General features: G+C 45.6%; 85 protein-coding genes, 1 tRNA gene and 1 pseudogene (1 of these 87 running past the window's edge). 44 read left to right on the top strand and 43 right to left on the bottom strand.

Translation table 11 applies throughout. The features are described 5' to 3' along the window. On the top strand, positions 1-3,682 hold the 3' portion of the coding sequence (locus K4039_RS06035) for a CHAT domain-containing protein (RefSeq protein WP_265234235.1). It extends 1,445 nt beyond the left edge of the window; the window shows 3,682 of its 5,127 coding nt (coding positions 1,446-5,127); the start codon falls outside the window, past its left edge; it ends in the stop codon at positions 3,680-3,682. Between the two features lie 202 nt (positions 3,683-3,884). On the opposite strand, the gene K4039_RS06030 is transcribed toward K4039_RS06035, so the two are convergent. From K4039_RS06030 to cobA, 6 genes and pseudogenes are all read right to left on the bottom strand, one after another. After that, positions 3,885-4,517, bottom strand: coding sequence for a restriction endonuclease subunit R (locus K4039_RS06030; RefSeq protein ID WP_265234234.1), 633 nt, complete (start codon positions 4,515-4,517; stop codon positions 3,885-3,887). After that, positions 4,481-4,684: pseudogene (locus tag K4039_RS06025) on the bottom strand (Uma2 family endonuclease); the annotation flags it as partial. The gene K4039_RS06030 and the pseudogene K4039_RS06025, both read right to left, overlap by 37 nt. A gap of 297 nt (positions 4,685-4,981) precedes the next feature. Then, entirely contained in the window at positions 4,982-6,172 is a 1,191-nt protein-coding gene (locus K4039_RS06020; protein ID WP_265234233.1) for a tetratricopeptide repeat-containing serine protease family protein, read from the bottom strand. Positions 6,173-6,338: 166 nt separating this feature from the next. Beyond that, on the bottom strand, positions 6,339-6,731 hold the full coding sequence (locus tag K4039_RS06015; protein ID WP_265234232.1) for a type II toxin-antitoxin system death-on-curing family toxin: 393 nt from the start codon (positions 6,729-6,731) through the stop codon (positions 6,339-6,341). After that, the gene (locus K4039_RS06010; protein WP_265234231.1) at positions 6,718-6,909 is read right to left on the bottom strand and encodes a DUF2281 domain-containing protein; all 192 of its coding nucleotides are present in this window, start codon (positions 6,907-6,909) and stop codon (positions 6,718-6,720) included. The genes K4039_RS06015 and K4039_RS06010 overlap by 14 nt, the downstream gene beginning before the upstream one ends. A gap of 248 nt (positions 6,910-7,157) precedes the next feature. Further along, positions 7,158-8,726 (bottom strand): uroporphyrinogen-III C-methyltransferase, encoded by a 1,569-nt coding sequence (cobA, locus tag K4039_RS06005; RefSeq protein ID WP_265234230.1) that lies wholly within the window; start codon positions 8,724-8,726, stop codon positions 7,158-7,160. A gap of 85 nt (positions 8,727-8,811) precedes the next feature. Between cobA and K4039_RS06000 the strand changes: the two genes are divergently transcribed. Together K4039_RS06000 and K4039_RS05995 are read left to right on the top strand one after the other, a co-directional pair. Then, positions 8,812-12,144 carry a CmcI family methyltransferase gene (locus K4039_RS06000; protein WP_265234229.1) on the top strand — a complete coding sequence of 1,111 codons (3,333 nt, stop codon included), beginning with the start codon at positions 8,812-8,814 and terminating at the stop codon, positions 12,142-12,144. A gap of 299 nt (positions 12,145-12,443) precedes the next feature. Then, positions 12,444-13,811 (top strand): transposase, encoded by a 1,368-nt coding sequence (locus K4039_RS05995; protein ID WP_265234228.1) that lies wholly within the window; start codon positions 12,444-12,446, stop codon positions 13,809-13,811. A 77-nt stretch (positions 13,812-13,888) separates the two neighbouring features. Here the strand turns inward: K4039_RS05995 and K4039_RS05990 are convergent, their stop codons facing one another. From K4039_RS05990 to K4039_RS05980, 3 genes are all read right to left on the bottom strand, one after another. Beyond that, the gene (locus K4039_RS05990) at positions 13,889-23,641 is read right to left on the bottom strand and encodes a tetratricopeptide repeat protein (protein ID WP_265234227.1); all 9,753 of its coding nucleotides are present in this window, start codon (positions 23,639-23,641) and stop codon (positions 13,889-13,891) included. Between the two features lie 194 nt (positions 23,642-23,835). Then, positions 23,836-24,837 carry a homogentisate phytyltransferase gene (locus K4039_RS05985; RefSeq protein WP_265234226.1) on the bottom strand — a complete coding sequence of 334 codons (1,002 nt, stop codon included), beginning with the start codon at positions 24,835-24,837 and terminating at the stop codon, positions 23,836-23,838. 140 nt (positions 24,838-24,977) lie between these two features. Beyond that, the gene (locus K4039_RS05980; RefSeq protein ID WP_265234225.1) at positions 24,978-25,889 is read right to left on the bottom strand and encodes a methyltransferase domain-containing protein; all 912 of its coding nucleotides are present in this window, start codon (positions 25,887-25,889) and stop codon (positions 24,978-24,980) included. A gap of 217 nt (positions 25,890-26,106) precedes the next feature. Here K4039_RS05980 and K4039_RS05975 point away from each other — a divergent pair, with 217 nt between their 5' ends. Continuing rightward, complete coding sequence (locus K4039_RS05975; protein ID WP_265234223.1) at positions 26,107-27,441, top strand: TrkH family potassium uptake protein; 1,335 nt, start codon at positions 26,107-26,109, stop codon at positions 27,439-27,441. Positions 27,442-27,579: 138 nt separating this feature from the next. Next, complete coding sequence (locus tag K4039_RS05970; protein ID WP_265234222.1) at positions 27,580-28,275, top strand: TrkA family potassium uptake protein; 696 nt, start codon at positions 27,580-27,582, stop codon at positions 28,273-28,275. A 380-nt stretch (positions 28,276-28,655) separates the two neighbouring features. Here K4039_RS05970 and K4039_RS05965 read toward each other — a convergent pair whose 3' ends face one another. Together K4039_RS05965 and K4039_RS05960 are read right to left on the bottom strand one after the other, a co-directional pair. Then, a complete protein-coding gene (locus K4039_RS05965) occupies positions 28,656-28,925 on the bottom strand; it encodes a hypothetical protein (RefSeq protein ID WP_265234221.1) in 270 nt (89 codons plus the stop codon). A gap of 98 nt (positions 28,926-29,023) precedes the next feature. After that, on the bottom strand, positions 29,024-29,326 hold the full coding sequence (locus tag K4039_RS05960; RefSeq protein ID WP_265234220.1) for a hypothetical protein: 303 nt from the start codon (positions 29,324-29,326) through the stop codon (positions 29,024-29,026). A gap of 375 nt (positions 29,327-29,701) precedes the next feature. Here K4039_RS05960 and K4039_RS05955 point away from each other — a divergent pair, with 375 nt between their 5' ends. After that, a complete protein-coding gene (locus K4039_RS05955) occupies positions 29,702-31,651 on the top strand; it encodes a hypothetical protein (RefSeq protein ID WP_265234219.1) in 1,950 nt (649 codons plus the stop codon). Between the two features lie 253 nt (positions 31,652-31,904). On the opposite strand, the gene K4039_RS05950 is transcribed toward K4039_RS05955, so the two are convergent. Together K4039_RS05950 and K4039_RS05945 are read right to left on the bottom strand one after the other, a co-directional pair. Beyond that, positions 31,905-32,585, bottom strand: coding sequence for a class I SAM-dependent methyltransferase (locus K4039_RS05950; RefSeq protein WP_265234218.1), 681 nt, complete (start codon positions 32,583-32,585; stop codon positions 31,905-31,907). Positions 32,586-32,714: 129 nt separating this feature from the next. Continuing rightward, positions 32,715-33,893, bottom strand: a complete 1,179-nt coding sequence (locus K4039_RS05945) for a glycosyltransferase family 2 protein (protein WP_265234217.1) — start codon at positions 33,891-33,893, stop codon at positions 32,715-32,717. Positions 33,894-34,052: 159 nt separating this feature from the next. On the opposite strand from K4039_RS05945, the gene K4039_RS05940 reads away from it, so the two are divergent. From K4039_RS05940 to glcD, 3 genes are all read left to right on the top strand, one after another. Further along, positions 34,053-34,445: a transporter gene (locus tag K4039_RS05940; RefSeq protein WP_265234216.1), complete on the top strand. Its 393-nt coding sequence runs from the start codon at positions 34,053-34,055 to the stop codon at positions 34,443-34,445. 66 nt (positions 34,446-34,511) lie between these two features. Further along, positions 34,512-35,396, top strand: coding sequence for a DUF6671 family protein (locus K4039_RS05935; protein WP_265234215.1), 885 nt, complete (start codon positions 34,512-34,514; stop codon positions 35,394-35,396). 13 nt (positions 35,397-35,409) lie between these two features. Continuing rightward, on the top strand, positions 35,410-36,885 hold the full coding sequence (glcD, locus tag K4039_RS05930; RefSeq protein WP_265234214.1) for a glycolate oxidase subunit GlcD: 1,476 nt from the start codon (positions 35,410-35,412) through the stop codon (positions 36,883-36,885). A 59-nt stretch (positions 36,886-36,944) separates the two neighbouring features. Here glcD and K4039_RS05925 read toward each other — a convergent pair whose 3' ends face one another. Further along, positions 36,945-38,855, bottom strand: coding sequence for a PAS domain S-box protein (locus K4039_RS05925; RefSeq protein WP_265234213.1), 1,911 nt, complete (start codon positions 38,853-38,855; stop codon positions 36,945-36,947). A 451-nt stretch (positions 38,856-39,306) separates the two neighbouring features. On the opposite strand from K4039_RS05925, the gene purH reads away from it, so the two are divergent. Both purH and K4039_RS05915 read left to right on the top strand, forming a co-directional pair. Then, entirely contained in the window at positions 39,307-40,848 is a 1,542-nt protein-coding gene (purH, locus tag K4039_RS05920; protein ID WP_265234212.1) for a bifunctional phosphoribosylaminoimidazolecarboxamide formyltransferase/IMP cyclohydrolase, read from the top strand. Positions 40,849-40,926: 78 nt separating this feature from the next. Further along, positions 40,927-41,877: a 2OG-Fe(II) oxygenase gene (locus tag K4039_RS05915; RefSeq protein WP_265234211.1), complete on the top strand. Its 951-nt coding sequence runs from the start codon at positions 40,927-40,929 to the stop codon at positions 41,875-41,877. Between the two features lie 237 nt (positions 41,878-42,114). Here the strand turns inward: K4039_RS05915 and K4039_RS05910 are convergent, their stop codons facing one another. After that, positions 42,115-43,596, bottom strand: coding sequence for an ankyrin repeat domain-containing protein (locus tag K4039_RS05910; protein ID WP_265234210.1), 1,482 nt, complete (start codon positions 43,594-43,596; stop codon positions 42,115-42,117). A 96-nt stretch (positions 43,597-43,692) separates the two neighbouring features. On the opposite strand from K4039_RS05910, the gene K4039_RS05905 reads away from it, so the two are divergent. The 3 genes from K4039_RS05905 (at position 43,693) to K4039_RS05895 (ending at position 45,573) form a co-directional block, all read left to right on the top strand. Beyond that, positions 43,693-44,163, top strand: coding sequence for a DUF4079 domain-containing protein (locus K4039_RS05905; RefSeq protein ID WP_265234209.1), 471 nt, complete (start codon positions 43,693-43,695; stop codon positions 44,161-44,163). 308 nt (positions 44,164-44,471) lie between these two features. Next, on the top strand, positions 44,472-44,954 hold the full coding sequence (locus K4039_RS05900) for a Panacea domain-containing protein (RefSeq protein ID WP_265234208.1): 483 nt from the start codon (positions 44,472-44,474) through the stop codon (positions 44,952-44,954). A 4-nt stretch (positions 44,955-44,958) separates the two neighbouring features. Beyond that, positions 44,959-45,573 (top strand): type II toxin-antitoxin system PemK/MazF family toxin, encoded by a 615-nt coding sequence (locus tag K4039_RS05895; RefSeq protein WP_265234207.1) that lies wholly within the window; start codon positions 44,959-44,961, stop codon positions 45,571-45,573. A 99-nt stretch (positions 45,574-45,672) separates the two neighbouring features. Here K4039_RS05895 and K4039_RS05890 read toward each other — a convergent pair whose 3' ends face one another. The 4 genes from K4039_RS05890 to K4039_RS05875 all read right to left on the bottom strand — a co-directional run bounded on the left by K4039_RS05890 (position 45,673) and on the right by K4039_RS05875 (position 47,475). Continuing rightward, on the bottom strand, positions 45,673-46,281 hold the full coding sequence (locus K4039_RS05890) for a Uma2 family endonuclease (RefSeq protein ID WP_265234205.1): 609 nt from the start codon (positions 46,279-46,281) through the stop codon (positions 45,673-45,675). Positions 46,282-46,325: 44 nt separating this feature from the next. Beyond that, on the bottom strand, positions 46,326-46,700 hold the full coding sequence (locus tag K4039_RS05885) for a DUF5615 family PIN-like protein (protein WP_265234204.1): 375 nt from the start codon (positions 46,698-46,700) through the stop codon (positions 46,326-46,328). Further along, entirely contained in the window at positions 46,678-47,016 is a 339-nt protein-coding gene (locus tag K4039_RS05880) for a DUF433 domain-containing protein (protein ID WP_265234203.1), read from the bottom strand. The genes K4039_RS05885 and K4039_RS05880 overlap by 23 nt, the downstream gene beginning before the upstream one ends. A 388-nt stretch (positions 47,017-47,404) precedes the next feature. Next, a tRNA-Cys gene (locus K4039_RS05875) sits at positions 47,405-47,475 on the bottom strand. Between the two features lie 14 nt (positions 47,476-47,489). On the opposite strand from K4039_RS05875, the gene cpdA reads away from it, so the two are divergent. From cpdA to K4039_RS05860, 3 genes are all read left to right on the top strand, one after another. Next, positions 47,490-48,440: a 3',5'-cyclic-AMP phosphodiesterase gene (gene cpdA, locus K4039_RS05870; protein WP_265234202.1), complete on the top strand. Its 951-nt coding sequence runs from the start codon at positions 47,490-47,492 to the stop codon at positions 48,438-48,440. Between the two features lie 433 nt (positions 48,441-48,873). Beyond that, positions 48,874-50,352, top strand: a complete 1,479-nt coding sequence (locus K4039_RS05865) for an alpha-amylase (protein WP_265234201.1) — start codon at positions 48,874-48,876, stop codon at positions 50,350-50,352. A 199-nt stretch (positions 50,353-50,551) separates the two neighbouring features. Continuing rightward, a complete protein-coding gene (locus K4039_RS05860) occupies positions 50,552-51,328 on the top strand; it encodes an SDR family NAD(P)-dependent oxidoreductase (protein ID WP_265234200.1) in 777 nt (258 codons plus the stop codon). A gap of 54 nt (positions 51,329-51,382) precedes the next feature. Here the strand turns inward: K4039_RS05860 and cofG are convergent, their stop codons facing one another. Beyond that, entirely contained in the window at positions 51,383-52,348 is a 966-nt protein-coding gene (gene cofG / locus K4039_RS05855; protein ID WP_265234199.1) for a 7,8-didemethyl-8-hydroxy-5-deazariboflavin synthase subunit CofG, read from the bottom strand. A 364-nt stretch (positions 52,349-52,712) separates the two neighbouring features. On the opposite strand from cofG, the gene psbA reads away from it, so the two are divergent. Both psbA and K4039_RS05845 read left to right on the top strand, forming a co-directional pair. Next, on the top strand, positions 52,713-53,795 hold the full coding sequence (psbA, locus tag K4039_RS05850) for a photosystem II q(b) protein (RefSeq protein WP_265234198.1): 1,083 nt from the start codon (positions 52,713-52,715) through the stop codon (positions 53,793-53,795). Between the two features lie 481 nt (positions 53,796-54,276). Beyond that, positions 54,277-55,035: a GerMN domain-containing protein gene (locus K4039_RS05845; RefSeq protein WP_265234197.1), complete on the top strand. Its 759-nt coding sequence runs from the start codon at positions 54,277-54,279 to the stop codon at positions 55,033-55,035. 457 nt (positions 55,036-55,492) lie between these two features. On the opposite strand, the gene K4039_RS05840 is transcribed toward K4039_RS05845, so the two are convergent. The 3 genes from K4039_RS05840 to efp all read right to left on the bottom strand — a co-directional run bounded on the left by K4039_RS05840 (position 55,493) and on the right by efp (position 57,220). Continuing rightward, complete coding sequence (locus K4039_RS05840) at positions 55,493-55,888, bottom strand: helix-turn-helix transcriptional regulator (protein ID WP_265234196.1); 396 nt, start codon at positions 55,886-55,888, stop codon at positions 55,493-55,495. A 30-nt stretch (positions 55,889-55,918) separates the two neighbouring features. After that, positions 55,919-56,476 (bottom strand): acetyl-CoA carboxylase biotin carboxyl carrier protein, encoded by a 558-nt coding sequence (gene accB / locus K4039_RS05835; RefSeq protein WP_265234195.1) that lies wholly within the window; start codon positions 56,474-56,476, stop codon positions 55,919-55,921. A gap of 186 nt (positions 56,477-56,662) precedes the next feature. Next, entirely contained in the window at positions 56,663-57,220 is a 558-nt protein-coding gene (gene efp, locus K4039_RS05830; RefSeq protein WP_265234194.1) for an elongation factor P, read from the bottom strand. Positions 57,221-57,596: 376 nt separating this feature from the next. Between efp and K4039_RS05825 the strand changes: the two genes are divergently transcribed. The 4 genes from K4039_RS05825 to thiL all read left to right on the top strand — a co-directional run bounded on the left by K4039_RS05825 (position 57,597) and on the right by thiL (position 62,627). Next, positions 57,597-58,721, top strand: coding sequence for a peptidylprolyl isomerase (locus K4039_RS05825; protein ID WP_265234193.1), 1,125 nt, complete (start codon positions 57,597-57,599; stop codon positions 58,719-58,721). A 325-nt stretch (positions 58,722-59,046) separates the two neighbouring features. Further along, complete coding sequence (locus tag K4039_RS05820) at positions 59,047-59,361, top strand: hypothetical protein (RefSeq protein WP_265234192.1); 315 nt, start codon at positions 59,047-59,049, stop codon at positions 59,359-59,361. 271 nt (positions 59,362-59,632) lie between these two features. After that, the gene (locus K4039_RS05815; RefSeq protein ID WP_265234191.1) at positions 59,633-61,252 is read left to right on the top strand and encodes a PEP-CTERM sorting domain-containing protein; all 1,620 of its coding nucleotides are present in this window, start codon (positions 59,633-59,635) and stop codon (positions 61,250-61,252) included. 220 nt (positions 61,253-61,472) lie between these two features. After that, on the top strand, positions 61,473-62,627 hold the full coding sequence (gene thiL / locus K4039_RS05810; protein WP_265234190.1) for a thiamine-phosphate kinase: 1,155 nt from the start codon (positions 61,473-61,475) through the stop codon (positions 62,625-62,627). Positions 62,628-62,689: 62 nt separating this feature from the next. Here thiL and K4039_RS05805 read toward each other — a convergent pair whose 3' ends face one another. From K4039_RS05805 to K4039_RS05785, 5 genes are all read right to left on the bottom strand, one after another. Continuing rightward, positions 62,690-64,159, bottom strand: a complete 1,470-nt coding sequence (locus K4039_RS05805) for a hypothetical protein (RefSeq protein WP_265234189.1) — start codon at positions 64,157-64,159, stop codon at positions 62,690-62,692. Then, complete coding sequence (locus tag K4039_RS05800) at positions 64,146-64,499, bottom strand: hypothetical protein (RefSeq protein ID WP_265234188.1); 354 nt, start codon at positions 64,497-64,499, stop codon at positions 64,146-64,148. Before K4039_RS05800 ends, K4039_RS05805 begins: the two co-directional genes overlap by 14 nt. Before the next feature lie 48 nt (positions 64,500-64,547). Further along, the gene (locus tag K4039_RS05795; protein WP_265234187.1) at positions 64,548-64,922 is read right to left on the bottom strand and encodes a hypothetical protein; all 375 of its coding nucleotides are present in this window, start codon (positions 64,920-64,922) and stop codon (positions 64,548-64,550) included. A gap of 133 nt (positions 64,923-65,055) precedes the next feature. After that, the gene (locus tag K4039_RS05790; protein ID WP_265234186.1) at positions 65,056-65,880 is read right to left on the bottom strand and encodes an Rpn family recombination-promoting nuclease/putative transposase; all 825 of its coding nucleotides are present in this window, start codon (positions 65,878-65,880) and stop codon (positions 65,056-65,058) included. Between the two features lie 60 nt (positions 65,881-65,940). Further along, on the bottom strand, positions 65,941-67,536 hold the full coding sequence (locus K4039_RS05785; RefSeq protein WP_265234185.1) for a CHAT domain-containing protein: 1,596 nt from the start codon (positions 67,534-67,536) through the stop codon (positions 65,941-65,943). Positions 67,537-67,979: 443 nt separating this feature from the next. On the opposite strand from K4039_RS05785, the gene K4039_RS05780 reads away from it, so the two are divergent. Then, on the top strand, positions 67,980-68,210 hold the full coding sequence (locus K4039_RS05780; RefSeq protein WP_265234184.1) for a hypothetical protein: 231 nt from the start codon (positions 67,980-67,982) through the stop codon (positions 68,208-68,210). On the opposite strand, the gene K4039_RS05775 is transcribed toward K4039_RS05780, so the two are convergent. From K4039_RS05775 to K4039_RS05755, 5 genes are all read right to left on the bottom strand, one after another. Further along, positions 68,207-68,494, bottom strand: a complete 288-nt coding sequence (locus K4039_RS05775; protein WP_265234183.1) for a tetratricopeptide repeat protein — start codon at positions 68,492-68,494, stop codon at positions 68,207-68,209. The genes K4039_RS05780 and K4039_RS05775 overlap by 4 nt on opposite strands. 458 nt (positions 68,495-68,952) lie before the next feature. Then, entirely contained in the window at positions 68,953-69,975 is a 1,023-nt protein-coding gene (locus K4039_RS05770; protein WP_265234182.1) for a tetratricopeptide repeat protein, read from the bottom strand. A gap of 304 nt (positions 69,976-70,279) precedes the next feature. Then, positions 70,280-70,840, bottom strand: coding sequence for a Uma2 family endonuclease (locus tag K4039_RS05765; RefSeq protein ID WP_265234181.1), 561 nt, complete (start codon positions 70,838-70,840; stop codon positions 70,280-70,282). Between the two features lie 187 nt (positions 70,841-71,027). Next, positions 71,028-72,218, bottom strand: coding sequence for a cysteine desulfurase family protein (locus tag K4039_RS05760; RefSeq protein ID WP_265234180.1), 1,191 nt, complete (start codon positions 72,216-72,218; stop codon positions 71,028-71,030). 233 nt (positions 72,219-72,451) lie between these two features. Beyond that, positions 72,452-72,856 carry a hypothetical protein gene (locus tag K4039_RS05755; protein WP_265234179.1) on the bottom strand — a complete coding sequence of 135 codons (405 nt, stop codon included), beginning with the start codon at positions 72,854-72,856 and terminating at the stop codon, positions 72,452-72,454. Positions 72,857-73,047: 191 nt separating this feature from the next. Here K4039_RS05755 and K4039_RS05750 point away from each other — a divergent pair, with 191 nt between their 5' ends. Further along, on the top strand, positions 73,048-74,709 hold the full coding sequence (locus K4039_RS05750; RefSeq protein ID WP_265234178.1) for a DUF655 domain-containing protein: 1,662 nt from the start codon (positions 73,048-73,050) through the stop codon (positions 74,707-74,709). 186 nt (positions 74,710-74,895) lie between these two features. On the opposite strand, the gene cax is transcribed toward K4039_RS05750, so the two are convergent. Next, positions 74,896-75,990 carry a calcium/proton exchanger gene (gene cax / locus K4039_RS05745; protein ID WP_265234177.1) on the bottom strand — a complete coding sequence of 365 codons (1,095 nt, stop codon included), beginning with the start codon at positions 75,988-75,990 and terminating at the stop codon, positions 74,896-74,898. 194 nt (positions 75,991-76,184) lie between these two features. On the opposite strand from cax, the gene K4039_RS05740 reads away from it, so the two are divergent. Next, positions 76,185-76,913, top strand: a complete 729-nt coding sequence (locus K4039_RS05740; protein ID WP_265234175.1) for a Uma2 family endonuclease — start codon at positions 76,185-76,187, stop codon at positions 76,911-76,913. A gap of 108 nt (positions 76,914-77,021) precedes the next feature. On the opposite strand, the gene K4039_RS05735 is transcribed toward K4039_RS05740, so the two are convergent. The 3 genes from K4039_RS05735 to K4039_RS05725 form a co-directional block, all read right to left on the bottom strand. Continuing rightward, the gene (locus K4039_RS05735; protein WP_265234174.1) at positions 77,022-77,738 is read right to left on the bottom strand and encodes an MORN repeat-containing protein; all 717 of its coding nucleotides are present in this window, start codon (positions 77,736-77,738) and stop codon (positions 77,022-77,024) included. A gap of 102 nt (positions 77,739-77,840) precedes the next feature. Then, a complete protein-coding gene (locus tag K4039_RS05730; protein WP_265234173.1) occupies positions 77,841-78,593 on the bottom strand; it encodes an MORN repeat-containing protein in 753 nt (250 codons plus the stop codon). 217 nt (positions 78,594-78,810) lie between these two features. Continuing rightward, positions 78,811-80,706 carry a hypothetical protein gene (locus K4039_RS05725; RefSeq protein WP_265234172.1) on the bottom strand — a complete coding sequence of 632 codons (1,896 nt, stop codon included), beginning with the start codon at positions 80,704-80,706 and terminating at the stop codon, positions 78,811-78,813. A 769-nt stretch (positions 80,707-81,475) separates the two neighbouring features. Between K4039_RS05725 and gpmI the strand changes: the two genes are divergently transcribed. From gpmI to K4039_RS05705, 4 genes are all read left to right on the top strand, one after another. Next, positions 81,476-83,077: a 2,3-bisphosphoglycerate-independent phosphoglycerate mutase gene (gpmI, locus tag K4039_RS05720; RefSeq protein WP_265234171.1), complete on the top strand. Its 1,602-nt coding sequence runs from the start codon at positions 81,476-81,478 to the stop codon at positions 83,075-83,077. A 787-nt stretch (positions 83,078-83,864) separates the two neighbouring features. Further along, complete coding sequence (secG, locus tag K4039_RS05715) at positions 83,865-84,104, top strand: preprotein translocase subunit SecG (RefSeq protein WP_265234170.1); 240 nt, start codon at positions 83,865-83,867, stop codon at positions 84,102-84,104. A 111-nt stretch (positions 84,105-84,215) separates the two neighbouring features. Then, positions 84,216-84,944 (top strand): peptidase, encoded by a 729-nt coding sequence (locus K4039_RS05710; protein WP_265234169.1) that lies wholly within the window; start codon positions 84,216-84,218, stop codon positions 84,942-84,944. Positions 84,945-85,036: 92 nt separating this feature from the next. Next, on the top strand, positions 85,037-85,504 hold the full coding sequence (locus tag K4039_RS05705; protein ID WP_265234168.1) for a bis(5'-nucleosyl)-tetraphosphatase: 468 nt from the start codon (positions 85,037-85,039) through the stop codon (positions 85,502-85,504). A 251-nt stretch (positions 85,505-85,755) separates the two neighbouring features. On the opposite strand, the gene K4039_RS29760 is transcribed toward K4039_RS05705, so the two are convergent. After that, positions 85,756-86,523 carry a rhodanese-like domain-containing protein gene (locus K4039_RS29760; RefSeq protein WP_321161554.1) on the bottom strand — a complete coding sequence of 256 codons (768 nt, stop codon included), beginning with the start codon at positions 86,521-86,523 and terminating at the stop codon, positions 85,756-85,758. A 135-nt stretch (positions 86,524-86,658) separates the two neighbouring features. Between K4039_RS29760 and K4039_RS05695 the strand changes: the two genes are divergently transcribed. From K4039_RS05695 to K4039_RS05685, 3 genes are read left to right on the top strand one after another with little or no spacing between them, the layout of a single operon-like run. Further along, a complete protein-coding gene (locus K4039_RS05695) occupies positions 86,659-87,381 on the top strand; it encodes a hypothetical protein (RefSeq protein WP_265234167.1) in 723 nt (240 codons plus the stop codon). Positions 87,382-87,428: 47 nt separating this feature from the next. Continuing rightward, entirely contained in the window at positions 87,429-89,408 is a 1,980-nt protein-coding gene (locus K4039_RS05690; RefSeq protein WP_265234166.1) for an ATP-binding protein, read from the top strand. Between the two features lie 2 nt (positions 89,409-89,410). Then, entirely contained in the window at positions 89,411-90,877 is a 1,467-nt protein-coding gene (locus K4039_RS05685) for a DUF1802 family protein (RefSeq protein WP_265234165.1), read from the top strand. A gap of 59 nt (positions 90,878-90,936) precedes the next feature. Here the strand turns inward: K4039_RS05685 and K4039_RS05680 are convergent, their stop codons facing one another. The 3 genes from K4039_RS05680 to K4039_RS05670 form a co-directional block, all read right to left on the bottom strand. Next, positions 90,937-91,653, bottom strand: a complete 717-nt coding sequence (locus K4039_RS05680) for a Uma2 family endonuclease (RefSeq protein WP_265234164.1) — start codon at positions 91,651-91,653, stop codon at positions 90,937-90,939. A gap of 163 nt (positions 91,654-91,816) precedes the next feature. Continuing rightward, on the bottom strand, positions 91,817-94,825 hold the full coding sequence (locus K4039_RS05675) for an EAL domain-containing protein (protein ID WP_265234163.1): 3,009 nt from the start codon (positions 94,823-94,825) through the stop codon (positions 91,817-91,819). 270 nt (positions 94,826-95,095) lie between these two features. Then, positions 95,096-95,929 (bottom strand): prohibitin family protein, encoded by an 834-nt coding sequence (locus K4039_RS05670; protein ID WP_265234162.1) that lies wholly within the window; start codon positions 95,927-95,929, stop codon positions 95,096-95,098. 652 nt (positions 95,930-96,581) lie between these two features. Between K4039_RS05670 and nfi the strand changes: the two genes are divergently transcribed. From nfi to K4039_RS05615, 11 genes are all read left to right on the top strand, one after another. Then, a complete protein-coding gene (gene nfi / locus K4039_RS05665) occupies positions 96,582-97,235 on the top strand; it encodes a deoxyribonuclease V (protein ID WP_265234161.1) in 654 nt (217 codons plus the stop codon). A 319-nt stretch (positions 97,236-97,554) separates the two neighbouring features. Further along, positions 97,555-97,788: a KGG domain-containing protein gene (locus K4039_RS05660; protein ID WP_265234159.1), complete on the top strand. Its 234-nt coding sequence runs from the start codon at positions 97,555-97,557 to the stop codon at positions 97,786-97,788. Between the two features lie 381 nt (positions 97,789-98,169). Continuing rightward, positions 98,170-98,700 carry an FHA domain-containing protein gene (locus K4039_RS05655; RefSeq protein ID WP_265234158.1) on the top strand — a complete coding sequence of 177 codons (531 nt, stop codon included), beginning with the start codon at positions 98,170-98,172 and terminating at the stop codon, positions 98,698-98,700. Positions 98,701-98,993: 293 nt separating this feature from the next. Then, the gene (locus K4039_RS05650) at positions 98,994-101,003 is read left to right on the top strand and encodes an FHA domain-containing protein (protein WP_265234157.1); all 2,010 of its coding nucleotides are present in this window, start codon (positions 98,994-98,996) and stop codon (positions 101,001-101,003) included. 107 nt (positions 101,004-101,110) lie between these two features. After that, a complete protein-coding gene (locus tag K4039_RS05645; RefSeq protein ID WP_265234156.1) occupies positions 101,111-101,539 on the top strand; it encodes a hypothetical protein in 429 nt (142 codons plus the stop codon). 120 nt (positions 101,540-101,659) lie between these two features. Further along, a complete protein-coding gene (locus K4039_RS05640) occupies positions 101,660-102,835 on the top strand; it encodes a DNA cytosine methyltransferase (protein ID WP_265234155.1) in 1,176 nt (391 codons plus the stop codon). Positions 102,836-103,083: 248 nt separating this feature from the next. Next, positions 103,084-104,424, top strand: coding sequence for a tRNA (N6-isopentenyl adenosine(37)-C2)-methylthiotransferase MiaB (gene miaB / locus K4039_RS05635; RefSeq protein WP_265234154.1), 1,341 nt, complete (start codon positions 103,084-103,086; stop codon positions 104,422-104,424). A gap of 196 nt (positions 104,425-104,620) precedes the next feature. After that, positions 104,621-105,685, top strand: coding sequence for a D-alanine--D-alanine ligase family protein (locus tag K4039_RS05630; protein ID WP_265234153.1), 1,065 nt, complete (start codon positions 104,621-104,623; stop codon positions 105,683-105,685). Between the two features lie 503 nt (positions 105,686-106,188). Further along, the gene (locus tag K4039_RS05625) at positions 106,189-107,271 is read left to right on the top strand and encodes an AI-2E family transporter (protein ID WP_265234152.1); all 1,083 of its coding nucleotides are present in this window, start codon (positions 106,189-106,191) and stop codon (positions 107,269-107,271) included. A gap of 553 nt (positions 107,272-107,824) precedes the next feature. Next, on the top strand, positions 107,825-109,117 hold the full coding sequence (locus tag K4039_RS05620) for an HhoA/HhoB/HtrA family serine endopeptidase (RefSeq protein WP_375339786.1): 1,293 nt from the start codon (positions 107,825-107,827) through the stop codon (positions 109,115-109,117). A 188-nt stretch (positions 109,118-109,305) separates the two neighbouring features. Beyond that, a complete protein-coding gene (locus tag K4039_RS05615; protein ID WP_265234150.1) occupies positions 109,306-110,178 on the top strand; it encodes an MBL fold metallo-hydrolase in 873 nt (290 codons plus the stop codon). Between the two features lie 91 nt (positions 110,179-110,269). On the opposite strand, the gene K4039_RS05610 is transcribed toward K4039_RS05615, so the two are convergent. Next, positions 110,270-111,946 (bottom strand): glycoside hydrolase family 44 protein, encoded by a 1,677-nt coding sequence (locus K4039_RS05610; protein WP_265234149.1) that lies wholly within the window; start codon positions 111,944-111,946, stop codon positions 110,270-110,272. Positions 111,947-112,199: 253 nt separating this feature from the next. Then, entirely contained in the window at positions 112,200-115,133 is a 2,934-nt protein-coding gene (gene gcvP, locus K4039_RS05605; RefSeq protein ID WP_265234148.1) for an aminomethyl-transferring glycine dehydrogenase, read from the bottom strand. Between the last annotated feature and the right edge of the window lie 210 nt (positions 115,134-115,343).

Genomic DNA, 115,343 nt, shown 5'->3' with positions numbered 1-115,343 from the left:
CAGTAATATTTTGGCAACCGGAACGCCATCAGGACAGCAGCAAGACAATTCTGATCCTTCGCTGACAATTTCCAGAAGAGCTTTGGAAAGTATCTCGGCGACGACAAATCTGGTTCTGGAAGCGCTGAATGATATTAAAATTGCTGATTTGGCGGACAATCAGTTGAGCTTTTCGGCAACTACTGGATCGGTGACATTGAGAGCAGATGCCGATCGCAATGGTGCGGGTGTTTTTTCGATGAATGCTCAAGATACAATTAGCACTCAAGGTGGCGCGATCACCATTTCGGGAAGTCAAATTACTGCGGGCAATTTGTCAAGCAACGGCGGAAATATTAGTTTGATTAGTCCGGGAACGACGGTTGCAAACAATATTTCTGCATCGAATCCTAGCAGCGGTAGCAGTGGCAATATTCTGCTCGAAGGCCTGAATGTCACGGCCCAAAAACTTGATGCTAGCGGTTCTCAATCGTCGGCAAATGTAACTTTGACGGCTGGGAATGTTCTGGGAGTTAGTTCGATCGCAGCGGGTTCGGGAAATATTACTTTGACTGGTAATGAAATTAATTTGACAGGCGACAAAAATTCGGTCAGTGGCACGGGCTTGTTGGTACTCCAACCTTGGAGCCCTGGTCAAAATATTGTAATCGCTGGTTCAGGAGATGTCGGGACTACTACTTATCTGAATCTGACGGCAAGCGATCTCGGAAGTTTGCAAAATGGGTTTGCTGGAATTACGATCGGCCTCCGCAACGGTACTGGTTCGATTCTGATTGCTAATGATTTCACATTTTATGACCCGCTAATGATTCAATCGCCGGCGGGTTTGGGAACAATCACGAGCACAAGTTCCCTGACAGGGGCGGACAATGCCTCAATTACTCTGAAAGCTGAGGGCAATATCCGCACGGGAAATATCACTACCAACAATCAGGAAATTCGGATCACGAGCACGGCGGGTAATGTCACTACGGCTAAGCTACGCACGGGAAATCCGCCCAGCATCAGCACTTCTGTCAATTCTGCCAAAGTGCCACGCACGTCGGGGGGTGATGTAAGCGTTACCGCAGAGGGTACGGTAACAGTGGCTGCGATCGACACGAGGGGCGATCGCGCGGGAAATGTGACGCTAACAGGGCGCAACGGAGTGACTGCTGAGGCGATCCAAGCTGGCGGCTCGGAAACAGGGGGAAATATTACTCTGACAGGCAATGAAATTGATTTGACTGGTGGCAATAATTCGATCGGCAGCAACGGCAATCTGGTGCTGCAACCGTCCGATCCGGCTCAAAATGTGACGATTGCCGGTGCTGCTGAGACTGAGGCTTTGGATTTGACTGCTGCGGAATTGAACTCGCTGCGGAATGGCTTTGCTTCCGTAGCAATCGGGCGTGCTGACGGTAGCGGCCAAATTGTGATTACTCCGGCAACCACAGCCTCAGATTCAACGCCGGCGGTGACATTTCAAGATCCGACGACGATTCGCTCGCCCTTGGGAATGGGTGCGATCATGGGAACGGGTGCGATCGTGGGAATTGATAACGCTAGCATCGCTCTGATGGGCGGTACTGTGACAGTCGGAGACGTTACCTCGAATGCGGGGATTAACATCACTAGCAGTCAAGGTAATGTGACTGCTGGTGTTGTGTCATCTCGATCGGCAAACGGGACGGCGGGCGATATCAACATCCGCAGCGCGGGTGCGGTAGAATCTGGCAATGTCAATGCTTTCGGTGCAAAAAGTGGCGGAGATATCTCGATCGTGGCGCCGGGCCGGATCGTGACAGGAGTGATCAATTCGAGTTCGCAGTCGGGAAGTGCCGGTTCGAGCAAGATTAATGGGCAGAAAGATGTGGAAGTTGTTTCGATCAAAGCTAATGGCAATACGGGCGGCGATGTGGCAATCGATGCTGGGGGAACGTTTCGGGCTGCAGGAACGGGAACGACTGCCGATCGCGCCAGCGTTAGCATTTCTACAGATGGGCAGGTGCGATCGGGTTCGCTGACTCTGCTACAAAGCTCTTGCCCGTTAGGAGCCTGCACGGTGGCAACTGTTGGCACGGGAAACTCGAAGTCGAACTCTGCCACCTCAAGTGTTACCAGCCCAGTGCTCAGTCTGCCGAGTCCAGCAACAACTACCACCACCGTGGCACTAAAAACTACAGGCAATTCTCCACAAATTGTCACTCAGACTCCCGCAGTGTCTGAGTCAAAGAGCGGTATCGTAAATGTCTCGCCAGGAGGGACTGCTGTACCTGTTGAGGGGGGATCGAATGAGACTGCAACCGGGTCGGTACTGCTATCGCCGTTTGTGTTAAAAGACAATCTGGGCACACCTGTGGCGACAGAAAACGGTGGCACTGTGGCAACGGCACAGAAGCCCGCGAGTGGTGGAAATTCAGAAAATGTCGGGAATTTGAGGTTTCCTGAGATTTCTCGATCGAGTGCGATGCAAATAAGTCCGATCGACGCAGTGCAGCAAAGGGATAGAGCTCAGGGCCGGGAATTTGAACGTTATTTTGGTGGCAATCTCGATCAAAAGTCAGTCACACCACAAAGTATCCGAGATACTCTCAGCAGTGTCAATCGATTGACTGGGGTTAAACCCGCGATCGTTTATGTGTGGGCGAAAGAGCAACATTTAGAACTTGTGTTGTTATTGCCAGACGGCAAAAATATTTTTAAAACTGTGTCTGCAAGCCGCGAAACTGTTCTGCAAGTTGCTAAAGAATTCACTAATGCTGTGAGATCTCCTAAGAGATTGAATGCTACTGATTACAAGGAACCTGGCCAGGAACTTTATCAGTGGTTAATTGCACCGATGCAAGCGGAATTGGAGGCTAACAAAATTGACACCTTGGTGTTTTCAATGGATGCCGGTTTGCGAACTTTGCCTTTAGCTGCTCTTTTTGATGGCAAACAGTTCTTGGTAGAAAAGTATAGTTTGGGGTTGATTCCCAGTTTGAGTTTGACTGATACTCGCTATGCCGATGTTAAAGGTTCTGAAGTTTTGGCGATGGGTGCGTCGAAGTTTCCCGAAAAATACGATCAAAATCCTTTGCCTGCTGTGCCCCTGGAAATATCAACAATTGTGGGCAAGATTTGGCCTGGTGCGTCTTTTCTCAATGAAGCTTTTACCTTGGCAAATTTGAAGAATAAGCGCAATCAACCGCAATACAAAATTATTCACTTGGCTACTCACGGCGATTTTCAGCCAGGGGGATCGGAAAATTCTTACATTCAGTTTTGGGATACTAAGTTGCGGTTAAATCAGTTGGGTGAGTTGAAGTTATCTAACCCGCAGGTGGAGTTGTTGGTTTTGAGTGCGTGTACTACGGCGGTGGGTGACGAACAAGCTGAGTTGGGGTTTGCGGGGTTGGCGGTGCACGCTGGGGTAAAATCGGCTTTGGCGAGTTTGTGGTATGTCAGCGATGCTGGAACTTTGGGGCTGATGACTGAGTTTTACCAGCAGTTGCGCACGGCGCCGATTAAGGCTGAGGCTTTGCGGCAAGCGCAGTTGGCGATGCTGCGCGGGGAAGTGCGGTTGCAGGATGGTTATTTGGTGCGATCGGGTAATAATCAAGCTCTGCCTTTGCCTGCGGAATTGGCCGCCAGGGGCGATAAAAATTTGTCGCATCCTTATTATTGGGCTGCTTTTACGATGATTGGTTCGCCTTGGTAATTGCGAAGGAAGAAGGAAGAGGGAAGAAGGAAGAATGGTGCGATCGTGCAAACTGATACCATTTTTCTAAAGATATGCTATTGATGAATTCTGAGCCACCCCGAACTCGCGGGGGGGTTGGGGGGGTAATATCTAGCGCTACTTTATGAAATTGGTATGACTAATGACTGATGACTAATGACTGATGACTACTGACTAATGACTAATTGCTAGCTGCTATTTGACTCAAGCGTTTGAGGATGCGGAGGACATCATAAAGTTCGTTACCGGGGTTGCGAGTGAGATACCCTTTAGATGTGGTATATCGCGGTGATTCTCCATTGACTAATTTAACAAATATGAAACTGCCGCCTGTAGCAATCATGCCGTAACTGGGTTTGTCGGGATTCGGATTGGCCAGCATATAAGCTAAGATTTGCGCCAATCCCGCTTCGATGGAAAACGAAACTCGTTTCGACTCAATTACCATCAGCCAAAACTGGTCTTTCAAAACTAAAGTGTCTATGCTACCTTTGATGATTACCCCTTCGTCTTCTTCGGAAATTTCGACAGATTTTTCTGGTTTAATGTAGAAAGGATGCAGGTAAAACTCGCCAGCAAATAACAGCGGAGAGACGATCGACAAACTGATGGTTTTTTCCAGCATCGGCGGATACTCCAGCAAATTGAAGTAACCCGCTTTGATCTGATCTAGCTGTCGTTGTTGAAATTCAGTGATTTCTGGCAACTCGTCTTGCCATTCTCGAAAAAATTGGTCGTCTGTGACAAGTTGCAGGTCAAAAAGTGTTTTTAATTCTGCTAATGTGACATTTTTAGCTTGGATTGTTTGAACCATAATTTTAAACTAATTCCAAATCTTTTGTAAGAGGAATCAAAGGCTTCACCGAGTTCGGCTTGTTCGTTCCAAAGTCCAATTTGTAAGTTAAATCTTGAGTTGCTTTTTCCTGTTTTTCCTCCGGTTGGTGGCATGACGATCAATTGTCCATTGGCGTTGCGTTCTAATTGTAGATCGCGGTGTTATTCGCACAGTTGGTAGAACTGTTCGGAAGTTATTTTGATAATGGAATTGAGGTTTAATGTGATAGCAGTCATTCTTATTTACCTGCTGTTTGTATGAACTAGATTAAAAATTAAAAATGAATTATCCCATTTTTAATTCTTAATTCTTAATCCTTAACTTCTAATTTTACTGCACAGGGGATTTAAGCTCCCACCTTTAGGTGGATTGTTTTTAGGCTGGGGCTTAAATCCCCTGCCTAAAAACTTCGCTGTCAACTGTCAACTGTCAACTGTCAACTGTTACTGCACTTGTTTGATTCTGTTCAGCGCGTCTTGATATGCACTGGTTCTGCCGCCTTGGTTGTAAAGTTCTGCTGCTTTTTGAAAGTCGGCAATTGCTTTCGGTTTGTCTTCTGTTGCTAGGTAAGCTAAAGCTCGGTTGTAATAGGCATCAGCAAAACCGGGATTGGCTGCGATCGCCTGCGTGTATGCTTGAATAGCAGTGGAACCGCGGGTGGGTTCGGTTTGGGGCAAGCCGGAAGTGATGAAAGTGCGGGCATTACCGATATTAAAATACAATTCTGGGGTATATTTGGGCTTGAAAGCGAGTGCTCTGTTGAAATCGGCGATCGCCTCCCAAGCATCTCCTTGATCTAAGCGCGAAAGTCCTCGAAAATAATAGGCTTGGGCATCTTGCGGATTGGCGGTGGATACGGGGCCGCTAGTTGAGGGAGTATTGTCTACTTTCAACTCGGATTTGTTCATTCCCGCCGCTACCAGTTTTCCGATAAAAGTATTAATTGGAACTGCTGCATTAAATCCAGTTTTAATCGGCGCGACTTCGCCGGAACTGGTTTGGGCAAAACCGAATTCGCCTTGTCCGTGTAAACCGATGACTCGGCCTTCGGAGTCAAAAACTGGCCCGCCACTCATGCCACTCCAAGTTACTGCCTGATACCGCAGAGTGTAACCTTCCGATCGGCTGCGTGGGCGGCTGGTAACGAGTCCGGGAGACAGTTCGGGTTCTCGTTCGGCGCCGAAAAGTCCGCCGGTAGCGGGATAGCCGTAAACGAAGATTTGAGTGCCGATGACGGCTTGATCGGAATCTGCAAGCGTCGCGACTGGATATTCTTCGGGACTTTCAAATTTGACTATGGCTAAATCCGGGTCTGTTGGGGTTGTTTGTAAGCGAGTGACTGCGGTTGCTTGGTAGTTTTTGCCGATCGATGTGCGAACGGTATACTTCACTTCTGCCTTTTCTACAACGTGATTGACGGTTAAAACTGTGTAAGTTTTGCCATTTTTGGCAATAATTACGCCAGAACCGTCTCCTAGGGAACTATTAATTTGTACTGTCAGCGGCCCGGCGATGCTGGCGACTTGTTGCGGTGTTTTGGCGATCGCAGGTTGGCTAATGACTATGGTTAAGGCTGCGGTGGTTCCTGCTAGCAAGGTGCTTAAGGTGTTGTAACGAGAAAAATTTATATTCATGGTATTAGTGATTTGACGTAAAGGCGATCGGCTTTGTTATTTACTGATCATTTTACTCGCTTTTTTGTTCCGCGATCCCCTGCTTGCCTACGCCGGACACGGCATTGCCTCAAAGTAGGGTGTGCACTGCGCACCTTCTTAATTTCAAAGTAGATTTACCAACTTATTAAAACTCAACAATACATGACTCAAACTCAGTGCTTAGTTCTTCTTTCGTCATCGTTCCCCGTGCGACTTGCATGACTAAATCATAAGCTCGATCGTCCGTTAAATTCAGAGTCCAGCCATTTAAACGCAAAAAGGTATCTGCCACCGCAAAAGCGGTTCTTTTGTTGCCATCAATAAATGGATGATTCATCGCTATGTGGTAGAGATAGGCGGCAGCTTGTTCGCTAATTGTTGGATGCAAAAATTGACCGCCAAAAGTTGCTTGAGGTTGAGCCAAAGCTGACTCTAACAAGCCTTCATCTCTAACACCGGAAGTACCGCCAAAACTAGAAATTTGGTCTTCATGAAGTTCTAGCACTTCATCTATGGATATAAATCTAGGAGTTTGCAAGGCGACGATAAACCTCCTCTCGTTCTTTTTTAGATGCTAGATAAGCATTCCAAACATCACTTTTCTCTGATTTTACAGGATGTTTTGCTTTGAGGGCTAGTACAAACTCAAGCACTTCTTTCAACAGAGGTTCTGGTACTTGGTCAATTTCTTGGAGAAGTTGGTCTTTTGCGGTCATTTTTCCTCCTAGTTATTTTACAACCATTTTACAACTTACAGAGCAGATAATCAAGGGCTACCCTTCATTCAGTTGACAGTTGACAGTTGACAGTTGACAGTTGACAGTTGACAGTTGACAGTTGACAGTTGACAGTTGACGGTTGACAGTAAAACTCGGCTCTTGAAACCGCGTCTACACAAACGTAGGCGTTAGCCTTCCCGAAGGGTAGTCGGCCTCCGCCGACTGAAGAGTAGAGTAAAGTTAGATTACAAAGTTTGATATTTTGTTGCCCATTGGACGATCGCCTCAGTCAACCCATCTAAGGTGTATTCTGTGGCTTCTACGTCTAACTTGCCCAATAAATTTTGGCAGCTTTTGGAAGTTTCCGGGCCGATGGATGCGATGCAAACGCTTTCTAGCCAATCCTTAGACAAGGAAAATTCTGGGGCTTTTTCGATCAGGTGGCAAAAGTTATGTACAGTTTTGGAACTGGCAAAGGTTATGATATCTATGGCTTGATTTTGGAGTGCGCGTCGGGCGATCGGATCGATAGTTTCGGGACAGCAAGATTGATAGGCTGGCACTTCGATTACTTGCGCTCCTTTGGCGGTAAATTCTTTAACTAAAACTTCTCTCCCGCCACTTTCTACTCTGGGAAATAGAATTTTGCAGTTTTGCAAGTTGTCTGGGAAGTTTTCGACGAGGGAATCGGCGACAAAGTTGGGGGGAATAAAGTCTGGTTGTAGAGAGTGCGAGCGCAAACTTTCTGCTGTTTTTTTGCCGACAACTGCGATTTTAATGCCAAATAAGCTGCGCGCGTCTTTGCCTTTTGCTTGTAAGCGTTGAAAAAAGCAATCTACAGCGTTGTGGGAAGTGAGAATTAACCAGTGAAAGCTTGACATTTGGGCGATCGCCCTGTCTAATGGTTCCCAAGTGGACGGCGCACCAATTACCAAGGCGGGCATTTCGATCGCGCGGGCTCCTAGTTGCTGGAGTCGATCGCTAAATTGACCGGACTGGGAAGCTGCGCGGGTGACTAAAATCGTTTTTCCTGCTAGCGGCTGGCTGTTGTTAGAAATGACTGGTGTATCGCTCATGTTTGTACTTTCCGATCCGATTAAATATTCGCGCAATCTGACTACTTCTCCAATGACGATCGCGCAAGGCGATAGAGATTGACCTGCTGTTTGCTGTACGATGTTGAAGAGAGTGCCGAGCCAAATTTTCTGTTCGGGGCGGCTGCAATCTCGGATAATTGCGATCGGAGTTTCGGGCGATCGTCCGTGTTTTTGCAATTGCCAAATTATCTCGCTTAAATTGCGCCCTCCCATCAAGATTACCAAAGTTTCAATCCGCACTAATGCTTCCCATTCCAAAGCATCCGGTTCGTGGGCACTCATCACTGCAAAACAGCGGCTCATCACCGGATCTGTGAGGGGAATTCCTGCTAGTATTGGGGCGGCTAATGCTGATGAAATTCCGGGGATTACTTCAAACTCGCACCCTGCTGTGATCAACGCTTGAATTTCGGAACTGGAGCGACCAAAAATAAACGGATCACCGCTTTTTAAGCGCACTACTTGTTTGCCTAGTTTGCACTGTTCTACCAGCAAACGGTTAATTTCTTGCTGCTGTGTAGAAGGTTTGCCGCCGCGTTTTCCGACTTCGATTTTCCGACAAGTTACTGGGATTAAGTCGAGTTGCGGGATGTCGATGAGAGCGTCGTAGATTAAGACTTCGGCTTGGGAGAGCAGTTTTTGCGATCGCACTGTCATCAAGTTACAATCTCCGGGCCCCGCACCGACTAGATAAACTTTCCCTTTTTGGCTTTTCATAAGTCATCCTCAGTAGTATACTTTATGCTGTATAAACATTTTTCCTTCTTCCTTCTTCCTTCTTCCTTCTTCCTTCTTCCTTCTTATGCAGATTATCATCATCACGGCCGCCGATGCAAATTACTTTAAACTGGTGCGAGGTACTATTTTATCGGTGCGGGAAAAACCAGAGGGTGCAAAGGTGGCGATCGGCTTTTTCGATCTCGGCTGCACTCCCGAACAATTACAGTGGCTGGAAACACAAGTTAATTTTATTCAAAAACCTGATTGGGACTTTGACTTTCCCGGTAAAAACGAAGCTCCTCACTATCTCAAAGGACTTTTAGCACGTCCATTTTTGCGCCGCTACTTCCCTAATTTTGACATCTACCTGTGGATAGATGCCGATGCTTGGGTGCAGGATTGGCAAGCTGTTGAACTGTTAGTTAAAGGCGCGGCAAAACGCGGTTTAGCAGTTGTTCCAGAATTAGACAGAGGCTATTATTTAGCTTACGGCAAACTGCCTTGGTATTGGGAATTTGTTTACCGCGATTATCAAGCAGCTTTCGGCGAAGAAATTGCCCAACAGTTGCACACTTATCCAACTATAAATGCAGGTGTTTTCGCACTGCAAAAAGATGCCCCGCACTGGGAATTATGGTCGGAATATCTGGCAGAGGGATTGCAGCGGCACGTTTCTTTGATGACCGACCAAATAGCTTTAAATCGGTTGGTTTACGGCACTGAAATGTTCGATCGCACAGAGATGCTGCAGGCTCTGTGTAACTGGAGCTGCAACTTCGGTTTGCCCGTCTGGGACAAGCAACGGGCCTGTTTTGTGGAGCCGTATTTGCCGCATGGGGCGATCGGCATTCTGCACATCACCGGTCACAAGCACGACTTGGTAAAATTAGCAACAACCGACGGAAATCAAATAGAAATTAGTCTCCGCTATCAACCGATACAACACCCAGTATTTCAACAGTTAAAACCAAAGCAAATGACATTAAAACCACAATCTGAAATCCCCCACAATACTTTGTTACCCGGAGATTACGTCTCGCCCGGATTGAAAATCATCCTTCCAGATGCGTACTTTCCCAACATGGTTGTTGGGGATACTAATACTTGTCCGTGGCCCTACCTGCGCCGGGAAATCAAGCACAACTGGTATGTCGATCGCCGTGCTAGTTCAGTCGGATTCCTCAGTCGCGACGAAGCACACATTCTTTACAATACAGCCCTGCAATTTGCCGGGAAAAAAGCATTAGAAATAGGCTGCTGGCTGGGATGGTCTGCTTGTCACTTAGCCCTCGCAGGAGTTGAATTAGATGTGATCGATCCGCTGCTAGAAAGAGAAGACATTCGACAAAGCGTCATCGATTCAATTCAAGGCGCTCTCAATGCCTCTGGCATGCAAACTTCCGTGAAGCTCGTACCCGGTTACAGCCCACCAAGAGTTGAACAATTAGCAAAGGAATTTAACCGCAAATGGTCGTTAATTTTTATTGACGGAGAACACGAAGGTGATGGGCCGTTAAATGATGCCATTGCGTGCGAAAACTTGGCAGAAGAAGATGCCATAATTTTATTTCACGATTTAGCTGCTCCCGCTGTTGCTAAGGGTTTAGATTACTTGAAAGAAAGAGGTTGGCATACTATAGTATATCAAACAATGCAAATTATGGGGGCAGCTTGGCGTGGCAATGTTACGCCCGTCCAACATCAACCAGACCCCAATATTTCCTGGGATTTGCCAGCCCATTTGCAGGGTTATTCAATTAGCGGTATTTCAAACAATCAATCTGTAGATCGAGAAGTCACTGTACGACAAGTGCATGAAATGATGCAGCAAGCTGTTACATTCCTCCATAGCAATAATCCCGTAGAAGCTATGCGAATAGCTGAACAAGTCGCTTTACTAAATATCAATGTACCAGGAATGTACTACCTGCGTTCAGTTTGTTTGAGCAATTTAGGGCGGCATCAGGAAGCACTTGCAGCGGCTAAAGTAGAACTGGCGATCGATCCAACCCACCGCCAAGCACAAGCGCAAGTTGAAAAATTAACTAGGGCTTTATTGCGTCCGCAACTAAAAATACCCACACAGCAACGTTCGTGGAATACAACTCTTCCGCGCGAACATCTGCTGTCAATTCAAAACGCCACTTTGAACTATTCATATCGAGGCGTACAGATGCTCAAAAATCCCTTCGATTTTACGCTGTACCCTCTATTATTTTGGAACTTAAAACCGCTCACAATTATTGAAATTGGATCTAAATATGGTGGGAGTGCTTTGTGGTTTGCAGATATGCTAAATAATTTTGGCATTGACGGTCACATTTATTCTATTGATATTTTCAAAGTGACTTCAGTCCAACATCCTCGCGTCACTTACATGGAAGGAAACGGACGAGCTTTACCAGAAATATTAACATCAGAGTTTATCAACTCATTGCCGCGTCCCTTACTGGTAATAGAAGATGCTGACCATACCTACGAAACCAGCAAGCACGTCTTGGAGTTCTTCCATCCGTATCTTAAGCAGGAAGAATATATTGTTATTGAAGACGGAATTATTTCAGATTTAGAGCAAGATGCTTCATATAACAATGGCCCTCACAAAGCATTGAAACAGTTCCTCTCCGCACACGAAGCCGAATATGAAATTGATAGCAATTATTGCGATTACTTTGGCTATAACATTACTTGGTGTACCAATGGTTTTTTAAAGAAAATAAAAGCCCCGCCATCCCTCGGTGCATCAGTTGTAAATAAGCCGTTTGATGACAATTTTCAAGCAATACTTTTAGCGATCGAACCTTACACATTATTAAGCGAAGCTCGATTGTTTTCGCTATACTCCCTAGCAAAGCAAATATGTGTGGAAGATTTGCCGGGAAATTTTGTAGAATGCGGAACTTGCAAAGGCGGTTCAGCGGCGTTAATCGCATTTGTAATTAAACATTACAGCCGCCGTCCGAGAGTGCTGTATGCTTTTGATACGTTTGAAGGAATGCCGGCACCTACCGAGATTGATAAACATCAGGGAATACCTGCCAATCTCACAGATTTTGGCGAAGGAACTCTCAAAGCTGCAATTAGTGAAAATTTGGATAAAATTTGTGAATTACTGCAAGTTAGAAATATTGTGGTACCGGTTAAGGGATTATTCGCCGAGACTTTACCCAAATACAAGTCAGCAATAGGAAGTATTGCGTTTCTGCACGCTGATGGAGATTGGTATGAGTCAACAATGGATATATTTAATACGCTTTATGACAGTGTGATTGCTAATGGTTTGATTCAGGTGGATGATTACGGACATTGGGAGGGCTGCAAGCAAGCATTACAGGATTTTGAGAAGATGAAAGGTGAGTCATTTTCTCTGCATAGGATTGATGAAACAGGAGTATGGTTTCAAAAATTGAAATGATATTAATTCCCGTAGGGTGCGCATTGCGCACCGGTTTCAAAAATTGAAATGATATTAATTCCCGTAGGGTGCGCATTGCTAGCCCTGTCAAGGTGTTCTTTATTCAGGCATTCTTGGTGAATCTTGAACGGCAACGGTCGCTGGCGACAAGCTTGGCAACCTTACGAATAAACTTAGATCAGCGACTGTTGCCGTTCTCTTCGATTTGCGGGTATCGGTATAATGGTTGAAACCTTGTATGACTAGCATACAAGCTATTGGCTCACCCCATTTTGCAGTATTTAGGAGGACGCTCGTAAATGTTAGATGCCATCTTTGAGAGATTTGTCAAGCTCAGTCCTGTCAGTGTCATGGTCCGAGGCTTAATGGAACGAGTATTGAACACAGAACAACTCGACTCCATCTTTGAGAATCATGCCAAGAGCCAGTACACGCGAGAACTCCTATTCTCCAGCATCGTAGATTTAATGAGCCTGGTAGTTTGTGGCATCTATCCTTCCGTGAATGCTGCATACCGAGCCAAAGCATCGGAGCTTAATGTCAGTCGAACAGCGGTCTATGACAAACTTAATGGCATCGAACTAGATGTGAGTGCTGCACTGTTAAGAGAAACTGCTGCCTCTATGACTGATGTGATGGAATTTCTGGGAGATAGTCCACCAAAGTTACTAGCTCCTTATCAAATCAGAATCATTGATGGCAACTGTTTAGCTGCTACAGATCATCGTTTAGAAGCCTTGAAGCCCTATGCAGCGAAAGCTTTACCTGGTAAGTCTTTGGTTGTACTTGACCCAGACTTGAAAATGGCGATTGATGTGTTTCCTTGTGAGGATGGTCACGCTCAGGAACGTTCTTTATTTGAGTCGGTATTACAACGGGTAAAACCTGGTGAATTATGGATTGCCGATCGCAATATGTGTACTCAAGGGTTTCTCTTTGGTATCTGTAACGCCTCTGCTGATTTTTTAGTCCGAGAACATAAAACTCTGCCACAGGAAGCAATCAGTGAATTGGAATTTCAAGGTGATATAGAAACAGGCTCTGTTTTTGAACAGACAGTTGCTCTCACTTATGAGGGTAGCTGTTTGAAAGTACGACGGGTGGTATTGCGTTTGAAAAAAGTTACTCGTGATGGCGATTGGGAAATTGCCATACTTACTAGCCTACCTAAAACTGTTGCCAGTGCTACCGATATTACTCAGTTATATCGAGAACGTTGGAGTGTTGAAACTCTCTTTCAAATCGTAACTAAGAACTTTGAGGGCGAAATTCAAACCTTGGGGTATCCGAAAGCTGCTTTATTTTCTTTTTGTCTAGCTCTGGTTTCTTACAATATTTTAGCTGTAGTCCGAAGAGCGTTGGGCAGTGTACATGGTGTCGGTAAAATTGAGTCTAGTCTTTCAGAATTCTACTTGGTTGATGAAATTCAAGGGACTTATCGGGGTATGACTATAGCCTGTGAACCTGATAATTGGTCACATTTGAAGGCTTTATCCCTATCTCAATTAGCCGATTTTCTGTTGGATTTGGCCGGGCGAGTGAATTTGAAGTCTTTCCTCAAGCAGCCGCGCTCCCCCAAGAAGAAGAAACCACCTTTGATTGTAGACTCACGTCATCGTCATCTTTCTACAGCAAGGCTTCTAGACCAAGCTCGGCAGTCACCTTGACAGGGCTAGGTGCGCATTGCGCACCGGTTTCAAAAATTGAAATGATATTAATTCCCGTAGGGTGCGCATTGCGCACCCTACAAAAGAGTAATAACATCAAGAAATCGATTAACCTGTTTTTTCCAAGTCCAATCCAGCATAAAATTTGCCGCAGCTAAACCGCGATTTTTGGCAACTTCGCGATTATTATAAACTTGCTCCAAAGCATCAACAACTTCTGCAACATCAGACTCTCCCCAACCTTCGACACCAGCAAAATGAGCAGTAGGTTTAACTTGTCCCTGATGCGATAAAGGATAGCAAATGTTGCTGTAAATCAAGTCTAAATGACCAGTATTTGCTGATAAAATAGTCGGAATTCCGCAGGCCATACTTTCCATTGCGACTAAATTAGTGCCACCTTCGCAGCGGTTGGTAAAAACGGCGCAGTCGGCTTCTCGCAAAATTTGTCCCGCGAGGTGATTGGGTATTAAGCCGATGTCGATAAAAGAGTCAATCGGTAAACCGTTGGCTGCCAACCATTGGGATATTCCTAAACTTCCATCGCGGTTAATATTGGGAAGTCCGGTAACGTTTCCGGTTTGTTCCATTCCCAGCATATATTGAGGCCAAAAGTTGTGCCACGCTGTTAGTAATAATGCCTCTGGATGGCGGGCGCGAAATTGTTTGAAAGCGGCAATTACTATGTCTTGGCCTTTGCGATATTCTAGTTTACCACCGGAGAATATCACGAAGCGATCGCCAAATAGATTAGATTTGGGTGCAGGATGGAAAATTGTCGGGTCAATTCCTTGATTTACCATCGCCACATTCGTTAAGCCACAGCTTCGCAAAACATCCGCATTCCAGTTAGAACCGGCGACAATTACGCTATATTTTTTCGCTTTTTCTACGGCTTCTGCTGTGATGCGCGTGTCTTCAAAAAATATGACTCCTACTTGACAAGCGCTGGTAAGTTGATTCTCTACTCCTGACGTTACTAAATTATTCCCCAAACCGTAAAGTACGGGAAAGTTAAAAGCGATTTGTTTGTCATAATTCGCGGTTACTAATTCTTGAAAATGTTTCTGCTTTTCTATTAGGGGTAATAACAGCGATTTGTGCAGCGGATTGAGCGATTCTGAGGTGATGGATGGCGGGACTAAAAGTGCCACTTCCCAGGCGGGATTTCGCAGCAGTTGCAGTGTTAAATTCATGCCGTAAATTCCCCAGCCGCTGGTGAGGCTGAGCGGCCAACTGATGCCGATTCCTGTTATTTTTGGCGGGGTTTCTGGGGGAATTTGTAGGGGCGGTGCCCCCGTGCCCGCCCCGGCCAGGGTTTGTAGGGGCGTTGTCGCTTCTGCCTTTTTAGAATTAGAAATTAGGTTTTGCAGTGCTGCTTTTATCCGATCGCCCACGGCATCCCAATCACCGGGTTTTGACTGCCTAAACAACCGCGCAGTGGGATACCAAGGGCTATCTTCCCGTTCCAACATCCACCGCCAATCGGCAATGAAAGACAGCAAAATCCACACCGGTTTCCCCAACGCACCGGCTAAATGCGCCACAGAAGTATCTACGCAAATTACTAAATCCAGTTGGGAAATAATCGCTGCGGTGTCGGCAAAATCAACGCAATGTTGACTCAAATCTTGAACTTGCTGTTGATTTAATAAAGCGTAATCCCTCGCTGGTAAATCTTTTTGCAGGCTGTAAAAACTCACTCCCGGAACATCTAAAAACTTCACAAAATCGCTTAACTTACACGATCGATCATTGTTCTTGCGGTGCAGCGGCCCACCAGCCCACACAATACCTACTTTTAGCTGATTGTTTGATTCTAGGGAAAATTTACAATCCTCTGGCACTTTTAAATAAGGAATATTTACAGGCATATTTTCCAAAGTCGTTCCCAAAATTCGGGGCAAACTCATCAGCGGCGCTTGTACTTGAAAATCCGGCAAATCTTGCGGCTTTGTTGCTACAATATCTATCCCTGCAACTTTTTCAAACAAACGCTTCAACGATTGATGACAAGCAACAACAACTTTGCCACCTTTTTGCTTAACTAAAGATGCGTAGCGGATAAAATGAATCGTGTCGCCCAAACCTTGTTCTGGGTGCAATAATATTGTTTTCCCCTGCAAATCGGAACCGTCCCAAAGCGGTTGATCGAAATATCGGGGCTCCAATTCTTGAGTTTGCCAGCGCGATTCGTACTCCGCAAAGCCGCGCTCAAAATTTCCCGTTAAGAGCAAAGCTAAGGCTAGTCTCAAACGCCAATTTGGTGATTCTGGACGTAGTTGAATTGCTTTATTGTAGAATTCGATCGCCTCTGCGAATTTTCCCTCTTCTTCGAGGGCGGCACCCAAATATAAGTTAGTTTCGCTGAGATTTGGATTAGTTTTTAGGGCTTGGTTGTAGTGGAAAATCGCCTCGGTTATTTGCCCGTTTTCCTGTTTAAAATAACCTAAATAACTGTGGGCTTCTGCGTGGTTTGGTGAGGCGAGAATTACTTGTTCGTAGCGACTGGCTGCTTCGGCTTGTTTCCCTTGTTTTCGTAAGGCATTTGCTATCTGAAAATCCACATCAACTGCTGTTAGTTTTTTGGCAGAGACAAGACTGGGCGATGGCGATGTTTCACTCGCAATCAAGGATTTTGTTAACTCTTGTAAAGCTATTTTTACCCGATCGCCCACGCCATCCCAATCACCCGCTGTTTCCTGCCGAAACAACCGCGCAGTGGGATACCAAGGGCTATCTTCGCGCTGCAACATCCACCGCCAATCGGGCACGAAAGAGAGCATAATCCAGACAGGTTTACCCAAGGCACCGGCTAAATGCGCCACAGCAGTATCCACGCAAATGACTAAATCTAGTTGCGATATCACCGTCGCAGTATCAGCGAAATCGTTCAAATTGTCGCTCAAATCGATCGCAGAAGTTTGATTTAACAAAATGCGATCAGCAACCGACACTTCTTTCTGAAGACTGTAAAAACTGACACCGGGAATATCTAACAATTTCAGGAAATAGCTTAAATAACTCGATCGCTGAAAATCCTTCAAATGTTCCGAACTTCCCGCCCAGACAATCCCAACTTTGAAATTGCCATCGGCATTTAGGGAAAATTGCCAATGCGGCGGCGCTGCTAAATAAGGAACATTTGCTGGTATATTTTCTAAATTTGTTTCCAGAATGTGCGGCAAACTCATCAGCGGTACTTGCACTTGAAAATCGGACAATTCGTCCATCCGCACCGCCACTTGTTCGATGCCAGGAATCTGCTTGAATAAACGCTTGAGTTCTTGATAGCAAGAAAGGATTACTTTGCCGCCTTTTTGCTGCACAATTGCCGCGTAGCGCACAAATTGAATTGCGTCACCCAAACCTTGTTCGCAGCGAATCAAAATAGTTTTTCCGTGCAAATCTGAACCGTCCCAAATCGGGCGATCGAAATTCAACCACTGTATTTTCTTTGCTTGATCGGTTTGCCAGCGCCATTCGTACTCTGCAAAACCGCGAGGTAAGTCACCTGTTAATAGCAGCGCTAAGGATAAATTGAAGTGAGATTTTGCACAATTTGGATCGCAACTAATAGCTTGATTGTACAATGAAATTGCCCGGTCTATTTCGTGATTTGCTTCTAAAACTGTGCCTAAATTATTCAGCGCTTCTACATAATTTGGCTGTAAGGTTATGGCTTTTTCTAAGCTAACCGCAGCTCGATCGAATTGGTGCATTTCTAAGAACAAATTTCCCAGGTGATAATGTCCTGCGGCGCTGTCAGGTTCTATCTCAATTGACAGACAATAAAGGCGTTTAGCTTCTTCTAGCTGATTTGTTGCTTGCATTGCCGCACCCAAATTTACGATAGCCGGCACGTAATTGGCATTGATGGAAAGTGCTTGATTAAAACAGGCGATCGCACTTGACAACTCGCCCTGCTGCTGGAGTGTCGCGCCGAGATTGTTCAGGGCTTTGACATAAACGGGATTTAGGGCGATCGCCTTTTGAAAGCAAACTACAGCCTCGGCTATATTCCCCCGATCTTGCAGCAAAATACCCAAGTTATTTTGCGCTTGAGCGCAGTTCGGGTCAATTTCGATCGCGCGCTGATAATACGTCGCAGCTTCGGCTAAATCCCCTGTTTGGTGCAGCGTCACCGCTAAATTGGTGGCGACTTCAATCGAATTTGGCTCCAAAACTAAAGCATTTTCAAAATACGAAATCGCCTCGATGAATTTTCCTTGCGACTTCAGCAGATTTCCCCTATCGAATTGTTTCTTAGCCAAGTCAAAATTAAGCTGAGTTTCTATTATTGGTTGAGCTTTCTGATGCTGAGCAATTCTTTCTCGGAGCGCGAAACCAACCTTTTCTAAAACTCCTTCCCAATCCCCCGCTGTTGACTGACGAAACAGTCGCGCCGTCGGATACCAAGGACTATCTTCCCGTTCCAACATCCACCGCCAATCCGGTACAAAACACAGCAAAATCCACACCGGTTTGCCCAAAGCACCAGCTAAGTGCGCCACAGAAGTATCAACAGAAATTACTAAATCCAGAGCCGATATTGCGGCCGCTGTATCGGCAAAATCGTACAAATAAGAGCTTAAATCTGTGACGGGCATTTGCTCTAACAAAGCGCGTTCTTCTGCTGTCATTTCCTTTTGCAAACTGTAAAAATCCGCTCCGGGAATCTCTAATATTTTGGCTAACAAATTGAGCGGAAACGATCGCAGTTTATTTTGTGAATTGTTAGTATTGCCACACCAGACAATCCCTACTTTCAAATTAGCAGTTTGGTTGAAAGTAAATTCCCCGCCGGGAGGTGGAGCTAAATAAGGAACCTGGGCGGGTATACTTTCTAAAGTTGTTCCCAGAAGGTGCGGCAAACTCATGAGGTGGGCGCGAACTTGAAAATCCGGCGCTGCTTCTGGACTAATTATTAACTGATCGATTCCCGCAACTTGTGCAAACAAGCGCTGCAAGTGCGGCAAACACCAAACAATTACCCGGCCGCCTTTTTGCTTGACTAATTCTGCGTAGCGAATAAATTGAATTGCATCGCCTAAACCCTGTTCCGGGCAAAGCAAAATTGTTTTTCCATCCAAATCTTTGCCGTCCCAAATCGGTTGAAGAAAGTTGTATTGCGGGAACTGTTTTTTCTCAACAACCAGCCGCGATTCGTACTCTGTAAAACCGCGTTGAAAATCTCCCGCCAGCAGCAAGGCTAAAGCTAAATTTAGGTGAGATTCTGGGTTGGTGATATTGAATTCAACTGCTCGATCGTAATAGGTGACAGCACTGGCAAATTGTCCGCTTTGGTGCAAAATGTTTCCCAAACCGTTGAGGGAATTGATATAACCGGGTTTGAGTTCGATCGCCCGATTGTAACAATCCATCGCCTCAGCCATGTTTCCCGCTTCCTCAAAAGCTTTAGCGAGATTGTTCAAAGCTTCGGGAAAGTCGGGTTTCAGGCTCAAAGCTTGCTGATAGCAGGCGATCGCATCTTGAATTTTACCTTGTTTGTGCAAGACAATTGCCAGATTGCAGCGAGCGCCCGCACTGGCTGGATATTTCTGAATTCCTTGCTGGCAAAAGGCTAGAGCCTCATCTAACTGATCTTGGTTTGACAGCCAACTGCCGAAAGCGAGATCGGTTGCTGTCAAATCGGGTTGCAGCGCCAGAGCTCGATCGTAATAGGCGATCGCATCTGCAACTCGGCCCTGGCGGATCGAGGCGTATGCTAAGTTGTGCAAAGCGTCCAAATAATTGGGATCTAGCTCGATCGCCCTTTCGTAATTCGCGATCGCGCGATCGTAATCCGCGCCCGTTTCCTCCCCTTGTTTCTCCAAAGCAATGCCCAAATTAAAATAAGCCGCCGCGCAATCAGGATTGACTTGAATCGCTTGCTGGTAAAGCGAGCAAGCCTCCGCCACCTTCCCTTCTTCTTCCCGCAGCAGCCCCAAATTAATCATCGCTTCGGCGCAATTCGGGTTCAAAGACAGCGCCCGCTGGTATTGTGCGATCGCCTGTGCAGTCTCCCCTGCTTCCGCCAGCGCGCTGCCCAAATTGCTCGCAGTTTCCGCCAAATTCCCGTCGATTTCTAGCGCTTGTTGGTAGTGCGCGATCGCCTCTGTTAACCGCCCGCTTTGCTGTTTGACAACGCCTAAATTGCTGTGGGCTGCCGCGTAATTTGGATCGATCGCGATCGCCCGCTGATAACATTCGATCGCACCAGCAAAATTGCCCTGCACCTGCAAATTTCGACCCTCGCGAAACTCTGCATTCGCCGCATCCGAGGGCACAAATGCTGCGGAAACAGCGCCTAGAGCCTCCGCCACCCGCTCAAAAACCCCCTGCCAGTCCCCCCTTTCCCGTTGGCGAAACAGCCGCGCCGTCGGATACCAAGGACTGTCTTCGCGCTCCAACAACCATCGCCAATCCGGGGAAAACGCCAGCAAAATCCACACTGGTTTGCCCAAAGCGCCCGCCAAATGGGCGACAGCGGTATCGACAGTAATCACTAAATCCAGTTTGGCGATCGCAGCCGCAGTATCGGCCAAATCCCCAAAATGCGGGCTCAAATCGACGATCGGCGTTTGATTCAACAGCGCGCGATCGGTCTCTAAAACCTCTTTCTGCAAGCTGTAAAAAGTTACCCCCGAAACGTCCAAAAGCGGCAGAAACTTGCTCAAACTGCAAGAACGCTGTGTATTTTTGCGGTGTTTGGGATTCCCCGCCCAGACAATCCCAACTTTCAAATTGCGATCGGGCAAAAGCGCAAATTCAGCACCCGCAGGCGGAGATAAATAAGCAGTAGTTGCCGGAATTGTTGCCAGTTTTGTACCGAGAACATAGGGTAAACTCAACATCGGCACTTGCACATCAAATTCCGGCAGAGGTTCACCTCTAACTATGAGCAAATCAATGCCATCAATCATGGCAAACAAACGGCGCAATTGTGGATAACAGTCAACAATTACCTTGCCACCTTGCTGTTTGACGATCGCAATGTAGCGAATAAACTGAATCGAATCGCCTAAACCTTGTTCAGCGTGCAGTAAAACAGTCTTTCCCTGCAAATCGGAACCATCCCACAGTGGCCGGTATTCTCTTGCTGAAAGTGTATTTCCCTGTGCCGTCAAAAAACAGGAATGGCTAGTTTTAAATTCTTGAATTGTCCAGCGCCATTCATATTCGGTGAGACCATTTTCCAAGTCTCCGGCCAACAGCAAAGCCAAGGACAAATTCAGGTGAGCGCTAGCATGATTTGGATTCAAATAAATCGCCCGTCTGTAGCAGGCTATCGCATCTTCAACTACGCCTTTTTCCAGAAAAGTTCTGCCTAAATTGTTGATAGCTTCCACAAAGTCCGGCAGCAATTCCAGAGCTTTGTGATAATACTCCAGTGCCTCTTCTAAATTGCCCTGTTCTTGCAAAACAGTTGCCAGATTGTTGTAAGCTTCCCAGCTATGGGGATGAATTTCCAGCGCCCGCCGGTACAGATCGAGCGCCCTTAAAAGTTCCCCCTTTTCTTGCAGCGCCACCGCTAAATTAATCAGTGCAGGCACGAAATCCGGTTCAGCAATCAGAGCTTGTTCGTAATGCGCGATCGCATCTTCCACTTTACCTTGTTCCTCAAAAATTTTGGCTAAGTTATAAGCTGTTTGAGGGATGTTTGGAGCGATCGCTAAAGCTTCTTGATAATGCGGGATAGCTGCATCTAATTCGCCATTTTCTTGTTTGAGAAAACCAAAGTTAATCCGCGCTTGCACGCAATTTGGATCGAGAGATATTATTTGATCATAAAGGGCGATCGCTTCTTGCTTATCGCCTGTTTCCATTAAATGTTCTGCTTGTCGCAATAAATCCTCTAAAATCAGCGAATTTGCGATCGCCAGAGATGTCTCAATCCCCTGCGAATCCTTGACTGGTGAGTCAGTCGCTAACGCTTCGCCCGCGATCGCAAATACTTGTTTACTCTCCTCAACCGGGCTGGTAGCTGTCAATTCCAGTGGCTGATTTTTCGCAGCATCCTCGACAGAAATATCGGCAAAAGTACCAGAATTTGCGATCGCAAATAAACTCAAAGCCGCGTGCACATCATCAAACAATTCTTGCCAACTTTCCGGCTGAATTTGGCGAAAAAGCCTTGCAGTTGGATACCAAGGATTGTCTTCGCGCTCCAGCAGCCAGCGCCAGTCAGGAGCAAAAGACAGCAGCACCCAAACCGGTTTTCCCAAAGCACCAGCCAAGTGCGCCACCGATGTATCAACAGTAATTACTAAATCCAATTGAGATATAGCAGAAGCCGTATCAGCAAAATCGATCAGATGCGGACTCAAATCCGGGACTAGATGCTGGTGTAATAAAGTGCGATCGCACTCCGACAAGTTTTTTTGTAAACTATAAAAAGCGATTCCTGGCACATCCAAAAATTGAATAAAATCGCTTAAATTGCAAGAGCGCTGATTATCTTTCCGCCGTTTTGGACTCCCCGCCCACACAATTCCCACCTTCAAGTTGGCATCAGAAGCCAGCGCAAACTTGCACTCAGCAGGCGGACTCAAATAAGGAACATTTGCGGGTATTGTTTCGAGAGTTGTCCCCAAAATTCTGGGTAAACTCATCAGCGGTACGTGAAAGTCAAATACTGGTAAACCCTCAAAACTAACTGATAAATATTCAATGCCGGCAACAGTCGCAAACAACCGCATTAATTCAGGATAGCAAGCCACCAGAACTTTAGCGCCTCGGCTGCGAAGAATCGGCGCGTAGCGAATAAACTGAATCGAATCGCCCAAACCTTGCTCAACGTGGAGTAAAATAGTTTTAGAATGCAAATCGGAACCATCCCAAAGCGGCTGTTGAAATTGCCTCGGTTGTAGTGTCGGAGTGCGCCACCGCCACTCGTATTCAGCAAAACCGCGCTGATAATCTCCGAACAATAGCAAACTTAAGGCTAATTCCAGGTGTGCGATGGCGTTGTCTGGCTGCAATTCCAAGGCTCGACGGTGACAAGTAAAAGCCTCTTGAAATTCTCCTAAATCTACTAAAGCGTGGGCGAGGTTGTTAATAGCATCCACGAAGTCGGGCTTTAAGCTTAATGCTTGTCGGTAGTGGTCTATGGCTGTTTTTGTATTGCCTTGTTCGTGGTAAAATGCTCCGATATTGTTTTGCGCGTCGGGATTGTGCGGTTCTATTTCTAAAGCTTGCTGGTAGTAGTTGAAAGCTTCGGTTAATTTACCTTGCTGCTGCAAAACTCTGCCCAAGCCTAGCAGAGAATATGTCAATTTAGGATTAATTTTTAAAGCGTGTAAATAACAGGCTGCTGCATCGTTGAGTTGATTTTTTTCTGTAAATATTTTTCCTAAATTGTGGGCGGCTTCAACCAGGTTTGGGTCGAGTTTGAGCGCTGTTTGATAATATGAAATTGCCGAGTCGATTTCGCCCAATTGCTGTTTGATCCAGCCCAAATTATTGTATGCTAGTGCGGTATTTGGTGAAAGTTGGATGACTTGTTCGTAACTGGCGATCGCCCTTTGACTGTCGCCGACATCCATCAAAACATGGGCTTTGTTTAAATGTGCTTCTACAAAATCGGGGTTTTGGGCGATCGCGCGATCGTAAAAGTCGATCGCCTCAGCCACTTTTCCCTGCTGTCTGACTGCTATTCCCAACAAACACAACACGTTTGCTGACTCCGGCTGCACTTCCACGATTTGCCGGTACAAATTTTCAGCTTCTAACAAACGCCCCGCTTGATGATGTGTCCAAGCTATGTTCAAAGAATCTTCAGCACGCATTTTGACGGCAGATTTTTGCGATTTTTTCTTAGAAGCCATAGTTGTCTTTGTTATTTGGGAGTTCGCTAACTTGTCATTACCAACTTATTTCAATCTGTTAACTATTCCTTCTTTCTTCCCTCAACCTCTTTAAATTCGTTAAATTTATTAAAGTGATTACAAAAAGGGTTCTGAAATGACCTCCATGAAATCCGTTACATCCCGTACATTGCTCGCTGCCGAACTTCCTTCTTTTATCCTAACAAACAAGCAGCGGGAAAAATCAAATATTCTAAGAAAAACAACTTCCAGATAAACTGATAAAAATCGGCAATTTCTTTCTGCTCGTCCAAATTAACTTTGACACTCCAAAACCACATCAAACCCAAAGCCACGAAATGAGCAACTGCCAGAAATACTAAATTAACATTAGACAATGTGACTACTCCGGCTAAAGTCGCGCCCAAATAGCAAACCGTCAACACCCAGCGAGACAAATTAAAGACAGCCGGTTTGCCCAGCTCGATCGTAAACGTAGTAATATTGTATTGCTTGTCGCCCTCCATGTCAGGGATATCTTTGAAAATGGCGATCGCAAAAGTAAACACAATCACAAACACCGTCAGCACCCAAACTTCCGCCGGAATTGCCAAAGACGCGCTATCCAAACTCCAGCCAGAGAAAGCGTTTTTCGCCTTTCCCAAGCCCAAAACCCAATTAAAGTGCAGAAACAGACCTAAATTGACGATCGCCCCACGCACCGTAAAAATGCACAGCGCCGCCCAAAAAGGAAACCGTTTCAGCCGAATTGGCGGCAGAGAATAAGCAGTCCCGATTACCAAACTCACCCCAACTGTAGCCAGCAAAAACGGGCCTTGTAAAATAGCAGTCACAACTGCTAGGATTCCGGTTACACTTACAATTAATTCGCCAGTTTTGCGAGAAAACGCTCCAGAGGCGATCGGCAAATACGGCTTATTAATCTGATCAATTTCAACATCTTCTAACTGGTTCAATCCCACAATATAAATATTGCCACAAATGCAAGCCAACCAGGCAAAAGCTAGTGGCAGAAATATCGGATTCGCAAAGGAACTGGTGCTTTGGGCGATCGCGTACAAAGCCATTACACTCAACGTAGTCCCGATAATCGTATGCGGCCGAGCAAACTCCCAAAATGCCCTCACCCAGCTTTGCGGAGCCGAGCCATTTTTATCTTTATCAATCCCAGACTTACCAATCGAATCGTTTTCCATAAATCCTACAAACGCACCAAAAATAATATTAAGTAAGGTGTAAATTATCCACCTTACTTAATTGAACTTGCAGCCAGAAATACCCTCTTCCTTCTTCCCTCTTCCCTCTTCCTTCTTCCTTCTTCCCTCTTCCTTCTGATTTATTTTACAGCACAAATCAGCCCGAAACGAATCAATCCGCTCTGATATCCCCTGCTCATTAATCCGAGAGCAAGAGCAGCTTGAATAGTCGTCCAACCGCTCGTCAGCAAACCCCAAATTGCGCTCGGAGTCAAAGCAGAATCGATCACCACATCCCAAAACGGAGCAACTGCTTTTGACCAATCAGCGCTGCGAATACTTGTAAAAGGCAAACTGCGGACAATTTCCTCATATTCCGGCAAAGAAATCACGTAAGGCAAAGCATAAACCCGGTAAATTTCTGCCAATTCCTTTCTCTCTGCATCAGTTAATTCTCCCGCCGTTTCTCCCACCGGGCGGTGACACCAAGTTGCTAACATCAAAGTTCCTCCCGGCTTGAGCACGCGACAGCATTCCTGCAAAAATTTAATTTTGTCGGGCATATGTTCGCCACTTTCGAGTGACCAAACCAAGTCGAAGGACCCGTCAGGAAAAGGCATATTTAAAGCATCTGCTACCAAAAAGTTAACATTACTTTCCAGTCCAGCGATTTTAGCACGTTCGATCGCTCTATTGGCCTGTACCGGACTCAGCGTAATGCCGGTGGCTGTCACCCGATCGACCCCACCATCCGACTTTAAATTATTTTGCGCGATCGAACCAAACTTTTCGGTTAAATACAGCGTACTGCCACCAATCCCGCAACCGACATCCAAAATGCGGTAAGGTTCACAGAGTGCCTGATTTGACGGCACTCCAGCCCAACCCAGCAGTTCTTCGATCAAATCTATCTGAGCCTGTCGGCGCTCTTTTTTCAAATTGCCATCTGCGCCGTAGTAGCCGTGGTGCATATGTTCGCCCCACACCTGCTCCCACAAACCGCTAGAAGCGTCGTAGAGTTCCTGAATTTGCTGGTAAAGTGTTGATGTCATCGCACGATCGCAAGTTATTAAAGGAATTCTACCGTTATTTTCCCGATGTTGTCATCTTTTCCGGTTTTGGGCGATCGCACAAAACCGCAAACAGATATCGATTTGCAGATCCCCTCTCAAATCGCCAATCAAAAAAATCGATTTATCGATTTGCAGATCCCCTCTCAAATCGCCAATCAAAAAAATCCAAAATCCCCAATCTAAAATCTAAAATCGAATGACTGTCTCGCGAACCATTTGCTTGGGCTTTCTCGCCGTCATTATCCTAGGTGCTCTATTACTGATGATGCCCTTTTCCACAAGTGATGGAACTTGGAGCGATCCAGTCACAGCAATCTTTACCTCTACTTCCGCTGTCTGCGTCACAGGCTTGTCGGTTGTGGATGTCGGAAAATATTACTCTTTTTGGGGGCAACTGTGCCTAGTTTTATTGGTGCAAATAGGAGGCTTGGGCTACATGACAGCCACAACCTTCTTGCTACTGTTATTGGGCCGCCGCTTTGGCTTAAAAGACAAAATTGCCCTGCAACAATCACTTGACAAATCCGGGCTAGCCGGCGTAGTGCAACTCGTGCAGTCAATTCTAGCAACAACCGTTTTGTTTGAATTAACTGGAGTTTTTTTGCTAATGTCCGTTTTTGTCCCAGAATACGGATTTAAAGACGGTCTCTGGTCTGCCGTATTCCACAGCGTTAATGCCTTTAACAACGCCGGCTTTAGCCTCTACTCAGATAGTTTTACTCGCTACGTCAGTTCGCCTCTGATTAACTTCACAGTCACCGGTTTAATCATATTTGGGGGAATCGGTTATCAAGTAATTATGGAAATGTACCTGTGGCTGCGCGCTCGCTTCAACAAAAGCCCGGTATGCACAGTTTTTTCCCTAAACTTCAAAGTTGTTACCAGTACCACTGTTGCCCTTTTAATTTTAGGAACGCTAATCTTTTTGGTACTGGAATACAACAATCCGGCAACTTTCGGTTCTCTGAATTTTCCGCAAAGGGTAATGGCAGCTTGGTTTCAATCTGTTACTCCCCGCACGGCGGGGTTTAATACAATTGACATTGGCAAAATGAGCGACGCAGCGCTATTTATAACGATCGCCCTAATGTTTATCGGTGCCAGTCCCGGCAGCACCGGCGGCGGCATCAAAACCACAACTTTTAGGATCTTGTTTAGCTGTACCGCAGCAGTTCTCGAAGGCCAGGAAGATGTGCAGTGCTATCAGCGTCAAATCCCGCCAGCAATGATTTTGAAAACCATTAGCGTAGTCTTCGGTTCCCTATTAGTCACCTTCACATCTGCAATTTTAATTCAGCTAACCAATCCCGAACTAGACTTTATCAAAGTTTTGCTTGAAGCCGTGTCAGCTTTTGCCACTGTCGGTCTTTCCGCAGGGATTACAGCTAAGATTTCAGTGCTAGGCAAGTTGGTTTTGATTGCTACAATGTACATAGGTCGGGTTGGGGTGCTGTTGCTGATGAGTGCCGCTGTCGGCGACCCCAAACCCAGAGCTTTTAAATATGTTGAGGAAAGTTTGTTAGTTGGATAAAAAATTTGCCTTATTGCTGATAATCTAAACAATGGGTGACAACCCAAATCAACTTTTACTATTTACCTAAAAATCAAAAGGAGGCGGCGCTGTCTTTGCTACAATTTAAACAGCAAGACGCTCAGCGCTGGATATTCAGTGAACCTGTCATCTTTGAATTTTTTTAGCGGTTTGCGCGCCGAAAACAAGCAGTTTGCCGTTATTGGTTTGGGACGCTTCGGCAAAGCTGTGTGTTCGACCTTGCATGACTTGGGTTACGAAGTCCTCGGGGTTGACACCGACGAAAAAAAAGTAACTCAAGCTTTGAACGATCGTATAGCTGCTCACGTTGTGCAGTTAGATTCTACTGAGCCTAGCGCTCTTAGGGGAGCGGGTATATTTGAATTTGAAACAGTGATTGTGGCGATCGGCAATTACCTAGCAGAAAGCATTACCACCACCCTAAATCTTAAGGAAGGCGGGGTAACTCACGTAATAGCCAAAGCTTCCTCGGAAACTCATTTGAAAATTTTGAAAAAAGTCGGCGCCGATCATGTAGTTTTTCCCGAACGAGAAATGGGCTGCTCTTTGGCTCGGATTCTTACAAAACCCAGCATTTTAGAACGCTTTGACCTCGACCCAGATCACAGCATTGTCGAGTTGCTCGTTCCTGAAAAGTTTGACGGCAAAACCATTGCCGATTTGGATCTCCGGCGCCGGTACGGTTTGAACTTGCTAGCAGTTGGTCGCGCCGACAAGTTCGAGATCAATCCCCAGCCAAACGAACGCTTGAAAAACGGCGAAGTGATGGTAGTAATTGGTTCTAATAAAGATATCAATCGCTTGCCAATTTAACATCTCGCCATTTGACTTGCTCGATATGTAGGGTGCGCATTGCGCACCTTATATTATGTGCGATCGAACAACCACATTGATCTTATAAATTTTCAACCGAAATATCTAAGGATCGCGCATTAAATAATTCACACAAGTTTATGGGGTGTCCCGCCCTTTCTGCCCTTTCTGGACGGGCGGGACATCCCACAATCACAATTTAAATTGTAAGTGATTTAATTCGCGATCCTAAATTGAATTTTACCAATGCTGGGGTTGCTTTTGCAGTTGCAGATTCCTCTGAAAACACAACCGAAACAATCACCAAAAGCGAATTTTTTCCAGGAAGTAGAAGCACCCGTGAACCCTCCCCCAACTTGAGGATCGCTAGCCCTGAGAATTCAGTCTACTTTCAAAATATCTTGCAGGTAAGCTTTGCCCAAAACCAGCACCGCCAAGACTAGAGCGAGTTCAACAGGCCAAGGACACACCGCGAAAAACCAAATTAACGAACACACCCCAATAATTGCAGCTATGGGAGCCGGAATCCCGTCTAGCGTTTTGTTATCAGTCCCAGCAGTCACCAGCCCAGCAATCAAGCAGAGCGTAAACGGAATTAAGCAACTTGCGATCATGGTTTTTACCCCATCAATTTTTTTTACATATGGCATCTGAGCATATTGTAACGATACCTCAAAGATTCGGAAATGTACCATTAATTCTGATAAAATTTAATGTTAGGTAATTGATCCGCTGTGGCAAGACTTGTTTAATTTTTAGCTTTGACTCTCTCCGAAGGCATAAAGTAGCTCCGCTGAAGGCAGAATTTGGGAATTTTGCTTTCGGCAGAAGTAATGATGCTCCCACGCCGTAAAACGGCAGAAAAGCCCGCCCTACGAGGGCGAATCCAACGAAGAGGATCGCTTTGATCCGGCAGACTCAACAGCCGACGAAAATCAGTAAAATGCGATCGCCCCGCTAGCCTTTCCCTCGATCGAACAACAGAGGAGATTGCTGTTCGGGCGATCGACTTTTTTGTGTTCGAGTGTGCGATCGGTCTTTTCTTCCCCATCTCTAACTTAAAAATAAATTCCCAAGCGATTAACCGCCTTTTTTCCCACCATTAATTAATATAAATAATCCACAATACAATAGTTCGGACAGTTTTTTAACGGCCCTGTAAGCCGAGGGCGAGGAAGCCCTGCCATTTTTAACGCATTTTAGGAAACTTAGCGCTGCACTTAAACCTTGAAATAATAGTCCACAATATAGCCAGTCTGGGTTGCGGACACTCGACTAGATCTAAAACTGTCCGAAGTATTGACAATAAATTGACGATAATAACACCGTATTGTATAATCAAAAACGCTCCAGAGCAAAACCGCAAATACTTGACAACTAATCACTTCAAAAGTTAACTATTTAATAGATAAAACTCCTACGAGCAATGATGTCATACCTCATCTCATTTTCCTACGGTATTTGCCTGCTACTATCCCTCATAGGTTGGGGAAAAGTCCTCAACCACATCCTGTTTCCCAACCAGCGAATTGACTGGGGACAAAGAGCCGCTTGGGGTCTAGCTTTTAGCGTTATAATTGGCGGCATCTTAAATGCAACCTGGACTATTTCCCAAACCACAATTCTAATTTTTTTAGGTTTAGGACTCATTTACTGTCTAGTAGATTTAGTAAATCATAGACAATTAATTATTAGCAATATCTTGCAGCTATTTCAAGAATGCCGCCAAGATAAAATCATCTTAGCAGGCATTGCCATAGTTAGTCTACTGATTTTAATCCAATATGCTGGATGGCTTTATACAGGTAGACTCAACTTTGCAAACATGGTCTATGCTGACGGATTTAATACCAGCGACGACTACCACGCCTACTTAGTATTTCCCCACAAAATGCTGCAACTCGGTTCGATGGGTCCAGACCCTTTCAGCGAACGAAGAATAACATCTTTGGGTGGGCAATCATTTCTCCATACATTGATTTTAAGCGGGCTTTCCGACACTAATTTAAACCTCATCGACCCCGCTTTGCCCCTGATAATTACTGTCGGACTAATTCTGGGATTTTTCAAAGAAAATACAGCCTCAACCAAACGGATCTTATTCACTATTTTATTCTTGCTTTTGATTGCAGTTCCCAAAGCTAATACTACAAGTATGATGCTGCCAGTCGCATTATTTGTAAGTTTGTTTAGGACGCTTGATAGCAAAGAAATAGAGCGCAACCATTGGGCGGCAAATGCTTGTATATTAGCTTTAATTGGTGCGGCACTTTGTGCCTTAAAATCATCCCTAATTCCCGCCTGTGTCTTTCTGTTGGCAGCGAGCTACATTTTCTCCTTTTTTAGCTCTCAATCAAAACAAAAAATTGTACTTGAATTAGTGCTGACAACAGTGTTAGTCGGAATATTTCTGTTGCCTTGGATGATTTCTATGTATCAATCGTCAGGCACTTTAATGTATCCTCTTTTAGGAAAAGGCTATCACGCCTCCGCCTACGGCATTACCTTCAAATCAGGTTCGACACTATTGGGTACTGCTAAAACTGCGATCGCATCTTTCCGAGGCATTTACATTATTATACTGATATTGCTCGGCTGTTTGAGCTTGAGCATCCGACCTCTAAATTTTGGCAATTTACCCGAAAAACCCTCGTTCTCGAACCGCCAAGCAGTTTTATCTATGACAATTGCAGCGGGATTGGCGACAATTGCTGTAGGCATACTTACTGAAAATGCTGACCCTTTTCGCTATTCGTTTTCTCACCTTTTCCCAGCAATTTTAATATTGATCACGGTAGCAATGACCGACACGGGAGCATTAAATAAAAACGGAGTAGCCAACTTTTTTATTGTTGCTGTATTTTGTGCCGGGTTGGCAATTAGCTATGACTGGGCTCTCACTAAACAGACTTATTCAGCTTATGTGAAAAATATTCAATTTGGGCTAACAAATCCATCGTTAGTTACAGCAAAGCAAAAGTCGCAGTACGTAGCAATGCAGGAGTCTGTGCCACAGGGAGAAACAGTTTTAACAAGATTAGATGCACCTTTTATCCTCGATTTCAAACGCAATCAAATTTTCCTAGCAGACTGGCCGGGGGGAGCGAGTTTGCCTCCCGGTATGCCTGCATTCAAAGGCCCTGAAGCCTTGGCAAACTATTTAGTTTCAAAATCTATTCGATACATAGCTTATTCGTCTTGGAGTCTCAATCATCCCGCAGATGTAGATACTTCGGGGCCTGGATTGTCATCTTGGTTTCGACTGCAAGCACAACTCTCTCACGACTTTCGGGATAACGTGCAGGAACTTGCAAAAACTCGAAAAAAACTTTATGAAGACGGAGAAAATTTTGTGCTGGATTTGGGAACTAAATGATCAAGTAAAGTGCCTAGTGAGTTGACAGTTGACAGTTGACAGCTTGCACGTTCGCGTAGTCGAAGTGTTATATCATGTCCGGTCAATTAACCGTAATATGGTAGTACCGCCGTATCGAGGAGATAACTCAATAGGGTTGATTTAAGATTGTCCGAAGAGAGGAACGAAGCAATCGCAGTGTGTATTTTTCATAGGTTTTCCCTGTTGGAATCTCTGATCCCAAGCGTATTGCGAGATCAACTCGGACATGATATCAAAGGGGATTTTTTACATAAAATAGGAGATTGGATATCAATCCGAGAAGCCGGAAATGTCTGGTAGAAACTTGAGCATCTGCTGGCAGCATCTTTAACACATCTTTCTCGGATAAAAGGTTGAGATTCTCCTCTTTGGCGAAAAAGTGCTTGCCGAGCAATCTCAACAAAGCTCGAAACCAAGAGGCGGGAAACCAGTGTATTAGGGGAACAGCAGTGTGAAATTCTACTGGATACCAGCGGTTGGGAGTGGTGATGCAGCAAGTTTTGCCGACGCGGCAAAGTTCCCGAATAAAAGCTTTTTGCTGAGTCCTATTGCCGACGTGTTCGATTACGGCAAAACTCACGACTAAATCAAAACTTTTGTCGGGAAATGGTAAAGTTAACCCGTCAGAACGGACGTATTTTAAACCGGGATATTCTTGTTCTAAAAAGGCAGCATCTTCCATGCCGACTGCGGTAATTTTTTGAGGGTACGGATAGAGTTTTTCAAAGAAATTGCAATCTTCGCGGCGGTCGGAAGTTACTCCTACATCCAGCACAGTTGTGTCGCCGCTGGGATTGGCTAATGCCATCAGCAAATCGAACATTTTTTGGCGGGCGTACCAAGATAGTTTAGTTGCGAAACCGCCTAGTTTTGGGCCAATATACTCGCTGGAGTTTTTTTCGGTTACTGTCATAGGATTTGAGGTTTTGGATGTACTGGCAACATGGGTAAATCCTGATTTTTATCGACAGATTTAACACAGCCTTTTAGCTATTCAAATCATCTTTATGAAAGTTGTAACAAGATTTGAGATTTAATTATTTTATCTGCGCTTCAAGCCCAGCACGCTGAGAAAAAAGCTGGACAGAACCATCTGTAAACCTACTGTCAGGCAAGTGAGCGAAGGAATAACTAAACGGAGAGTTTTAGAAGGGTCTAGAGAACCGAAAGCTGTATCGCTCCAGATAGTTAATGACAAGAACGAGCCAACTATTCCGATTAATATTAGCGTGACTCCGAATATTAATCCTGTCTCTAGGGTGACATAGCGAAATATTTTGTTGAGTTTGGGGTCTTCGGGCAGCAGTTTCTCGCTGATGGCGAAAACTTTGGTGAAGAAGGCGAAAGTTACTGCTTGAAAACCGACGATAATTGCGATCGCAGCATACAGCAGTGTATTTACATCAAAGTTGATACTCCCGATTTTTTGAGTACCGGGCAACAGCCAAATGCTAACAATTAGACCCAAAATCATCAGGGCTGCACCGGGATACAGAAACAACCACCGGGGACTGTACAGCAGCAAAAATCTGAGGTGCCGCCAGCCATCTCGCCAAGTTCGCAGGTGCGGTGGCCTGGTGCGGCCGTCGGGAGAGAGTACCGTTGGGACTTCAGTGATTCCCAACTTGTACAGAGATGCCTTGACAACCATTTCGCTGGCAAATTCCATACCCGTTGTTTGCAAGTCGAGTTTCAAAATTGAGTCTCTCCTAAAACCCCGCAATCCGCAGTGAAAATCCCCGGCGGGACTTGAAAAGAATAACTGTCCAACCCATGTCAGCACGGGATTTCCTAAATATCTGTGCAGCGGTGGCATTGCCCCCGGTTTGATGCCTCCTTGAAAGCGGTTTCCCATGACTAAATCACAGCCTCCCCGCAATTTTTCGACAAAGGCGCCGAGGTTGGAAAAGTCGTAGCTGTCGTCAGCGTCGCCCATGATAATATAAACTCCGCGCGCTGCGATGATGCCCCCCATCAGGGCGCTGCCGTAGCCTTTGGCTGCTACGGGTACGACTCGCGCCCCCATTCTGGTAGCGATATCTTGAGAACCGTCAGTGCTGCCGTTGTCTGCTATGATTACTTCGCCGGCAATATCAAGTTCGCGCAGAGACTTCTGCGCCTTCTCGATACAGATTTCTAAAGTTTCTGCTTCGTTGAGGCAGGGCATGAGTATCGAGAGTTCGAGAGTGTATTCCCCGCTGGCGTTGGTCTGCTCTGCCATATGTTTGTTTTACTGTTGCTGGCGATCGACAATACTTACTTTTCCAGTATGTATGCTTAAATTATTAGTGGTGAAGAAAACTCAACAAAACTTAATTAAAGTTTTCCAGGTTTTTGGGAATGGCAATTTTTGCTTGTAGTAATATAGGTTAGTGAACTTATGAATAGAGGCGTTTTTCTGGTTTTGCTCGCTGCTATTTTGTGCAGTGTGGTGGGTCAATTTAGTCTGAAAGCAGGAGCAAAAATCTTAGGGCCCATTGGCGCTGCTAATTTAGTGGAAAAAGTGCTCGCAATGGCAACTCAGCCTTTGATAGTTGCAGGCCTGTGTTTGTATGCAGTTTCTTCGATCGGCTTTATCGTAGTTTTGTCTCGCGCCAACATTAGCATAGTCTCGCCTTTGCTGTCAATTAGTTACTTGTTTACTGTTTTGGGCGGTAAAATTGTATTCCATGAACCTTTGCCACCGCTGCGGTTGGTAGGCGTGGGGCTAATTATGACGGGAGTAATTTTTGTACTCAGAGGTCAAGCTGGGGGAGTGGCTGGAGGTAATTAATACCATTTGAGATTTGAAATTTATCGGGGTGTATCTGAGTCTTGTGTTATGAAATGATGCTGCTCTATGTCGAATATTTCTGAGTATGTGAATTGCAGTGAATTATTAATAAATCGCACGGCTGTTCTTGCTACGATGCACCAAAAAGAACGGGTGATTGCTCCTATTTTGGAACGAGAATTAGGCGTAACAATCCTAGTACCTGCGGATTTTGATACTGACATCTTCGGCACCTTCACCAGAGAAGTTAAACGTTTAGGTACTCAAATAGAAGCAGCACGGTTGAAAGCAGAAAAAGCTCTAGAGATTGCGGGCGAAACTCTTGCTTTTGCTAGCGAAGGCACTTTCGGCCCTCATCCAATGATGCCGTATCTGGCAGCTAATAGAGAAATCGTAATTTTATTAGATCGAGACAACAATCTAGAACTAATCGGTGAATCTTTGTCGGTGGAAACTAATTACAGTCACCAGTTAGTTTCGAGTATAGAAGAAGCAGATAATTTTGCTAAACAAGCTGGATTTCCCGAACACGGAATGGTGGTTATAGTTGGCGAGGCAGGACTCGGTAATGGTGAAATTGTCAAGGGCATTACGACAGAAAAACAACTTTTTGATGCTGTATCAGCCGGCTTAAACAAGTCTTCAACTGGTCGAGTTCATGTCGAAACAGATATGCGGGCGATGTACAATCCAACTCGGATGAAAAATATCCAAAATGCAACTCTCGATTTAGTTAAAAAATTCCAGCAATTCTGCCCGGAGTGCGGTTGGCCGGGATTCGAGATTGCTGAGAGGAAAATCGGGTTGCCCTGCGGACTTTGCTATTTTCCGAGTCAGTTAGTGCGATCGACAATTTATCAATGCAAAAACTGCGGTTATACTAAAGAAGAACTGTTTCCCGACGGTCGAGAGACTGCCGATCCAGCTCAGTGTCAGTATTGCAACCCTTAAAATTAAGTTACTAATGATAGCCGTAGCAACCGAACGCAACTGGAAACCCGTTATTAAAGAATTTGAGGCTGTAGTCGGCAAAAACGGCGTAGTGCAGCGCCGTGAAGAATTGATTGTATACGAGTGCGACGGACTCGCCAGCTACCGCCAGCGCCCCGCCCTGGTGGTATTGCCACGAACTACCGAGGAAGTGGCAAATGCGGTCAAAATATGCGATCGCAATTCCATTCCCTGGGTAGCTAGAGGCGCAGGAACCGGGCTTTCCGGCGGCGCTTTACCCGTAGAAAACTGCGTGCTGATTGTCACAGCCCTGATGCGAAAAATCCTGAAAGTAGACTTAGAAAATCAGCAAGTAGTCGTACAACCGGGAGTAATTAATAACTGGGTAACGCAAGCAGTTAGCGGCGCAGGTTTCTACTATGCACCCGACCCTTCCAGTCAAATTATATGCTCGATTGGCGGCAACGTTGCCGAAAATTCTGGCGGCGTGCACTGCCTCAAATACGGAGTCACGACCAATCACGTTTTAGGATTAAAATTGGTACTTCCTGACGGTTCAATTGTCGATGTCGGCGGCGAAATTCCCGAAATGCCCGGTTACGATTTAACTGGTGTATTTGTCGGTTCCGAAGGCACTTTAGGAATCGCTACAGAAGTGACTCTGCGAATTCTGAAAGCGCCGGAATCGATTTGTGTTCTGTTAGCGGATTTTCCCAGCATTGAAGCAGCGGGCGAATCGGTTTCCGATATTATCAGCGCTGGGATTATTCCCGGCGGCATGGAAATCATGGACAATATCAGCATCAATGCTGTGGAAGATGTAGTAGCAACAGGATGTTATCCCCGCGATGCGGCGGCAATTTTACTGATAGAAATAGACGGTTTAGAAGTGGAAGTTGCTACGAATAAGCAGCGAATCGCTGATATTTGCAAGCAAAATGGAGCGCGAAATATCACTACGGCCCATGACTTGGAAACGCGGCTGAAAATTTGGAAAGGGCGGAAAGCTGCTTTTGCGGCGGCGGGTCATCTCAGCCCGGATTATTATGTGCAAGACGGCGTAATTCCGCGCACGCAAATGGCTTATGTTTTGAAAGAAATTGAGGGTTTGAGCGAGAAATACGGCTACCGAATTGCGAATGTATTTCACGCGGGAGATGGGAATTTGCACCCGCTGATTTTGTACGATAACTCGGTAAAAGGTGCGCTGGAAAAGGTGGAAGAATTGGGCGGAGAAATTCTCAGGCTGTGCGTGAAAGTCGGCGGCAGTCTTTCGGGGGAACACGGGATCGGTGCTGATAAGAAGTGTTTTATGCCGGATATGTTTTCGGAGGTAGATTTGGAGACGATGCAGTGGGTGCGTCATGTGTTTAATCCGAAAGGTTTGGCGAATCCTGGAAAGATGTTTCCGACGCCGAAAACTTGCGGGGAAGCGGCTAATGCCAAGGTTGAAACTATGAAGAAGTTGGAGGGTGTGGAGGTTTTTTAATTCCCCAGATGCAGACGGCGGTTTCAACCGCCGTCTGCATCTGCATCTACAAACAATTTTTATTGTGGGTAACTACACGAATGCGCGATCGGCATTTTGAGCATAAATTCCGTGCCCTTGCCCAATTCCGAAGTACAATATAATTCGCCGTTGTGTCTTTCTACAATAATTTGATAGCTAATAGATAAACCCATTCCCGTGCCTTTACCAACGGGTTTGGTAGTAAAAAATGTATCGAATATGCGCTGCTTGACTTCCTCAGTGATTCCCGGCCCGTTGTCCGCAATTTTGATTTCTACAAAATTCTCCGTAACTTCTGTGCAAATCTTAATCTGGCTGGGATTCTCACGCATTTCTTGAAAACTTCGCTGACTATTCCCATCACCTAAAGCATCGATCGCATTGCTGAGAATATTCATAAAAACTTGATTGAGCGGCCCCGCAAAACACTCCACAGGCGGTAAGTTTCCGTATTTTTTAACAATTTCAATTGGCCGCATTTCACCGTTTCCTTTCAAACGGTGATTTAGTATTAACAGCGTGCTGTCAATACCTTCATGGAGGTTGACGGGTTTCATCTGTGAATCGTCGTGCCGCGAAAAATTCTGCAACGACTGGACAATCTGGCAAATCCGCTCGATACCGACGCTCATTGAAGATACGATTTTGGGGAAATCTTCAACTAAAAAATCGAGCTCATTCTCTTCTATTTTTTGTTGAATTTCTGCAACTGGATTGGGATAGTGTTGTTGGTAAAGTTCGAGGTAATTAAACAAGTCTCTAGTATAATTTTTCAGGTGAGCAAGATTGCCGTGAATGAAGCTGACGGGGTTGTTGATTTCGTGAGCGACTCCGGCAATGAGCAATCCTAAACTAGACATTTTTTCACTCTGCACTAATTGAGAATGAGTCGCTTTGAGTTCGTCAATTGCTGCTGCTAGTTTAGCTGCTTGTTCTCTGCTTTGTGCTTCGGAATTTTGTAAGGCTTCCTCGGCTTTTTTGCGATCGGTGATGTCTCTCTGTACGCCGATAAAATGAGTTAATTTGCCTGTTCGATCGCGCACCGGAGATATTGAGAAACAATTCCAGAAAGCGGTTCCGTCTTTGCGGTAATTCTTTAATATTACCTTGCATTCGCTCTCTGTTTGTAAGGCTTGGCGAATTATTTCTACTGCTGCGGGATCGGTGTCGCTTCCGTACAAAAATCGGCAGTTTTTTCCGAGAATTTCTGGCCGCCGATAACCTGTCATGTTTTCAAAGGCGGGATTGCAGTAAATAATCGGATGTTCGGGATTAGTGGCGTCAGAAATCGTAACTCCGGTGCTGGTAGCTGCCATAGCCCGATCGTACAACCAAAGTATTTCTTCGGCGCGCTTGCGATCGGTAATGTCCCGCAGCGTCGCTAAATAAGCCATTTCTCCTTCCCATTCCGTTTCCACCAACCGCATTTCTACCACAGCATTTTCTTGCTGCTTGCGAATAACTTTAACTTCTGTTTGCACGACACGAATTCCTGCTGTAGCTACTTTGCCAATTTGGGGAATAATATCTGCATTCATCTCCAGATCGCAAGCAGAACATTCTACTAGCAAACCACCAAAAAATTCTTGACCTAAAAGTTCCTCCGCTGTGCAGTTGAACAGCGCTTCTGCTGACTGGTTTACAAAAGACACAAGTCCGAATTTGTTGACAATTGCCATGCCGTCTGCATTCTTTTCGATCGCATTCCGAAACCGAGATTCGCTAGCTTTCAAATCCTGCTTTAGCTGTTCTATTGCTCGCTGCATCTGCTGCATTTCGCACAAACTCAGACTGTAAGCTTCTGAAATGTTGGTCTGTGTCGAATTCTCGGTTATGTTTTGGGGCATCTCTTGATAGTTTGTTCGATCGGTGAGGTTGTTAGCAGTTTGTTTCGGCCTACTGCTAATATTACTGAGCTTCTTTTCTGAATCTGCTTCTTGAAAAAACATATTTGAACCTGCTATTTTTTTATTAAGATATCGCTCTCGCCCAATTTTTCCACTAATTTAGGGATAGAACAATTTATAACCGATGCTAGCACATCAATTTGATAATTAATCCTAAAATATCCTTAAGATTCTAGAGCGATCGCCATCGAATTATCTATTACACTTGAGTAAGTAATTTCAACAGCATCGGCCCTGGCGCGGGACACGGCAGTTAAGGGGAAAGATGGCTTCAATCCCGCTGACAGCGGACAATCTAACAGGATCGACGCGCCCGTTATAAATATTTATAATCAACTGCAAAAAAAAATATTTTCTAAAAAAATATGCTGCCAACAAGCCAAGTCATCTTTAGATAATGTAATCATAGTCAAAAACTACCAAATTATTCCCCTACCGCCAGATTTGATATAGAATATAACCTGTCTATTTTTGCGATCGCAATTTCAAACCAATGGCACGTCTAGCACTTCTGAGCGTATCCAACAAAACCGGGCTAATCGACTTAGCGCGCAGTCTAGTAGAAGAATTTGAATTTGACATAATTAGCAGCGGCGGGACAGCAAGCGCCCTCAAAGAAGCGGGAATCCCCGTCACCAAAGTTGCGGAATATACTGGTTCTCCCGAAATTTTGGGCGGGCGAGTCAAAACACTTCATCCGCGAATCCACGGAGGTATTTTAGCGCGCCGCGATGTAGCGCAAGATATCGCAGATTTAGCCGAAAATCAAATTCGGGCGATCGATCTAGTTGTAGTGAATTTGTATCCGTTTGAACAGACAATTGCTAAACCGGGAGTAACCCTAGCAGACGCAATTGAACAAATCGATATCGGCGGGCCGGCGATGCTGAGGGCTTCAGCTAAAAACCACGCTCATTTGACAGTTTTGTGCAATCCTGACCAGTACAATACTTATTTAGCAGAACTGCGACAAAACGGCGGGGAAGCATCCTTAGAGTTTCGGCAAAAGCGCGCGCTAGAAACATTTGAACATACAGCAAACTACGATCGCGCGATCGCCAATTATCTCAGCAACCAATCCGCAGCATCGCAGCTACCACAGGAGTTTAGTGTATCAGGTACAGAGTTGCAAACACTCCGCTACGGCGAAAACCCCCACCAAGCCGCCACCTGGTATCAAAGCGGAACTACACCGACAGGCTGGACAACTAGCACCATCCTGCAAGGTAAAGAATTAAGCTACAATAATTTAGTAGATTTAGAAGCAGCAAGACGGCTGATTGTAGAATTTCCAGAGACTCCCGCCGCCGCTATTCTGAAGCATACAAATCCTTGCGGCACAGCCTTGGGATCAACTATTTCCGAAGCCTATCAAAAAGCCTTCGACACCGATTCAGTCTCAGCTTTCGGTGGCATTGTCGCCCTCAATCGCCCGATTGATGCTGCTACCGCAACGGCGTTAACTAAGACATTTTTAGAGTGTATTGTCGCCCCAGGCTGCGAACCGGAAGCGGAAGCAATTATCAAGAAAAAGGCGAAAGTTAGAGTATTAATTTTGCCAGATTTGACTCAAGGCCCAGCACAAACTGTGAAAGTAATCGCAGGCGGTTTGCTGGTGCAAGACTCGGATAATGTAGTAGAAGAAACTAGCAAATGGCGCGCAGTTACTGAGAAGCAGCCGACGGCTGAAGAGTTGGCAGAATTGCTGTTTGCTTGGAAGGTAGCGAAACACGTTAAGTCTAATGCGATCGTTGTAACGCGCGATCGCACTACAATCGGTGTCGGCGCGGGACAAATGAACCGCGTGGGATCGGTTAAACTAGCATTGGAACAAGCGGGAGAGAAGAGTAAAGGAGCGATTTTGGCCAGCGACGGCTTCTTCCCCTTCGATGATTCGGTAAAAACGGCTGCTGAGGCTGGCATAATTGCGATCGTCCAACCGGGAGGTAGTATGCGCGATAAAGATTCCATTGAGGCGGCTAACCAACTCGGAATCACAATGATGTTTACCGATATCCGCCACTTCTTGCATTAGGAATAATACCCTATAGTAGGGACACAACACTGTTGTGTCCTTCCAGAATTGCTTCCCAAATTGCGTCCTTTAAAAATTATGACTTACAGTCAACAGCAAATTCAACCCCAAGACGTAAAAGTTAAAATCCTGCTCACCGGCGGACATCAGTGCACCGTCATTCTCAAATCCGACACACCATTATTGCACAGCCTAGTCAAAACATTAGTCGATCGCACGCAACAGACAGTAGGGTTTTCAACCTTATTCCAAATCCCCATAGACGACGGGCGTTCCAGCCTTTCCTTTCCCGCCGAACACCTAGTCGGATTAGTCACAGAACCCCCAATTTTATTGCAGCAAATACAGCCGCAGCAGCTAGCAATTCCCGTAGAAATTCCTGTAGAAATTCCTGTAGAAATTCCCGCAAAAATTCCCGCCCCTGCGCCTGTAAATGATGACTTAATATCTCGATACGCCCAAATTGACAACTTTCTCACCGCCGCCGAAAAGAACAAACTCATCAAATATGTTTTAGCAAAAGAATCGGAATTTGTGAGTACCAGCACCTCAACAAATGCCGAAGATTACCGACGTTCGATGGTACTCCACTCCTTCCCCGAATTTTCGCAATTGATGGTAAATCGCATCAAAGCAATTCTCCCCGATGTGCTGCGTAAATTAAATCTACCATCATTTACGCTTGGTGACATAGAAGCTCAGCTAACTCTGCACAATGACAACAACTTTTATAAACTTCACAACGATAGCGGTTCACCAGATACCGCCACCCGATTTTTTACTTACGTTTATTATTTCAATCGAGAACCGAAGGCTTTTTCAGGTGGCGAATTGCTGATTTACGATAGCAAAGTCGAGAACAATTTTTATGTTGCAGATGAGACATTCAGAACCGTGGAACCTCGCAATAATAGCATCGTATTTTTCCTAAGCCGCTATATGCACGAAGTTTTGACAGTTAGCTGTCCCTCGAAAGCTTTTGCTGATAGTCGTTTTACTATTAATGGCTGGGTGCGTAAAGCTGATTGAGACTTGTTGCATAAATTTTTTATGAATAGCAAAACCGCAGATTTAAGGCAGATAAACGGAGATAAACGCAGATAATTTCAAGATAAAACGGCGGTTGAAACCGCGCCTACAAAAACAAAACCCGCCTCCGCGGGTTGAAGAATGGACGGTTAACATGATTTTTTTTATTGACATCGCATTTTCCTCAGATAGGACGTACGATTTCAACCGCCGTTTACGTCTCCCGCGATGCTATATTTACTCTTGTGCTCCGGCATTTTTGAGCAATTTCACCACAGTGGAATAACCCTTAAATTCAGCTAACATTAAAGCTGTATAATTGCCCGGATTTTTGTGATTTAACTCTGCACCAGCAGCGATTAAAATCTTGACTAAATCAGCATAACCCCGATGGGCGGCCCACATCACAGCAGTTGCGCCGGAATCATCCAGCAAGTTGACATCCGCGCCTTTTTCGACTAATATTTGCACGATCGCCAAATAACCGCGATCGCACGCCTTCATTAAAGCAGTTTTCCCCAAATCCGCCGGGATATTCGGATCTGCACCGCCGTCAAGTAAGGCTTTCACCGTCTCAGTATGTCCGTGAAACGCAGCCAGCGTCAAAGCCGTCTCCCCAAAGTTTTTAGCATTCAGGAAATCAGCCTGATTTGAGTTTACTTTTTGCAGCAAAGCTGATACGATCGCACTATGACCGTGAACAGCCGCCACCAGCAAAGGCGTATCGCCCAACCGATTTCTCGCACCCACACTAGCACCTCGGTTTAAGAGCAATTCCACCACATCTTCGCAGCCTTCAACCACGGCAAAATTCAACGCAGTTTCGTCATCTCTGTCCTTAGCGTTGATATCCGCGCCAGCATCTAGTAATATATGTGCGATCGGCAAATTTCCCCCAGCAGCAGCAGCCATCAAAGCCGTCCCGCCATCTCCACTTTTCACATTCGGATTAGCACCCGCAGCCAGCAGAGCTCGCACCGCATCAACATTACCGCAATCCGCAGCCAAAGTTAAAGCAGTTTCGCCCTCTTTGTCGCGAATTTCGACATCAGCACCAGCGGCTAGTAGCGTCTCAACAACAGCCAAGTTGTCCGCCGTAGCAGCCTGCATTAAAGGAGTTTTGCTCTGTAGATTTTTAAGATTAACATCCGCAGCGCAGTTAAGCAAAATTCGGACAATTTTAGCGCTACCTTGACTAATAGCTGAAAACAACATAGAATTATCAGCAACAGCACTCGCATCAGCCAAAGCTTGAACAACAGCTTCGTACCCGGACAAAGCAGCTATTTTCAGAGCCGAATCTCCATCTTGATCGCGCACATTCACATCAGCCTTAGCAGCAAGTAAAAGCCGCACAACATTGATATCGCCTTTGAGAGAAGCCGCCATCAAAGCCGTACTCCCATCATCATTTTTAGCGTCAACATCAGCACCCGCAGCCAACAACAGCCGCATAACATCAGCCTGTTTGTGAGCCGCAGCCAACATCAAAGCCGTCAGGCCAAAACGCCTGCTCGCGAGGTTGACATTAGCGTCATTTTTTAGTAAAATACGCACAATTTCCGTATAGCCCTTTTGGGCCGCAAACATCAAAGCCGTCGTCCCCTCAGAGTCTTTGGCGTTAGCGTCAACACCCTTAGCGAGTAAAGCTTGGACGTGAATAATGTTACCAGTCTTGGCAGCTTGAATCAATACAGCGTTTTGTTTAGTGGCAGGCATAATAGTCTCTCATACCGTATATTTTTACCGTCGCATGAGACGGCATGACTGGTATGCTAAGTTTTATGAAGTAAGTTGAAAAATCCTGAGAACACCATGAATCTTGAAATTCCTGAGTCAGTAAAAGTTTGGAGCCAATTCTTCCACCCAGTTTTAATGTGGGTATTGCTGGCAATCTCATTGTATGCTTTGTATCTCGGCGTTCAAATCCGCCGTACCAGAAGTGCCGAAGGTGAGGTCAAAAAAGAGTTAATTAAGGGCAAATTCAACATTAAGCATCACCAGATGGGATCTTTGCTGCTAGCCTTGATGGTAACAGGGGCGATCGGCGGAATGGCCGTCACCTACATCAACAACGGCAAACTATTTGTGGGAGCCCACTTGCTAGCCGGCTTGGGAATGACCGCAATAATTGCCATTTCAGCCTCTCTGACTCCGTTGATGCAAAAAGGTAACAATGTTGCCAGATACACTCACATCTTTCTGAATGTGGGGCTCTTAGGGCTGTTTGGCTGGCAAGCGGTAACAGGCGTCGAAATCGTGCAAAGAATTATCAGCAAGATGTAACCGTTAAAGTACGATTCAGGACTTGCGCGCGGGTGTCCAGAAACCGGGTTTTTCACGAAAAGACGCATTGTAGACGTAAATTCTGCAAAAAACCCGGTTTCTTTAATCGCAGTGCGTAGGGTGCGTCGCGATCGACAATCCCTCGATAAAAATCCACAATCTCACAGCGACGCACCTTGGTTATTCAACGGTTGAATAAACAACCCTCTCTTTTACTCTTTCCCAACAGTCGCAAAGTGCGTCGCAATGAGATTATCGATGGAATTCATGAATTTTTATAGCGACGCACCCTACAAACAATCAAAGCCATGCTAGAAACCCTCATCAAGTATTTTGTTTACGCCACAAAAGGTCATATTACAAAAACGCAATTAATCAAATTTTTATATTTAGCCGACCTTTATTCTGTCAAATGGACAAACAAACAGCTTACAGAGCTACATTGGCGTTATTATCACTATAGCCCTTGGAACGAAGACATCATTGTTACCTTAAATCAAATGAATGGCAAAACAATTGTGCAAGAATCTGTCGGAGAAACCATATTTATCCGACTTGGTGCCGAAGCAGGTAATGTCGATGATTTAGAATTACCTGTAGGACTAAAACTAATGCTGGACAACATTCGCAGAGAATGGGCAGGATCAGGACAGGATAAAATCCAGAAGTTACTAAAGTATGTGTACAGCACTGCGCCAATGATTGAGGTTAAAGATAGCCATCAACTAGAGCAAGTGGTGAGGCTGAATCTTGAGACAGAAAGACAAAAGTTAATCGATGAATTAGGGTGATAACGTGGCTGGAAAAACACCTCGTCAAGGTTGGATTTATTTAGTAAATCCCCAGAAAGTATCTCTTCGTTGCCTACACAATCACAATCACATTTATGATTTAAGTGAACCAGGGGAGATTGAATGCAAGACTGTTCATTGCACCATGATAATTAATTCTAGTAGATTTTTGCGGGGAGAGCATCATTATCTGTTTTGGGAAATTGACCAATTTCAAGATGACGCTGAATGCCTACAAACTTTTACGGTGATTCCCTTAACGTTTCAAGAAACCTGTAAAGGTTTGCCAACAGCCTATCCGATTAATTCGACCAGCAAAAATGGTCTTGACAAGAATTCATTGGCTTTAGTGCATCAGATATGTAGTATTGATGCTAATTCCTTTAAGGACTCGCAAGGGAATTGGTTTGAGCGAGTTGGACAAGTGGATAAAGGAGATAAGGAGTCGATAGAGGAACGTTTAAGGTATTTTTTGAATTTTGGGGATAACTCTAGTGATGATTGGTTGATGAACAATGTGTCTGTGGAAGTTTTAGAGAAAGTTTTTGATTATTTGCCGAAGAATATGACGAAAAATATTGATTTAGAAAAAGTCATAAGCGATCTAGAATTATGGTGAGTGAGTATTATTTACTAAAAAACATCTTAAAGTTACTTGACTTGATGAGAAACAATCATTATACTAACCTGATTGGCTAATTAGAGAATCCCGGTTTATTTACCCGCCATTAAAAATTTTCTGCGCCGTCAAATTCAACTCTGGAAATACCGCAGACTCAATTCTCTCATCTCCCCGAAATAGCTTAATCTGATACTCACCATCTACCAACAGACAAACCGACAAAGTAGGCTGTTTAGGAGAACCAATATAACGCCTACCTCCCAAACCCAAATAATCGACAATCCAGTATTCAGGAATGCCTAATGCTTCATAGTCGATCATCTTGTGTGCATAATCATCGCGCCAATTTGTGCTGACAACTCCCACAATTAACTTAACAGAATCTCCCTGAGTAATAACTGATTCTCGTTCCCATCGAGACTCATTGACTTCTACGGCTTGTTTATCTAATACAATCACATCTGGATCGTAGCCTAAGTTATCGCTGAATTTAATTGTACATTCCTTGGGAATAAAGTAAGGAAGTTGTAAACGCCTAATTTCAAAACCAAATTCTAGCGCCTGGAAACCTGCGACTACTGAATGTTTACCAGTTGGATTAGGCATCTCAACAATAACTCCGTTACGTAGTTCATAGCGTCCGTTTTCTGGCTTCCATTCCAAAAAGTCATCGAACGTTATTAATTTTGATATCGCTTGAATCATGGGAAAACCTCCAATGTTCTAACATTATTTTAACATCAGAATAATTAGTCTTCAATTTTAGTGAGAGGTAGATGAATAATTTGAATTTGATATTCATTAACAAAAGAACATTCGGCAATCAAAATTAATTCATCTATGTTCTGCCCAACGCTTAAATTCGCACTTAAAATAAATATCCCTGGAATCTGACGATTAGCTTGTAAATGATCTTTTAAATGAACTGGCATAGATTTACGGTTATTCGTGACTAGAATAAAGTCATATTCTTCACACCATTCTAAAATCTCAGGGTCTTTAGTTCCTTTGGGTGGGATAAAAGGTTCGCCAATAACCCGAATCACTAATTCTGGTTTTCTCATCCGAATTTGAGTAGGATAAATCGGATCGACATTTTCATCAATGAGATATTTTAGTGCCATTTTTCTGTCTTTCCATCTTGATTTTTTGTAATCTAATCGAAGCTGGATGGGGATTTAATTCTTGGGCTTTTCTTTGTTGGTGCGACCATTCTAACCAGTCTGTGATATACTTATCAACAGCTTCTTTATTGGTTAAATAATAAAGGATTGTGGCGTAAATTTGATCGAGGGTCAGAGTCGAAAAGTGTTTTAAAATTTCTTCGGGTGAACGTTGCCGATAAATATATTCATAAAGGATACTTTCTATTCCCACTCTTGTCCCTTTTACTCTGATGTCATCAGATGCTAAAAAATCAAAGTATTCTTCTATCAGCATGGTTGATTACTCCATTTTTTGATTGAGTATTAAGGTAAATTATTTTTATTTGCCACAGTCATAGTTAGATTATATCACCCACCGAGAAACCGGGTTTCTTTAGCTTAGTCGGATGATTGTTAAACTTTCAATCTGGCGATCGCCCACAATTGTAACAGCTTAGATTTACTGTACACAATTCCGTAACTCTTGCAGAATCAGCCACAGGACACGGCAGTGCCGTTTCCCTACTTTATTTGAGAGGACACGGCAGTGCCGTTTCCCTACTGTGTTTCATCCTAAAATACAGGATACGGCAGTGCCGTTTCCCTACTGTGTTTCATCCTAAAATACAGGACACGGCAGTGCCGTTTCCCTACTATGTTTCCGATCGCACTTTAATTAAAAAAGGCGGCACCCAGATTTGAACTGGGGGTGGAGGTTTTGCAGACCTCTGCCTTACCACTTGGCTATGCCGCCGTTACGTCAGAAAATTGACGTTATACGATAATACACCAAATCCTGATTATTTCAACATATCTCTAAAAAATTTCGATCGCCCAAAGTTCGTTAGCGAAGCCCTCGAAGAGGATCGCCCCCACAACCCCATCCCAGGCTACAGTAGAAATAGCTCGATCGCCTCCGCTTCGCCCGCAACAGCAGCCATGACACCAGTTTCTCCCCTCCGAGTCGCCCAAATCACCGACACTCACCTGTTTGCAGAGCTCGATCGACAATGGAAAGGGATTTCAACAGCCCGCACCCTCGAAACAGTTCTCGATCGCCTGCAACAGATCCAGCCGCCGCCCGACTTGCTTTTGCTGACAGGGGATTTATCCCAAGACGAAACAGCCGAATCTTACCAGCGCCTCGCCTCCCTCATCGCCCCCCTGGGAATTCCCGCCTACTGGATACCGGGAAACCACGACAACATTCCAGTTATGGCGGAAATATTAGATAAGCCGCCGATTTCCCCAGAAAAATCATTTCACTTGGGAAACTGGCAATTTCTGCTGCTTTCGAGTGTGGAAGCCGGATGCGACGGCGGGCGGCTTTCCCCAGAGACTTTGGATTGGCTGGATTCTCAACTGCAACAAACGGGCGATCGATTTGTTACGATTGCTTTGCACCATCATCCGCTGGCGATCGACTGTGAGATCATGGACAGCATGATGCTGCACAATGCCGATGAATTTTTCGCAATTGTCGATCGATATCCTCAAATCAAAATAGTCCTTTGCGGCCACATTCACCAAGAATTTCACCAACAGCGAGGCGAAGTTTCCTACTTGGGCACGCCCAGTACCTGCATCCAACTGTTACCCAAAACCTCTCCGATTGTCCTCGACACCATCGGGCCCGGATTTAGATTGCTCGAATTGGCGATCGACGGCACTTGGGATACTAAGATTGAGCGAGTAGCCGGAGAACCTGCAACATCTTGATATTTGACACTTAAGAGGTGATTGTGCGATCGACCCAATCGAAGAATCATCTTATTTCCCGTAAAATAACCGTTACTAAGTTCGATCGTTCGGACTTCAGTCCGCCTCAAAACTCAGAAGACTGAAGTCCTCACTACAAAACGATTTATCCTCACTACAAACCGATTTAATTGTCTGCGTTCAAGCTGACATCATATTAAGCCGGTTGGCGATCGCATAATCACAAGCCCTAGAACATATTTTTTGCGCTGTTACATATGCTAAAAAATATTTCTATACAATGTACAAAATTGTCAATCTGTCAAAAGATATATTTTATTATTCATTCATATATTTTATCATTTGTAATGACCGTAGATTGCAGAAATAGCTAGAGCGATCGGCAACTAACAACAATAAATCGGGCAACTTTAAAAAACAGGAAAAACTTAATATGTCTGAAGTCAATGGCGTCATGATGCAGTATTTCCACTGGTACACCCCCGACGACGGAAACCTGTGGAATCAGCTAGCAGAATCAGCAAAAGATTTAGCTAAAATTGGCGTTACATCTCTGTGGTTGCCACCCGCTTATAAAGGAACGGGCGGCGGTATGGATGTCGGCTATGGTGTCTACGACTTATTCGATTTAGGCGAATTCGACCAAAAAGGGTCAGTACGCACTAAATACGGTACAAAAGATGAGTATTTGCGTGCAATCAAAGCTGCCCAAGATGCAGGAATTCGGATTTATGCCGATGTCGTCTTCAACCACAAATTAGGTGCCGATGAAGAAGAAGAAGCTGAAGCCACACCCTTCGATATGGATAACCGGAATGCCCCAATAGGCGAATATCAAAAAATCAAGGCTTGGACGCATTTTACTTTCCCCGGCCGCGACAAAAAATATTCTAGTATGGAGTGGCATTGGTGGCATTTTGACGCCATTGATTACAACGCTTACGACACTGATACCCATGCAGTTTACCTGCTAAAAGGCAAAGAATTTGATGAGGGAGTAGACCTAGAAAAAGGCAACTTTGACTACCTCATGGGTTGCGACTTAGATATGGACAACCCAGAAGTCACCGGCGAATTAAAATACTGGGGCGAGTGGTATGTGGATACAACAAACGTTGACGGATTTCGTTTTGATGCCGTCAAACACGTAGCAGCAGGATTTTTCCAAGAGTGGTTGGAACACGTCCGCAATTATGCCAAACGCGACCTATTTGCCGTCGGCGAATATTGGTCTTACGAAGTGGAAGCTTTGCACTACTTCATCCAAGCAACGGACGGTAAAGTATCCTTATTTGATGCGCCACTCCACTATAACTTCCACGCTGCTAGCAAGGCCGGCAACAGCTACGACTTGCGAACAATTTTTGACGGCACCCTCGTTCAACAGCAACCAACTCTAGCCGTTACTTTGGTTGACAACCACGATTCTCAACCCTTGCAATCGTTAGAATCAGTTGTCGAGTCTTGGTTTAAACCGCTTGCTTACGCTTTAATCCTGCTGCGGCGTGAAGGATATCCCTGTATTTTTTACCCGGATTATTACGGCGATCACTATAAAGATACAGCAAACGATGGCAATGAATACGAGATTTGGTTAGACAAACATCAGTGGATTTTGGATAAATTGTTGTGGGCGCGCCAAACTTATTCCTACGGCAATCAATACGATTACTTCGACCACGCTAACACAATTGGCTGGACGCGACTCGGAGACGAAGAACATCCGGGCGGCATGGCTGTGGTACTAAGTAACGGAGGCGATGGCACTAAGTTTATGGAAGTCGGACAGCCTAATCGAACTTATATTGACATCATGGAACACGTCAAAGAACCCATCGTAACTAATGACGATGGTTGGGCAGATTTTAGGTGTAACGCCGGTTCAGTTTCTGTCTGGGTTCCGCAGCAGTAAATATGACGGTAATCTTGACGGAATCCTCTGTCTAAAGTAGGGTGCGCGAGGCGCACCTTACCGCTATAATTATCGCATCAAACAAATTTTTACTTAGCTGTTTTTGATGAGTCAAGCCTATTCGTAGTGATGACTTCAGTCCTCTCTCTCTATACTTATATTTATAGGCGTCGCCCCAAAAATATTTACATAAAAAAATATGAAACTTGCAGAAAAAGTTGCCGTTATTACCGGCGGCGGGTCGGGAATTGGTCGTGCAACAGCAATGTTAATGGCCAAGGAAGGCGCAAAAGTTGCGATTATCGATTTAACTTTAGAAACGGCGCAAGAAACAGTCCGCCAACTAATCAATGAAGGAGGCAGCGGGCTGGCAATTGCCGCAGATGTGGGGCATTCTGGGCAAATGCAGCAGGCATTTCAAACAATTTTTGACGAATATCAAAGAATTGATATTGTGTTCGCCAATGCGGGGATTAACGGTATCTGGTCGCCGGTAGAAGAGATAGCACTCGATGAGTGGGAACAGACAATTAACACCAATCTGACGGGAACATTTTTGACTGTAAAATATGCAGTTCCTTATTTAAAAAAACAAGGAGGTTCGATTGTGATTACCTCATCGATTAATGGTACAAGAAGCTTCAAAAAAGTTGGCGCTACAGCTTACGCTTGCAGCAAAGCTGCCCAAGTAGCTTTAGCAAAAATGCTGGCGCTAGAACTTTCTCCGAGTCACATCAGAGTCAATGTTATCTGTCCGGGCGGGGTGCTAACTGGGATCAATGAAAGCACTGTTAAGCGCCATCTCGATCGCATTCCAGTTGATCGCGATTGCCTTCAAGATATGATTCCTTTGACTGATAATACCGCTGGTTCGAGCCTAGATATCGCGAAATTAGTGTTATTTCTGGTATCCGATACCTCCAGTTTTATCACAGGTACTGAAGTCTGGATTGATGGCGGCGGTTCTTTGATTTAAAAGCTCAATCAGTTGACAGTTAACAGTTGACAGTTAACAGTTAACAGTTGACAGTTAACCGTTAACCGTTAACCGACTAACTCTCCATTGTTTGACAGCAGTTTGTAATGTTTGCGGCAGCCAGTTATCGTACTGAGGATAAACAGGCAAACGCTGCACGAGTTGCCATCCGGCTGCTGCTAAAATTTCTGTTAAAATTTGATGTTGCAGGTGAGGATAATCGGGATTAACTTCATCCAATGGCCCGATTCCGCCTAAATCTGTCGCACCGGCTTCTAAACAAGCCAGCAATATTTCCGGCTGTGCAACTAAATTTGGCGGGATTTGCAGGGAAATTTCAGCAGGTAAAATGCTGCGGGCGATCGCAATTACTTGTGGCATTTTTGTAGCATCAAAAACTTCACCGTCCCAACTTTGCTGATTTCCCGGACTGTGAGGCTGCAAGATAACTTCTTGAATGTGATTGTAGCGCGAATGAATCCGGGCGATCGCCTCCAGAGTCTCAATCCAATCAGCCTCACTTTCGCCAATTCCCAACAGCAAACCTGTTGTAAACGGAATCTGTAATTCCCCGGCCAATTCTAGCTGTTGTAGCCGCAGCGCCGGCACTTTACTCGGTGCGTGTCGGTGAACAGTTTGTAACAAATCGGGCGACAACTGTTCTAGCATCAGCCCCATCGAGACATTCACCTGTTTTAACTGCGCCATCTCCTCAAAGCTGAGCGGCCCTACATTAGTATGGGGCAAAAATCCGAGACTAAGTGCCAGTTCGCACAAATCGTAAATCCGCTGAAACCAAGCTTTGCGCCGTTGACTCTGGGGATGTACTTCGCCGCTGAGGATCAGAATTTCAATTACACCTTGAGGAAGCAGCAACTTAAGCTGTGTTTCTGCTTCTGGGAGTGTCAGCCAAGGACTTTGCAGCGGTTGGGTACGAAAATTGCAATAGGTGCAGCGGTTGAAACACTCGTAGGTGGGAACCAGAGTATAAGCGGGGCTGTAGGTGATGGTGCGGGACATTGGTTGGGACTTTTATCGATCGAACTTGACCAACAACATATATGTATCTCTTAATGTGAGTTTTGCGGTTGGCGATCGCACTACTTCATATATCTTAACACTCATGCCTGTCCCGAATCTGGTTACCAGCTAAATTATGAGCATTTTTTTTGTTGGTGCGATCGCCCGCAAATTCTCCAGCCTGCTTTTATTTTCCTTATACAGCAACCATCACAGCGTTATATTAGCTATGCTTATAACACTCATTACAAAAAATGTGCTTAAAGGGCCTTTACAAATTGAAATAAAAGGTTTATGTTTATTTACATGGCGGAACACAAATCCGTCACGAACGTTGAAAACCAAATAAAGCAATCATAAAACAATGACAGCAACCTTACAGCAGCGCGAAAGCGCCAATCTGTGGTCGCAGTTTTGCAACTGGGTCACCAGCACCGACAACCGCCTCTATGTAGGTTGGTTCGGCGTCTTGATGATTCCTACCTTGCTAACTGCAACAATCTGTTACGTAATCGCCTTCATCGCTGCCCCTCCAGTGGACATCGACGGCATCCGCGAACCAGTTGCTGGTTCCTTGATGTTCGGTAACAACATCATCACAGGTGCTGTTGTTCCTTCGTCTAACGCGATCGGCTTGCACTTCTACCCAATCTGGGAAGCTGCTTCCTTGGATGAGTGGTTGTACAACGGCGGCCCTTACCAATTGGTAATTTTTCACTTCCTGATCGGCATTTTCTGCTACATGGGTCGTGAATGGGAACTGTCCTACCGCTTAGGTATGCGTCCTTGGATTTGCGTAGCTTACTCTGCACCAGTTGCAGCCGCTACCGCAGTATTCTTGATTTACCCGATCGGACAAGGTTCATTCTCTGACGGTATGCCTTTGGGTATCTCCGGCACATTCAACTTCATGATCGTGTTCCAAGCTGAACACAACATCCTGATGCACCCCTTCCATATGTTGGGAGTAGCTGGTGTCTTCGGTGGTTCTTTGTTCTCCGCGATGCACGGTTCTTTAGTTACCTCTTCCTTGGTTCGTGAAACAACCGAAACCGAATCCTTGAACTACGGTTACAAGTTCGGTCAAGAAGAAGAAACCTACAACATCGTTGCAGCCCACGGCTACTTCGGTCGTTTGATTTTCCAATACGCTTCTTTCAACAACAGCCGTTCCTTGCACTTCTTGTTAGGCGCATGGCCAGTTGTCGGCATTTGGTTTACCGCTTTGGGTATTTCCACAATGGCGTTTAACTTGAACGGTTTCAACTTCAACCAATCGATTATCGACTCACAAGGTCGCGTCATCAACACTTGGGCTGATGTCATCAACCGCGCTAACTTGGGTATGGAAGTAATGCACGAGCGCAACGCTCACAACTTCCCTCTCGACTTGGCCGCTGGTGAAACAATTCCAGTTGCTTTGGTTGCTCCTTCCATCAACGGTTAATTTTTAACCTGAGATAACAAAAAGCGCTCCTAGAAATAGGGGCGCTTTTTGTTTGGGAAAAAATATTTTTATCGCTCTGATTATTCCTTCTATCCGTTGCGTCGGTTAAATTCGCTACATTCATCTTTTTTTCCTTTTTCCATCAATGTCGATCGGTTAAATCGGTTAAATCCGTTAGCTGGGTTAAATTCGTTACATAACCCGTTGCTAAATTTCCTTTCATCCTTTAATTTTTTATGACTACGATAGAATATAGCTACTAGGCCGATCGAGATAAATGTCACATACTCCACGCGCGAGAGCTCATATTATGGTCTAGGATGCCCATAGTCGGATTCAGAATATGTTGGGCTTGCCGTATAGTGTTCGCTAGCAGTAGTGCAATTGTGTCAATTCCAGAATCTCACCATAGACAAATGTAGCTGATCGGGAGTCGCTCCTCACCGTCCCAAGCGCTCTATCTGTAACGAGGATTTGTATTATGAAAGATGGACAAGAAGTACGCCACGTCTCCAGAACAGCAGTCATTGCCGGTGTTTGCGGGTTGGCTTTAGTGACGGGAGGGGGCATTGCCTGGTGGACGGCGAACCGTTCCCCAACCGCAGACACGCAGTCTTCTGCTCCGACAACCGCTCCGGCGCTGTCCCCAAGTCCTGCGGAATCCCCTGCTGTAATTATCCCCGTACCCCCACCAAATGCTGTGCAAGTGCCGCAGCAGGTTCAGACGCCTCAAGCTCAGAGGCCTACCTCTGTGACACCGCAGGCTCTGGCGCCGTCGCCACAGCCAAAGCCTTTGCAGCAGGCTGATGCCCAGACAGTCCAAGTCTACTGGGTTAAAGGTGCGATCGGCAAATTTGAGGCAGTTCCTACAAAAGTAGCTGTCAAACAAGCCGATCAGGCTGATGCAACTTTACAAGCTGCTTTTAACAGTTTGTTGGCAGGGCCGAAGGATGCAACTGTTTTTAGCGAAATTCCTAAAGGGACAAAACTCCTGAGTTTGAGTGTCAAAAATGACGAAGTTTATGTCGATTTGTCGCGTGAATTTACTGCGGGGGGAGGCAGCAGTTCAATGACGAGTCGGTTAGGGCAAGTTATCTATACAGCTACCAGTTTAAAACCGAATACTAAGGTTTGGATTTCGGTGGACGGCAAGCCTTTGGAACTTTTGGGTGGCGAAGGTTTGGAGGTGGCTCAACCGAGTACCCGCCAAAATTTTGACAAAAATTTTCCCCTTAACTAATACCAATTTGGAAAATCAATGAAACAATATTGGTAGGGTGTGTCGAAGAAAGAGTGTACCAAAAAAAAAGACGGAAAATCTTACAGCGAGGCAAAGCGCGACAATATTTGAGTAAACAAACTTAAACTCAAGTATTGTAGCAAGGATTTTTTAAATTGGTATAATTTTTGATTCATTAGTTATTAGTTATTAGTCATTAGTTAGTAGTCCTTAGTCATTAGTCTGAATGCAATAAATAGGGATTTATAACTGATAACTGATAACTGATAATTTATGAAATCATTGACCTTTGCATCGGAATAATAATTTTTGGAGTGCAATGCGAGCGTGCAGCCCGCTTCGGATTGCGGAGCCTCCCGTCTCGCTCGCTTGCAGGGTATAATTCCTTAGTTACCGGATTTGATATAACCCATGACTGATTACTACGGACTACTGACTATGGACTACTGACTAATTTTCAGTGCTTTGTAGTCAGGCTAAATTCCCGAAAGTGCAGGGCTTGCTGTTCGATCCGGGTGGCAAGCCGATCGCACACCATAGTACACAGCTCGAAAACTAACTCATCTTGCACCTTATAATAAGCGGATGTCCCTTCACTCCGGCGAGTGAGGATACCAGCTTGGAGCATGAGTTTTAGGTGCTTAGAAACATTGGCTTGACTCGTTTGAGTAGCTTCCACCAACTCTTGCACGCACTTTTCGCCGTCGCGAAGCAAGTTCAAAATTCGTAAACGCATTGGCTCGCTCAGAATACTGAAATACTCAGCAACTTGCTGCACAACCTCGTATTGCGGGACAGGCTGGGATGACTTCATCAAACTCACCGGGGAGAAGTGATCTCGAAATATTAGCATTTATTCTGTCCATCACAATAAAGTAATGCTTCAATCCGGATTAATTCGCATTAAAATTTGACCGTATTCGACAGGTTCGCCATTTTGGACTAAAATTTCCATGACTTGACCGGACACTTCATCAGCATCAATTTCGTTCATCAGCTTCATAGCTTCGATAATACAGACTGTCTGACTGACTTTGATACGATCGCCCACATTGACAAAAGGTGGCTCATCGGGAGCAGCAGCGCGATAAAACGTTCCTACCATCGGCGAGATAATTGACACCCATTTGGTATCGACAGGAGGAGAGACGAGAGCAGGAGCGGCGGTAGCAGGGGCTGGTGCAGGAGTGGCCGGAGTCGCGCCTGCATTTTGGCTTGGGGCATCCGGTGATGCCGCGGTGGGGCTAGAAACAGAGCTGAGGGCGATCGTTGGAGCGACACTTGCAGCCGCAGTGAGCGCAGCAGCAGTGCCTGGTTCGCTGACCAGAACGCCTTTGCGTACAGTCAGTTCAAGTTCCCCACTTTTTAACGTCAGTTCCGAAATGCCTGTTTTGTCTAAAACAGTCAGCAGTTCGCAAAGCTGGTTTAAGTCTAATTGCACAGTAGATTCAAGGGTAATTAAGAATTTAAAATTGAAAAAATTGGAGACGGCGAAGCTAGGAAACTTCACCGATTTTGGAGGTAAAAAGGAGATTTTTTGAGATTTAAGCGATGATTTTTTAGCTATTTAACTAATAAATCATAACTCAAAACTCAAAACTTAAAACTCCCTTTTTCTCCGTCTTTGCTACTCTCGGCCGAGGTACTTGTCTTCACGAGTATCAATCCGAATGCGTTCTCCTATCGAAATAAATAGGGGAACCATGATCTGAGCTCCGGTGGAAAGGATAGCCGGTTTACTACCACCGGTGGCAGTATCTCCTTTGACTCCGGGATCGGTTTGTGTCACTTCCAAGACGACAGAATTGGGTAATTCCACTTCCATGATTTGGTCATTCCAGCGAAGGATACTGACTTCCATCCCTTCATTCAGGTACTTGACACGCTCGCCTATTTCCTTAGCTGTGAGGCGGCTTTCCTCGTAAGTTTCCATATCCATAAAGACAAACTGTTCGCCTTCTTTATAGGTATGTTGCATCGCGCTCTTTTCGAGGTTGGCTTGAGGCAAAGATTCGCCGGCCCGGAATGTGTGTTCCACTACGCTGCCGGTTTGGACGTTTTTTAATTTTGTCCGCACAAAAGCGGAGCCCTTTCCGGGCTTGACGTGGAGGAATTCGATAACCCGCCACACGCTGTTATTCCATTCAATTGAAACACCTGGTCGAAAGTCGTTACTGGAGAGCATATAAATTTTTGCGGGCAATCCCGTCGCCACGTAGGCGCGGGGGAACTATAGTCAGTCGATTTTAGATTTGGGATTTTAGATTTGAGATTCACTCGCAGCTTTGAATCTGGGAGATTGAACCTTGGTCTAAAATTTTGATCTCTCCACGACAGGAGTCTGGGGATTGTATCCGTTTTTGAGCGGGGTCAGCTTCAAGCCGCAGTCTAGCTGATGGCATCAAAAAGCAATTGGCAATTTATTTTACCTTTCAAAGGGAGCAAGTGCTTTACAGAAAGCTAAAAACCTCTGTCAGTTGAGTGAGTTCGGCAAGGGATGTAATGGATAGAAGGCGATCGCGCGCTGTGGGAAGATAATAGAGGCAATAAAAGTTAAAGATATGTTGCATTGGACTAATTTCTCGATCGATACGTGCAAGCGCTGGGTCAAGACCGGTGCCTTAGCACTCCTGCTGTTCGCACTCTCCCTGAGTTTCAGTGCAGTTTCCTATGCCAAACGTCCCAGCAGCAGTATGCCTGCGGGGAATCCGATTAGCGATGGCCGGGCGCTACTGCGTTTCGCGCTACCTATTGACAATCCTACTGTGCGTGAGTTGCAAATCAGTCTCGAAGACATTGGCAACCACATCCGTTCTAAACGTTGGGGGCCCATTAGCAGCGATGTCAACAAGGCTTCGAGGATTCTCAACCTGCGAGAGTCGGACATTTTAAAGAGTATTCCTGAGGCGAAACAGCCGGAAGCTGAGGCGCTAGTTGCACAAGTCAAGGAGGGAGTTGCCGAACTTTCCACCGCTGTTGAGGCTAAAGACAGGGAAAAAGTTATTGAGTTGAAGGCCAAAATTCTCGGTTCGGTAGGCGAAATCGAAGAGTTGATGGTGACAAAGTTTCCGTTTGAAGTGCCTGCTAAGTACGCTAATCTGCCTCAACTGAAAGGGCGCGCTACTGTGGCTGTGGAAACGGATAAGGGGAAAATTACTGTTGTGGTTGACGGTTACAGCGCGCCGGTGACTGCTGGTAATTTTGTGGATTTGGTCGATCGAGGTTTCTATGATGGTTTACCATTTATTCGATCGGAAGAATCCTACGTTTTGCAAACGGGAGATCCCGAAGGCAAGGAAGTGGGCTTTATTGATCCAGGTACTGGCAAATACCGGAATGTGCCGCTGGAAGTGCTCGTTAGAGAGGACAAGGAACCTGTCTATGGGATTACTCTAGAGGATGCGGGGCGTTATCGTGACGAGCCTGTTTTGCCTTTTTCGGCTTTTGGCGCTGTGGCGATGGCGCGCGCTGAAGCCGATCCCGACAGCGGTTCTTCTCAGTTTTTCTTTTTCTTATTTGAACCTGAACTCACGCCCGCTGGTCTGAATTTGTTGGACGGTCGGTATGCTGTTTTTGGTTACATGATTGAAGGAAAAGAGGTTTTGGATAAACTGAGGCAGGGAGATAAGATTATATCTGCTAAGGTGATTAAAGGAAAGGAAAATTTGGTTCAACCTCAAGTTTAATCGGTGACGGCGATTGAAATCGTTTCTTTTCAAACAAAGACGGCGATTGAAATCGCTTCTTGTCAAGCAAAGCCCGCCTCCGCGGGCTGGCAGAAATTATGACAAATAAAGACGGCGATTGAAATCGCTTCTACACGAACAAAGACCGCCTCCGCGGGCTGGAAGAAATTATGACAAACAAAGACGGCGATTGAAATCGCTTCTACACGAACAAAGACCGCCTCCGCGGGCTGGAAGAGTTAATCAGACAAGTTCAACTTTAATCAAATTCATTAATTTCTACGTCGTCTGCTTGGTTATTAAATCTAGAAACTCGATCGCTAATATGGCAATTTTAGAATTTTTATTGGTAATTGGTTTGGGCGGATTCGCAGGCTTGTTGATTGTCAACAATCTGAATGAAAGCAAGCAAAAGCGACAGTTGGATGAGGCTTTTTATTTGTTGTTGGAAAATCAAAACAGTCAAATGTCGCTGATTCAGTTAGCCGCCAGCGCTAGGGTTGAGGCTGAAGTTGCTCAGCAGTATTTAAACCGACAAGTTAAGATTTTTTCGGCGATTTTAGAGGTGGATGATGAAGGAGATACTTTTTATCGATTTCCTAGGTTGCGCTTGCCGCCAAGTTCTGGTAAGGAATGGTGATGCAGTGGACAGTTGACAGTGGACAGTTGACAGTGGACAGTTGACAGTTAATCTTTCCCTATAAGTGTGGTTAATCTCCAGTATGCTATAAAGTTTTGTAACAAATCGACTGTCTCTGCATAAAAAGTCGATCGACACCCAGATAGAGAGATAGAGAGATAGATACATAGGCAACTTGTTTTTGTTCTCTTGTGCAAATATGCCAAAATCTGAGGTGCATGATATGCAAAAATTCAAAAAAAGGCTTGAACAAAGGGACTGGGGCGGGTTTGTGCAAAGTTGTCTGTCCTTGACAGCTTTCACCGTCTTGGGATTTAGCGCCGTTGAACCTGTCAATGCTGCCACGCTGCATACTGGTTTCGCTTCCTATGCCGTTACCGACCTCGGCCAAACCAATGCCTACGGTATAAGCAATTCTGGACAAGTGCTAGTTAGTAATGGTGTTGCTGGGGTGTGGGAGAACGGTCAGATAACTGAAATCAAAGACACCACTTGGGCTTACCAAATGAATAGTTCTGGTCAAGTCGTGGGTCGTTATCTGGGTGAAAATTGGACGAATAATGCCTACGTGTGGGAAAACGGTCAAAGGACTGACCTCGGTTATTTTGGTGGTATCAGCAGTCTGGCTAGCGACATCAATGAGGCTGGACAAATAGTTGGTTGGTTTAAGACTACACAAGAGAAATTTAATCCCTTTTTGTGGCAAAACGGCGAGATGATCGATTTGGGTACTCTTGGTTTCAATGGAGGAGCTCAGGGTATCAACAATCAAGGACAAGTAGTTGGTTATTCGGGCCTGGCTTTCGGCATAACTCATGCTTTCCAATGGGAAAATGGCAAGATGATTGACCTGGGAACTCTTCCAGGAGATAACGACAGCACAGCTTATGATATCAATGATGCTGGGCAGGCAGTTGGTGCTTCATCAAATAGTACCCTCAAGCAAAGCCATGCTACTTTGTGGTCAAACGGTGAAGTTACAAACCTCGGTACTCTCGGTGGTAATATGAGTGCTGCGATCGCCATTAACAACAAAGGACAAGTAGCAGGCTTTGATACCGTTACTGGTAATGGCGGGCTGAATCACGGTTTCATTTGGGAAGATGGTCAAATGGCTGACCTCAATAGTCTGATTGATGAGGAGTCAGGGTGGTTTTTACAAGAAGTCAGCGGCATTAACGATAGGGGTCAAATTGTCGGAAAGGGCATTAACAGTGCAACTGGAAAGCAGCATGGTTTTCTGCTAAATCCGATTTGCGGTACTTCTCAGAGAAATCCGTTGTTACCTGATAGTTTTGAGGATGGTTGGCATAGTTTTAATAATGTTGTCAGCCGTAAATGGTTCGATCCGCCGACGGCTGCTGGTTTTACTTTCAAAATAGGCGATACTGCGGCTTCTGGCGGTAGCGGCGGGACGGGTGATGGGTGCATTGTTGACAGTTCGATCGCAATTACTCCCAATCCAACGGAACCATCGCTATTTACTAAAATTCTCGGTCTTCCCAGCGGCATTGATGCTGACGAACTTTTCAGCGTCTTAGTTGGCGGCCAAGAAATCGGCAAATTCAAGCCTAATGAAGTAGTAGATTTTGTCGCCTTACTCGGTTACGGTGTTTCGGAGTTTAGCGTCACTGGCATTGATGCAGTAATTGACCCGAAAAATCCTCTAGCTTTCCCGATTAAATTGGAATCTAATCGAGATAAGTTCTCTTTCAAGATGCGGGCGATGGATGATGCTGAAGCTGTTCCCGAACCTTCTGAGATTGCGGGGATAGTAACTTCGGCTGCTTTTTTTGCTGGTTTGTTGCTGAAGCGGAAGCGGAAATTAGCGGCGATTGGATCGGCGATTGAAATCGCTTCTACACACACGAAGTCTGCCTCCGCCGACTAAGAAATCATGTTAGATTCTCGAATCCTCAAAGAATTCGAGAATCTAGTATTATATTTAGGTTTACTTGTCAAATAAGTTGATGTCCGAATTGTTCATATCTCTATTCTCTTCCTCTGCGCCCTCTGCGCTCTCTGCGGTTAAATAAATCCAAAACACTCATAAACAATAGTAGATAAAATCAAATATAATAGTATCAAATTAATAAAAAATTCTCTATACTATGCTGATTAAAGATATCGGAGAACAAGGTCTTTTAAGAATACTACAAAAATTCTGCCCCGCCGAAATTGTGGGAGATGATTGTGCGGTACTTCCGACAAATCCTGACCAATCTCTGGCTATCACTACAGATATGTTGGTGGATGGTGTGCATTTTAGCGATCGCACCACAGGCCCTTATTATGCAGGCTGGCGCGCCGCAGCGGCGAATTTGTCGGATCTGGCCGCGATGGGTGCAACCCCTCTGGCGGTGACGGTAGCCCTGGCTGTGAGTGCGGATACGGCTGTGGAGTGGGTGGAAGAGTTTTATCGGGGGATGACGGCTTGTTTGGAAGTGTATCATACGCCGATCGCCGGTGGGGATGTGGTGCGATCGCCCGTGGTGACAGTTGCGATTACTGCTTTTGGGGAGGTTGAATGCGATCGTACCATTCGCAGGTCTAATGCGCGATCGAATTGGGCGATTGTGGCGACTGGGTTTCACGGAGCATCCCGCGCGGGATTAGAATTGTTGTTGAATCCAGAATTTGGGCAAAATCTGGAAAAGGGCGATCGAACTTCTTTAATTCTCGCTCATCAGCAGCCTAAACCGCGACTGGATGTTTTGCCCGTTATTTGGGAAATTTTAGATGCTACGGGTGCGATGGAACCCCCCCTCAGTCCCCCCCTTGCTAAGGGGGGGAAGCAAGAGTTGGAAATGGAACCCCCCCTCAATTCCCCGATTACTAAGGGTGAGAAACAAGAGTCGAATTCTCTTTCTCCCCCCCTTAGCAAGGGGGGGCAGGGGGGGGTTAATTCCCCAATTGCAATCGCCGGAATGGATAGCAGCGACGGTTTAGCTGATGCGATTGTGCAAGTTTGTCGGGCTAGCGGTGTGGGTGCAAAAGTCGATCGCGCGAAAATACCAATTCCCCCTATTTTAAGGGAAATCGTATCAACCGAAACAGCTTTAGACTGGGCGTTGTACGGCGGCGAAGATTTCGAGTTAGTGTTGTTTTTGCCGATCGCCCATGCTAAGCTATTGGTCGATCGAATCGGTGATGGTAGTGCGATCGTGGGAATCACTACCGAAAGCAGCGATATTTTGTTGAGTGATAGCAGCGGTATTTATGCTGATGTTGGCTTAAAGATCGATCGAGGATTTCAACACTTCTAAATTCTCTCTTATTTCTGATCTCTTAGTCCGCGGAGGCGGACATCGTTTGTGTAGACGCGGTTTCAACCGCCGAGTCTTTCTTCTTCCGTTTCCCGTAACATATCATTAACTGGTGGACTTTGGGAATCGGGCAATCTCAGAGGTTGAAACTTGCGCCGAAACCATCTCAACGGATTAATCTTCCACGCACCATTAATCCGGGCCACCACTCCAGAAACCACGATTACAACCAAGAGACTCAACAACAGACTAGCTACAGCCGGATGAAGCACATCCCCTTTTTGAGGTATTCTGAACACTATGGGTTTCTCGATATAATTGGCAACCGCAGACACCACAAGGCCTCCAGCCCCTAATCCAGTACCCCATATTTGAATAGTTCTTTCTAAAGAGCGATCGATTTCTGCTTGTTCAATATCCACAATCCCGGCCACCAAATCCACCGCAATCTTAATCAAATCAGTACCATGTTTAAAATAGCCTAAATCGCCCTGAATTTGTCGTTGAAAATACGGACAACTTCTATCAATAAAAAACTTAAATGTTCTTAAATCTTCAGTTGACATTTGCCATTTATCACAGATTTCAGATAGTTTTTCCTGATAGTTATAAACATGAATATTTATCGTATTATTAAAATTTTCTAAACCTTCTAATGCTCTTTGATAATCCAAGCTTTCTAAAAGTAGATCTTTTAGTTTCCTTTTTAGATATGTTAAAGACTTATCAATATCAACATTTTTTGGGTTGTCAACATCATTTGGCACTCCAACCTGAGTTACTTCAGCAATTTTTGTTTCTAAACTTTTGATCGTATCCTCAATCTTAGCATATTCCTGCTTCAGTAAATAATGATTTTTGCGACTATCAATAAAAGCCTTAGTGATTTTATGGCGGTAATAAAACAGTTCAAACAAACGTTGAACAATTTTCGCTAGTTTTTCCTCAATCTCATCGTCAACCCGATAAACAAAGACTTGTAATTGACTTTTGATCGAACTATACTCAAAAATTGCAGAACCCAGTAACTTAGTATCGCGGTAAAAAGGTGGACGCACAGATGCTTCTGGGAAGAGATTCTTTAAACAGTCATCCGCAACTTGGCGGAGGTATTTTTTAGTGAGAGGTTGATCGGTTGGTAATTTGTAGGTTATAAAAATAGTCTGTCCCAGCCAATCTTTATAACTATCAGCAAGCATGAGATTATTAACATTAAAATCTTTTAATTCTGTGATTTCTATGCCTTTATTTTCATCAGTTTCTGGGCTGCCAATTCTAGCTAAAATTCCTTCACTATCCTCCAGAAGGCAAAACTTGAAGGAACCATCAATTTTATTTGAATGCGAAAACTTTTTTGCTCTAGTTAGGGGATAACCGAGGTTAGCTTGGGAAAAAATTAGCTCTTTTTCTTGGCTGAAATGTTGCCAGATACTATTAGCCCAAGTCCAGATTGAGTTAGCTGCTGTTTTGCTGCTTTTTTTGCTGAGTTGGTAGCTGTAGATATAGACTTGGGGATGATCAATTTTTAGCATCGGCAGCAGAGATATTTGAGGCTTCTTGAATGCGTTTTTTCAAATTTGCTTCTAGCTTTTCGATATCGGGATATTCATTTTTTACCGTTTCATAACCAGGTGTGATTTCTGGTTCGGCATCATCTAAATTTTTTCTCTTCAGACCTTTAATGTCATCTCTGACCTTTGTAAACTCTCTATAGAGTTTATTGATAGCATCTTCCACAGTATCGTTATCAGCACCAGATTCTGCTAATGGGAGGACTTCGGCGAGCAATCTTTCGATGAAAGGGGGAGTAAAAATTGCGGGGGCGGTGGTAATGGCGTTATAAATTTGGGACAAAATATCGACTTCATTCATGATTTTACCTCAGAAGTAGTTTGAATTGAAAACCGATTAAAGTATACTTTAGTTTGATGAATTTGGTTCGGATTGCTCTTGTTGAGATTCGGTGATAGCCTCTACTACTTCATATACAGTCCAGTCTAGAAACATAGCAATATCTTGTTTAGCTAATCCCCCACTAACCATTCTCAAAACCGCAGCTTTTTCTCGTTGTTTAATTTCAGATTTTACTTGTTGATCTTGAGCGATAGTCGCTGATACTTCAGTTACAGGTAAGTCTAGGACTGTAGCAATATCTTCTACACTTAATCCTAGACTATAAAGTCTGAGAGTTATAGTTTTTTCTCGCTGTTTAGTTTGAGCGTATACTTCGGCTTGTGCTTCTTCAAAAAGATCTTGATAAACTCTGCCTTTCTTTAAGTCACTCCGGTGAAACATAGCGGCAATCTTCTCTCGGAATTTTTTCGGTAATTTGTCAACAATTCACTTGTAAGGTGCGTCAGTCTTAGGTTGGTACGAAAAATCAGGATTTTCGCAACTGACGCACCCTACTAATTTTAGTGTACGTTGACTAATTTTGCTCGGCTTGTTCAGGTTGTTCTTTTTGAGATTCGGCGATAGTCGCTGCTACTTCGGCTACAGGTAAGTCTAAGAATGTAGCAATATCTTCTATAGCTAATCCCCGACTAAAATTTCTGAGAATAGCAGCTTTTTCTCGTTGTTTAGCTTCGGCTTGTCCTTCGGCAAAAACGTCTTGATAAAATCGGGTTTGTTTTAAGTCAGTTAGGCTAAACATGGCGGCAACTTCCTCTCTGGTTTTTTGGGGTAATTTGTAAACAATGATGATTTCTAGTAAGTTGATGAAGTTTTTTCTGGCTGTGATATCCGATATTTCGGTTTCGGCTTGTCTGGCTAAGTCTATGGCAAAGTTTTCGGCAGTGTTGTCTGGTTCGATTACCAGTTTTAGCACTTTTATCGGTAGAGATGCTGTTTCTGATGCACTTAGTTCATCGATGTAAATACGGGTGATTTTTGGGAGTGCCAGCATTTCCTGAAAGTGGATGTTGCTTTCTCTTTCGGTTTGCCGATTTGGGTAGATGACTACCAATTGCCAAGGGTGCGGCGGTTGGTATTGTTTGAGATAGATGAATAGTTCGGCAAACAGACGATAGTAGAAAGTTGGATCTGGTTGAAATTGGACTTCGACAATGTAGAATGGTAGTTGAGGATCGGGGATGATTGGTAGAAATAAACCGTCTAGGCGAAAGGATAATTGTTTGACCTCTTGGGATGTAAATTGGTATTGGTTGGCACTATCGGCTGATAGGCCCAGAAGGGCAAAGAATACAAAGGGAAATTCTTGGAAGATATTGTAAAATATGCTGTCGGTTTTCATGGATCGAATTAAATCTTTCCTGGAATTATACCCCAATACGATACGCCAACCATAATCAAATTATAATCCGATCGCACAAAACGCTCCCCAATGATAAACATCGCCGTAGGGTTTTTCATCCTTATTGTAGCCTTTTAATTCCTTGAGTATCGGTTTTCTCCGATCGCCATCAAAACTATCGGATTCCTGCACCCATGATACCAAATCTGGGGTTTTGGCAGACTTAAACCAGCGCTGGGTATCGTGGAGGGCTTTACCGATGCTAACTCCAGGTTGTAGCAATTCATAGAATTTTACCATCATCAAGGCGGTGGAGAGGTCGTTGACAGCCCAAAGACTGGCTAGGGTTCCCATTGCACCGGCGTGGATAAATCCTGTCGGTAATCCAATATAATCGGAGCGATTTTGGGTGTCAATTAGCGCCGTTTCGCAGGCGGAAAGCACGACTAGGCGGCAATGTTTGAATTGCAGTAGCAAGATGTCTGCTAATGTTAGGCATTTGTTAATGTCGGCTGTTTTGCCGGCGCGCCATTCCACGTAACGATCAGAACCCCCTAAATCCCCCTTGCTAAGGGGGACTTTGATAACTTCTTCCTCTTGCTCCCCCCTTAGCAAGGGGGGCTGGGGGGGTTCTTGATTGGAAATAACGGGGACTTTGATAACTTCTTCCTCTTGCTCCCCCCTTAGCAAGGGGGGCTGGGGGGGTTCTTGATTGGAAACAACGGGGACTTTGATAAATTCTTCCTCTTGCTCCCCCCTTAGCAAGGGGGGCTGGGGGGGTTCTTCCCCTACGATGCCGCCAGACAAGATTAAAAACGATTTTAGCGGATCGTCGGGATTGAAGGAGCCGTGACAGGAAAAGTGCGCGCAGTGGGCATTTTCTAACTGATCTAGATACTTTTCTAGGAGATTTGTTTTACTCGCTTCATCGCCGCGGAGTATTTGACTAATCGCGAATTTGGGGGCGATGCTGGCGACTTCTAAATCGGTGTAGCGCAGATCCGAGGTGGGGTTTTGCAGGGCGAGGAGTTGGTCAAAATTTGGGTGGATGGTAATCTGTTGCAGGAGTTGGCAACTGGGGGCGTATTGAATGCCTTCGAGGTATTTATCTAATAAGAATTCGCCGTCTGTTAGGGGTAGGGCGTGGAGGGGGAACAGGTGCAGCAACCACTGGGGAATTAGGATTAAGCGGGTACTTGATGGCGGCAGGATTGTGGTGATTTGGAGGATGTCTGCGAGGCGCTGGAGCCGGGTAGCAAGTTGTTTTTGCCAGTCGGTTTTGCTTTGTTTGTAGGCGGTTCGGTATTCATTAGCTAAGTCTATTAATTCAGCGCATTGACGATTCCGATGCACTGTCAGCACGTCGGGGTAAGTGAGGACAAAGGTGATGATTTCTGCGTCGGTGATGTACCACTCAATCAGGGCGGTGTTGGGGGTGAGGAGTTGGGTGATTTCGCTGAAGGTGATGGGTGTTAGGGTTTTGGGGATTTCCTGTTTTTGGGCGATTAATTCTGCAAGGTTGCGGGCTTTGTTGGCTTCGGCATATTCTAGTGCTTCTTGGTTGCTTTGGCGATCGAGACATACTTGCACCATGCCCATGTAGAGTCTATCCCACTGCAAGTCATGTTTTTGTTTGGTTTCATTTTGCGATTCCAACTTCCGCAGTTTGGCGGCTCCGGTTATGGCATTTTTAAAGGTATCGTAGGCACTTTGGAGAGTTGCTGCTTTTTGGTTGGTGTCTGCTGGTTTTTCTTGGTTAATGTAGTCTAGTTTTTTCAGATAAGCCCAGCCCAGGTTATTTAAGGTTGCTACGTTATTGAACGGGAAATCCTCAAGGGCACGAACAGTTAAAGCAGCCTCAAAAAATGCGGTCGTATTTTTTGGGGTAATTTGCGGTTGACTCGGCGAGGTAGGGGGGATCGCCCTGGTGCTAGTTAAGTAGGGTTGCTAAACTTGGAGGCTAGATACTATCATATTGAATAGATAATGTTTGGTGGAGATTCAAAATGACTATCTTTTTACCTTTGTTACAATTTAATAACTTGACAGGACTAGGTTTATTCGCGACATTATGCCACAGCCCTAATCCAATTGAGTCTATGCTTATTGTTGCCGCAGTAACAGCAATGGTCGGAGGGCTGGTAGTTTTGGTTCCAGCTAGTGTAGTTACAATGGTATTTATGGCAACCACAATCGTAGAGATGATTATGGCTGGTGCAACACTTGAATCCATAGCGGCTGCAATAGCAGCACAGTTAGGGGCTGCTGGTATGTCCTTGGGATTGGTGTCACAGCTTGTAGAGCAGATTAAAGGGATTATGGGATGCTAGACAATTTTGTAAGGAGTGTAATATGCGATCGCCCGTTCGATATTCTCAGCTTTCTCTCCCCTGATTCTGTTACTATAGGCAACTGCCAGATTATTTTGCGTCTTTGCCATTGTTCGGAAAAGGCATCGCGGCTGCGGACTTCTAAGGCCACCGTGTAAAATGCGATCGCCAGTTACAGATTTTCCGCTATAGTTTTCTTCTGCTTTCAATAATTCTAGGATAAAGTTTTCATATTCTTGGGAATCTTCACCTTCGGAGTGGACTCGATCGCGGTTTTCATTCATAGTTAATAGTTAATAGTTGATAGCGTTGGCATAATTGCTGTAGGGGCGGGTTCCCCAACCATATTTAATACCCACAAACAATCCCGATAAACCCGCCCCCACCCCACCGAAGAAATTCGATCGCTTGTTTCCAATTTTTCTACAAATGCGATCAATCGTTTTTAGGTTTTCCAGAAAGTGCGATCTGGGATTTGTGGTTGGGAGAGGGGCGGGTTTATTTCAATTGTTGGTACTCATTAGAGATGGTTGGTGAACCCGCCCCTACACAATTAATGGATGACAAACTAATAATTGGAGTTAATTTATTTAAGCATAATTATAGCAAAAGGTGCTAGGGAGCAATCGACCGTTTCCCAATTGTCCAAATAGCGAGAAACCGGGTTTTTGCGAACATATTCGATCAAAGTCGAAGATATCGGAAAAAACCCGGTTTCTGAGATTGTTAAAGCAGCCTCACATTAGGCATTAGCCAGCTTCTTTTGAATCATTGCCCAATATTCAGGGAAATCCTCACGGGTATATACTGTTAAAGCAGCCTCATAAAACGATCGCGCTTTTGCCAGATTTTCATCCCGCGAACCGTTGATTCTGTCATTATGGGCATTACCTAGGTTATATTGAATCATTGCCCAATCTTCAGGAAACTGTTCAGGGGTACGAACAGTTAAAGCAGCCTCAAAAAATGCGATCGCGCGATCCATGTTTTCCGCCCGCACACCGTTGATTCTGTTGGCGTAAGCAGCAGCTAGGTTATTTTGAGCCATTCCCCAATCTTCCGGGAAGGCCTCAAGGGTGTAGACTGTTAAAGCAGCGCCATAAAGGGCGATCGCCATTTCCACATTTTCCGCCCGCGAGCCCTTTTTCCTGCTAATATAAGCAGCAGCTAAGTTGTTTTGAGTTTGAGCAAACTTTTCGCTTCCCGGTTGCCGATTATTCAAAACAATCTGATAAGCAGCAATGGCAATTTCAATATTATTCGCTCTATTCCCACCCGAAAAATTGCTAATATTAATCGTCAAGTCTTCAACGAGGCCGATCATTGACTCAATAGTTTGGGCATTTTCGCCACCAATTAACCTCTGCACTACTTGCTCTAAAATGTTAGGAAAACGAGCATTTAGGAGATGTTTTCGTTTGGCTAGCATGGGGTGAATTACTGCTGGATTGCTATTGCTAGCATCTTCTGCTTGCAATAATTCTAGGATAAAGTTTGCATACTCTTGGGGATTTATATCTTCGGAGTTATCGCCATCGTTGATGTCGATTAATTGTGATAGCTGACTAATCAGACTTCGCAGGAAGCTAGCACCGTTTTCTCCTCCTTGCTGTGCCATTTTTTCTGCTACTAACTCGCAAGTTTCCAGAAATTCGACATCCAACAATTCTATATTATCTTGCAATATCTGCGGTTCGTCTCCGCTGGCGCAATTCAGCAGGGTGTGAATTAGTTCTAGGTAGGCTTGGGCGCGGTTTTCTTCCATTGTGGGAGTTGTGAATAAGATCGGGATTTATTTTATCATGGTTGTGCGTTATTTTGTAGGGGCGGGTTCACCAACAATATATAACAATTATCAACCATTTAGATTAACCCGCCCCGCCACCACCGATAACCTACATTAACCTGAAATCTGCATCGCATCGCCAAAATGTACATGATGATTTATCGTTGGGTGGGGGCGGGTTTTTGAGATTGTTGGTTTCAGGCAATTATTGTTGGTGAACCCGCCCCTACAGGATGTATGAAAGAGATGGGAAAAAACCCTATATTTGTGCTTTGGTTAATATCTACGCAAACAATGTGGCTACTGACACGCTAAAATCTGGTAACAAAGGACTGCTTAAGTTATCTTCTTTAAATAAAGTCATCGCTAATTTCAAAACTCCGTTTTCCCGACGGTAAATTTCTACTTTTTGCTGTATGCGATCAAATATCCAATATTCGCGCACGCCTTGAACTGAATATAATTTTAGCTTGGATTGGCGATCGCGCTTTTCATTCTCTTCACCGGGAGACATCACCTCTACCACCAACTCCGGTGCACCCGCCAAATGTCCGGCTTCATCTAATATTTGTGCTAAACGTTCATAGCTTACCCAAACTACATCAGGAATCACATTATCACTATCGGTGAAGATCAGACCGGCAGTTGTTGCAGCCTTACCTAAACCTGTCTGTCTCGACCAAATGTTTAACTCTGCACAAACATTGTCAACAATATTTTGATGTCCCCAGTGAGGTGCTCTTGTCACAACCAATTCTCCTTCGATTATTTCATAACGGTTGCCGTTATCAGGTAATAATTCTAAATCAGCGCTTGTCCAGCGAACTTTTTCTGTGGTTGACATAGCTTTGACTCCACTCTGTTCTATTTTAATTATATACGAGTCTTTTCATAATTTGACCGCAGATGTTGGCGGATTTACGCGGATGGACGCGGATGAAGAATGGGTGGGTACCGAGAAACCAGGTTTTTGCGACAATCTTTGGTGAGATGCGAAGATATTGGAAAAAACCCGGTTTCTTAGATTGTTTCTAATGCCTGCACAATGCTACTTTGGGCATTAATCTATCTAATATTTGCCCGATCGCAATTACCGTCCAATCAATATCAGCTTCCGTGGTTTCGCGTCCCAGTGTCAAGCGAATTCCACCAACCGCGCCACTTTCATCATATCCCATTGCTAATAATATCGGACTGGGTGTGAGTTTGCCGCTGCTACAAGCCGCACCGGAACTAATGCCAATTCCGGCTAAATTTAGCTGTCTCACCATAGTTTTACCTGTAATTCTCTCTGTGTCTCTCTTTTGGTAAGGGCGACAGGATGGGGAGACGATGCAAAAACTGGTGTGGTGCGGCAGTCGGTAATATCGATCGCCCGTGGGGACTAAACTGGGTATGTCAGATAATTGGTCAAAAAGTCGATCGCGCAATGCAATTAACCTCGGCGTTTCCACATCCATTTCCTGCAAAGCCAACTCCGCCGCCACTCCAAAACCCACGATTGCGGGCAATGCTTGCGTCCCTGAACGCAGTTTCAACTCCTGCCCGCCCCCGCCGAACATTGGCACCAATTCGAGTCCTGGACGCACGTACAGCGCCCCTGCACCTTGCGGCCCGTAAAGTTTGTGACTGGAAAGCGAAAGCAAGTCTACGGGCAGTTTCTGCACGTCAATCGGTAATTTGCCGGCAACTTGAACTGCATCGGTGTGAAACAGGATATTGCGATCGCGCGCAATTTGTCCTAAAGTCTCTATTGGTTGCAGTGTACCAACTTCGCTTTGTCCGTAGATGATCGAAATTAGCACTGTGTGCGATCGCAATGATTCTTGCAAATCCAAAGGATGAATTCGCCCATATTTATCGACTGGTAATCGCGTTATTTCCCATCCCAATTCTTCGAGTTGTCGCGCCGTTTCTGATACTGCCGAATGCTCTACGCTGGAAATAATGATATGCTGCGGTTTTGTATAAAGACGGGCAACTCCCATAATTGCTAAATTGTCCGCTTCCGTACCGCCCGAAGTAAAAATCATCGATTCCGGTAGCGCGTTAATCAGCCCAGCAACCTGCATTCTGGCTAATTCTAAAGCAGTCGCCGCCCTTTGTCCCCACTCGTGCAAACTAGAAGGATTCCCCCAATGTTGAGTTAGAGCTTTTTGCATAGCATCAATTGCTTCTGGGCGTGTGGGTGTTGTGGCACTATAGTCAAGGTAAATTTGCATGGCTTTAATTAAATGATGAACTAATAATGAATGAATGACTACCTAATGAATAAGGCACTTATCCTAAAGGCATTAATGATTATTGACTAATGACTCATGATTGTTAAATTATGACTGATAACAACTGCCAAATGCCAACTCCCAACTCCCAACTGTCCACTATCCACCGTCAACTCCCAACTATCCACCGTCAACTCCCAACTGTCAACTGTCAACTATCAACTGTCAACTGTTTAATGACTTCCTGGTTTACAAACGTTGTACTCTTCGTGGGACAAAACTTTTTGGGGAATTAAGAAAGTGCCGCAATCTTCACAAAGCATTCTGTAGTTGCGTGTTACAGGAATACTCACAATCCAGCGGTTGTGACGCAGACGTTTGCCTCCGAAATCTCTGTAATTCTTATTTTCCCCCAAAGCTGCTATAATAGCGCGAGCTTTAGTAACTACATGGTCTGGCAGACCTCTAAGATCGATCGCATCTCTAGCAAATGATGCTTCCCTCTCTTGTTTTTTGGTTTGTTTTTCTGCCAGCATTTCAACATATTGCTGCTGCGCCATCAACTCTTGCGTGCAGCGATGGCACGCTTTACCATATCCTTTGTGACCGCAATCAAAAATTGTTTTTCTTTTAGCCATAAAGCAGCAGTATCGGGTTTGATCCACGCCCCTGAATGCTGCTACCCTACCAGTGATGCTTCCGGCATCGTGGCAGTTCTACAAGACGCAAAATCTATTCCGTTTCATAAATTTAATAGTTTTAACTTTGCTTGATCGAATATCTTTGAACTGTGAATAGACCGATGACCTCAATAAAATTTAAAATTTTTGTGACTGTACTTTATGATAATTTACCAGGTTTTTGCTGTGCTGGACTGCTGGCGATCGCCCTGACGGCCTGCGGACAAGCCAAGCAGGACGTGCAGAATTTACCTCCCAGTCCGGCTCCGTTGCCTCAAGACCCCTTGTTGCAAGTATACTTCAATCAGTCGCTCACTTCGAGTTATACAGAGCCTTATCGCCCGCAAACTCGACCTGGTGATGATTTAGAAAAGTTGGTCGCTGAGGCTATAGCAAGTGCTGGATCGACCGTAGATGTGGCAGTTCAGGAGTTTCGCTTGCCCGGTATTGCGCGCAAAATGGCCGATCGCGCGCGATCGGGAATTAAAGTCAGATTAATTGTCGAACATCTGTACAATCGTCCTTGGAGCGATTATACAGCCCAGGAGTTAGTGAAGTTACCCGATCGAGAGCGCGATCGCTACAGCGAATTTTTGCAACTCGCCGATACCAATAAAGACGGCAAATTAAGCCCGGAAGAAATCAAGCAAAATGATGCTTTTGTAATTCTCAAAGATGCCGGAATTCCTGTAATTGATGATACTGCTGATGGAAGTAAAGGCAGCGGTTTAATGCACCACAAATTTGTAGTAATTGACGGCAAAATAGTTATAGTAACTTCTGCTAATTTTACAACTAGCGATATCCACGGCGATTTCAAAACAGCAGCCAGTCGCGGCAATGCGAACAATTTGCTGCAAATTGCCAGCCCTAAATTAGCGCAAATATTTACTCAAGAATTTAACATCATGTGGGGTGACGGGCCAGGAGGTAAACCGGATAGCAAATTTGGGATCAAGAAACCGTTTCGCCCAGTCCAAAAAGTGATAGTTGGTAATGCAACTATTGCGGTGCAATTTTCACCAACAAGTGCGACTTTGCCTTGGGAAAAAAGCGTTAACAGTTTGATAAATCAAACTTTAGCAAAGGCGAAACAGTCGGTTAATTTGGCACTGTTTGTATTTTCTGCTCAACGGTTGTCAAATACTCTAGAACTTGAATCTAGGCGCGGTGTGGCGGTGCGAGCTTTGATTGACTCAAATTTCATTTATCGCCCTTACAGCGAAGGTTTAGACATGATGGGGGGGACTTTGATGCAAGATTGCCGATTGGAATCTGACAATCGCCCGTGGAGAAAGCCGATCGCTACGGTGGGAGTGCCGCTGTTGCCAATGGGCGATCGCCTGCACCACAAATTCGGTGTGATCGACGGCAAAACGGTGCTTACAGGCTCTCACAACTGGAGTGAGGCTGCAAATCACGGGAATGATGAGACATTATTGGCGATCGACAGCCCGGTAATTGGGGCCCATTTTGACCGGGAGTTCGATCGGCTGTACAAAGGTGCAATCTTGGGAATTCCCCACCGCATCAAACAGAGAATTGACGCGAAAAAAAAAGAGTGCGAATCAGTGCAAGCAGCATCAAAATCTGCCGATGCTAAATCTCAAATTTCTGGCAAAAAGTTAGTTAATTTGAATAGCGCAACTCAGGAAGAATTAGAAACTTTGCCAGGAGTAGGCCCGAAGTTAGCCCAGAAAATTATTGCAGCGCGGGAAAAACAGCCTTTTCAGTCTTGGGAGGATGTGGAAAACTTGCCAGGAGTCGGAAACAAAACAGTAGACAAGTGGCGCGATTTAGTCGCATTTTAAACACTAGAAAAGATTGCAAAAATAGCTAGGACGGGCAAGATGCCCATCCCACAAGATTTTTACATTAGGGGAAAATTTTTTAGGACGGGCAAGATGCCCATCCCACAATTTTTTTTTCTTGTGGGATGGGCTTCTAGCCTGTCCCAAAATTTGATGCAAATAACTTCTACAATCTTGTCTATTACTTCAAGTAACTGGGTGAAAGTAAAATGCCGCAGCTAACACAATATATGTTGCTAAAAGTAGCACTCCTTCCAGCCAATTAGAACGTCCGTCGAGACTAATTAGATTAGCGATTGTCACAGCAATGGCAACCGCAACCACCTCAAACGGATTAAAGTTTAAATCCATCGGCTGATGAATCACTATACCGATAATCACCAACACCGGCGCTACCAGCAAAGCAACTAGCAAACTCGAACCCATTGCGACAGAAACTGACAAATCCATATTGTTTTTCATCGCAACTCCCACCGCAGTTACATATTCGGCCGCGCCGCCCACAATCGGCAACAAAATAACCCCTGTAAACAGCGGTGTCAATCCCAATCCTTTGGTAGTTTCTTCGACAACACCCACGAAAATTTCTGATTCAAAAGCAACGGCAATAGTTGAAGCAACTAGCACCCCTATCCACAGCCACAAATTCGGTTTGTGCGCGGTGGATTCATCATTTTGAGGATTTTCTGACTCTAGTTCTAGCAAGCTGACTTCGTAAAGATAGCTGTGAGTTTTTAAGGAAAATAGCAGTGTTAGCGCGTAAACTGCAATTAGGACGATCGCAGTTATCAACGAAAGATTCTGAATCGCTGCGGGTTCGACTCCATTGGATGTGTAAATTACCATTGTCGGCAGCAGAATCGCAATCACTGCGAGAGTCATGGTGGAACCGTTCACCCGCGCGATAATTGGCTTGAATTCTTGTTCTTTGTAACGGATTCCTCCTAGCAGCATGGAAAATCCCATAACTAAGAGTAAGTTGCTGATAATTGTGCCGGTGATGCTGGCTTTCACGATGTCAATTAAGCCAGCTCTTAGGGCAACTATGGCAATAATTAATTCCGTAGCATTGCCGAAGACTGCATTTAATAAGCCGCCTATGGATGGCCCTGTGACGATCGCCACTTCTTCTGTTGCCGTGCTCAACCAAATCGCCAGAGGTATAATGCCTAAAGCGGATGTGATGAAAACTGTGAGGGAACCCCAGTGCAAATACTCAGCGGCGATGGAAATGGGGATGAAAACTAACAGGGCTATGGAAAGAATTTTTTTGATTGACATAGGAACTCGGATGGTGTATTGAAGGGTGAGGTCGAGTTAAATTGGCGATCGCAAAATTGATTTTACACTATTCAACTATTTTCTGACAATTCTGGTGGCGAGTGCGATCGATAATTGGGAATTTTTAACCGCAAATGCACACAGATTGAGGCAGATTGAATATAATAGAATTATATCGACATCGGTGAAAAGATATGTCTCAATCTGTAGTGCCAGTTGTTGAATCAAAGCAAATTGATACTTCACCCACCTTGACGTTTGAAGAATACCGATTTTATCAAACTGATTCCGATCTACAATATGAACTGTACAAAGGCAAATTAATTCCGATGCCAACAGCAACAGTTTTACACATCAAAATTTGCGAATATTTAGTTTATAAGTTGCAGCGTTATCTAGCTGAACATAATCTTGATTTAGTAGCAAAAACAAGTTTGGGAGTGAGGACAGAAGAAGATAAATCCCGCATTCCTGATGTAGTTGTTTGCACTCAAACTCTTTTGGAACAAGCTGCTGCTAGACCAGGTGCTGGCATCCTCGATTTTGAAGAAAAGCCGCTGTTAGTGATAGAGGTAGTGAGTCAAAATCGGCGGGCAGATTATATTATTAAACGAGCCGAGTACGAACTAGCTAACGTGCCAGAATATGTGATTGTTGACCCGACACCTAACAAGCAAGTGGTGCGAGTTTTAGCCTTTATTGAAGGTGAAGAAATTTATACGCAAACAGATTTTGTGCCGGGGCAACAAATGGTATCTGTAGTATTTCCCGATCTGATATTGTCAGTGAATGAAATACTGTTTCCGCCATTAGTTGAAGGGTTGATTAAAGAAGAACAAGCTCGATCGCGGGAACTTGAACAACGGGCTGAAAGATTGGCGGCGAAGTTGCGAGAGTTAGGAGTCGATCCTGATATTATTTAGGATCAACGCTTTTCTGTGAGATCCCCAACTTCTTAAAGAAGTCGGGGAGGTGGGTATTCTGTTTGTTTAGCCGTTGCTCACTTGCTAACCATCGCATTAATTCCAGATTTATCGTTCGAGCCGCTGGCCGTCGCGGAACACTCCCGGAAAACGCTTGCCACGGGTATCAATAATTGTGCCTTTGCCGTGGGGCAATCCCTTCCGCAACTCTCCCTCGTAGCGGATACCGTTAGAAAACGCACAAGTACCCCTAGCATCGAGTTCTTGACTAAAGAACTGTCCCGAACACCGGGTACCGTCGGCGCGGGTGAACACTCCTGCACCTAAAGGCTTGCCCCCCAAGAATTGACCGACAAATCGATCGCCATTAGCAAAAATGAATTGCCCCTGTCCAGTTGGCACACCCACCTTTCGATCGAGAGAAAACGGCCCAATATAGCGATCGCCATTAGTAAAAATAGCTGTCCCGGAGCTAACTTTGCCATCTCGGAAGACACCCTCGACGCGGGCATCGTCCTTAAATATAAATTGTCCTCGACCGTTTGGCTGACCCATACGGAACTGCCCCTCATAGCGATCGCCACCGGAGTAGACATATACCCCGGTGCCGCTGGGCAAACCGTTAACGAAGCTTCCGATGTAGCTATCGCCACTGTCGTAATCGCACCTAACTCTACCCGTAGCGATCGCAGGCACACAACGACCGCTGTTAGCTCCTCCTCCTGCTTGCGCCATTGATGGCAAGGGATAAGTCGCGTAACTACCAATTCCCAACACTGATGCAACTAATAGAGCGATTCCACTGGTTTTAAAAGGGGAAATCATTAATCAATTTTCTCCTATGCGTTTCTGGATATTATCTTGCTTTGTCCTTTGCCTTTTGTCTGATGTCCTGTCAAAACTTGCCTTGACAGCTCAATTTATCCTTTACGACAGTCCGGGTTTGCCGTTACGGAATACCCCAGGAAAGCGTCTGCCATTAACATCGATCATCGTCCCGACACCATGAGGCAGTCCCTTGCGCAATTCTCCTTCATAGCGCGTGCCGTTAGGATAATTGCAGGTAACAGAAGCATCAAGTTCTGGATTAAAAAACCTACCAGAGCAGCGAGTACCGTCTTTGCGTACTAATACCCCAGGCCCAAAGGGCGAGCCTGCAAAGAATTGTCCTTCGTAGCGATCGCCGTTAGAGTAAAAAAACTGACCCCGCCCAGCAGGTTGACTACTAATGACTTTAGTTGTCACGTTGATCACGACTGCGAACTCTCCAACGTAGCGCTCGCCGTTGGCAAAAACCACAGTCCCCGATCTCATCGTGCCGTCTTGGAACACGCCTGTGTAGCGGGCATCATCTTTAAAAATGAATGTCCCTCTACCATTAGGAACTCCATTCCTAAACTGTCCTTCGTAGCGATCGCCATTAGCGTATACATAGAGCCCCCTGCCGTCGGGCAAGCCGTTCACGAAGTCTCCCTCGTAGTTGTCGGCCCCCTCATAATTACATTTCACTCTCCCAGTAGGAGGGTTGCCTTGGCAGACGGGAGGGCGTTTGCCTTCTTCTTTTTTTGCTTCGTCTTTTGGTTGAGCCATTGAGGGCTGGGGATTAAAGAGATTAGCGACGCCGCCGATACAAGAAGCAACTAATATCGCCATCCCTAATTTTTGAATTGAACCGAGCATGGGAAATCTCCTTTGACTTCAAAATAGTAATAGAGATTTTAGAGAAGCTAAGACTTGCTGAAATATCCCATATTTTTTCATACCTAATGGTGATTTTTCAGAGCTTCACTAACTCTATATTAAGTTTACTTTCAGACTCGGATATCAGACCTGGATACAAAAAGGCAAAAATTAAGAGTTTTTGCCTTTAGCATTTTTCCGGCTCGATCGTCAATTTTTAGCGCCCCGTCACCTTATTAGCATTTGGCATACGGCTAATCACGGCATTCACAGGTTTTTGATCGCGACTTGGGGCTTTTTCCCCAACTGATTTGGCTACCTCAACGCCGTTTTGCTCCAGAATCACGATCGGATCTCCTCCTGACTTAAGATCAACCCGCTTCACCAAAACTTGCCCGTTAGACAGTCGTTGTCCTACTTTGACATATCGACTTGTTGGTTCACTCGGTACTCTAACAATCACTTGGGTCTCGTTCCCAACTTTTACTACCCCGCTGACTTCAGTACCTGTAGCGAGGTCGGTAGAAGGCGGTGGAGGAACTGCCGGCGCTTGCTGGATCGGAGGCGGATTGGGGTCTACCCACTGGGGCGGGCGCTTATCTACTGGCAGCGGTGGCAGATTCGGCACTCCTAGGGGTCTAGCTGCAATTGGCTGGGGCGGCCGCGGGGGTGCTGGACGGCGCGGATTCGTAGCGGTACGCGGATTCGTAGCGGTACGCGGATTCGTAGCGGTACGCGGATTTGTACCGGCAGTTGTTGCTGGAGTTTGACGACGACTGCCCAAGTTCGGCGTATTTAGCCCCGGAACTTGGCGCGGCGAGCCTATTTGCGAGCCATCTCCTCCGGGCAGGCTAGGCTCGCCGGCGGCGCGACGGCCCAAATTCGGAGCATTCAGCGCTGGAACTTGGCGCGGCGAGCCAACTTGCGCGCCTTCGCCTCCCGGCAGAGAAGGATCTCCTAATTGTCTGGCTGCTATTAGCGGATTTCCTGCTGGGCGGCGTCCTACTGGCGGGGGGTTTAGCCCTGGTAGTTGTGGCAACGAGGCTACTTCCCGACCTAGGGCCTTCTCGCCTGCGGGCTCAGGATTTGTCGGGGTTTCGGATAGAACTGGCAGAATAGGTGCTTTTGCTATGGTTCGCCCCTCATAGTCTTGATCGCGGACGGCTGCATCAAGTCTATTCTTGCCCTGCCGCCAAACTGCTTGCAGCAAATTTATTCGCGTCACGCAGGACAGTTCCCCCCTTCTTTCTGTCGGCGGTCGATATACCTCAATTGCCTCTGCAATTTCGGGCACGATGGAACACCGGAGAGCATCAGCAGGTGATTTGTCTCCGTAAAGGTTCCACAACCTAGAGGCTGTCACATATTCATCCAGGGTCTTTTCTATTCTTCGGAAGAATGGCCGGTTAGTTAGGAGTAACTCTCGTCTGGTTGAATTCTTTTCTCCTTCTTTTCCGTAAATAGTCCTGACTAATGTCCCCAGATCCGTACCGTACTCAGAATATTTTGTGGTGTCATCCAGCAGAGCCTGAAGCGTCCTGAACTCGCTGACAACGCCTTTTGCTGTCGGGCTGAGATTGATTTGGGGAGCGGCCGGGCCTCTGAGCTTAGTTCCTCCAATTTGGACTGGGCGGGATAGCTCTGGCAGTGTAGGGATCGTGGCAACCAGTCGCTGTGGCAGTTTGGGCAACAGATTGACTGTCATCGGCCCTGCTGCGACTTCGGCAGATCCGGCTGGGTTTTGAACTGCGATCGGGGGAAGGACTGCAAAGGGGTCTGACAGACCGGTATTGGCTGGCGTCAATGGGCCTTGGGATAGGGGCTGACCAGCGGGTGTTTTTTTAGCCTGGTTCTTGTTGTCGCCAATGCCTGTTTGAGCTTGTCTGGCGCGTTCGTCGGGATTGGTCGATCGAATTAACCCTGGTGGCTGGGCCGCGACGATTGGGGACGAAAAAGTCTGAGTTCCTGGGGTGGGGCTGCCGGAGGCTGCCGGAGACGGAGAAGCTGTACTGGGACTGGGGCTGGGACTGGCTGTGTTGCTGCCTCCGTCGCCGCAGCCTCCGATCGAGAAAGCTAGTAGTCCTATAGTCGCAAAATATAAAAGTTTGTGCATTGCCGATCGCCCCTAAATGCTTAATTTCCGCGCCAACCAGACTCTACAATTAAAGCAGGTTGTCGTTTTAAGTTTATCTGTTCGATGTTATGCGATCACTTGAAAATTGCCAAGTTAATCTTGACGATTTGATATTGGAGGGGCGTTGGGTTTTCGCAACCGGTTAGGATTTTAATGCCGAGCGCTTTTCGACATTATTGAATCAATCAAGGCATTTCTATGGTAGGAAAAGTGATTCTCCAGCGGATGAGCGCGATCGCCCAAATTATTTCTGCGGCCGCTGCGGTGGCAGTTGGCTCAGTGGGGCGGTGATGTGCAGGCTCAATCAAATCAGCCAAAAACTAAGTTGATGAAATTCTTGCCCGATGTGAGTTCTCAGCACCTCGATCGCATAACAGCATCGGAGTCAAAACAGGCAATTTGTAGTTGAATTTATTTCTTGAGGCAGTAGCAAAACGCAGCCAAGTGTGGTATCGTTTTGAGTGTTTCAAGACCCACAGACCGTTAAACTCTATGTGAAAATCCGCCCGCTGTTGATGCGATCGGGTAACAGTCTCAGAGTTTAGATTCACAGTTCAAGGCAAGGCAATCAATTAAACAAACAGCAAAGCAGCTTGAAATTAGTTCCCAAAATGCTGCGGCTGAGGGAATTTTGGTTGGGATTGTTGGGCCGAAGCGTCAAAAATCTGTAAACTGATGAGCGGAAGATGTTCCGCAAAATCGGAAATCATGACGATCGAGAAATTAATTATTGTAAATAGGTATTCGCATGGCACAAACCTCTGTATCTCCTGTAGTGCTGATTATTCTAGACGGCTGGGGTTATCGTGAAGCAAAAGACGGAAATGCGATCGCCTTAGCGAAAACACCCGTGATGGACAGTCTCTGGGCAGCTTATCCCAGAACTCTGATTCACACATCGGGCCGGGCGGTAGGGCTTCCAGACGGGCAAATGGGCAACTCGGAAGTCGGTCACTTAAATCTGGGCGCAGGCCGCGTGGTTCCTCAAGAGTTGGTAAGGATCTCGGATGCTGTCGAAGATGGTTCTTTGCTCGAAAACCGGGCGCTGGTTAAACTTTGCAAGGAAGTGCGCCGTCGGGGCGGCAAGTTGCACCTGACTGGTCTTTGTTCCGAGGGCGGAGTACACTCGCATCTGAGTCATATTTTGGGTTTGCTAAAGCTAGCAAAGGCACAGGGAATTTCTGAGGTTTGTATCCACGCGATTACAGACGGCCGCGATACTACTCCGAAAGAGGGCGTGGAAGCTCTAGGCAAGATTGAAGGTTATATCAAACAGGTAGGAGTGGGTCGGATTGCTACCATCAGCGGCCGCTATTACGCGATGGACAGGGACAAACGCTGGGATCGGGTGCAGCGGGCTTACGAGGTGATGACGATTGAGGGCGCACCTGATGGTCGATCGGCAGTTAATGTGTTGCAGGCATCCTATGCTGAAGGAGTGACCGACGAGTTTGCGATTCCGACTCGGATTACCCCAGGATCTGTGGCATCCGGGGATGGGATGATTTTCTTCAATTTTCGCCCGGACAGGGCTAGAGAGTTGACTCAGGCCTTTGTAGCGCCCGATTTCAATGGGTTTGAACGGCAGTTAATTGAGCCACTGGCGTTTGCGAGTTTTACTCAGTACGACCCAAAACTGTCGTCGGTACTCGTGGCTTTTGAACCGCAGAATTTGAACAATATTCTGGGCGAGGTGATTTCTAAGCACGGTTTGCGGCAGTTGCGGACGGCGGAAACTGAAAAGTACGCTCATGTGACTTATTTTTTTAATGGCGGTCTGGAAGAGCCTTTTGAGGGGGAAGACCGGGAGTTGGTGCAGAGTCCGATGGTGGCGACTTACGATGAGGCGCCGGAAATGTCCGCCGCTGAGGTGACGGATGTGGCGCTGGCGGCTTTATCCAAGGGGATTTATTCGTTTGTGGTGCTTAACTACGCTAACCCGGATATGGTTGGTCATACGGGGATGATCGATGCGACGATAATTGCGGTTCAAACTGTGGATAAATGTTTGGGGCGGCTGTTGACGGGCATTAGTAAAGCTGGAGGAACGGCAATTATTATTGCTGACCACGGAAATGCTGAGGTGATGTTCGACGAGAATGGGAATCCTTGGACTGCTCACACTACTAATCCGGTGCCGTTTATTCTGATAGAGGGCGAAGGTCTGAAGATTCCGGCTCATGGAACTGAGGTTCCTCTGAGGGCGGACGGCTGTTTGGCTGATATTGCGCCGACGATTCTGGAGCTGTTGAGGTTGCCTCAGCCGCCGGAGATGACGGGACGTTCTATGATTGAGCCGGCTGAGTTTGAAGTTCGCGCTAATCGCACTCCGGTGCGGGTGCGGCTGTAGCAAGTCAGGATACACGCAGGGACACAGCACCGTGCCCAGAGGTGTCAAGTTAAGGCTGAAAACCTTTGTATCTCTGGTTTGTATCCAAGTCTAGAACCCCCTAAATCCCCCTTAAGAAGGGGGACTTTGAGAAAACTCCGGTTCCCCCCTTCTTAAGGGGGGCTAGGGGGGATCTGGCCTTGGCTGCGAACGAGATATACAAAGATTTCCAGGCGATTGTTGACACTTTCGGAAAGGCAGTGCTGTGTCCATAAGTGAGGTTGTGTGCGATCGACCAAATTTGATATAATCATAGATTACCGATTACTAATTACCAATTACCCCGAATTGTCAGGAACTCAGGGCTAAAGCCACTGAGCTTGAAAGAGAAATCTAACAAGCTATTCTGACCAGCCTAAGTCTTAACTGACTACGTTATTTAGGTCACGACACCAGCGAATGCGAAGCTAGTTTTCTGCTCTGTCGCTTGTGATTAAACAGTTCTAAAGTCCCTGGAACAGTGTCACAAGCCCAACAAGCCCTTATAACATTGGCGAAGCTAACATCACCCCCGCAAGGGAGAGGCAGAAATGCCAAACATTATGCGTACAGGATTGGGAGATTTGAAACGGTAACTGTCCCGTTGAAAGTGTAGTACAAAAGCACACCGAACCAACCAATCCCAAGGCGGTAATGGAAAGATTCAACGCGATTGAAATCGCCGAGCCGCTTCCCTCTCAGGACTAAAGTCTCTGAGTTTCCCTCTCAGGACTAAAGTCTCTGAGTTTCCCACTTACCGAGTTTGTTTATGAATATTGTTGCTGTGTTACAAGTTATCTGGTCTTTGTCTGCTTTCGGACTTGTGATTTTGGTGTTGCTACACAGTCCTAAAGGCGATGGCATTGGAGGGATTGGTGGCCAAGCTCAATTGTTTACGAGCGCCAAGAGTGCGGAAACGACTCTGAACCGAATTACTTGGGGTTTGTGTATTGTTTTTATGGGTTTGACTGTAATTTTGAGTGCTGGTTGGTTGACTCCTAAGTTGTAAGATTAGGATTTTTAACGGCAGATGTAGGTAGATAAACGCAGATGAACGCAGATGAAGTTGATATAATCTGAATTTATCTGCGTTTGTTTTTGTGTATCTGTGGTCATAAAAATGCGGTTGTGGAAAGTTACGATAAAAGCTCGATTGCTGCTCGGTTTTGGATTGGCTTTATGTTGTTTTAGCCTGATAATTTTTACTCAGGTTAATACTCTGGCGGTGAGTCTTTCTCCTCTGGCGAATAGTTGGCCGGCTGCACAGGTTCACGCTTTGCCGCCAATGCTGGCCAATTGGCAAGATGCAACGGATAGCGGTGATTATTTTGACCAGGTTAAACCGCCGACTGTCGGTCATTTGCTGTGGTCGAAGTTTCCGATTCAGGTTTATGTTGATCCGGTTGATGCTAATAAGTCTCAAGCATGGATAACGGCTGTTTTGGATGTTGTCCGGGAATGGGGGGTTTATTTGCCTTTGGAAGTGGTGGATAGTTCCGAGGTGGCTGATATTAGAATTTTACGTCAGGTTCCGCCTGTGCGTCAAGGGGTTTTGCGATCGCGCTCTGGGGAATCTACCTATGAGTTGTACAATCGTCGGGATGGGGATAAAACTGTTTTATCTCATCGGTTTTCGGTGTATTTGAATCCGAATCAAGTGGGTAAGTATGTTCCGGCGACGGCGCGGCACGAGTTGGGACACGCTTTGGGAATTTGGGGCCACAGTTTGCTGGAAACTGATGTGCTTTATTTTTCTCAGGTGCGGAATCCTCCGGCTATTTCTGCGAGGGATGTTAATACTTTGAAGCGGGTTTATGAACAGCCGACTCGGTTGGGTTGGGAATTGTAGTTTCGGGCGAATAGAATTCGAGACTACGCACACGAAGTCTACCTTCGCGCACTATAATAAGCACACGATAGTTAATAGGAAAGAGAAGAAAGATGAAAGATGAAGCTTTTGGCATTGTGCCAGTTTTTGCGACTGAAACTGATAGTTTATTTTTGTTGATTCAACATCAAGCCGGACATTGGGCGTTTCCCAAAGGTCACGCGAATCCGGGGGAATCGGCGCTAGAAACGGCGAAGCGGGAGTTTAATGAGGAAACTGGCATCCGCGATTGTGAAGTGCTTGAGGAGCCTAGTTTTGTGGAACGTTATTCCTTTGTTAAGGAAGGGAAGCCTAGTTCGGTGCAACATTATTCCTCTGCGAAGGAAGGAGAATCAATTGAAAAGACTGTTACTTACTTTTTGGCTTTTGTAAATTCAATGGAAGTTCAGTTGCAAGTAGAGGAAGTTCAAAATTCGGCTTGGACTTCCTTTGAGGATGCAGTTAAGCTGATTACTTTTGATGGGAATAGGCAAATTTTAAGGGAAGTCAAAGCATTTTTGGACGCGAGGAATGAGTGTTAATTAGTCTTGGACGCACTGTTTATGTAGAGGGCGCTGCACCTTAGGCTATAAGTAGTGTGTCACAGCACTTTTTGCGTCCAGGATTGTTAAGAAATAGTCCGGTTATACGAGCGCCATTAAATTTGTACTAAGGACTTTAGTGCTGAGTGAATACAAGCTTTTAGAGAGGGTTCCAGTCCTTATTACAAACAAATTGTTTTGTTAAATACCCGACATCTTCAAGAAGTCGGGTATCTAGGTATTCTGTGAGATTATTTGTTGGTTTTCTGGGCTTTGGCGTGCTGTTGCAGGCGAGAGAAAACGTTGTAGGCGTCGGGGCCGGGATTACCGTGTTCTACAGCGCCGTCGATGGGGCCGTCGATGGCTTTCCAAGCTGGAATTCCGCCTTTGAGTTCGGCTACTTTTCTAAAGCCGGCGGCGCGGAGAAGATTGGCGGCTTCTGCTGTTTGTTCGTCGCTTTCGCCGTAGATGTAGATGTCGCGAACTAATTCTAGGCTGGATTTGGCGCGCTCCACTAATTCGTCGATTGGCATCGGTACGGCGCCGGTAATGCGGCTTTTGTCGAAGCTTTCAAAATCGCGCGCGTCGATGATTGTGAGTCCGGGTTCGCCCCAATCTAAGCGGGCTTTGAGGTCGTGGCTGGATACTTGGGCTTTTAAACCGGGAGGGGTGGGAGTGAAATCTGGCAGTTTTTCTTTGATGTCTGCAATTTGGTCGGGAATAGTTTTCATGGGTAAAATTCTCTTCAATGCTTTGATTGCAATGTAACGAGATGTGTAGGTTGAATGCGTCTTTCTAAAGGCGGAATCGGGCATTGAACTAAAGTCGCAGTTAAGCTGATTTGCTGGTGGTTGACTGCGGTTGGGAGCGCTATATTTGTTGAGGTTGCTAAGCTGTAGCTGGCTTTGATGGGGATTGTTTAGATTGAAATGTACGATCGATCTTATTGACTGTAGATATTTTGAAGTGCGATCGATCGCCCAACCAGTCATTGTATCAAATAAGCAAATTTTAGTCAATCCAATGATTTTTAAATGAAATTTGCTGTATGTTGTGCGCAGCCTCGTGCGTTATTTTGCTGAGAAGTTTAGATGTTTTTCAGCCAAATTTCTGGTAAAATTTGATACTAACAATAGATATTAGAAGGTATGAATATGTCTGAGAACAATGAAATTGCGGTGCCTAAAACTTTGACACCCCAAGAGCAAGCGGTTTGGGATGCGAAGGCGAAAGTTCGAGTGTTACTGAATTTGTGGGATTTGGGCGCAGGTCAAATTCCGGTTAAAAAGGGCGATTTGACTAAGCGGATTGTTCGCACTAATGAGACGAGTCAGAAATATCTGGGAGTGCTCGCGGAGTTGCAGGAAGCTGGGGCGATTGAGTATTCGCTGGTAAATCGGGTGACGCGGTTGGAGTTGAGCGCGAAGGGGAAGGAGGTTTTGGCGGATGGCCTGCAAAGTCGCGATTCTCTGTTTGAGTTTGATGGTTCTCAAATCGGTACTCGGCTGGGAAATGCTTTGCTGAAGTGGATTCGGCATCAGGATGGTGCGGCGGGTGTTGCTGTGGGGGCGGGGAAGAAGGCGGAAAGTGCGATCGCATCCTATGACAATTTTAAGGCTTTGGCGATCGATGTGTATGACAGCTTGAACCGGGATTATAACTTAGACGATTTGGTGCCGATTTATCGGATGCGGCGAGAAATTGGCGAAAAAGTCAGCCGTTCTCAGTTCAGCGAGTGGCTGTTGGAAATGCAGGCTAATGACATTTTTCAGCTAATGGCTGGAGAAACACAAGACATCACCTCAGATAAACGTGAAGATTCTATCACTATTCCTGGTGGTGCATTCCGTTATTACGCCAAGCGTTTGAATTCATAAAATAGCCCTGAATCTTTTTGTAGTTCGTTACCTCACACCCGATCGCTATGAACAATATATCAGTTTCTCCGATAGAAGCCCTCAATGCTGCCATCCAAAATCACAATCCATTTACCAAAGCTGGAATTGTCAAAGAACAAGATATTTGGGGAAAAGGTTTCCCCGATATTCCAACTTTAAATGCTCACGCTTCCGATGCCATTTTTCAGGCTGTTGAAAAAGTACAGACTACTCAATCCAGCCAAGAAAAAGTTACTTCACTGGTATTAACCGCTCAACAGGGAATGGGAAAAAGCCACATTTTGAGCCGAACTCGCCACAGACTAGAAAGTAATGGAGGTGCTCTGTTCGTTTATGCCAGTGTTAATAATTACACCGATTTAAACTTGATAAAATACCAATTTCAGCAAACTTTAGCTAACAGTTTGAGCCACACAGGAAGCCAAGATGTCATGCAATGGCAGGAAATAGCGGCAGCAATGGCCAACGAAGGTTTTAAAGCTATCAATTCTGCTACACCAAATCTTTCTGCTCAAGAACTTCTCGATCGATTTGACAGAGTATGCGCTAGTTGGGCTAATAAAAATAGAAATTTCATCAACACCCTAACTAAGCAAGTTCTCAAAACAAAATCAAATGTAGACCCTTATATTGTTCGAGCTGTTTTGTGGACATTATCAGAATCTGAAACACCTTTTGCTATCAAATGGTTATCTGGTGAAGAGTTAGATAAATCTAAAGCTGAGGAACTAGGATTGCCGGCTAATTCCGGCAAAACTAATCAGGACAGAGAAGCCGAATCTCTGAATAATGTCCAGCAAATTTTAAATTTGGTGAGTTACTACAGTCCTGTAATCATTTGTTTTGATGAAATAGATCTAAATACAAGTTGTAGAGATGATGGCTTGACAACACCGCAGGTAATTGCCGATCTAGTTAAGCGTTTGTACGATACTCTCGAACACTCCGATCTCGGTCAAGGTTTGGTTATTATCACAGTGATGATGCCCTATACGTGGATAAACATAGTGAATGTAATGACTGGCGGTATACCCGATCGAGTTTCAACATACACGCAGAAAAAACCAATCGATTTAAAATACTTGAATGGCGATTCTTTAGTTGATTTAGTCGGACTATGGTTGCAAGATTTTTATCAAGTCAGGAATTTAAACCCCCCTCATCCGCTCTATCCATTTGAGGAAAGTCAACTGAGAGAACATGGCAGAGGTAAGCCAACGGTACGCGAAGCTTTGAACTGGTGTGCCGAGAATTTTCAAGTTTTCATGCCTCCAATGCCTGAACTTCCAGAAAATCCTATTGAGCGGTTTGAGTTTGCTTTAAATAAGGAACTTGAGGCAGATATCGGAGAGGATATCGAAAATGATTCCACAATTGCTAAGGCTATTTACTTTGGCTTTGAAACGTTGAAAGGTCAGACGGTAGATAATGTAACAATTGATGATATTACCGCAGAAATCAAACCCAAAATACCAAATGCGAATTGGATTAAATTCAAGATAATTGGCACCGAAAATGGCAGAGCTATCAAGATAGGGGTTGCAGTCATCCAATCTCCTCAAGCTGAATTAGTTGCTGGATTAAAGCGCTTAACTGATTATCAAAAATTTGATTTGACGCGCGGTTGTCTAGTCCGTTCCCAATCAAAAATAGATAAAATCAAGAAAAACTCTAAAGCCTACAAGCTTCTAGAAGAACTCGTGTCAGTTGAAAAAGGCGGTGAGGTAGTGTATTTGATTGAAGAGCAAATAAAGCCACTACTGGCTCTCCGTGCTGTTTGTCAAAAATGCCGAGATTACAATTTAACAGAAGACCAGATATTTGATTTCATATCTCAGAAGCAGCTCACTTTTGAGAATCTTTTATTGCGGGAAATTTTGAGCGATCCCTCCGGTGAAATGCCTGTGGTTGACGATGAAGATGAAAACCTACTTCTAGAAGACATTTTCAACCCTCCCACCAATGATGATACAGATGATGGGGATCTAAGTGACCTATTTAGTTAACCATGAGCAAATCAATTTTGCTTCAAACAGCTCTGGCTTTACCAAATCCAGATATTGAAGCTTTAATCCAAGGACGAATGATTGCAGCTATGCCTCGGATGTTTCTGAATCCGGGGCGAACATTTGCCCTCTATCCAGCCGATATCTCGATTAATTTGCTGCCTCACGAACAACATTATCGCTCAAGTTTTTTGCCTGTTGCTCAAAAGGCACTTGCTCAGTTAAATTCTGAGAAAGTTTTCATTAAAGCTTGGGCTAGATGTGAATTGTGCCAAATGCTCAATGATCCAGAATCATTAGAGGCTTTGTCGCAGTTAACAGTCTGGACAACAGAGGCATTACAGCAAACCCTCCTAGAAAAACCTTATATTTTTCTAGCTTATCTTCGCGTTTATCTGCTACCTCAGCCGCTGGAAATGCCAGTGCATCCCAGCGGTAATTTTGTATCTTTGCCAAAATCCCTAACTGTGACTGATTCAACGCCAGTGTTGAGCGAGTCTATCTTTGCCAAACGCCGCCAACAACTGGAAAAACTAGAGCCTCCCGAACATCCAGAATTGGAAGAGTTGCAAAGTGCATTAGTGCATTTATCCACCACCAACCCAAAAGCTAAACAACTAGACGCAGAAATCAAAATGTTTCTCGGTTGGTCGGAAAAATCACCAATAACACAACCAGATCCAGATTTAGGTTGGATTCAAACAATTTCACAAATCGGCAACTCTAGCGACGGTTATGGCTTTGAAAAATTAGTCCGCAAAGGTTTTATCAAGCTAGGTTTCGGAAATTCTAACAGGAAACCAGAAGCCAGTCTCGATCCTGAATCAACCGGGGGCGCTGGCGGCTTAGATTTCTACTGTGAAACTCCCTATCAGGTAGTGGGAGAATGCAAAGCTACCAAAAGTGAAACCGTAGCTGATGGAACGCCAGCGCAACTGATCAAGTTAGGACATAAGCATCTTCAGGAACAATACAACTGCTGTATTAAGATAATTATGGCCGCTGGTCAGTTAAATAGACACGCTAAACAAACTGCTATCGGAAACCACATGAATGTCATTCGCCCTGAAACATTGCAAAAACTTGTTGAATTGAAAGCTAAACACCCCGGTTCAGTTAATTTATTAGACTTAAAACCGTGTTTAGAGCAAGAACCGTTTGGCGAAGATGCTGATGTTAAAGTTAATCTTTACATTGACGGAGTTTGGGAAAATCTTAAATTGCGATCGCACGTTCTGGATATTCTGAAAAAATATCACGAAAATACTGGTTCTGAACGAGCAAGTGTGGATGTTCTTAGCGGCGCGTATTCAATGTCTAACCCACCGCAGAAGTTGTCCCGCGAAGAGTTGCACGAAATGTTAGTAGAACTTTCTTCTCCGCTGACAGGTTATGCAGGGCGAATTAAAGGCGAGAATTTAGGGCGCGATCGCTTTTATTTCCTCCGCGACTTGCTGCTGGATGATTGAGATGCGTCAAGGGCGATTCATGATCCCGATAGCTGCGATCGCGCACTTTATCCAATATCCTACACAGAATCAGGATCTACGCCTAATTCCCGCAACCTCGCCGCCAATCTTTCAGCCTTCTGCAATCGCGCTTGTTCTTCCTTAATCAACCCTTCCACCAATGGCGGACATAATATTTCATTAACTGATAATCTCAGATTGGGAAATACTACAGATACCATTTCCTCACCAGGTAAATAATTTAGTTCTGTATAAATGTCATCACCTTCGAGAAATGCCATAACTCGCACCCGCTGTCTATTTTCGGCTGGATCGACAATCACATATTCCGGCACGTTAGCTAGTTCGTACTCTCCTCGTTTAAGTACATAATCTGCCCGCCGATCTTTGCTCACCACTTCTATTACTAATAACGGTGTTTCATCAAAGTCAAGGATGCCGGAACCGGGTCTTGCTAGAGCTTGTTGCCACAAACTTTCTGTGCAGACAACTACATCGGGAATTCGCGATGTCGCATCTTCTGTTCTGACTCCTACGGAAGTTTTTACTACTACATCGAGATTGTGTTCAGCTAGGTAACGCTGCAATTTGTAAACCCAAAATTCGCAGATACTTGTGTGTAAGGCGCTAGCCGTTGCCATTGGTATTAATTTGCCTTTGTACAGTTCATATTTTACATCATCATTGCTTTGATAAACTTTGTACTCTTCAAAGGTTAATGTGGGCGAAGTATCGAACACTTTTTCTTCGACTGCTGGCACAACAGATTGAGACATATATTTTTTCCTATCTCGATAGTTTGCTATTATACTTAATTTTAATGTTAACACTCAAGGCATTTGTTAGGAAAAGATCGATCGCCCTGATCGACTATCCAACAACCGCACACCGTAATAATTTTAATATTTGTCAAGTTCCAAACTGAATATTTGCTTGAGATCACCATTTGGGCGATCGCCTCAATAGGGCCGTAGCTGCCTCACTGTTGAGAGGTCTAGAGAAAAAGTACCCCTGACCGTACTCGCAGCCGATCGCCCGCAGTTGAGCCAATTGCACGGGGGTTTCGAGACCTTCTGCGACTACCTCCATCCCCAAACTGCGCGCCAGCATGACGATCGCCCGCACGATTTCCAAATTTTCGCCCATTTCCCCGATGCGACTGACAAAAGAGCGATCGACCTTCAAAATATTAATCGGGAACCTGTGCAAATAACTCAGAGACGAATAACCAGTACCGAAATCATCAATACACAGCCCGATCCCCAACTCTCTCAACTGCAAAAGCATCGCCACCGCCGCTTCCCCATCTTCCATTACCACAGTCTCAGTAATCTCCAACTTCAAACAGCGAGCGTCAACACCCGTTTCCTGCAAAACTTGCTTAATTTGCTCGATCGACTCCGGCTCCGAAAACTGCCTCCCCGAAAGATTTACTGCCACTGTCAGCCGCGAATTTCCCACTGGCAAATTCAAACTCTGCCATTTAATAATTTGGCGGCAGCTTTCGCTCAAAACCCACAAACCCAAAGGCAGAATTAACCCAGTTTCCTCCGCCATCGCAATAAATTCCATCGGAGAAACTAAACCGCGTTCCGGGTGCAGCCAGCGCACCAGCGCCTCAAATCCGATCACTGAGCCAGTTTTCAAACAAACTATCGGCTGATAATAAACAGTAAAAGGACATTCCAATTTAGGAGGATCAAATTGCAATTTTGGATGCCCCAACTTCCAGTCGATTTCGCTGATAGGTGAATTTTCCCCCACCTGGCCACCTCCGAAATCCACGATCGAATATTTCCAATTCAGTTCATCAACCGACTCCCGCAAATCGTGTTCCAAGTGCATCAAAGCCACCGCCCGAGTGTGCATCGCACTCGTAAACACTTCGTAGCGAGCTTTACCGAGAGCTTTTGCCCGGTACATCGCAATATCAGCATCGCGCAAAATATCTCCAGGTAACTGATATTTTTCGGTACTCAAAGCAATGCCAATACTAGCAGTAATTAAAACTTTATGACCTTCCAAAAAAAGTGGTCGTTCGATCGCCTTGTGAATTTCCTTTGCTTGGGCGATGGCTTCATCAACACCTTGAATTTCCTCCAGCAAAATCACAAACTCATCTCCCCCCAGACGAGCCGCCGTATCGCCAGGGCGCAAACAAGTCAAGAGACGGCGGGCCACAGCCACCAACAGCCGATCGCCCGTGCCGTGTCCCTGGCTGTCATTAATCACCTTAAACCTGTCCAAATCCAGAAACAGCACCGCAAACTGATAGCTCGGATGCCGTTTGACGCGGGCAAAAGCTTGCTCCAACCTGTCAGTCAACAAAGCGCGGTTCGGCAACTCCGTCAGCGCGTCGTGCAAAGCATCGTGCAACAATTGGTCTTCAGCCACCTTGCGTTCAGTCACATCATGACAGTTGACCACAATTCCCCGCACCGAAGGTTCGTCGAGCAAATTCGTCGCCACCGCTTCCAACGCGCACCAGGAACCGTCCTTGTGCTGCACTCGGTATTCCGCCAATCCCATGCCAACTTTGGGCATTTGGATGATACTTTTGAACACTTGAGTCACCATCGGCAGTTCATCGGGGTGAATCAAGTCAAATACAGAGCGGCCGAGCACTTCCGCCGTCGGGTAGCCCAAAATCCGCTCTAGCGAAGGAGAGACATAGCGGCAAAAGCCTTTGTCGTCGAGAATTACAATAATGTCTCTAGCATTTTCAATCAGCGATCGAAAACGCTTCTCGCTTTTCCGCAGTTCTTGTTCCGTGCGCTTGCGATCGGTAATGTCGGTATTCATGTAAATCAGACCGACAATTTTCCCTGTCGGGTCTTTAATCGCATCGGCCCGCAGCAGCACTTGCAAAATTTCGCCGCTTTTTGTGCGGTTGGTAACTTCACCAGACCAAGAATAACCTAGGGCGATCGTGTCGAGTACCTCCGCGATGACGGCAGAGTCTGCAAAAACTGCCGGTATACCTCCAGCTAGTTTAAATTCCTCTGCGGTGTCCCATTCAAATAGCTGAGAAAACGCTGGATTTTGATAGATGTGAGTGCCCGAAACATCGCTGATGCCGATCGCGTCGCTCGAACTTTCCACCGCCTTGCGAGTCAGCACCAGAGCTTCTTCTGCCAGTTTGCGCTCGGTAATATCAATTCCTACCAGACAAGCTGAATTGCCCCGATCGTACTTTTGAGCCACAATCAAATAATGTCCCGCCGACTGTCCCCCCTCCGTTTTCACCTTAACGCTGAGTTCTTTAACCGCTTCCGTAGCGTCGCCGGCAAAAAACTCCACCAAAAAAGAGTGAAAATCCTCGCTAGCGCCCAGAAAACCGATATCTTGACCGACAAAGGCCGACGGCGGCAAACCGTGCAGTTTGGCTAAGTGCTGGTTAGCCCCCAAATAGCGCAAATCTGAGCTAATCCAAGACACTGTTCCCGGAACTGCTTCCAAAATCGTTTGCAGTTGGTCGTTAGCTTGCTGCAAAGCTTCCTGGATTTCTATGCGCTCCGACAAGTCCGACTGAACTCCTACAAAGTGAGTCAAATTACCGCTGTCGTCTCGCAGGGGAGATAGGGACAATTTGTTCCAAAAAGGAGTGCCGTCTTTGCGATAATTTTTGATTGTTGCCTGGATTTCTCGACCTTGGCGCAAGGCGTCGCGGATCTTAGCTACGGTAGCGCGATCGGTATCGGGGCCTTGCAAAAATCGGCAGTTGCGCCCCAAGACTTCATCGGCGGAGTAACCCGTAAGCAGCTCAAAGGCCCGATTGCAATAAAGTATCGGACAGCCTGGTGCGATGGCATCAGCAATGATAATACCGCTGCTAGTAGCTGCCAAAGCTCGATCGCGCAGCCACAGTGATTCTGAAGTCGTATCGCGATCGGCTACGTCCCCCACTTCACCTAAATTATAAATTGACTGGTTATTCCGATTTCCCATCAGCCAAACTTTCAACTAAACCTTGACAATTTCCGAGTTGTTTATTACTTTAACGTTTTTCAGGACTCGCGAACGTAGATTGCATCTTGGCCTTTAACTAAGCGGGATTTCTCGTTAGTTGTTAGTTGTATTTTCTGCGCTTGCTGTGCCGACAGTTACAAAAAGCACATCTTCACTTCCGCAGTGAAAAACCCTCTATTCTTATCCCCCTCAGACTCTCTCCCCCTCTCCCCTTCTCCCCGCGAGCTGGCAATCATGATCCGCAGCAGCTTATTTAGCAGGAGTTGCAGCTTGAGAACTCGGCGGCGCAATATTAATTAACGGCAAAGTTCCCCCTCCTCCCATTACTGTCGGAAACTGGCCGTTCCATTTTTCAATCGCTTGCTGCTGCAAAATTTCGGCTGTTAAAGTTTGTCGCTGCAAGCGTTGAGCTTCAGCTTTGCCTTTAGCACGGTTAATTTCAGCTTGAGCATCTTGGGTTGCTTTTTTCACTGTAAATTCTGCTTGTTTGGCTTCTTGTTCTGCTATTTGTTTGGATTCGATGGCTTTGCTAAATTCTGGAGAAAAGCCAAAATCTATTAACGAAACATCTCTGACAATGACGCCGTAAGGTTCCAAGCGCTTTTTGAGGCTGTTGTCGATTTCTGTTTTAAGTTCGGTGCGCTTAGTGATAATTTCTTCGGCGGTTTTTTTAGAAGTTGCTGCTTTGAGAACTTCGGAAATAGCCGGGTTCAGAATGCTGGCAACAATTTGTTCTTCATCTCCTACTTGTTGGAAAATTTGATTAACTTTTGCGGGGTCAACATTCCAGTTGACTGCCAAATCTGTAGTAATGCTTTGCAAATCTTTGGATGCTGCATCTGCTTTCACATCGGTTTTTTGTACCCGCACGCTGAGAGTTTTGACAGAGGTGACAATCGGTAAAATCGGGTGGATGCCTTCATCTAAAATCGTGTCTTGAACTTTGCCGAAACGCATCATGACGCCGCGTTCCCCTGCGCCGACGATGGCAAAAGGTTTGAAAATTAAGGCGGCGATGATGAAGACGATGCCACCGACGATGTAGAGAGCGAGGTTGTACCGAACACTTGGCAGGGTTTTCATATGTTAATTTACCTATGTTGTGTTACATGATGTGAGTTGTCTCTTCGCTATTATCTAATATAATAACTTTATATTAATGGTGCAACAACTCATAAATTAATTTATTTGATTCATAAAACTCATATAAATTTCCCGGTCAGATAGCCTCTAAAATGCAAAAAGCATAATATTCCCGGTAGCTTGATGTTGTGATATTAATTATGGCACTTGTACCAGGTTTAATTTATTGATGAATAAATGTTTCAATATCTTGACAACGGGAATAATTTTATATGAAAAACTGAATAGATAGCTCGATCGCTCTCCAACAAGCTATCAAAGGGCGATCGAAGCTCAAAAGCTTTTGGGAAAGCTCAAAAATCCGGCTCGAACAGGTAATTTTTGTGAATTTTTAGAGAAAAATTGGAGGTTGGCGCGGGTGAAACCGTATTGGGGTTGGTGCAAGCACCAGCGAAAAATAGAATTGCAGCCGGAGAACATCAGACTCTATTTGTAGAATCGGTCTGGGCCCGCCTTACTCAAGCCTTGCGAGTATAAAAAGAGACTCATTACACGAGTGGTGAATTTATAGCGACCAACGATCAAAATCCGAGATGAAAAATGGCAGAAAATAAGTTAAACTTAGATGAGAACGGTTGAATAAAGATATCTAATGTGGCAGCGACACCCTTGGCCCAAAACAATTGAAGAGGCGATCGCCATTCAAGAACAGCTCCGGTCAGAGGTAATTACCGAAAATCAACTTGAGACAGTTCGGTATGTCGCAGGCGTAGATGTCGGCTACGACAGTGTAGACAGCGTATCGCGGGCCGCTGTAACAGTTCTGAGCTTTCCCGACTTGCAATTACAGCAGCAGTCTGTGGTTCGCAGTCCGACAGCTTTTCCTTACTTTCCCGGTTTCCTGTCTTTTCGAGAAGTGCCGGCAGTCCTCGACGCTTTAGAAAATATCAGTTTGAGACCAGACTTGATATTGTGCGACGGTCAAGGACTAGCCCATCCCCGCAGGTTCGGTCTTGCTTGCCATTTGGGAGTTTTGACAGGAATTGCCACGATCGGAGTTGCCAAAACTAGATTCATCGGAGAACATTCAGAAGTAGGGTTAGACCGGGGCAGTTGGCAGCCCTTGCTGCACGAGGGATCAACGGTAGGTGCAGCGTTAAGGACGCAAACTGGGATAAAACCGATTTATGTATCGATCGGTCATCGGGTAAACTTGATAAAGGTGATCGAGTACGTCCTGCTCTGTGCGCCGAGATATCGCTTGCCAGAAACAACTCGATCGGCAGATCACCTAACATCGGGATAACTGGCGGGCCCGGAAGGCAGCAAAAAAAGGAAAAGTCAAAAGACAAAAAAGCATCCCTCTTTGGACTTTAAATTTTTGAAGTGTCCCCGTTAAGTCAAAAAATCCTGTGAGTCGATCGCCAATCAGCTTTCCGTTCCATCCTTCCAGCGAACCAAAGAATAACTATACCTGAGAAAGAGGTATAAAAGTTGGAAGGTTTGTAGAATGATTGAAAGACAGTAACCTGCTTAAACTTTGGCGGATCTAACTACAGTGTCCGGGCGTGAACTATTTTTAGTTCACATTTGTAAAAATTCAGAAAAACAACAAGGAGACAGTCATGGCTGAGAAAAGCAAACGCGGATTCGCATCTATGGACGCAGAAAAACAGCGCGCAATTGCTAGCAAAGGCGGCAAAGCTGCACACGCTAAAGGAACTGCCCACGAATTTACTTCGGAAGAAGCGAGAGAAGCTGGTCAAAAAGGCGGCGAAGCTGTCAGCAGAAATCGGGAACACATGGCTCAAATTGGTCGCGAAGGCGGCCGGAAAAGTCGCAAAAGCGAAGCTAATTAAGTCTGCGATCACTTCGCACAGTGGCTGAAATATCTGACACTGTGGGATTCTTAAGACGTTCTTAAGCTGTATCACGATCAAGATGTTTGTAAGCTTGTATTGCCTGCAAACATCAGTCTATCTCTTAAGAAAAGTCTATCCGATCGCAAAAAGCCCCGATTTCGGGGCTTTTTTGTTTGTAACACGAAATATTTGGTTAACGAATATAGTTCGCGATCGCACTTTTGACCTCAGAAACCGGGTTTCTTTGTAGATTTCTCGTTACCAAACCCAAAACTCGTAGAAACCAGGTTTCTGGGCCCAGGCGCATGAGTCCTGAAACTCTCTGAAGTCTTGATATAAATAAGTAAGATTTTTATATATTTCAGGAAACCATAGAACATGACAAACCAGCTCACATTAACATGGACAGAGGCTGGGGTACGTCAAACTCAGATGATTCAAAACGTACAGCCCAGCAAAAATCCGGGAACCGTGAGACTTGGGCGCGACCCAGCGAAGTGCGATATAGTATTTTCCGATTCCAGTGTATCGGGGTTGCACGTCGAAATATTTTTTAATCACGAATTGCAGCAGTATGCAGTGCGCAATTTGCGCGCCAGCAATCCGCCCCTGGTAGACGGAAAAATTCTCGCATCGGGCGAAGCAACATTGAAATCCGACAGCCGTATCCATTTAGGCAAAGTGCATATCGAGGTGGTAGAGGTGACGGAGATGCAGGTAGCTGCGCCACTGACAGTTTTGCTGCCTGCGCTTCCGGTGCAAATTTCTTCCCCAGCGACGCAGCCTTCCACCTACGGTTTGCAGTGTCCCAAATGCAGCCGCGTTTCGCCTTACGCGCAGTTGAGTGCAGGGTGTCCGTGGTGCGGCACTTCTTTGGCGGCGGCGGTGAGTGTGGTGCTGTCTCCTTGAGGGGAGAAAAAAAGGGATAATTAGACGATCGCCCGATCGACAATCAAACATCGCTAATGCTAGGATTGTGCCATTTCCCGCGACTAATTTTCGCCTACACATTGCTACATCAAAACCCAAAAAACCGATTTTTTAACTTTGATTCAGGTTTTGAACAAAGTCAAGGGATTAAAAAACCCGATTTTGTCGTTCCCGATTGCATTCAATCCAAAATCTCAAATCAAATCTCTCAAATTCAAACATCTTTTTCGGCAGAAAGCTCAAAGCCGACGGCTGATGTTTAAAAAATAATAATGAATCCTCAACCCTTGCGCCTGCGACTGACTTGGAATGATACAGCTACGGGGGATTGTCGCTCCCCGATACTCGAATTGCCCATCGCTTTGGGACGAAATTTTGAAGCTATGCCCACCACAATTAACGGGGAACGAGTTTCTCGAATTCTCCTCAAAAGCAGTCAAGTTTCTCGGTTTCACGCTGTGATTGCCACCGAAGGCGACAGTATTATAGTCACTGATACGGGCAGCCGCAACGGTACTTTTGTCAACGGCACTCGCCAAACCCGGTGCATCCTAGCAAATGGGGATATGCTGCAACTTGGGCCCTGTGCGATCGCCATTTCATTTGCTGTTAATTCCACAGAAACCCAGTCTGTCAATTCTCACATTTTTTTTAACCCGCAGACCAATGGGCTAGACCCTGCGTTGTGGCCACAAATCGTGTCGCCACTTCCTCAAACCAATAATAAGGGTAAGGGAGAATTTCCGCCGATCGCATTTTTGCACGCGAATCAAGTGACAATGCGATCGCTCCAATCGATGGGACTCCCTGTGGCAGAAGTTGATTGGGCTGCTGTTGGTGGTGGTTTGGGTAGCTTGATTTGGGTGGATTTGTTAAGAATTTGCGGTGTTAAGGTCGATCGAATTGCAGTTTTGGGCATGGAAGAGCAGCCTTACGCGCGCTACCGTCGGTTATGCTTAAATTCTCAAATTCCGCTGCACGAACGGCTGCGATCGAATTCTGATGCTTGTCCAGACAACATTTGGGGCTGGCCTCCCTATGCTTTGCGAGAAGCTTGGCAGGAATTGCTGAAAGGGCGGTTGATTGTGTCGCTAAAGTTGATGTGGCAGGTGTTTGCGGAACCGACTTTTGCCGAAACTTATACGCCGCGCGCCGGGAATGTGTTTGATTCGATTGACAGGGAAACTGCGCGTATCGGATGGAATCAGATGTTTCGCTACGGGAGAGTGCGGGGAATTCGGAAGACAGATGACGGCAGGTACGCGATCGCTTATTCTCGATCGAATGCCGATCACCGTGACCATGCTTTTTTAATCGCCAAATACGTACACTTAGCCACCGGCTATCCCGCCATTCAATTTTTGCCAGACTTGCAAGAGTATCGCGAAAAAACTCAGGATTTTGAGTCGGTTGTCAACGCTTACGAAAGCCACGACGGTGTTTACGAAAAGTTGGAAGCGAGGGGCGGCAGCGTATTGATTAGAGGGCGGGGGATTGTGGCTTCGCGGGTGGTGCAGCGGATTTATGAAGCGCGACAACGGAATACCAATATTCAAGTATTGCATTTGATGCGATCGGCCAAACCTCAAGGTAACAAATTCGATCGGGCTGAGCGACAAGTCGAAAATCACTATGAATTTCAACCTTTCAACTGGCCGAAAGCCTGCTGGGGCGGGGAGCTCCGCGTACTTTTGGAAAAAGCCAAACCCGAATTGCGCCCGCAGTTTCTATCCGACTGGGGCGGCACTACTACAGCCAATCGCAACGACTGGCGGCGTATTGTTAAAGAAGGTTTAAGTCAAGGATGGTATCAAATTACCTTCGGGGAAGTCGAGAAAGTCGATCGCGACAGTCAAAACCGCACGGTGACTTACATTGGGGAAAAGGATCTCAAGGGGCAAATTAAGTTAGAAGCTGATTTTATCATTGACGCGACGGGTTTGGACGCTAAGGTGAAAACCAGTCCCCTGTTAGAGGATTTAGTAGCCCACTACAATCTGCCCCTCAACGGTTTGGGGCGTTTGAGCGTGAACAACGATTTTGAAGTACCCGAATTGCGTAACACTTCCCCTCTTCACGGAGAAGGCCGGGTATACACAGCGGGCGCGATTACTTTGGGCGGGCCTTACGCGCCCGTAGACAGCTTTCTGGGATTGCAGTACGCCGCCCTGCGTTCCGTTGAAAGTCTGGCCGCTAATGGAGCTCCGGGTGTTGGAAAATTGAACGTTTGGCGATCGATCGTACAATGGTTAAAGTGGATTTTAAATAAATCTCCCGGTTGATTAGTTATTGGTTATTAGTTATTGGTTATTGGTTATTAGTTATTAGTTATTTCTGATCAATGCCAATGCCCAATGCCCAATGCCCAATGCCCAATTCTTAATTTATTATGACTCCCACCTTATTCGGCCGCTGGCAAACTCGGCTACTGCTATTTGCCACCGTAGGCGTTTTAGTAACGCTGCCATTTTTTATGGGTTTAATTACCTCCACATCAGGCGAAATTTTTTTCTTAATTTTAGGCTATGTAGCAATTTTTGGCATCGGCTGGGATGTCTTATATATCTACATCCAAAAGTTTCGCTGGGATCGAGATTGGCCAGGCGCGTTTCAATTGATCGCCGGGATTTGGGAAGCACTTTTTGTGTTATTTTTAATCAAAATTATCGGTTTGCCCGGAATACCTGCCCAAGATTTTGACTTGGCAGCTTTTGTTTTACATTATAGTTTGGTATGGCTGGCTATTTATCTGGCATCGCAAACACTAATGCGAATTTTATTTCCCTACTGGCGCTTCCGAGGTGGCCAGTGGTTGTAAAAATATTGTGTGATTTTTGTGATGCCTGTAGGGGCAGATTTTACAGACAATCTGTGCCTAAGACCAATAATCTCATAAACCCGCCCCGGCCAATTACCAATTACCAATTACCGATTCCCAATGCCCAATTCCCCATGCCCAATTCCCTGTATATTCTCATTTTTTTCCGGTTCAGGATTCCTTGACCTCGGTTTTGAATTAAGCGGCTTTAATGTAGCCTATGTCAATGAAATTTTCCCACCTTTCCTGCAAGCATACCGCTACTCTCGGCAGTGTCTAAATTTGCCACTACCAGAATACGGATACTGCGAAGCAGATGAAGCAGATGTCACTCAACTTGTAGCTGGAAAACCAGCTTCTCGTCTGCGGGAATTAATGCAGGATGCTCGGAAGAATCATGATATTGTGGGATTTATCGCGGGGCCGCCTTGTCCTGACTTTTCGATTGGTGGCAAAAACCGAGGTCAGGAAGGAGATAAAGGTCAACTTTCAGCTTCGTACATTGAATTGATTTGTCAGCAGCAGCCGGATTTCTTTTTGTTTGAAAATGTCAAAGGTTTGTGGAGAACCAAAAAACATAAAGCTTTTTACGACGAACTCAAGCATAAGCTGGCTGATGCGGGATATTTTTTTGTAGAAAGGTTAATAAATGCGATCGAATACGGCGTCCCGCAAGATAGAGACCGAATTATTTTGATTGGCTTCAGAAAAAATCTTGTCAAAAATCTGGGCGTTTCCTTAGATGAAACCAGCCCAATGTTACCCGAAAGTTTATTTCCTTGGGAAGGTCAAATATTATATCCCAAATCAGAAGTTTTTACTTATCCTTGGCCTGAGAGAAATGCCTTTGCAGGCGATGGTTTCTTGGGTTGTCCCGATGGAATCCCCCAAGAGTTAACGGTTGAGTTTTGGTTCCAAAAAAATGATGTTCTCAACCATCCCAATGCTGAACATTATTTTCAACCGAGAGCAGGTATTAAAAGGTTTGCTGAGGTTGATGAGGGAGACGATTCAAAAAAATCTTTTAAGCGCCTGCACCGCTGGCGTTATTCACCGACTGCTTGCTACGGAAATAACGAAGTTCACTTGCACCCTTACAAAGTTCGCAGGCTTTCTGTGGCAGAAACACTGGCTATTCAGTCGCTGCCAAAAAAGTTTGCGCTGCCGGATCAGATGACGCTGACTAATATGTTTAAAACAGTTGGGAATGGGGTTCCTTATTTGGCTTCCCAGGCTATTTCTCAAACAATTTATCAATTTTTACAGACAAATTTTAGAGACAAAATAAATAAATAAAAAAGCGCAAAAATATCTCAGAAACCCGGTTTTTTGCTAGATTTGTCGTGACCAATCGCAAAACTCATATAAACCGGGTTTCTAGCCCCCCGTAACAGTTAATCGCCTTGCCTCACACACCTACAGGTTTGTGAAATTGGTTTTGTAAATGAACTGAGAAAAAGAAAAGTTCACAAAGGGTTTAGACTTGTTATATAATGGTTGGTTAAGGTTGAAAACTTAGATTTTTTATTTCCCTGCAATTCGCCATGACCGTTAAACCCCGCCGCTATCACATTACTACTTTCGGATGCCAGATGAATAAAGCCGATTCGGAACGGATGGCTGGCATTTTGGAAAATATGGGCTTTGAGTTCTCGGAAGACCCGAACGAAGCTAGTTTGATTCTCTACAATACTTGCACAATTCGCGATAATGCTGAACAAAGAGTTTATTCTAATCTCGGAAGGCAAGCTCATCGCAAGCGCAAAGAACCCGGTTTAACTTTAGTTGTCGCTGGATGCGTGGCGCAGCAGGAAGGTGAAGCGCTATTACGCAGAGTGCCGGAATTGGACTTAGTAATGGGCCCGCAACACGCTAACCGACTTGAAGATTTGCTGGAACAAGTTTTTCAGGGAAATCAGGTTGTGGCGACTGAAGCTGTGGAGATTATGGAGGATATTACTAAGCCTCGTCGCGATAGTAAGGTGACTGCTTGGGTGAATGTGATTTATGGCTGCAATGAACGCTGCACTTATTGTGTTGTGCCGAATGTTCGCGGGGTTGAACAGTCTCGAATCCCGGAAGCTATTCGGGCTGAAATGGAGGAGTTGGGCCGTCAAGGTTATAAGGAAGTGACTTTGTTGGGGCAGAATATTGATGCTTATGGTCGCGATTTGCCTGGAACAAAACCGGATGGTAGTAATCAGCATACTTTGACGGATTTGCTCTATTTTGTTCGGGATGTTCCTGGGGTCGATCGCCTCCGTTTTGCTACTAGCCACCCGCGCTATTTTAATGAAAGGTTGATTCGTGCTTGTGCGGAATTGCCGCAGGTTTGCGAACATTTTCATGTGCCTTTTCAGTCTGGCGATAATGAGATTTTGAAGGCGATGTCTCGTGGTTATACTCAGGAGAAATATCTGCGAATTGTTGATATGATTCGCCGTTATATGCCGGATGCTTCGATTACGGCTGATGCGATTGTGGGTTTTCCGGGGGAGACGGAGGCGCAGTTTGAGAAGACTTTGAAGTTAATCGAAGATGTTGGTTTTGATTTGGTGAATACTGCGGCTTATTCGCCTCGTCCTGGTACGCCGGCTGCTTTGTGGGAAAATCAGTTGAGTGAGGATGTGAAAGCCGATCGCCTGCAACGCATAAATCATGTCGTCAGTACAACCGCTATGGAGCGCTCACAGCGCTATTTCGGGCGCATTGAGGAGGTTTTGGTGGAAGTTCAGAATCTTAAAGATCCAACTCAGGTGATGGGGCGTACTCGCGGTAATCGTCTCACATTCTTTAAGGGCGATATCGCTGAATTGGCTGGTAAAACTGTGCCGGTGAAAATTACAGATATTCGCGCTTTTAGTTTGACAGGGGAAATCCTTTAAATAGCACCGGAATGAGAGAGGGGACGGCTTACTGGTGAACTTTTCTAAGAAGATGTGATTTTTTTACCGCAGAGAGCGCAGAGGACACAGAGGAAGGGTGGAAGGGTTGAGATAAGTAGTCTTAAAGCGGTTCGTATGTGCCTTAGTTGCGCTCTCTGCGTGTATATTTGTCAAAAAGTACCGGGAGTATGGAAAAATGACGAAGATGCGGATTGGGTTACTCTTCGGCGGGCGATCGGGCGAACATGAAGTCTCGATTAGTTCGGCGCGGGCGATCGCCCGCGCCCTCGCTGCTGACGAAAATGCCTCTAAATACGAAGTTCTGCCCTTTTACATCCAAAAAGACGGCCGCTGGCTGTCGGGAACATTACCTCAACAAGTCTTAGCCACCGGAAAACCTCTGGAAATAGAGGAACCAGGACAAGGAAACGACTCTCCCCAATTTCCCAGTTTTAATGCAGTAGATGTTTGGTTCCCGGTTTTGCATGGGCCTAACGGCGAAGACGGTACGGTGCAAGGATTGCTGAAATTATTGCAAGTTCCTTTTGTCGGTTCCGGGGTTTTGGGTTCGGCGGTGGGGATGGATAAAATAGCGATGAAAATGGCTTTTGCTCACGCAGGTTTGCCGCAGGTAAAATACATCGCTGTCAATCGTTCCGAAATCTGGTCGAATCCTTGCGTTTTCCCCAAACTGTGCGACAAAATTGAAGCGGCTTTGGGCTATCCTTGCTTTGTCAAACCTGCCAATTTGGGCTCATCTGTGGGAATTTCTAAGGCTCGATCGCGCGCTGAATTAGAAGCCGCTCTCGACAGCGCCGCCAGCTACGACAGGCGGATAATTGTTGAAGCGGGTGTGGTTGCTAGAGAGTTAGAATGTGCAGTTTTAGGCAACGACAACCCCACAGCTTCAACCGTGGGAGAAATTACTTTTCAAAGCGATTTCTACGACTACAAAACTAAATATACCCAGGGACAATCCGAGTGTTCAATTCCGGCAAAAGTCAGCGGTGCGATCGTCTCGCAAATCCAAGAAATGGCTGTGCAAGCATTTTTGGCTGTAGATGCAGCAGGTTTAGCGCGAGTAGACTTTTTCTATGTTGAATCAACCGGAGAAGTTTTGATTAACGAAATTAACACTTTTCCCGGCTTTACAGCTACCAGTATGTATCCCCAAATGTGGGCAGCGGACGGCATTTCTTTCCCTGAATTAGTAGACCGTTTAATTCAATTAGCTCTCGAACGACATGGGGAAAAAGCTTGATTTTTAAGCTGCAAACCGCTGTAATCTCAACAGCAAAAAATAAGTAAACCTCTTGCAAAAATAGCTAGGACGGGCAAGATGCCCATCCCACAATTTTTTTTTTCTTGTGGAATGGGCCGGAGAGCCCGTTCCAAAATTTGATTAAAAGGACTTTTGCAAGAGGTCTAGTTATTCCGCAGGTAATATATCCATCTCAGCGGAAACGATCTAATATGGTTGTGGCAGGCACTACCTGCCAGCAGCCCTATTTCCGGTGTTTGTCGAGAAACTGGGGATTTTCAGCAGGCTGGTATAAATTAAATGCCCAATGAAATGGTTAACGGAGAACGGCGAATAGCAGCTTAACAGTTGACAGTTGACAGTTGACAGTTGACAGTGAAGTTTTTAGGTTGGGGCTTAAATCCCCAGCCTAAAAACAATCCACCTAAAGGTGGGGGCTTAAATCCCTTGTGCTTTGGTCAATCTCACATCTTGCATCTCACATTTTAACTCGGTTAACTTAGATGAAACGTTTGACTAAACTGCCGCAGTGGTGGACTTACGGATTGTTATTTCCGCTAGCGGTACTCAACTGTTGGTTAGCTCTCCTAGTATTTGAATATTTTCGCGCGCTGGTTACAGTTTTGGTAATCGCTACAGTGTTATCTTTTTTGCTAGATTATCCAGTGCGTTTTTTGCGCAAATACGGCTTGAAACGCGATCGGGCTGTGTTGGCGGTATTGTTGGTAACTTTACTGATATTGGTGGTTTTAGGTGTGACTCTGGCTCCGATTTTGCTGAACCAAATCACTGAACTGGCGACTCGATTACCGACTTGGATAGTTTCGGGTACAGAACAGATGGAAGCGTTCCACAAGTGGGCGGAAAATCGTAATCTCCGCATTGATGTTAGGGGTTTGACTACTCAATTGAGCGATCGACTTTCAACTCAATTGCAGTCTCTCACTGGCGAAATACTCAAATTTGGCTTGGGTGCGGCAGACAGTCTGGTGAATTTTCTGCTGACAATAGTCCTAACATTCTACTTGCTCTTGCATGGCGATCGCGTCTGGGAAGGCTTGTTTAAATGGTTTCCCTCCAAACAGAGCCTGCAATTGCGACAGTTGCTGGCGCGAAGCTTCCACAACTACTTCGTCGGACAAGCAACTTTGGCGGGTTTGATGGGACTGTCGATGACTGTGGCTTTTTTAATTTTGCGAGTTCCCTTCGGGCTGCTGTTCGGTTTGGGTGTCGGTGTAATGACGATGATTCCCTTCGGGGCACCTTTTAGTATTTGCATTGTCAGTTTGCTGATCACATTAAACAACTTTTGGCTGGGCGTCACCGTTTTAGTTGTCGCTACAGTAATCGAGCAAGTAATTGAAAGTGGGATTGCTCCTCGGTTATTAGGCGGTTTTATCGGCCTCAATCCCGTGTGGATTTTAGTGGCGCTGCTGGTGGGGGTTAAGGTGGCGGGAGTAGCAGGTTTGTTAGTTGCTGTGCCGATGGCTGGTTTTATTAAGAATACTGTTGATACTTTGGAAATCTCAAGGAATAAGTCGAAGGAAATTGATGCGGTTAGTTCCATTGAGTCTAGGGAGCAATAATACTATTTTAGATTAACGTTAGTAGTGAGGACGAATTTGATTGCGATCGATCGGACATGATGGGCTGATTCTATAGATTTATTGCATAAGTTTTTGATTAATAGCTCAACAGCAGATCAAGGCAGATCAAGGCAGATGTCTTTCAAGATATTTTGCGCCTTTTGCAAGAGATATTATAGACCTCTTGCAAAAATAGGTAGGAACGGGCTCTCCGGCCCGTTCCACAGAAAAAAATATTTTTGTGGCACGGGCATCTTGCCCGTGCAAAAATTTGATTAAAAGGACTTTTGCAAGAGATATTATGAAGATTTTGCCAGAAATGCGGAATATCCGGTGCTGCTAGCGTAGTTTGTATTATCGCAGGCTGCGGCAATTCGCCAGTGCTGACAAAAGCTCGATCGCGCTTACCAGCTAAAATCAATAATTTGCCTGCCACAGTCCGGTTTTTACCCCACCGTGTAGGGTAAACCCCACCAGTCAAGCACATCTCACAAATGCTTGAATTAAAATTAAAGAACCTTGAGTTCTAATTTAATTACAGTAGGTGCTAAAAATGCCAGATCATAATTATAACTCTCGCCCATTTTCTCACCAAATTAATACTATGTCAACCCCCCAAAAGTCTAATCAAACTCAACCTTCTCGCGGTTTTTCTTTGCCTAAAAAACTTGCTTTTTTATCCCTAGTTTTGCTCGCATCCACCGCAACTGTCGGCTGCAACGCCCTAACTGCTCAAGTTCCTGGAAGTTCTAACGCCATCAAAGCTGAACCTTCAAATACAGCACCAATCTCAGCATTGCCTGCAAATATACTGCCCTCTCAAGACTCTAATTTTGTTACTAAAGTTGTGCAGGAAGTCGGCCCGGCAGTGGTGCGGATCAATTCGTCTCGGACGGTAAAGAACCAAGTTCCAGATGAGATCCCGGAGCAATTCCGTCGCTTCTTCGGTTCGGAATCTCCCATTCAACCGGGAAATCGGGTAGAACGGGGATCGGGTTCGGGCTTTGTTTTTGGTTCCGACGGCCGCATTTTGACTAACGCTCACGTTGTTGATGGCGCGGATACGGTGACGGTAAAACTGAAGGATGGCCGCGAATTTGTGGGCAAAGTTTTAGGCGTAGATACAGTTACTGATGTGGCTGTTGTCAAAATTGAAGCTACCAATTTGCCTGTGGTGAGTTTGGGCAAATCTGAAGAAATACAGCCGGGAGAATGGGCGATCGCGATCGGCAATCCCCTGGGTTTGGACAATACCGTGACTGTGGGCATCATTAGCGCTACAGGCCGTTCTAGCGCCGATGTGGGCGTTCCCGACAAGCGCGTCAGCTTTATTCAAACCGATGCTGCAATCAATCCCGGCAATTCCGGCGGGCCTTTGCTGAACCAGCGCGGTCAAGTTATCGGCATGAATACGGCGATTATTCAAGGGGCCCAAGGATTGGGTTTTGCGATTCCGATCGATCGCGCCCAACAAATTGCCAACCAATTAGCAACAACCGGAAAAGCGGAACATCCTTATCTCGGCATTCGGATGTTGAGTATTACTCCCGAAGTCAAAACAGAATTCAATAAAAATCCGAACCCAAAATTGAGGCTGACTGAAGATAAAGGCGTGTTAGTTTTGGGAATTGCCAAAGATTCTCCGGCGGCACAAGCTGGAATTCGCGTTGCCGATGTGATCAAGAAAATCAACGGTGCAGAAGTCAGCGATGCTGGCAGCGTACAGCAAATTGTCGAGAAAAGTACAGTGGGCAGCGATATGCAGCTTGAGTTGAACCGCGGCGGACAACCTGTGACTGTGGCGGTGAAAGCGGGTGCTTTTCCAGCGGGCCAGAAGCAGCAGTAGAATTGGAACTTTGAGTTTCTAGTCTGCTGTGGAACGGGCAAGATGCCCGTTCCACAAGAAAAGTTGAATTCTGGTGGGCTTCGACGCCGCCCCGAAAGCTGAATTATTGTGGGGTGGGCTTCGACGCCGCCCCGATCTTTTTCTATTGTGGACTTCTCGCCCTGATTTGTGATTAAAAGGTGAAAAAAATGGCTCATATAAATTTGCGTCGCCCCGAAAATATCAGCGGTAATTTTTATGTAGACAGTAGCTGCATTGACTGCGATACTTGTCGGTGGATGGCACCAGAAGTATTTACTCAAGCCGGAGAACAGTCTGCGGTTTACCAGCAGCCAACTAATGAAACTGAAGAAATGCGATCGCTCGCGGCTCTTTTGTCCTGTCCCACAAGTTCGATCGGCACTGTTGAAAAGCCGAAAAACATCAAAGAAGCTCAGCAAAATTTGCCCGTGTTAGTAGCAGAAAATGTTTACCATTGCGGCTATCATTCCGAGAAATCCTACGGCGCGGCTAGCTATTTAATTGTCCGCCCAGAAGGCAACATTTTAGTTGATTCTCCCCGTTTTGTGCCGCCGCTAGTCAAAAACATAGAAGCAATGGGCGGCATTCGCTATCTGTATTTGACTCACCGCGACGACGTAGCAGACCATCAAAAATACCGCGACCATTTTGGGTGCGATCGCATTCTTCATGCTGACGAAATTAACGCGGATACTCGCAATGTAGAAATTCAATTATCGGGCAGCGAACCGCATCAAATAGCAGATGATTTGTTGATTATTTCCGTACCTGGTCACACGAAAGGTCACACAGTTTTACTTTATAATCATCAGTTTTTGTTTAGCGGCGATCATCTGGCTTGGTCGGACAATTTGCAGCAGCTAATTGGTTTTCGTAATGCCTGTTGGTATTCTTGGACGGAACAAATTAAATCTATGCAAAATTTGGCTAATTATGACTTTGAGTGGGTGTTGCCTGGACACGGCCGCAGGTATAATGCCGATCGAGAAACCATGCGAAATCAAATGCAACAGTGTATTGCTTGGATGGTCGATGCTTAGTAGTTTTAAACCCCTTTTATACTCGGCGGTTGAAACCGCTACTACACATACAAAGTCCGGATGGTGCGCGGACTAAGAATAAGAGGGGAGATTAAGCCTTGGGAATAGCCACCAAAGTCATAGAATTAGCCGGGTAAGTTGCCTGGAATCCAGTATCACTGACACCTAAATCGCTCTGACGGACGATCGCCCGCAAATTCGCCTCGCTGTAAGTGTAAACTTGAGCTTGGGCACCTGGGTTAAATCCTTTCAAACTCAAGTTGCTGGTCAAGTTTTTGCTGGTTTTGTTAATGATTACCAGCGTCAAAGCACCGTCACTGCTGCGATCGGCTCCGTAGATTGACAAAAGTTCTTGATCTGTGCTGTGCGATCGCACCCAGGTATCGCCATATTTGCCACCTTTCCCGTCGTAATTCATGTAAATTCGGAAGGCATAGGCCCCTGGTTCCGACGACTTCGGAGGCCCCCACAGCGTCGCTAAATCCAGTTGTTCCCGCCCAAAAATCCCTAGGATGTCGGCTTGAGTCAACGCGCCGTTTATCGACTCCAAACCGCCCCAATTGTATTCAGTAATCGCGACTTTTGTACCTGGATAATCCTGCTTTACCCACTCTCGAAACCGGGGAATAATTGTTAGGGGCGGATTGTATTTACCAATCCAACTTTCATCGGTGTAGGTGCTATCCCACAGAGAACGAGTCGATCGCAACCGGGCTGCTTGCGTCTTAGCATCGCCGGCGGGACAATTCGCGACACAGAGGTCATCGACGACAGGATAGTAGTGTTCGTCGAAATAGTCGAGAATCCGAACACCTTTTTGCTGTTCGTAAGCGCGCATTTGTTGCAAGTACCACCGCGCAAACCAGACACCGCCGTGTTTTTCCCGATCGCCCTTTACTCCCGAATCCAGATAAACAGGCCAGCCGAAATCCGAGGGGCCGAGTACCTTAGCGGTGGGATCTGTGGCTTTTACCATTGACGCATATTGGTAAGTGCGATCGCGCAATTCGTCATAACTAATCGGTTCTGGATGAACATCGCGGTGAGTGTTTCCCCAGCCGCTTGGTTCGTTATCCATTTGATAAATTTGCACGCCGCCTGATTCAGCAGTACCGTGGGTTTTAACTAAATGTTTAACCCAAGGTTTCTGGAAAGCTGGATTGCTAACAATACTAACATCAAGGCGGTTATTATTAGTAATTAAAGTGCCGTCGGGACGCTTCCCGTTGCCGCACTTATCGCCTTCGGGAAAAATGTAGGGATTTGTTTTTTCTTGCGCGCCGTATTTGGATACTCGAAAGCCGCAGTTCCAAGTGCTAAACTTATTTACATAGCCAATCATCGGGATGGTAACGATGCTTTTGCTACCGTTATTGCGGTTAGTTTTGACCATTTTGTCGCTCGAATCGCCGGGAATGGGCTTTTTATTATCGCCGCCACCTACGAAAAAAAAGTCATCGCCACTGTTGGAAGAATCGACTAACCAGTTGTAGCGGCTGGTTTGATTTCCTCCCCAACGTGCTACCGGAATTGCTAACTCTTTGGCGAGGGATGGATCAATCAAATCGTTCATACCGTAGATGTCGGGACTGATCGAATGTCGATCCGCTGTAACGTCTACAGATAAAGATACACTGTTTTGGGCGATCGCGCTTCTGAAGTAGGCGGCTGTTGCTGTCGCTGCCACAGTCGCCAAAACGCCTAATAATACTAGAATAATCCAGCGTGGTGTCTTGGAGGGCGATCGCCACAAAAATCTTGCATTCATTGGTTATTTTATTTGGGAATTTTTGGATTTTTATTAATAATTTTCCAGCGCGCTTGCGATCTCAGAAATCCGGTTTATTCGTAGATTTCTCGTGATTAAGCGTAAAATCTCATAGAAACCGGGTTTCTCGCCCCCCAGTTGAGTCTCTAACCCCCGTAAAAAAGGGACTTTGATTGCTTCCTGTGCCCCCCTTATTAAGGAGGGCTAGGGGCATCTAAGGCCTAATTTCGCACCCAAAGAGAGTTACTTAACCTTAAGTGTAAGCCTCCATTGGCAAACAAGAACAGACAAAATTGCGATCGCCAAACGCATTATCTATCCGGCCCACCGCAGGCCAGAACTTATATTCGCGAGTCCAAGCTGTCGGATAAGCAGCTTGCGCGCGAGTATAAGGACGATTCCACTCATCAACCATCAGAGATTCTGCGGTATGCGGCGCATTTTTCAAGACATTATTTTGCGCGTCCACATTACCATTTTCAATCTCCGCAATTTCGCCTCGAATCGCAATCATCGCATCGCAGAAACGGTCTAATTCCTGCTTCGATTCGCTTTCCGTCGGTTCCACCATTACTGTACCAGCAACTGGCCACGAAACCGTCGGCGCATGATAGCCATAATCCATCAACCGTTTAGCGATATCATCAACTTCGATCGCAGCAGATTTTTTGAGCGAGCGCAAATCCAGAATACACTCATGTGCTACTAAACCAGATTTCCCTTTGTACAAAACCGGGTAATACGATTCTAACCGATGCGCCATGTAATTAGCATTAAGAATTGCAACTTTTGTCGCATCAGTTAAACCGACTCCTCCCATCATCCGAATGTACATCCAAGAAATAGTCAAAATGCTAGCACTTCCCCAAGGCGCAGCCGAAACAGCACCTATAGAATTGCCATCTTTCACCCCGTTTGAATCTCCCGAAACATCAGGTAAGAAAGGCACTAAATGAGACATGACTCCAATCGGCCCCATGCCTGGCCCGCCACCACCGTGGGGAATACAGAAAGTTTTGTGCAAATTCAAGTGACAAACATCAGCACCAAAATCACCGGGGCGACACAATCCAACTTGAGCATTCATATTTGCGCCGTCCATATAAACTTGTCCGCCACAGTTGTGGACAATTTCGCAAATTTCTTTAATTTCTGACTCAAAAACGCCGTGGGTAGATGGATATGTTACCATCAAAGCAGCGAGTTCATTCTTGTGCTTATCGGCTTTCTTTTGCAAGTCGGCGACATCAATATTTCCCTGAAAATCGCACTCGACAGCGACTACTTTCATCCCCGCCATTACGGCGCTAGCTGGATTTGTGCCGTGGGCTGACTGCGGAATTAAACAGATATTGCGGTGAGATTCGCCTCGGTGTTCATGGTATTGGTGAATTACTAATAATCCCGCGTATTCGCCTTGGGAACCAGCGTTTGGCTGCAAGGAAATTCCGGCGAAACCGGTGATTTCTGCTAGCCACTGTTCTAGTTGCACGAACATCATTTGATAGCCGCGAGTTTGGTTGCGGGGTGCAAAGGGATGTATGTTACCAAATTCCGCCCAAGTTATCGGCAGCATCTCTGATGTTGCATTTAGTTTCATTGTGCAAGAACCCAAGGGAATCATCGATGTATTTAACGATAAATCCTTGGCTTCTAAACGGTGCATATAGCGCAACAGTTCAGTTTCGGAGTGGTAGCTATTGAAAACTGGATGGGTGAGATAGCTGGTTGTGCGATCGCAAAAATCAGGTAACATCATATAGGAAGTGAAAGCGTCTGCATTCAGCGGAACGCTCAGAGAATTCTCGCCGTCACCCCTGATATAATCCTTCTCCCGTGCAAAAATTTTCCACAACTCTTTGACATCTTCAGCCGTGACAGTTTCATCGAGAGTAATTCCCACGGTTGTTTCATCAAACACCCGTAGATTAATGTGGCGATTTTGAGCGGCTTGTAGAACTTCCGATAGTGGTTTATCTCCCAATTCTACCCGCAGAGTATCGAAGAAAGGTCGATCGCCAATTGCGTATCCAAAACTGGAAAGACCAGATGCTAAAATTGCAGTTAAGCTGCGTACTTGTTCAGCAATTTGTCTAAGTCCAGACGGGCCGTGATAAACAGCATACATACTCGCCATCACTGCTAGCAAAACTTGAGCAGTACAAATATTGCTAGTTGCTTTTTCGCGGCGGATATGCTGTTCGCGAGTTTGCAGGGCCAAACGTAAAGCAGATTTGCCGTTGACATCTTTAGAAACGCCGACAATTCGCCCCGGAACTTGCCGTTTAAACTCTTCTCGCGTGGCGAAGTAGGCTGCGTGAGGCCCTCCGAATCCCATCGGCACTCCGAAGCGCTGGGTGCTTCCTACGGCTATGTCTGCGCCGAATTCGCCGGGGGGTGTGAGCACGCAAAGGCTCAAAATGTCGGCGGCTACTGTGACTAATGCGCCGACTTGGTGTGCCGATCGAATAAAATCGGTATAGTCGTAAATTGCGCCGTCGGTGGCTGGGTATTGCAAGAGTGCACCGAAGATTGTACGATCGAACTCAAAGCTTTGATGATCGCCGACAATCACTTCAATTCCCAGGGGTTTAGCGCGAGTTTGCACCACTTCGATAGTTTGAGGGTGACAATCTTGGGAAACAAAAAACGCTTTTGCCTTATTTTTGCTAGCGCCGTAACTCACCGCCATCGCTTCCGCCGCCGCAGTCCCTTCATCCAGCAAGGAAGCGTTGGCAATTTCCAAACCCGTGAGCTCGATAATCATGGTTTGGAAGTTCAGCAAAGCTTCTAATCGCCCTTGGGCAATTTCGGCTTGATAGGGAGTATAGGCTGTGTACCAGCCGGGATTTTCCAGGATATTTCGTTGGATGACAGGAGGTGTGATGCAGTCGTGATATCCTGTGCCGATGTACGATCGAAATACCTGATTTTTTGCAGCAATTTCTTTCAATTCTGCCAAAGCAGCGTACTCGCTTTTGGCTGCGGGAAGCTGTAGGGGTTGAGAAATGCGAATCGCCGCTGGAATCGTTTTGTCAATCAAGTCATCAAGGCTGGAAATGCCCAAAACATCTAGCATTTGCTGGATTTCGCTGGGGGAAGGGCCTATGTGTCTTCCCGCAAAACCATCGATGGGGGAAAGGTTTTGCTGCTGGTTGGGTTCAAGTTGCGGGCTGTAAAGTACCAAGGCTGATTCTCCTGAATCGATTTCTTATTACTTTGTAACATTTCGCAAAGGAAGTTCGGCAACAGATTTTGTCACGGATTTAACGGATGTGGCGGTTCCGCAACGGATTTTGTAGCGGATTTAAGAGATGTAGAGGATTTGGGGGATTGATTTTGAGGTTTGAGGTTCGAGGGAAGAAGGAAGAGAAAAGATTTTCCCCCTCTCCCCCTC

It is taken from the genome of Lyngbya sp. CCAP 1446/10 (assembly GCF_026130175.1).
Classification (GTDB): Bacteria; Cyanobacteriota; Cyanobacteriia; order Cyanobacteriales; family Microcoleaceae; genus Microcoleus.
This window is presented reverse-complemented; position numbering and strand designations above follow the sequence as displayed.

Bases quoted from the DNA above. Each gene is read 5' to 3' on its own strand.
- K4039_RS05685 (WP_265234165.1), top strand. From the start codon at position 89,411: ATGAGCAAATCAATTTTGCTTCAAACAGCTCTGGCTTTACCAAATCCA.
- K4039_RS05655 (WP_265234158.1), top strand. From the start codon at position 98,170: ATGACAAACCAGCTCACATTAACATGGACAGAGGCTGGGGTACGTCAA.
- K4039_RS05985 (WP_265234226.1), bottom strand. From the start codon at position 24,837: ATGGAAAACGATTCGATTGGTAAGTCTGGGATTGATAAAGATAAAAAT.
- K4039_RS05650 (WP_265234157.1), top strand. From the start codon at position 98,994: ATGAATCCTCAACCCTTGCGCCTGCGACTGACTTGGAATGATACAGCT.
- K4039_RS05730 (WP_265234173.1), bottom strand. From the start codon at position 78,593: ATGCTCGGTTCAATTCAAAAATTAGGGATGGCGATATTAGTTGCTTCT.
- K4039_RS05955 (WP_265234219.1), top strand. From the start codon at position 29,702: ATGATGTCATACCTCATCTCATTTTCCTACGGTATTTGCCTGCTACTA.
- K4039_RS05690 (WP_265234166.1), top strand. From the start codon at position 87,429: ATGAACAATATATCAGTTTCTCCGATAGAAGCCCTCAATGCTGCCATC.
- K4039_RS05960 (WP_265234220.1), bottom strand. From the start codon at position 29,326: ATGGGGAAGAAAAGACCGATCGCACACTCGAACACAAAAAAGTCGATC.
- K4039_RS05740 (WP_265234175.1), top strand. From the start codon at position 76,185: ATGTCTCAATCTGTAGTGCCAGTTGTTGAATCAAAGCAAATTGATACT.
- K4039_RS05865 (WP_265234201.1), top strand. From the start codon at position 48,874: ATGTCTGAAGTCAATGGCGTCATGATGCAGTATTTCCACTGGTACACC.
- K4039_RS06020 (WP_265234233.1), bottom strand. From the start codon at position 6,172: ATGAATATAAATTTTTCTCGTTACAACACCTTAAGCACCTTGCTAGCA.
- K4039_RS05965 (WP_265234221.1), bottom strand. From the start codon at position 28,925: ATGCCATATGTAAAAAAAATTGATGGGGTAAAAACCATGATCGCAAGT.
- K4039_RS05640 (WP_265234155.1), top strand. From the start codon at position 101,660: ATGCCCAATTCCCCATGCCCAATTCCCTGTATATTCTCATTTTTTTCC.
- secG (WP_265234170.1), top strand. From the start codon at position 83,865: ATGAATATTGTTGCTGTGTTACAAGTTATCTGGTCTTTGTCTGCTTTC.
- K4039_RS05975 (WP_265234223.1), top strand. From the start codon at position 26,107: ATGACTGTCTCGCGAACCATTTGCTTGGGCTTTCTCGCCGTCATTATC.
- K4039_RS05940 (WP_265234216.1), top strand. From the start codon at position 34,053: ATGAATAGAGGCGTTTTTCTGGTTTTGCTCGCTGCTATTTTGTGCAGT.
- K4039_RS05980 (WP_265234225.1), bottom strand. From the start codon at position 25,889: ATGACATCAACACTTTACCAGCAAATTCAGGAACTCTACGACGCTTCT.
- K4039_RS05675 (WP_265234163.1), bottom strand. From the start codon at position 94,825: ATGGGAAATCGGAATAACCAGTCAATTTATAATTTAGGTGAAGTGGGG.
- K4039_RS05825 (WP_265234193.1), top strand. From the start codon at position 57,597: ATGTTGCATTGGACTAATTTCTCGATCGATACGTGCAAGCGCTGGGTC.
- cofG (WP_265234199.1), bottom strand. From the start codon at position 52,348: ATGTCCCGCACCATCACCTACAGCCCCGCTTATACTCTGGTTCCCACC.
- K4039_RS05910 (WP_265234210.1), bottom strand. From the start codon at position 43,596: ATGCCTGCCACTAAACAAAACGCTGTATTGATTCAAGCTGCCAAGACT.
- K4039_RS05795 (WP_265234187.1), bottom strand. From the start codon at position 64,922: ATGTTTCACCGGAGTGACTTAAAGAAAGGCAGAGTTTATCAAGATCTT.
- K4039_RS05880 (WP_265234203.1), bottom strand. From the start codon at position 47,016: ATGCTGATAGAAGAATACTTTGATTTTTTAGCATCTGATGACATCAGA.
- K4039_RS05935 (WP_265234215.1), top strand. From the start codon at position 34,512: ATGTCGAATATTTCTGAGTATGTGAATTGCAGTGAATTATTAATAAAT.
- K4039_RS05885 (WP_265234204.1), bottom strand. From the start codon at position 46,700: ATGGCACTAAAATATCTCATTGATGAAAATGTCGATCCGATTTATCCT.
- K4039_RS05945 (WP_265234217.1), bottom strand. From the start codon at position 33,893: ATGGCAGAGCAGACCAACGCCAGCGGGGAATACACTCTCGAACTCTCG.
- K4039_RS05755 (WP_265234179.1), bottom strand. From the start codon at position 72,856: ATGGCTAAAAGAAAAACAATTTTTGATTGCGGTCACAAAGGATATGGT.
- cobA (WP_265234230.1), bottom strand. From the start codon at position 8,726: ATGAAAAGCCAAAAAGGGAAAGTTTATCTAGTCGGTGCGGGGCCCGGA.
- cax (WP_265234177.1), bottom strand. From the start codon at position 75,990: ATGTCAATCAAAAAAATTCTTTCCATAGCCCTGTTAGTTTTCATCCCC.
- K4039_RS05790 (WP_265234186.1), bottom strand. From the start codon at position 65,880: ATGAAAACCGACAGCATATTTTACAATATCTTCCAAGAATTTCCCTTT.
- K4039_RS05705 (WP_265234168.1), top strand. From the start codon at position 85,037: ATGAAAGATGAAGCTTTTGGCATTGTGCCAGTTTTTGCGACTGAAACT.
- K4039_RS05915 (WP_265234211.1), top strand. From the start codon at position 40,927: ATGACTTACAGTCAACAGCAAATTCAACCCCAAGACGTAAAAGTTAAA.
- K4039_RS05710 (WP_265234169.1), top strand. From the start codon at position 84,216: ATGCGGTTGTGGAAAGTTACGATAAAAGCTCGATTGCTGCTCGGTTTT.
- K4039_RS05765 (WP_265234181.1), bottom strand. From the start codon at position 70,840: ATGTCAACCACAGAAAAAGTTCGCTGGACAAGCGCTGATTTAGAATTA.
- K4039_RS05695 (WP_265234167.1), top strand. From the start codon at position 86,659: ATGTCTGAGAACAATGAAATTGCGGTGCCTAAAACTTTGACACCCCAA.
- K4039_RS05625 (WP_265234152.1), top strand. From the start codon at position 106,189: ATGAAACGTTTGACTAAACTGCCGCAGTGGTGGACTTACGGATTGTTA.
- K4039_RS05995 (WP_265234228.1), top strand. From the start codon at position 12,444: ATGTTAGATGCCATCTTTGAGAGATTTGTCAAGCTCAGTCCTGTCAGT.
- nfi (WP_265234161.1), top strand. From the start codon at position 96,582: ATGTGGCAGCGACACCCTTGGCCCAAAACAATTGAAGAGGCGATCGCC.
- K4039_RS05630 (WP_265234153.1), top strand. From the start codon at position 104,621: ATGACGAAGATGCGGATTGGGTTACTCTTCGGCGGGCGATCGGGCGAA.
- K4039_RS05925 (WP_265234213.1), bottom strand. From the start codon at position 38,855: ATGTTTTTTCAAGAAGCAGATTCAGAAAAGAAGCTCAGTAATATTAGC.
- K4039_RS05610 (WP_265234149.1), bottom strand. From the start codon at position 111,946: ATGAATGCAAGATTTTTGTGGCGATCGCCCTCCAAGACACCACGCTGG.
- K4039_RS05670 (WP_265234162.1), bottom strand. From the start codon at position 95,929: ATGAAAACCCTGCCAAGTGTTCGGTACAACCTCGCTCTCTACATCGTC.
- K4039_RS05860 (WP_265234200.1), top strand. From the start codon at position 50,552: ATGAAACTTGCAGAAAAAGTTGCCGTTATTACCGGCGGCGGGTCGGGA.
- K4039_RS05615 (WP_265234150.1), top strand. From the start codon at position 109,306: ATGGCTCATATAAATTTGCGTCGCCCCGAAAATATCAGCGGTAATTTT.
- K4039_RS05780 (WP_265234184.1), top strand. From the start codon at position 67,980: ATGCTTATTGTTGCCGCAGTAACAGCAATGGTCGGAGGGCTGGTAGTT.
- K4039_RS05645 (WP_265234156.1), top strand. From the start codon at position 101,111: ATGACTCCCACCTTATTCGGCCGCTGGCAAACTCGGCTACTGCTATTT.
- gpmI (WP_265234171.1), top strand. From the start codon at position 81,476: ATGGCACAAACCTCTGTATCTCCTGTAGTGCTGATTATTCTAGACGGC.
- K4039_RS06000 (WP_265234229.1), top strand. From the start codon at position 8,812: ATGCAGATTATCATCATCACGGCCGCCGATGCAAATTACTTTAAACTG.
- K4039_RS05770 (WP_265234182.1), bottom strand. From the start codon at position 69,975: ATGGAAGAAAACCGCGCCCAAGCCTACCTAGAACTAATTCACACCCTG.
- K4039_RS05775 (WP_265234183.1), bottom strand. From the start codon at position 68,494: ATGAATGAAAACCGCGATCGAGTCCACTCCGAAGGTGAAGATTCCCAA.
- miaB (WP_265234154.1), top strand. From the start codon at position 103,084: ATGACCGTTAAACCCCGCCGCTATCACATTACTACTTTCGGATGCCAG.
- psbA (WP_265234198.1), top strand. From the start codon at position 52,713: ATGACAGCAACCTTACAGCAGCGCGAAAGCGCCAATCTGTGGTCGCAG.
- K4039_RS05840 (WP_265234196.1), bottom strand. From the start codon at position 55,888: ATGCTAATATTTCGAGATCACTTCTCCCCGGTGAGTTTGATGAAGTCA.
- K4039_RS05900 (WP_265234208.1), top strand. From the start codon at position 44,472: ATGCTAGAAACCCTCATCAAGTATTTTGTTTACGCCACAAAAGGTCAT.
- glcD (WP_265234214.1), top strand. From the start codon at position 35,410: ATGATAGCCGTAGCAACCGAACGCAACTGGAAACCCGTTATTAAAGAA.
- K4039_RS05660 (WP_265234159.1), top strand. From the start codon at position 97,555: ATGGCTGAGAAAAGCAAACGCGGATTCGCATCTATGGACGCAGAAAAA.
- K4039_RS06010 (WP_265234231.1), bottom strand. From the start codon at position 6,909: ATGACCGCAAAAGACCAACTTCTCCAAGAAATTGACCAAGTACCAGAA.
- thiL (WP_265234190.1), top strand. From the start codon at position 61,473: ATGCTGATTAAAGATATCGGAGAACAAGGTCTTTTAAGAATACTACAA.
- K4039_RS05950 (WP_265234218.1), bottom strand. From the start codon at position 32,585: ATGACAGTAACCGAAAAAAACTCCAGCGAGTATATTGGCCCAAAACTA.
- K4039_RS05680 (WP_265234164.1), bottom strand. From the start codon at position 91,653: ATGTCTCAATCTGTTGTGCCAGCAGTCGAAGAAAAAGTGTTCGATACT.
- K4039_RS05620 (WP_375339786.1), top strand. From the start codon at position 107,825: ATGCCAGATCATAATTATAACTCTCGCCCATTTTCTCACCAAATTAAT.
- K4039_RS05890 (WP_265234205.1), bottom strand. From the start codon at position 46,281: ATGATTCAAGCGATATCAAAATTAATAACGTTCGATGACTTTTTGGAA.
- purH (WP_265234212.1), top strand. From the start codon at position 39,307: ATGGCACGTCTAGCACTTCTGAGCGTATCCAACAAAACCGGGCTAATC.
- K4039_RS05725 (WP_265234172.1), bottom strand. From the start codon at position 80,706: ATGCACAAACTTTTATATTTTGCGACTATAGGACTACTAGCTTTCTCG.
- efp (WP_265234194.1), bottom strand. From the start codon at position 57,220: ATGCTCTCCAGTAACGACTTTCGACCAGGTGTTTCAATTGAATGGAAT.
- K4039_RS05805 (WP_265234189.1), bottom strand. From the start codon at position 64,159: ATGCTAAAAATTGATCATCCCCAAGTCTATATCTACAGCTACCAACTC.
- K4039_RS05800 (WP_265234188.1), bottom strand. From the start codon at position 64,499: ATGAATGAAGTCGATATTTTGTCCCAAATTTATAACGCCATTACCACC.
- K4039_RS05760 (WP_265234180.1), bottom strand. From the start codon at position 72,218: ATGCAAATTTACCTTGACTATAGTGCCACAACACCCACACGCCCAGAA.
- K4039_RS05735 (WP_265234174.1), bottom strand. From the start codon at position 77,738: ATGATTTCCCCTTTTAAAACCAGTGGAATCGCTCTATTAGTTGCATCA.
- K4039_RS05990 (WP_265234227.1), bottom strand. From the start codon at position 23,641: ATGGCTTCTAAGAAAAAATCGCAAAAATCTGCCGTCAAAATGCGTGCT.
- K4039_RS05905 (WP_265234209.1), top strand. From the start codon at position 43,693: ATGAATCTTGAAATTCCTGAGTCAGTAAAAGTTTGGAGCCAATTCTTC.
- K4039_RS05820 (WP_265234192.1), top strand. From the start codon at position 59,047: ATGGCAATTTTAGAATTTTTATTGGTAATTGGTTTGGGCGGATTCGCA.
- K4039_RS05845 (WP_265234197.1), top strand. From the start codon at position 54,277: ATGAAAGATGGACAAGAAGTACGCCACGTCTCCAGAACAGCAGTCATT.
- K4039_RS06030 (WP_265234234.1), bottom strand. From the start codon at position 4,517: ATGGTTCAAACAATCCAAGCTAAAAATGTCACATTAGCAGAATTAAAA.